Source organism: Mycoplasmopsis arginini (genome assembly GCF_965278885.1).
Lineage (GTDB): Bacteria > Bacillota_I > Bacilli_A > Mycoplasmatales > Metamycoplasmataceae > Metamycoplasma > Metamycoplasma arginini_B.
The window spans coordinates 1-115343 of sequence record NZ_CBDIHE010000002.1 but is presented as its reverse complement, the minus strand read 5'-3'; the positions used below and the strand labels follow the sequence as shown (position 1 = coordinate 115343).

The 115343-nt window shown below is 25.9% G+C and carries 94 protein-coding genes, 1 tRNA gene, 1 rRNA gene and 1 other RNA gene (1 of these 97 running past the window's edge); 46 read left to right on the top strand and 51 right to left on the bottom strand.

Annotation, left to right across the window (positions count from 1 at the left end; genetic code table 4):
• The 6 genes from tsaD to rpmG all read right to left on the bottom strand — a co-directional run.
• Nucleotides 1–414, bottom strand: the 5' end (the start) of a protein-coding gene (gene tsaD / locus ACQW0Y_RS01110; RefSeq protein ID WP_427867363.1) for a tRNA (adenosine(37)-N6)-threonylcarbamoyltransferase complex transferase subunit TsaD. 531 nt of this gene lie to the left of the window's left edge; 414 of the gene's 945 nt are visible here — the first part of the coding sequence; its start codon is at nt 412–414; the stop codon falls past the left edge of the window.
• Nucleotides 414–1373 (bottom strand): tRNA (adenosine(37)-N6)-threonylcarbamoyltransferase complex ATPase subunit type 1 TsaE, encoded by a 960-nt coding sequence (tsaE, locus tag ACQW0Y_RS01105; protein ID WP_427867362.1) that lies wholly within the window; start codon nt 1371–1373, stop codon nt 414–416. The genes tsaD and tsaE overlap by 1 nt, the downstream gene beginning before the upstream one ends.
• A gap of 72 nt (nt 1374–1445) precedes the next feature.
• Nucleotides 1446–2123 carry a variable surface lipoprotein gene (locus ACQW0Y_RS01100; RefSeq protein WP_427867361.1) on the bottom strand — a complete coding sequence of 226 codons (678 nt, stop codon included), beginning with the start codon at nt 2121–2123 and terminating at the stop codon, nt 1446–1448.
• A gap of 56 nt (nt 2124–2179) precedes the next feature.
• Complete coding sequence (gene nusG, locus ACQW0Y_RS01095; protein WP_427867360.1) at nt 2180–2758, bottom strand: transcription termination/antitermination protein NusG; 579 nt, start codon at nt 2756–2758, stop codon at nt 2180–2182.
• A gap of 9 nt (nt 2759–2767) precedes the next feature.
• Nucleotides 2768–3058 carry a preprotein translocase subunit SecE gene (gene secE, locus ACQW0Y_RS01090; RefSeq protein ID WP_051994788.1) on the bottom strand — a complete coding sequence of 97 codons (291 nt, stop codon included), beginning with the start codon at nt 3056–3058 and terminating at the stop codon, nt 2768–2770.
• Nucleotide 3059: 1 nt separating this feature from the next.
• Complete coding sequence (rpmG, locus tag ACQW0Y_RS01085) at nt 3060–3206, bottom strand: 50S ribosomal protein L33 (RefSeq protein WP_004416875.1); 147 nt, start codon at nt 3204–3206, stop codon at nt 3060–3062.
• 179 nt (nt 3207–3385) lie between these two features.
• Here rpmG and ACQW0Y_RS01080 point away from each other — a divergent pair, with 179 nt between their 5' ends.
• The 10 genes from ACQW0Y_RS01080 to ACQW0Y_RS01035 all read left to right on the top strand — a co-directional run bounded on the left by ACQW0Y_RS01080 (nt 3386) and on the right by ACQW0Y_RS01035 (nt 14922).
• Nucleotides 3386–4894: a hypothetical protein gene (locus ACQW0Y_RS01080; protein WP_427867359.1), complete on the top strand. Its 1509-nt coding sequence runs from the start codon at nt 3386–3388 to the stop codon at nt 4892–4894.
• Nucleotides 4895–4897: 3 nt separating this feature from the next.
• A complete protein-coding gene (thiI, locus tag ACQW0Y_RS01075) occupies nt 4898–6052 on the top strand; it encodes a tRNA uracil 4-sulfurtransferase ThiI (RefSeq protein WP_427867358.1) in 1155 nt (384 codons plus the stop codon).
• Between the two features lie 25 nt (nt 6053–6077).
• A complete protein-coding gene (locus ACQW0Y_RS01070) occupies nt 6078–6479 on the top strand; it encodes a hypothetical protein (RefSeq protein ID WP_427867357.1) in 402 nt (133 codons plus the stop codon).
• 67 nt (nt 6480–6546) lie between these two features.
• The gene (locus ACQW0Y_RS01065) at nt 6547–8469 is read left to right on the top strand and encodes a DNA gyrase/topoisomerase IV subunit B (protein WP_427867356.1); all 1923 of its coding nucleotides are present in this window, start codon (nt 6547–6549) and stop codon (nt 8467–8469) included.
• A 19-nt stretch (nt 8470–8488) separates the two neighbouring features.
• Entirely contained in the window at nt 8489–11305 is a 2817-nt protein-coding gene (locus tag ACQW0Y_RS01060; RefSeq protein WP_427867355.1) for a DNA topoisomerase (ATP-hydrolyzing), read from the top strand.
• Between the two features lie 64 nt (nt 11306–11369).
• Nucleotides 11370–11495 carry a hypothetical protein gene (locus ACQW0Y_RS01055; RefSeq protein WP_268164626.1) on the top strand — a complete coding sequence of 42 codons (126 nt, stop codon included), beginning with the start codon at nt 11370–11372 and terminating at the stop codon, nt 11493–11495.
• A gap of 147 nt (nt 11496–11642) precedes the next feature.
• A complete protein-coding gene (locus tag ACQW0Y_RS01050) occupies nt 11643–12899 on the top strand; it encodes an endonuclease (protein WP_427867354.1) in 1257 nt (418 codons plus the stop codon).
• Between the two features lie 18 nt (nt 12900–12917).
• A complete protein-coding gene (locus ACQW0Y_RS01045) occupies nt 12918–14231 on the top strand; it encodes a M20/M25/M40 family metallo-hydrolase (RefSeq protein WP_427867353.1) in 1314 nt (437 codons plus the stop codon).
• Nucleotides 14231–14656, top strand: a complete 426-nt coding sequence (locus ACQW0Y_RS01040; protein WP_427867352.1) for a pseudouridine synthase — start codon at nt 14231–14233, stop codon at nt 14654–14656. Before ACQW0Y_RS01045 ends, ACQW0Y_RS01040 begins: the two co-directional genes overlap by 1 nt.
• Before the next feature lie 134 nt (nt 14657–14790).
• Nucleotides 14791–14922: a hypothetical protein gene (locus ACQW0Y_RS01035; RefSeq protein ID WP_427867351.1), complete on the top strand. Its 132-nt coding sequence runs from the start codon at nt 14791–14793 to the stop codon at nt 14920–14922.
• Nucleotides 14923–14954: 32 nt separating this feature from the next.
• On the opposite strand, the gene ACQW0Y_RS01030 is transcribed toward ACQW0Y_RS01035, so the two are convergent.
• From ACQW0Y_RS01030 to lepA, 9 genes are all read right to left on the bottom strand, one after another.
• Nucleotides 14955–16841 (bottom strand): ABC transporter ATP-binding protein, encoded by a 1887-nt coding sequence (locus tag ACQW0Y_RS01030; protein ID WP_427867350.1) that lies wholly within the window; start codon nt 16839–16841, stop codon nt 14955–14957.
• Nucleotides 16834–18666 (bottom strand): ABC transporter ATP-binding protein, encoded by a 1833-nt coding sequence (locus ACQW0Y_RS01025; protein ID WP_427867349.1) that lies wholly within the window; start codon nt 18664–18666, stop codon nt 16834–16836. The genes ACQW0Y_RS01030 and ACQW0Y_RS01025 overlap by 8 nt, the downstream gene beginning before the upstream one ends.
• A 119-nt stretch (nt 18667–18785) precedes the next feature.
• The gene (locus tag ACQW0Y_RS01020) at nt 18786–19964 is read right to left on the bottom strand and encodes an acetate/propionate family kinase (RefSeq protein ID WP_427867348.1); all 1179 of its coding nucleotides are present in this window, start codon (nt 19962–19964) and stop codon (nt 18786–18788) included.
• Between the two features lie 104 nt (nt 19965–20068).
• Nucleotides 20069–20172 (bottom strand): 5S ribosomal RNA (gene rrf / locus ACQW0Y_RS01015).
• A gap of 41 nt (nt 20173–20213) precedes the next feature.
• Entirely contained in the window at nt 20214–24335 is a 4122-nt protein-coding gene (locus tag ACQW0Y_RS01010) for a lipoprotein 17-related variable surface protein (protein WP_427867347.1), read from the bottom strand.
• A gap of 66 nt (nt 24336–24401) precedes the next feature.
• Nucleotides 24402–25352, bottom strand: coding sequence for a variable surface lipoprotein (locus tag ACQW0Y_RS01005; protein WP_427867346.1), 951 nt, complete (start codon nt 25350–25352; stop codon nt 24402–24404).
• Between the two features lie 185 nt (nt 25353–25537).
• Nucleotides 25538–25762: a YneF family protein gene (locus ACQW0Y_RS01000; protein ID WP_427867345.1), complete on the bottom strand. Its 225-nt coding sequence runs from the start codon at nt 25760–25762 to the stop codon at nt 25538–25540.
• A gap of 2 nt (nt 25763–25764) precedes the next feature.
• A complete protein-coding gene (locus ACQW0Y_RS00995; RefSeq protein ID WP_427867344.1) occupies nt 25765–26664 on the bottom strand; it encodes an MSC_0882 family membrane protein in 900 nt (299 codons plus the stop codon).
• 15 nt (nt 26665–26679) lie between these two features.
• Nucleotides 26680–28482, bottom strand: a complete 1803-nt coding sequence (lepA, locus tag ACQW0Y_RS00990; protein ID WP_427867343.1) for a translation elongation factor 4 — start codon at nt 28480–28482, stop codon at nt 26680–26682.
• An 84-nt stretch (nt 28483–28566) separates the two neighbouring features.
• Here lepA and ACQW0Y_RS00985 point away from each other — a divergent pair, with 84 nt between their 5' ends.
• On the top strand, nt 28567–29430 hold the full coding sequence (locus tag ACQW0Y_RS00985; RefSeq protein ID WP_427867342.1) for a diacylglycerol/lipid kinase family protein: 864 nt from the start codon (nt 28567–28569) through the stop codon (nt 29428–29430).
• A 48-nt stretch (nt 29431–29478) separates the two neighbouring features.
• Here the strand turns inward: ACQW0Y_RS00985 and ACQW0Y_RS00980 are convergent, their stop codons facing one another.
• The 4 genes from ACQW0Y_RS00980 to ACQW0Y_RS00965 all read right to left on the bottom strand — a co-directional run bounded on the left by ACQW0Y_RS00980 (nt 29479) and on the right by ACQW0Y_RS00965 (nt 35296).
• Entirely contained in the window at nt 29479–29691 is a 213-nt protein-coding gene (locus ACQW0Y_RS00980; protein ID WP_427867341.1) for a hypothetical protein, read from the bottom strand.
• A gap of 526 nt (nt 29692–30217) precedes the next feature.
• On the bottom strand, nt 30218–30352 hold the full coding sequence (locus ACQW0Y_RS00975; protein ID WP_427867340.1) for a hypothetical protein: 135 nt from the start codon (nt 30350–30352) through the stop codon (nt 30218–30220).
• Nucleotides 30353–30574: 222 nt separating this feature from the next.
• Entirely contained in the window at nt 30575–33439 is a 2865-nt protein-coding gene (locus ACQW0Y_RS00970) for a cation-translocating P-type ATPase (protein ID WP_427867339.1), read from the bottom strand.
• 141 nt (nt 33440–33580) lie between these two features.
• The gene (locus tag ACQW0Y_RS00965; RefSeq protein ID WP_427867338.1) at nt 33581–35296 is read right to left on the bottom strand and encodes an APC family permease; all 1716 of its coding nucleotides are present in this window, start codon (nt 35294–35296) and stop codon (nt 33581–33583) included.
• Nucleotides 35297–35478: 182 nt separating this feature from the next.
• On the opposite strand from ACQW0Y_RS00965, the gene ACQW0Y_RS00960 reads away from it, so the two are divergent.
• Nucleotides 35479–36009 carry a cysteine hydrolase family protein gene (locus tag ACQW0Y_RS00960; protein ID WP_427867337.1) on the top strand — a complete coding sequence of 177 codons (531 nt, stop codon included), beginning with the start codon at nt 35479–35481 and terminating at the stop codon, nt 36007–36009.
• Nucleotides 36010–36048: 39 nt separating this feature from the next.
• Here ACQW0Y_RS00960 and ACQW0Y_RS00955 read toward each other — a convergent pair whose 3' ends face one another.
• From ACQW0Y_RS00955 to ACQW0Y_RS00915, 9 genes are all read right to left on the bottom strand, one after another.
• The gene (locus ACQW0Y_RS00955) at nt 36049–36927 is read right to left on the bottom strand and encodes a hypothetical protein (protein WP_427867336.1); all 879 of its coding nucleotides are present in this window, start codon (nt 36925–36927) and stop codon (nt 36049–36051) included.
• Between the two features lie 181 nt (nt 36928–37108).
• A tRNA-Ser gene (locus ACQW0Y_RS00950) sits at nt 37109–37198 on the bottom strand.
• 89 nt (nt 37199–37287) lie between these two features.
• On the bottom strand, nt 37288–37719 hold the full coding sequence (locus ACQW0Y_RS00945) for a 23S rRNA (pseudouridine(1915)-N(3))-methyltransferase RlmH (RefSeq protein WP_427867335.1): 432 nt from the start codon (nt 37717–37719) through the stop codon (nt 37288–37290).
• 2 nt (nt 37720–37721) lie between these two features.
• Nucleotides 37722–39545, bottom strand: a complete 1824-nt coding sequence (gene mnmG / locus ACQW0Y_RS00940) for a tRNA uridine-5-carboxymethylaminomethyl(34) synthesis enzyme MnmG (protein ID WP_427867334.1) — start codon at nt 39543–39545, stop codon at nt 37722–37724.
• Between the two features lie 8 nt (nt 39546–39553).
• The gene (gene rbfA / locus ACQW0Y_RS00935; protein ID WP_427867333.1) at nt 39554–39880 is read right to left on the bottom strand and encodes a 30S ribosome-binding factor RbfA; all 327 of its coding nucleotides are present in this window, start codon (nt 39878–39880) and stop codon (nt 39554–39556) included.
• A 1-nt stretch (nt 39881) separates the two neighbouring features.
• Nucleotides 39882–41687: a translation initiation factor IF-2 gene (gene infB, locus ACQW0Y_RS00930; protein ID WP_427867332.1), complete on the bottom strand. Its 1806-nt coding sequence runs from the start codon at nt 41685–41687 to the stop codon at nt 39882–39884.
• Nucleotides 41648–41944 carry a YlxR family protein gene (locus ACQW0Y_RS00925; RefSeq protein ID WP_427867331.1) on the bottom strand — a complete coding sequence of 99 codons (297 nt, stop codon included), beginning with the start codon at nt 41942–41944 and terminating at the stop codon, nt 41648–41650. The genes infB and ACQW0Y_RS00925 overlap by 40 nt, the downstream gene beginning before the upstream one ends.
• The gene (gene nusA / locus ACQW0Y_RS00920) at nt 41931–43544 is read right to left on the bottom strand and encodes a transcription termination factor NusA (RefSeq protein ID WP_427867330.1); all 1614 of its coding nucleotides are present in this window, start codon (nt 43542–43544) and stop codon (nt 41931–41933) included. The genes ACQW0Y_RS00925 and nusA overlap by 14 nt, the downstream gene beginning before the upstream one ends.
• Before the next feature lie 147 nt (nt 43545–43691).
• Nucleotides 43692–45851 carry a helix-hairpin-helix domain-containing protein gene (locus tag ACQW0Y_RS00915; protein WP_427867329.1) on the bottom strand — a complete coding sequence of 720 codons (2160 nt, stop codon included), beginning with the start codon at nt 45849–45851 and terminating at the stop codon, nt 43692–43694.
• Between the two features lie 146 nt (nt 45852–45997).
• Here ACQW0Y_RS00915 and ACQW0Y_RS00910 point away from each other — a divergent pair, with 146 nt between their 5' ends.
• The gene (locus ACQW0Y_RS00910) at nt 45998–46900 is read left to right on the top strand and encodes a nucleotidyltransferase (protein WP_427867328.1); all 903 of its coding nucleotides are present in this window, start codon (nt 45998–46000) and stop codon (nt 46898–46900) included.
• 128 nt (nt 46901–47028) lie between these two features.
• Here ACQW0Y_RS00910 and pip read toward each other — a convergent pair whose 3' ends face one another.
• From pip to ACQW0Y_RS00875, 7 genes are all read right to left on the bottom strand, one after another.
• Nucleotides 47029–47961, bottom strand: a complete 933-nt coding sequence (gene pip / locus ACQW0Y_RS00905) for a prolyl aminopeptidase (protein ID WP_427867327.1) — start codon at nt 47959–47961, stop codon at nt 47029–47031.
• Nucleotides 47962–48093: 132 nt separating this feature from the next.
• Complete coding sequence (locus tag ACQW0Y_RS00900; protein WP_427867326.1) at nt 48094–49017, bottom strand: DHH family phosphoesterase; 924 nt, start codon at nt 49015–49017, stop codon at nt 48094–48096.
• A 1-nt stretch (nt 49018) separates the two neighbouring features.
• Complete coding sequence (locus ACQW0Y_RS00895; protein WP_427867325.1) at nt 49019–51214, bottom strand: PhnE/PtxC family ABC transporter permease; 2196 nt, start codon at nt 51212–51214, stop codon at nt 49019–49021.
• Nucleotides 51207–52103 carry a phosphonate ABC transporter ATP-binding protein gene (phnC, locus tag ACQW0Y_RS00890; protein ID WP_427867324.1) on the bottom strand — a complete coding sequence of 299 codons (897 nt, stop codon included), beginning with the start codon at nt 52101–52103 and terminating at the stop codon, nt 51207–51209. The genes ACQW0Y_RS00895 and phnC overlap by 8 nt, the downstream gene beginning before the upstream one ends.
• Nucleotides 52104–52122: 19 nt before the next feature.
• Nucleotides 52123–53406, bottom strand: a complete 1284-nt coding sequence (locus ACQW0Y_RS00885) for a PhnD/SsuA/transferrin family substrate-binding protein (protein WP_427867323.1) — start codon at nt 53404–53406, stop codon at nt 52123–52125.
• Between the two features lie 184 nt (nt 53407–53590).
• On the bottom strand, nt 53591–54505 hold the full coding sequence (locus ACQW0Y_RS00880; RefSeq protein ID WP_427867322.1) for a primosome protein: 915 nt from the start codon (nt 54503–54505) through the stop codon (nt 53591–53593).
• A 17-nt stretch (nt 54506–54522) separates the two neighbouring features.
• Nucleotides 54523–55395, bottom strand: a complete 873-nt coding sequence (locus ACQW0Y_RS00875; protein ID WP_427867321.1) for a DnaD domain protein — start codon at nt 55393–55395, stop codon at nt 54523–54525.
• A 388-nt stretch (nt 55396–55783) separates the two neighbouring features.
• On the opposite strand from ACQW0Y_RS00875, the gene dnaE reads away from it, so the two are divergent.
• Both dnaE and ACQW0Y_RS00865 read left to right on the top strand, forming a co-directional pair.
• A complete protein-coding gene (gene dnaE / locus ACQW0Y_RS00870; RefSeq protein WP_427867320.1) occupies nt 55784–58765 on the top strand; it encodes a DNA polymerase III subunit alpha in 2982 nt (993 codons plus the stop codon).
• Entirely contained in the window at nt 58765–59643 is an 879-nt protein-coding gene (locus ACQW0Y_RS00865; protein WP_427867319.1) for a 5'-3' exonuclease, read from the top strand. Before dnaE ends, ACQW0Y_RS00865 begins: the two co-directional genes overlap by 1 nt.
• A gap of 27 nt (nt 59644–59670) precedes the next feature.
• On the opposite strand, the gene ACQW0Y_RS00860 is transcribed toward ACQW0Y_RS00865, so the two are convergent.
• From ACQW0Y_RS00860 to ACQW0Y_RS00800, 13 genes are all read right to left on the bottom strand, one after another.
• Nucleotides 59671–64542, bottom strand: coding sequence for a valine--tRNA ligase (locus tag ACQW0Y_RS00860; protein ID WP_427867318.1), 4872 nt, complete (start codon nt 64540–64542; stop codon nt 59671–59673).
• Complete coding sequence (locus ACQW0Y_RS00855) at nt 64542–65549, bottom strand: ECF transporter S component (protein WP_427867317.1); 1008 nt, start codon at nt 65547–65549, stop codon at nt 64542–64544. The genes ACQW0Y_RS00860 and ACQW0Y_RS00855 overlap by 1 nt, the downstream gene beginning before the upstream one ends.
• Nucleotides 65550–65650: 101 nt before the next feature.
• Nucleotides 65651–66739: a YihY/virulence factor BrkB family protein gene (locus ACQW0Y_RS00850; protein ID WP_427867316.1), complete on the bottom strand. Its 1089-nt coding sequence runs from the start codon at nt 66737–66739 to the stop codon at nt 65651–65653.
• On the bottom strand, nt 66723–68147 hold the full coding sequence (gene gatB / locus ACQW0Y_RS00845) for an Asp-tRNA(Asn)/Glu-tRNA(Gln) amidotransferase subunit GatB (protein ID WP_427867315.1): 1425 nt from the start codon (nt 68145–68147) through the stop codon (nt 66723–66725). Before gatB ends, ACQW0Y_RS00850 begins: the two co-directional genes overlap by 17 nt.
• Nucleotides 68140–69465 (bottom strand): amidase family protein, encoded by a 1326-nt coding sequence (locus ACQW0Y_RS00840; RefSeq protein WP_427867314.1) that lies wholly within the window; start codon nt 69463–69465, stop codon nt 68140–68142. The genes gatB and ACQW0Y_RS00840 overlap by 8 nt, the downstream gene beginning before the upstream one ends.
• Entirely contained in the window at nt 69455–69760 is a 306-nt protein-coding gene (locus ACQW0Y_RS00835; RefSeq protein ID WP_427867313.1) for a glutamyl-tRNA amidotransferase, read from the bottom strand. The genes ACQW0Y_RS00840 and ACQW0Y_RS00835 overlap by 11 nt, the downstream gene beginning before the upstream one ends.
• 10 nt (nt 69761–69770) lie before the next feature.
• Nucleotides 69771–70604, bottom strand: coding sequence for a pseudouridine synthase (locus ACQW0Y_RS00830; protein ID WP_427867312.1), 834 nt, complete (start codon nt 70602–70604; stop codon nt 69771–69773).
• Entirely contained in the window at nt 70597–71217 is a 621-nt protein-coding gene (gene scpB, locus ACQW0Y_RS00825) for an SMC-Scp complex subunit ScpB (RefSeq protein WP_427867311.1), read from the bottom strand. Before scpB ends, ACQW0Y_RS00830 begins: the two co-directional genes overlap by 8 nt.
• Nucleotides 71207–72013, bottom strand: a complete 807-nt coding sequence (locus ACQW0Y_RS00820; RefSeq protein ID WP_427867310.1) for a segregation/condensation protein A — start codon at nt 72011–72013, stop codon at nt 71207–71209. The genes scpB and ACQW0Y_RS00820 overlap by 11 nt, the downstream gene beginning before the upstream one ends.
• A gap of 8 nt (nt 72014–72021) precedes the next feature.
• Nucleotides 72022–72810 (bottom strand): lysophospholipid acyltransferase family protein, encoded by a 789-nt coding sequence (locus ACQW0Y_RS00815; RefSeq protein ID WP_427867309.1) that lies wholly within the window; start codon nt 72808–72810, stop codon nt 72022–72024.
• A gap of 14 nt (nt 72811–72824) precedes the next feature.
• The gene (locus ACQW0Y_RS00810; RefSeq protein ID WP_427867308.1) at nt 72825–73127 is read right to left on the bottom strand and encodes a 4'-phosphopantetheinyl transferase superfamily protein; all 303 of its coding nucleotides are present in this window, start codon (nt 73125–73127) and stop codon (nt 72825–72827) included.
• Between the two features lie 93 nt (nt 73128–73220).
• Nucleotides 73221–74549, bottom strand: a complete 1329-nt coding sequence (locus tag ACQW0Y_RS00805) for a C1 family peptidase (protein WP_427867307.1) — start codon at nt 74547–74549, stop codon at nt 73221–73223.
• Nucleotides 74550–74566: 17 nt separating this feature from the next.
• Nucleotides 74567–75265, bottom strand: a complete 699-nt coding sequence (locus ACQW0Y_RS00800; RefSeq protein ID WP_427867306.1) for a potassium channel family protein — start codon at nt 75263–75265, stop codon at nt 74567–74569.
• Between the two features lie 260 nt (nt 75266–75525).
• Between ACQW0Y_RS00800 and ACQW0Y_RS00795 the strand changes: the two genes are divergently transcribed.
• The 25 genes from ACQW0Y_RS00795 (at nt 75526) to ACQW0Y_RS00675 (ending at nt 104965) form a co-directional block, all read left to right on the top strand.
• Nucleotides 75526–77079, top strand: a complete 1554-nt coding sequence (locus ACQW0Y_RS00795) for a TrkH family potassium uptake protein (RefSeq protein ID WP_427867305.1) — start codon at nt 75526–75528, stop codon at nt 77077–77079.
• 8 nt (nt 77080–77087) lie between these two features.
• Nucleotides 77088–85091, top strand: coding sequence for a hypothetical protein (locus tag ACQW0Y_RS00790; RefSeq protein ID WP_427867304.1), 8004 nt, complete (start codon nt 77088–77090; stop codon nt 85089–85091).
• An 81-nt stretch (nt 85092–85172) separates the two neighbouring features.
• Nucleotides 85173–85480: RNase P RNA component class B (gene rnpB / locus ACQW0Y_RS00785), an RNA gene on the top strand.
• Nucleotides 85481–85564: 84 nt separating this feature from the next.
• Complete coding sequence (locus tag ACQW0Y_RS00780) at nt 85565–86323, top strand: DNA-processing protein DprA (protein WP_427867303.1); 759 nt, start codon at nt 85565–85567, stop codon at nt 86321–86323.
• A gap of 80 nt (nt 86324–86403) precedes the next feature.
• Complete coding sequence (gene deoD, locus ACQW0Y_RS00775) at nt 86404–87120, top strand: purine-nucleoside phosphorylase (RefSeq protein ID WP_427867302.1); 717 nt, start codon at nt 86404–86406, stop codon at nt 87118–87120.
• Nucleotides 87120–88415: a thymidine phosphorylase gene (locus ACQW0Y_RS00770; protein WP_427867301.1), complete on the top strand. Its 1296-nt coding sequence runs from the start codon at nt 87120–87122 to the stop codon at nt 88413–88415. Before deoD ends, ACQW0Y_RS00770 begins: the two co-directional genes overlap by 1 nt.
• A gap of 48 nt (nt 88416–88463) precedes the next feature.
• Entirely contained in the window at nt 88464–89126 is a 663-nt protein-coding gene (gene deoC / locus ACQW0Y_RS00765) for a deoxyribose-phosphate aldolase (protein WP_427867300.1), read from the top strand.
• A gap of 20 nt (nt 89127–89146) precedes the next feature.
• The gene (gene upp / locus ACQW0Y_RS00760; protein WP_427867299.1) at nt 89147–89773 is read left to right on the top strand and encodes a uracil phosphoribosyltransferase; all 627 of its coding nucleotides are present in this window, start codon (nt 89147–89149) and stop codon (nt 89771–89773) included.
• Between the two features lie 114 nt (nt 89774–89887).
• Nucleotides 89888–90847, top strand: coding sequence for a Cof-type HAD-IIB family hydrolase (locus ACQW0Y_RS00755; RefSeq protein ID WP_427867298.1), 960 nt, complete (start codon nt 89888–89890; stop codon nt 90845–90847).
• Between the two features lies 1 nt (nt 90848).
• Nucleotides 90849–91547, top strand: coding sequence for a ribonuclease HIII (locus ACQW0Y_RS00750; protein ID WP_427867297.1), 699 nt, complete (start codon nt 90849–90851; stop codon nt 91545–91547).
• 168 nt (nt 91548–91715) lie between these two features.
• On the top strand, nt 91716–92138 hold the full coding sequence (gene rpsF / locus ACQW0Y_RS00745; protein ID WP_427867296.1) for a 30S ribosomal protein S6: 423 nt from the start codon (nt 91716–91718) through the stop codon (nt 92136–92138).
• Between the two features lie 26 nt (nt 92139–92164).
• Nucleotides 92165–92626 (top strand): single-stranded DNA-binding protein, encoded by a 462-nt coding sequence (locus tag ACQW0Y_RS00740; RefSeq protein ID WP_427867295.1) that lies wholly within the window; start codon nt 92165–92167, stop codon nt 92624–92626.
• A gap of 12 nt (nt 92627–92638) precedes the next feature.
• Nucleotides 92639–92965: a 30S ribosomal protein S18 gene (rpsR, locus tag ACQW0Y_RS00735; RefSeq protein WP_427867294.1), complete on the top strand. Its 327-nt coding sequence runs from the start codon at nt 92639–92641 to the stop codon at nt 92963–92965.
• Between the two features lie 89 nt (nt 92966–93054).
• Nucleotides 93055–93453, top strand: coding sequence for a hypothetical protein (locus ACQW0Y_RS00730; protein ID WP_427867293.1), 399 nt, complete (start codon nt 93055–93057; stop codon nt 93451–93453).
• Between the two features lie 76 nt (nt 93454–93529).
• Entirely contained in the window at nt 93530–94747 is a 1218-nt protein-coding gene (locus ACQW0Y_RS00725; protein ID WP_427867292.1) for a replication-associated recombination protein A, read from the top strand.
• Nucleotide 94748: 1 nt separating this feature from the next.
• Nucleotides 94749–95687, top strand: a complete 939-nt coding sequence (gene pheS, locus ACQW0Y_RS00720; protein WP_427867291.1) for a phenylalanine--tRNA ligase subunit alpha — start codon at nt 94749–94751, stop codon at nt 95685–95687.
• A gap of 9 nt (nt 95688–95696) precedes the next feature.
• Nucleotides 95697–97874, top strand: a complete 2178-nt coding sequence (locus ACQW0Y_RS00715; RefSeq protein WP_427867290.1) for a phenylalanine--tRNA ligase subunit beta — start codon at nt 95697–95699, stop codon at nt 97872–97874.
• 92 nt (nt 97875–97966) lie between these two features.
• Entirely contained in the window at nt 97967–98968 is a 1002-nt protein-coding gene (recA, locus tag ACQW0Y_RS00710; protein WP_427867289.1) for a recombinase RecA, read from the top strand.
• Between the two features lie 86 nt (nt 98969–99054).
• Nucleotides 99055–99861, top strand: a complete 807-nt coding sequence (locus ACQW0Y_RS00705; RefSeq protein WP_427867288.1) for a TIGR00282 family metallophosphoesterase — start codon at nt 99055–99057, stop codon at nt 99859–99861.
• On the top strand, nt 99861–100292 hold the full coding sequence (locus ACQW0Y_RS00700; protein WP_427867287.1) for a transcription antitermination protein NusB: 432 nt from the start codon (nt 99861–99863) through the stop codon (nt 100290–100292). The genes ACQW0Y_RS00705 and ACQW0Y_RS00700 overlap by 1 nt, the downstream gene beginning before the upstream one ends.
• A gap of 1 nt (nt 100293) precedes the next feature.
• Nucleotides 100294–101031 (top strand): TlyA family RNA methyltransferase, encoded by a 738-nt coding sequence (locus ACQW0Y_RS00695; protein WP_427867286.1) that lies wholly within the window; start codon nt 100294–100296, stop codon nt 101029–101031.
• Between the two features lie 3 nt (nt 101032–101034).
• Nucleotides 101035–102210 (top strand): aminotransferase class V-fold PLP-dependent enzyme, encoded by a 1176-nt coding sequence (locus ACQW0Y_RS00690; RefSeq protein WP_427867285.1) that lies wholly within the window; start codon nt 101035–101037, stop codon nt 102208–102210.
• Entirely contained in the window at nt 102197–102622 is a 426-nt protein-coding gene (locus tag ACQW0Y_RS00685; RefSeq protein ID WP_427867284.1) for an iron-sulfur cluster assembly scaffold protein, read from the top strand. Before ACQW0Y_RS00690 ends, ACQW0Y_RS00685 begins: the two co-directional genes overlap by 14 nt.
• Entirely contained in the window at nt 102615–103871 is a 1257-nt protein-coding gene (locus ACQW0Y_RS00680; RefSeq protein ID WP_427867283.1) for a Y-family DNA polymerase, read from the top strand. Before ACQW0Y_RS00685 ends, ACQW0Y_RS00680 begins: the two co-directional genes overlap by 8 nt.
• Nucleotides 103862–104965: a nicotinate-nucleotide adenylyltransferase gene (locus ACQW0Y_RS00675; RefSeq protein WP_427867282.1), complete on the top strand. Its 1104-nt coding sequence runs from the start codon at nt 103862–103864 to the stop codon at nt 104963–104965. The genes ACQW0Y_RS00680 and ACQW0Y_RS00675 overlap by 10 nt, the downstream gene beginning before the upstream one ends.
• Before the next feature lie 23 nt (nt 104966–104988).
• Here ACQW0Y_RS00675 and ACQW0Y_RS00670 read toward each other — a convergent pair whose 3' ends face one another.
• Nucleotides 104989–105414 carry a hypothetical protein gene (locus ACQW0Y_RS00670; protein WP_427867281.1) on the bottom strand — a complete coding sequence of 142 codons (426 nt, stop codon included), beginning with the start codon at nt 105412–105414 and terminating at the stop codon, nt 104989–104991.
• Nucleotides 105415–105669: 255 nt separating this feature from the next.
• On the opposite strand from ACQW0Y_RS00670, the gene dnaK reads away from it, so the two are divergent.
• The 6 genes from dnaK to ACQW0Y_RS00640 all read left to right on the top strand — a co-directional run bounded on the left by dnaK (nt 105670) and on the right by ACQW0Y_RS00640 (nt 112803).
• Nucleotides 105670–107457, top strand: coding sequence for a molecular chaperone DnaK (dnaK, locus tag ACQW0Y_RS00665; RefSeq protein ID WP_427867280.1), 1788 nt, complete (start codon nt 105670–105672; stop codon nt 107455–107457).
• A 150-nt stretch (nt 107458–107607) separates the two neighbouring features.
• Nucleotides 107608–109407: an ABC transporter permease gene (locus ACQW0Y_RS00660; protein WP_427867279.1), complete on the top strand. Its 1800-nt coding sequence runs from the start codon at nt 107608–107610 to the stop codon at nt 109405–109407.
• Nucleotides 109408–109409: 2 nt separating this feature from the next.
• A complete protein-coding gene (locus ACQW0Y_RS00655; protein WP_427867278.1) occupies nt 109410–110114 on the top strand; it encodes an ABC transporter ATP-binding protein in 705 nt (234 codons plus the stop codon).
• Nucleotides 110092–111069, top strand: coding sequence for an aromatic motif membrane protein (locus ACQW0Y_RS00650; RefSeq protein WP_427867277.1), 978 nt, complete (start codon nt 110092–110094; stop codon nt 111067–111069). Before ACQW0Y_RS00655 ends, ACQW0Y_RS00650 begins: the two co-directional genes overlap by 23 nt.
• A complete protein-coding gene (locus tag ACQW0Y_RS00645; protein ID WP_427867276.1) occupies nt 111056–111877 on the top strand; it encodes an aromatic motif membrane protein in 822 nt (273 codons plus the stop codon). Before ACQW0Y_RS00650 ends, ACQW0Y_RS00645 begins: the two co-directional genes overlap by 14 nt.
• Nucleotides 111877–112803, top strand: coding sequence for an aromatic motif membrane protein (locus ACQW0Y_RS00640; RefSeq protein ID WP_427867275.1), 927 nt, complete (start codon nt 111877–111879; stop codon nt 112801–112803). The genes ACQW0Y_RS00645 and ACQW0Y_RS00640 overlap by 1 nt, the downstream gene beginning before the upstream one ends.
• On the opposite strand, the gene pepF is transcribed toward ACQW0Y_RS00640, so the two are convergent.
• Both pepF and ACQW0Y_RS00630 read right to left on the bottom strand, forming a co-directional pair.
• Nucleotides 112800–114638: an oligoendopeptidase F gene (pepF, locus tag ACQW0Y_RS00635; RefSeq protein WP_427867274.1), complete on the bottom strand. Its 1839-nt coding sequence runs from the start codon at nt 114636–114638 to the stop codon at nt 112800–112802. The genes ACQW0Y_RS00640 and pepF overlap by 4 nt on opposite strands.
• Nucleotides 114639–114705: 67 nt before the next feature.
• Nucleotides 114706–115227 carry an adenine phosphoribosyltransferase gene (locus ACQW0Y_RS00630; RefSeq protein WP_427867273.1) on the bottom strand — a complete coding sequence of 174 codons (522 nt, stop codon included), beginning with the start codon at nt 115225–115227 and terminating at the stop codon, nt 114706–114708.
• Between the last annotated feature and the right edge of the window lie 116 nt (nt 115228–115343).

The following is a 115343-nucleotide window of genomic DNA, read 5'->3' as shown; positions in this document are numbered from 1 at the left end:
ACCAGATACTAATAAACATAAAGCAGGAAACTCTAACTCTTTTTCAATAAAAGCTGAATAAAAGTGGCCTTCTAAATGATTAAGTCCTAAGATGGGCTTTGAATATATTCTCGCCATAGTTTGAGCTACAACATAACCAATTTGAAGCGAACCAACAAGCCCCGGTTCTTTGGTGTAAGCGATATAATCAATGTCTTGAAAAATATTTTTACCATTTATAACTACATTTTTAAATTCTTCTATTAATAAAGCACTATTTTTTACATGAAGTCTTGAAGCTATTTCAGGAATTGTTCCACCATATTTTTTATGTATTTCTGTCTGTGAAATTGTTTTCATTCAGATTGATTTATTATCTTCTAAAACCGCAAAAGATGTATCATCGTGTGAACTTTCGATAGCGAATATTTTCATTAAATAGCTCCTATTTGTGGGTCTGAAGCATAAATAAGTTCAATATCTAAAACATTTTCAACTTCCTTAAATTGAGATAAAAATTTATCAACGTTCTTCATAAAATTAGAATAATCGAATTTATCAATTAAATCGACTTTGTCTGATAAATTAATTATTATTTTATCATTTGTTTTACTTACTTCATAAGCCTTATACTTATTTGCTTTAATATAAACTAAATCTTTTTGAGTTTGAGTAAAAAATAAATCATAAGTAGGTGCAATTTTAATAGAAATATCATTATTAGCTACTATTTTTTGTAACTGTTTATTAGTAGATGCAAAAGCAAATCCTAATCTTGAACCAGTAAAACTTCCAGGTCCAATTGTTGTAAATATTTCGCTCATATATGTTAACTTAGTGTTATTTTTTTGTAAAAGTTTATCTATTTCTTCAAAAAATAAATCAGTCTTTTTAACTAGTTTTTCAATTAAAATATAATCTATGATTTTATTATTTTCAATTAATGCTACAAAAAAATCTTCTAATGATGTTTCAATAAAAAGGCCTTGTCTGCAAGTATTTTCAATAATTTCAAAAACATGAAAAACTTCTCCATTTTTTTCTTGGAGAGTAACATTTATACTAAAGTAATTTCTAAAATTATGTGTAATATTTTTTGCCCATTCAATTATTACTAATTTATTTTCAAAATACTCTTCATATGCAAACAAGTCACCTTTTAATTTATAAGCATCAATATGAATAATTTTATCGTAGCAAATCATTGTATTGAATGTTGGCGATACAACAGTTTTCTTTTCATTCAATTTTTTTGCGATTGATGCTGTTAACGTTGTTTTACCTGCCCCTAATTCACCATTTAGTAAAATAGCTTCTAAATCCTTAAAAGATAATAAATAATAAACTAATTCATCTAGGCTTTCATGTTCTTTAAAATAAAATATTTTTTTCATAAAAAAAAGTCCTTATTATATAAAAAACAAAAAGAAGATTAATTGTTATTTGATTCTTCTTTTTATTTAATATTATTCTGTTGTGGTTGTTTCTTCACTGCTTGAAGGTTTACTTGAAGAATCAGAACCCTCGTTTGATCCTTCTGAAGTTGATTCATTAGATTCTGTAGATTCTGTTGAAGATGAACTACTTGAAGGATTATCTAATTGTTCCTTTTCTGCTTTTATTTCTTCTAAAATCTGATTTAATGCATCTTTAAATTTCTTAGTTTCTGCAGGGTTGAAAAAAGAAGACTTTTTGCTTATTAATTCTGTTTCTTTTTCTTGATATTTCTCAACAAGTTTTGCTTTTAAAGTCTTATATTTATCGCCTTTAAGTTGCTCGTGTGCATATTGTTTTAAACTATTTAACACAAGAAAAACTTGTCCTTGATTTTTAACATACTCTTCAATTTTTTCTTTGTTATTTTTTAAAATTTCTTTTGCTTTTGCTACAAATTCATTTAAAGCTTTTTGATATTCATCCGCTTCAACATTTTCTTTTTTAAGAACATTTTCAGCCTTTATTATTTCAGCTTTAAATTGTGTTTCAAAATCATCGGCAAACTCAACATTTGATAGTTGTTGTTTAGCAATTTGCACTTCTTTTTCCAATTCTGTTTTGTAGTCAGTACATGAAATAGCAACTAAAGGTAAAGCAAAAGTTGATGCACTAACTAAACCTAGTAAAATTTTTTTTGACTTTTTCATAATTTCTTTCCTTAAAATTAAAAATTAATTATTCTTAAATTAAAAAATATGCAAAACTATGAGCATATTTCTAAATCTTGGTGTGAAAATTCTGTAGGAACTTTTCTTCCAAATTGTTCAATATTAACAAATGCTTTTTGTTCAATATCATCATTTCTAATTATTTCACCAACTTCATCTTTATAAATTCCGCTCTTAATTTTAACCATAATACCTTCTTTAAAAGCTGTTTCAATATCGCCAGCTGCAAATTTTTCGGTTAAAATTCTTTCCTTTTCAATCATTTTTTCAAATGTACTTTCACTTATAGGAGTTGGTTTAGCTCCTTTACCAGAAGATCCAATTAACCCAGTAACATATTGAGTATTACGAACCAAATATCAAGACTCGTCACTCATAATCATATTTAAAAAAATGTAACCTTTATAAATATTTACATATTTTACAATATACTCTTCACCTCTACTTTTCTTTTGAAGTTCTTTATTTGAAAGGTGAGGCATTTTAAATATTCTTATATCTTTAAAAAAATCCTCCATTTTTTTTGAACTTATCTTATTTTTTAATGCTTCAATAACATTATCTTCTTTACCAGAAACGGTAGATATCATATATCATTTATAATCTGAATGCATTTTTTCCTCCTACGATTTTATTCCTACTACATTTCATAAACCTGTAAATCCAAGTGACACTAAAAAACAAAATAAAGCCATAATTACTAAGAAAGCAATAGTAATTCCAAATCATTTTCAAGCCTTAGAATGTTTAGGTCAAACAACTCTTTTAATTTCTTTACCTAAATTTCTAAAAGTGTAAAGTTTTGTTTCTTTTGCTTCTTCTTTTTTTCGATTTTTTAATAACTGTTTTTCTTTTTTAATTCTTTCTTTCTCAAGCTTTTTTTCTTGATCTGACAATGTTTTTTTATCTTCCATTTTATTTTTCCTCTTTGTGAAGTGTTTGAACATTACAATGTTTACAAAACTTTTTAATTTCTAATCTTTGTTCATTACTTTTATTAACTGAATAATTTTTATGTAAGCAATTTTGACATGCTAATGAAACTTTCTTTTGTTTTTTCATAAGTGTAATTATATATTTTTTTTATTGATATTAGCAAATATTAATATTAATATTAATTTACTTTTTATATTAATTAAATATAATTTATAATCATGTGAAAAAATTGGTTTTGAGTTTTAATGCTTTTTTCAGTGGCTATCTATTACTTTTCTGTATTAGAAAAAAATAAAATTAAATACGTGAAAAAACAAATTAATAAAATTGAAATTTATTTAAAAAAATTAAATAAGATAAATGATCAATTTCATGAACTTTCTAAAAAAAATTCACAATATAAGAAATTAGAAAAAAGTTGTGCAGAAAATATTTTTGAAATTGAGTCTATTTATTCAAATGTGATAGTTGAATATGATAAGTTAATTCGCATTTTTGAATCAAAAAAATTTAAAAAATCAGATTTTAATAATATTTATAAAAAAATAAAAGTATATTTGAAATCAATTAAAATTAAAATTAAAAATACTAAAAAGTGATCACTTATTGAGACTAAAAGTAAAGAAGTTTTAGATGTATTAAACTTTATTAATAAAAGTAATAATATTATTAGTAATATTGTAAAAATTTTAAAGAATAATAAAAACAATAGTTTTATTGAAAAAAATAGAGATGAAATAAATAAAAGACTAAATAGAATTATTTTTTTTGTAGAAGAGCTTGATGTTTTAGATTTTGATTTATTAGATTGTTTAAAATTAGCTTACAAAAAAGAAGAATTTAATAAGGAATTAACCTACTTTGTTTCATACATTGAAAATGGTTTATCAATCATTGATTTTGTTGAAAAAAATATTGAAATACCATTTATTTTTTTAAATGATTTAATTAAAGAAAGTAAAAAATTTCCTACTATTTTTCAACAAATTTTAAAAAATGATTTTTTAAATTCTATTTCAAATAAAATAGATACTTTAAAAGAAAACCTTAATAAAAGTGATGTTTTAAAATGAAGAGACTTTTTTGAAGACACAATCATTTTATTATCAAAAGAAATTTATGAAAAATCTCAACTGGTTAATAATGAATTACAAAGTATTTTTAAACTTACTGAAAATCAGGGAAAAATATTGAAATTGCTAGATGAAATTGACAATAATCATCGTGAATTGTTAAAAACAAACAATATCCATTACCAATATATTAAATTAAGTAATGATTTTTATAATAATGAATATATTTATTTTGACTTTATAAAAACTAAAAACCTTGATAAGGTTACTAATGTTTCTTTCTATAATAAATTAAATGAGTTAAATTATTTACTTAACAAAGCAAAAGAAATTCTAAAAATTCAAAATTCTTTATTAAAAAATAAAAGTGCTATTAATTCTAATAATTTTAAAGAAGAAATTAATAATAAATATTTACAAGCTTTTTCATTTCATGATTTTAATTATGAAATAGATAAAGAGATAATTAAATATCAAAAGAAATATTTAAGTTTTGTTGATGCTAATAATTTTGAAAATCAAGAATTTTTATTATTATTAATAAAAAATATAAAAACTAAAATTTTATTATTAAATTTAAAAATAAAAATTGCAAGTTACTTAGTTAAGAATTTTAATTTTTTAACTAAAAATTTATATCATAAAGAAAATATTGAAATAATAAACTTTTTTTATCAAAAGAAATACGATGAAGTTATTCATAAAACAATTGAATTAATAACAAAAAATAAAAGGAAGTAAAAAATGAACAACATAGAAGAAAAAGAAATTTTAATAAGATATGGAGAGTTAACACTTAAAGGTGAAAATAAGAAAGATTTTATAAATCAATTAAGAAAAAATTTAGAATTGTACATTCCAAAAAATGAATTAAAAATTGAGTATGACAGGGCTTTTTGTAAATTTTCTGAAAGTAATTTAAATTCATTAAAATACATTTTTGGAATTTCATCTTATTCAATTGTTTATAAAACTTCAAATGAATTAAAAGACATTGAAAAATTAGTATTAAAAATTGCCGGAGAAAATATTTTTAAATCTTTTGCAATTAAGGCAAGAAGACATAATAAGAATTATAAGTTGACATCTTCAGAATTAAATATGCATTTTGGTGGATTGATTTTAGATAATTTTGAAAATAAGACAGTCGATTTAACTAATGCTGATCTATTTATCTATATTGAAGTTAGAGATAAATATACTTATGTTTTCAGTAATTATATTGACGGACTAGGAGGGATGCCAGTATCTTCTTCTGGGAGAGTTTTACACTTAATTAGTGGTGGAATTGATTCTCCAGTCGCTGCTAATTTATTGCAAAAACGAGGTTTAAAAGTTGCTTTTCTAAATTTTATAACTCCACCACATACTGATGAAAAAACAACTCAAAAAATAGATCAAATAATTCAAAATTTAACCAAATATCAAGGTTCAAGTACTTTATTTCAAATTAACTATACAAAACTTATGAACTATATTGGATTGGTATCAAATCAAAAATACAAAATTACATTAATGCGTCGTAGTTTCTATCGTATTGCACAAAAAATAGCGGAAAAATATAATATTAAAGCTTTATCCAATGGTGAGAATTTAGCACAGGTTGCTTCACAAACATTAGAATCTATTTATACTATTTCAGAAGTTTGCAATTTACCAATTTTTCGACCATTATTAACTTTTGATAAAAATGAGACAATTAAAATAGCAGAAAAACTAGGCACTATGGAAATTTCAATACAAAAAGCTTGTGAAACATGTGAAATTTTTGCCCCACACTTTCCAGTAACGAAACCAACAAGAGAAGAAGCTAAAAAATTAGAAAATGAGTTAGATCAAATTGAAAAAATTGAAAACGAAATTATTGAACAAGTAGAAATTAAAAAATTTATATTATAAAATATTTAACTTGGAGGTAATTTAAATGGGAAAAAAATTATCAGACAAATTAAAAGATTATCCTAAATTAAAAAAGTTTTATATTGCATATATAGTGCTTTTTACTTTTTTAATAGTTATTCCAATATCTTTACTTTTTGGTTGGGGTTTATATTTTGGTCTTCATGCTTCAACTGCTTCATTTAAAACATTTACTACCTTTATAATTATTTGTGGTATTACAGCTTTTTTAACAATAGTATTTATTATAGTTTTTATAGTAATGAGAATTATTGTTAAAAAATCATTCTTAAAGATTTATAGAGTAACTCAAAGTCAAAAAGTTTACAATACCGCTAAATTTTATTTAGGCGAAAAAATATTGCAAAGTGATATTGAAATGGCTAATGAATATTTTGAAGAAAACAATAAAAACATAAGACTTTAAAGCACTTTGATAGTGCTTTATTTTTTATATTTAATAAAATATAATCAAAATATATATAATTAAATTTATGAACACAACCAATTATGAAGCAAAAGATTTAAAAGTTTTAAAAGGATTAGATGCTGTTATTAAAAGACCTGGGATGTATATAGGGTCAACAGATTCAAATGGTTTACACCATTTAATTTGAGAAATTGTTGATAATGCAATTGATGAAGCCTTAGCGGGTTTTGCAAATAATATTAAAGTTATTCTAAAAAAAGACGGTTCAGTAATCGTCGAGGATAATGGTCGAGGAGTTCCTGTTAGCAAACATGAATCAGGTAAAACTGGTGTAGAATTGGTTTTTACTGAATTACATGCTGGTGGAAAATTTGGAGAAGGGGCTTACAAAACTAGTGGAGGGTTACACGGAGTTGGATCTTCTGTAGTTAATGCACTTAGTTCAAAGATGGAAGTCACTGTTTATCGTGATAAAAAAGAGTATTTTACTGCTTTCCAACAAGAAAAGATTACTCAAAAAACTTCAATTATCGGGCCAACATTAAAACAAGGAACTAAAGTACAATTTTGACCAAACTATGATATTTTTAAGAAAGCAAAATTCTCATCTGATACTGTTAAAGAAAAACTTAGAGAAGCAAGTTTTTTAATTTCTAATTTGAAAATTAATTACATAAATGAAAACACTAATGAAAATATTGTATTTCAAACAAATGAAGGGATTAAAGAGTATATTAATTTTGTTGGTGAAGGAAGAAAATTTATAAGTACTGTGTTTTTTGCATCTGGACTTGCAAAAAACGGGATTGAAATTGAAATCTCGTTAGCATATACAGAAAACTATAATGAAACAATTTACTCTTTTGTTAATAATGTTAAAACAAGAGATGGTGGTACTCATGAAACTGCTTTTAAATCTGCTTTAACTAAAACTATAAATGAATGATATTCTAAAAATAATAACTCAAAAACTAAAATTAATTTTGATGGCCTAGATGTCCGTGAAGGAATTATTGCTGTTGTTTCCCTAAAAGTTCCTGAAAATATTTTGGAATTTGTTGGACAAACAAAAGATAAATTAGGAACTCCTGAAGCAAGAGAATCGGTTGAAGACTTTTTTAGTGAAAAATTTACATTCTTCTTGAATGAAAATAAATCTGAAGCAGATAAAATCATAGAAAAAATTAAAAGAACCTATGAAGGAAGAATGGCTGCTCGAAATGCTCGAAATGAAGCAAGAAAAGTAAAAAATAAATTAGATAATAAAAAAATTCTTTCAAATAAATTAACTCCTGCCCAAACTAAGAATGCATCAATTAAAGAATTATTTTTAGTCGAAGGGGATTCGGCTGGAGGTTCAGCTAAAATGGGGCGTGATCGTGTTACGCAAGCTATTTTACCTTTAAGAGGGGTAGTAATGAATACCGATAAAGCCAAATTAATTGACATCTTAGCAAATGAAGAGTTAGCAACAATTATTAATACAATTGGTGCGGGAATTGGTGAAGATTTTGATGTTAAAAATTCACAATACGGAAAAATTATTATTATGACGGATGCCGATGTCGATGGAGCTCATATCCAAATGCTTTTATTAACTTTTTTCTGAAGATATATGAAGAAATTAATTGAAGCAGGGATGGTTTACATAGCAATGCCTCCTTTATATAAAGTTACAATTAAGAATTCTAATAATAAACATTTTTATGCCTGGGATGAAGAAGGGTTAAGAGAAATTACTTCACAATATAATAACTATGAGATTCAAAGATATAAAGGGTTAGGAGAAATGAATGCTGATCAATTATGAGAAACAACAATGGATCCTAAAACAAGGTCTATTATTAAGGTAAATATTGATCATCAAGGCTTAACTGAAAGAAATGTTACAACGTTTATGAGTGATGACTCTGAAGCAAGAAAAACTTGAATTAACAATAATATTGATTTTTCAAGTATTGATGAATTTGAAATAAACAAAAAATAAAAAAAAGGGGGGGTGAATTATGGATAAAAAAAGAAAGAATGAATATGATGAAGTTATTGAAAATATCATAGAAAAAAATATGATTGAAATCATGAGTGATAGTTTTTCAAGATTTTCTAAGTACGTTATTCAACAAAGAGCAATCCCAGATGTAAGAGATGGATTAAAACCAGTTCAAAGAAGAATTCTTTTTTCAATGTGAAATTTGAAATTAAGAAATAAAGACCCTTTTAAAAAATCGGCGCGTATCGTTGGGGATGTATTAGGTAAATACCACCCACATGGCGATAGTTCGGTTTATGAAGCAATGGTTAGAATGGCGCAAGAATGAAAAAGTAATTATCCTCTTGTACAAATGCATGGTAATAAAGGTTCAATTGATGATGATCCTGCTGCTGCTATGCGTTACACTGAGTCAAGGCTTGAAAAAATAACAGAGCTAATGTTAAAAGACTTAGAGAGAAAAGTTGTTACAATGGTTCCTAACTTTGATGATTCTGAATATGAACCAGTTATTTTACCAACCTTATTTCCAAATTTACTTGTAAATGGTGCTTTAGGTATTGCTTCGGGATTTGCTACACAAATTCCTCCGCACAACTTGGGTGAATTAATCGACGCCTTAATTGCAATGATTAAAAAACCAAACATTTCTGTTGATGAGTTAATGAATTATGTTAAAGGACCAGATTTTCCAACTGGCGGAATTATTTATGGTACAAAAGGAATAATTGATGCCTTTAAAATTGGTCGAGGAAAGATAACACTTTCATCAAAATATAAATTTATTGAAGACAAAAAAGGGAATATTATTGGAATTGAAATTACTGAAATTCCTTTTGGTGTAGTTAAATCAAAAATGGTTTTTGAAATTGATTCAATTATTTCTTCGAAAACCATTTCAGGAATTAAAGAAATAAGAGATCAATCAGATCGAAATGGTTTATCTATTTATATTGAATTAGAAGAAAATTCAAATCCAGAAGCTATTTTGACATATTTAATGAATAAAACAAAATTAAGAATTAACTATGACTACAATATGCTCGCAATATATAAAAACGCTCCTTGTTTGCTTTCGCTAGATCGTGCTCTATTTGCATTTTTAGAACATTCAAGATTAGTTAACACAAATGGTATTAAATTTGACTTACAAAGATATAAATTACGTCATGAGATAGTTGAAGGTTTTATTCGTGTTGCAGAAATTTCAGATGAAGTAGTTAAATTAATTAAAGAGAGTGATAACTCAAAGAAAGGTGTTATTCTTGCTTTAATGAAAAGATTTAATTTTAGCGAAATTCAGGCCACTGCTATTGCCGAATTAAGACTTTACAAACTTTCAAGAATGGATCAAATTGAATTTCAAGAAGAAAAAAGAAGTTTGGAAACACAAATTCAATGATGTGAAAAATTATTAAATGACAGTTTTGAGTTTGATAAATTTTTAATTAACCAATTAAGTGAAATTAAAAATGAATATGCAAAAGAAAGAAAAACCATTATAAGTGAAGAATTAATAAGTAAAGAAGTTGATCATAAATTATTAACTAAAAATGAGGATTTTTACTTCTTTGTTTCTGAAGAAGGATATATTAAAAAAATTAGTAATAAAACATTTAATTCTAACGAGTTAAAAACCTACAAATTAAAAGAGAATGATACGATTAGATATTATGACAAAATAAATTCATTATCAAAACTTTTATTTTTTACAAATAAAGGGAATTTCTTTGTTATTGAGGCTCATGTTTTAAAAGATAATTCATGAAAAGAATTGGGAACACATGTTTCTTCAATAGTTAATTTGGAAAGCCAAGAAAAAGTTATTCGGATAATGGAAATCACTTCTTATAATTCATATATTAATTTAATTTTAATTAGTAAATATGGTTATGGAAAAAAAGTGAAGATTAGTAACTTTGATTCAAAGATATTTAATAAGAAAAGAATGTGTATTAACTTTAAAAATGAAGATGATGAATTAATTGATGTAAAGATTGGAAATGATGAAAAAGACATTTTTATTCTTTTAAATAACGGTTCTTATTTCTTATTAAATGAGAATATTTTTACAACAGATTTAGCATTGAGAGCACAAGGAATTAAGATATTACCTAAATTGCAAACTAAAGAAAAAACTTTTGTTTCAGCCTTTACAACATGTTCAAAATTAAATAATGTAACAATGCTTACCGATGGTGGAATGTGTAAGCAATGAAAAATGGCTGATATTGAATATACTAATAGAACAAATCGTGGAACAAAATTATTCAGTTTTTTAAGAGATGCAAATTGCATTCCTAAATCTCTGGAAGTTAATACCAAAGAGTTAGAACTTTTAATAACAAATAAAGATAACGAAACTGAAAGATTGAGCTTAGATAAATTACTAAAAGATAAATCTAAAAAAGACAAACTAATTAGATTAGAACAAAGTTTCAATAATTCAGGTTATTTAATTCAACATATAAAAATTAATGAATTAATTGATGTTGATAACCAAGAGAAAGAAAAATTAAAGAAATTTTACTTAGAACAAAAAGAGTTAGAAAATAATCTTGAATTAACAACAGAAACTTCTTTATTCAAAAGATATTATCATTCTGAATTACCAAATATTTTTAATGAAGAAAATGATACAAATTTAAAAATAGAAGATAATGGACAAATTCAACTTTTTGAAACTAATGACGATTTTGTGGAAATTAAAAACCAAGAAATTAATAAATCTAAATCAAAAACAAATTTAACGTTTGAAGAAAAGCTTAAGGCTCTTGATAATATTAATCTTGATTTGATTGAAGAAAAAGTTAAACAAATTAAGAAAAAATAGATATAATTTATTAATATCTTTTTAAACCTAATGATGATAAAAATAAATTACGAAAGGATTAATTGTGAGAAAAGACGTTAGATTAGCTAATAAAGTTAGAGCAGAAAAAAGAGCTCACAAGTTAGCAAAAGAAAGAGCACGTGATTTAAGAAGAGAAGCAAGAAAAGCACAAGCAGAATCACAAGAATAATAATGTTAAACATATAAAGGTCTTCTTTATATGTTTTTTATTATTTTTTTAAAAAATAATTTGTCTATTTTTAAATTCAAAACACAAGATAAATATTTTTAATATAATTTATATTACTAACAATTTATTTAAGGAAAAATGATATACATGAAAAAAATAAAAACTTTGAAAAATTTAGTTTTATGCGGATTAGGTTTAACAATGCCTGCTACTTTTATTATTTCAGCATCTTGCCAACAACAGGATTCACCTGAAAAATATTTATATTGAAATAAAAAAGTTGAACTAATAAACAATTTATCACTAGTTAAAACCGAAACTAAGAAAAATGAATTTAATGAAGAATTTTTACTTCTAGAAATTTTAAAAGAAACAAATGATTTCAAAAAATTAATTGAATTTGTCGAAACTTTAAATAATAAAGTTAAAGCGCAAATTGCTTTAGAAAAAAATGAATCACCAACTCCTCAACCTGAAGATCCTGAAAATCCAGATCCACAACCACAACCGGAAGATCCAAGTACAGAGCCAGAGCCTAATAATGGCAAGGCTGTAACTACAAATCATGGTTATAAAATTCAATACGATAGTTCAGATGATTTTTATAGTTCATTAAATGGACTAAGTGGAGATAGACTAAGAGAACAGTTATTTACTATCCAAAAAAACAATCGAAGTAAAACTGGTTCTTATGATGATTTACATCGAACATACCGTGATGCATTTGTTGACAAATATTATGAAAATGATGGAACAGTTTTAGATTTATACACAGAAATCATTGGTGGAAAAGATAAGTACACTTTTGAATTTGGAAAATATAGAGATCAAGGAAACTCTGAAGGCGAAGGTATGAATCGTGAACATATTATTGCTCAATCATGATTTGGAAAACAAGCGCCAATGAAGCATGATGCTCACCATGTTTGACCATCAGATAAAAAAGTAAATGCTATTCATGGCAATTTTCCTTACGGTGAAACTAAGAATGGAAGAATTGTTTCAAGTAATGGTTCAAAATTAGGAGCTGGTGTTGAAGATAATCAACAAGTATTTGAAGTAATTGATGAATTTAAAGGTGATATTGCTAGAGTATTCTTCTACTTTGTATTAACTTACGGAGATAAAAATATTAATAATAGCCAATCTTCTAACCGAGTTTTTGTAAGAAAAAATGGAAAATATACAATCAATAGTTCATATTTAAAAACATATTTAAAATGAAATAAAATGGATGGTATTTCTCAATTTGATATTGACAGAAATAATGGAATTTACAAACATCAACATAATAGAAATCCATTTACAGATTATCCTGAATTAATAAGAGTAATTTTTGAAAACGATAATAATTATGTTTTTCAAAATAAAGGTATTGCTAAGAAATTAGTAAAAATTAATTAAGAAAAAGAAGTACAAAAAATGAAAAAATATATTAAATATCAACAAAATAAAAAAGAATTTGATGAAATGATTCAGCACATAGCTAATTTATGCGAGATTCCATCAATTAGCATTGAACAAGAAAATGAGGAAAAATATCCTTTTAGTAAAAATGTTGATGATGCTTTAGAGTATGCATTAAAACTAGCAAAAGATTTTGGATTTGAAACATATAAAGATTCAAAAAATAGATATGGATATGCCCAAATCGGAAATGGATCTAAAATTCTAGGTATTTTAGCGCACCTTGATGTTGTTCCTGCTGGTGATAAGAATCAATGAAAAACTAGTGCCTTTGTTCCAGTAATTACTGAAAGTGAAATAATCTGTAGAGGTTCATTAGACGATAAGGGACCTGCAATTATCAACCTTTATGCTATGAAATATATTTTAGATAATAACTTAATTCATAAAGATTGAACAATTCGTTTAGTTTTTGGTATTTCTGAAGAAACAACAATGAAATCAATGAAATATTATTTAAATGATTTTGGTCATCCTTTTGTTTCTTATACGCCTGATGGTGAATGACCTTTAATTTTTGCAGAAAAATTAATTTACCAAGCAAATTTTATTTTTAATAAAATAGAAGGTTTAGAAATTAATGCAGGTGATGTAGCTAACCAAATACCTGATAAAGTTAATTATCAATTTAATAATAAAGATTATCTTGTTTTAGGAAAAGGTGGACATGGTTCAACACCTGAAAAAGGTGATAATGCAATAATAAAAGCTTTATTAGAACTAAGTAAAAATTACCCAGAATTAAAAAACCAAGATTTAATTAAATTTATTGAAAATAATTTAGCAAATAAAGACTATACACTAAAAAATATTTTTAAAGATTTTGATGATTTTTCGGGCAAATTATCAGCCAATTTAGGTATTATAAGAACTATAGATAATAAGCACGTTGTAACATTTGATTTTAGAGTACCAGCCACAAGAAATGTTGAAGAAGTTACAAAAGCAATAAATTCATATTTAGATGTTAATTTACCTAACGTAAAATTAGAAATAGTAGGAACTAAAAATTCAATGTTTATGGATCCAGATAGCAAATTAATTAAACTATTAATGGAAACATATAATGAAGGTATGCAAATGAAAGAAAAACCTTTAGCAATCGGTGGAGGGACATACGCTCGTATTGTGAAAAACTGTGTTGCTTTTGGTTCAACAAAATATATGCATTTGATGCATGGCCCTAATGAATACTTTACTTTTAAAGAAATTAAGGAATCTTTAGAAATATATATTAATGCTTTGAACAGAATGCAAGATGAGCTATAATGAAAATAAGAATTGAAAAAGTTATTAGTCAATTTTTAGATATTTCAAGAAATGATTGTAAAAAAATTCTTAAAGACGGTCGCGTTTTTTTAAATGATAAAATAATTTTAAAACCTATCGTAATTGATTTAGAAAGAGACAAGCTAACAATAGATGGTGAAGAAATTATATACAAAGATAAACAATACTTTGTTTTTAATAAACCTTCTGGTTATGTAGTTGCTAATTATGATTCAAGAAACGAAACTATTTTTGACATTATCGATTTAGATCCAAAAAAATTTTTTGCTTATGGAAGATTAGACAAAGATACCGAAGGTTTATTGATTATTAGCAACGATGGTAAAATAGGTCATCAAATTATGAACTCTAAATTTGAAATACCTAAAAATATTATTTTGAAGTTAATAAAGAGTTTGATATAAAAATCAAATCTCATTATCCTAAACCGATAACTATTTCAAATAATTATGTTGTTAAAAAATATAACTTTGAATTTCTTAACAATAATTCCGGTGTTATAACTATCTATGAAGGTAAATTTCATCAAGTAAAAGAAATGCTCGAATTTTTTGGATATAAGATTATTTATTTAAAAAGAATTTCAATAGGCAACTTAAAATTAGATGAAAATTTAGAATTAGGTCAATTAAAAGAAATTGATATTAATGAAATTAATAAGATATTTTAATATAGAAAAAAGTAAGCACGCGCTTACTTTTTTTAATCCTCACTAAATGAAGAGTTATACATTTTTTCATAAAAACCTTTTTTAGCTAAAAGCTCTTTATGTGTTCCTGATTCAATAATTCTTCCTTCATTAACTACTAAAATTTGATCGGCATTTAAAATTGTCGAAAGACGGTGAGCAATAATAAACGAAGTTTTATCTTTCATTAATTCATTCATTGCTTTTTGAACAATTTTTTCAGTTCTTGTGTCAATGTTTGATGTTGCCTCATCAAGTATTAAAATATTTTTATTAGCTAAAATCGCTCTTGTAATAGCCAATAGTTGTCTTTCACCTTGAGAAAAGTTAGCTCCACCCTCTTCAACTATCTCATCATAACCATTTTCAAGTTTTTCAATAAATTCATGTGCTTTAGAGATATGACAAGCTTCTATTATTTGATCTTTTGTTGCATTGATATTAGCGTATCTTAAATTTTCAATAATAGTAGCCTTGAATAAGAATGTATCTTGTAAAACTATTGATATTTGATCTCTTCAAGATTTTTCATTAATTTGTGTTATATCATAATCATCGATTTTAATTGTTCCACTATTAGGTAAATAAAACTTACTTAATAAGTTAATTATTGTTGTTTTACCAGCACCAGTAGGACCTACAATTGCAAAAATTTGACCTTTTTTAGCCTTGAAAGTAGCATTTTTAAGTTGTAAATTATTTTCATCATTAGTATATGAAAAGTTAACATTTTCAAAACTAATTTCTCCTTTGATTTCTTTGTCAATTAAACCTAATTTATCTTCATCAACTAAAGGCTTAAGATTAATTAAATTAAATAATCTGACAGAAGAAACAGACATAATTTGTACTTGCGCAATATTTTCAAAAACTCTTGTTACGTTATTTGCCATTATTCTTATATATAAAACAAATGCCATAATAATACCAGGTGTAAAAGTTGTATTTGAACCGGTTCCAATATTTGCCTCCGCAAATGCAGCAGCAATAATAACAATTATTAATTGAAGTAAGTTAATAACAACATTACCATAAGGCCAAATAACACCAGTATAAATCGATGCTTTTAATGATGATTTATAAAGTTTATGATTCTTTTTATCAAATGCCTCATTAATTGCTTCGCCATAGTTTAAAGATTTAATTAAATGATGCGCTGCAAGATTTTCTTCAATAAATCCATTTAGATCTGCAATTTGTTTTTGTTGTTTTTGAAACTGTGGCATTGCTTTTTTCATAAATAAAAATATTAATGATAGAAACAATGGAAATAAAACAATTGTAATTAAAGTCAAGTATGCTGAATAATAAAACATGAATCCAAACGAAAAAATTGTTGTTGCAACGGTAATAATAATTGTATTGAAATTACCTGCCAATCCGTTTGCTAAATTATCAACATCATTAGTTAAAATTGACATTAACTCTCCTGTATTTAATGATTCAAAAAATGATACAGGCATTTTCATTAAAGATTTATAAGCATCATGTCGAATAACAGCTGATGATAAAACACCGGATTCAACTGACAATTTATTAGATAGATAAGAAAATATTTGTTGAAAAATATAAATTGTAATTAATAAGAAAAAATAACCTAAAAATTTAAATTCATCAAAATTTTCTTGTAATGTTGTTGGGTTTATTCCAAATAAGAAATCATAAGTTAAAAAATTGTCCATTATGTAACCAAGTAAAAAGGTTCCAGCAGATAAACAAGCTGCAGATAATATTGCAAAAGTAATAATTCAGAAAAGCATTCCTTTTTTATAGTTTAAATAACCCATTAATTTTTTAAAGCTATCTCACTTAAGCTTCTTTTGTTGTTTCATTATTGCTTTTTTCTGTTCTTTTGTTAAATTAGGATCGTAGATTTTTTTAAATGGGTCTAAATTATGCATCTTCTCCTCCTAATTGTGTTTTAGCTATTTCAGAATATAAAGAACATTTTTCAATTAAATCATTATGTTTACCTTGGGCAATAATCTTTCCATTATCAATAACTAAAATATTATCAGCATCCATAATTGAAGAAATTTTTTGTGCAATAATGATTGTGACAAACTTTCTTTCTAAAGCGTTTTTTCTTAAATTTCTTTTTATTTTAAGTTCTGTATTTGCATCCAATGCAGAAGTAGAATCGTCTAAAATTAAGATTTTTGGTTTTTTAATTAATCCTTGAGCAATTGAAAGTCTTTGCTTTTGTCCTCCAGATAAATTTGAACCCTTAGCCAAAATTTCTGAATTTAAATTTTCTTTCATTTTATAAACAAAATCATAAGCACAAGCATTTTGAATACTTTCAATTAGTTCTATTTCATTAGCATCTGGTTTTGCCATTAATAAATTAGATTTGACTGTGCCACTTAGTAATAAAGGTTTTTGATAAACATGAGCTATTGAATTTCTTATTGACAAGGTATCTATTTCTCTTATATCATTACCATCTATTTTTAAAGAACCATAAGTTGGTTTAAAGTCTAAACTAAGTAATTTGGCAATAGTACTTTTCCCTGATCCTGTTGGTCCAATAATACCTATAATTTCACCAGGTTTTGCTTCAAAATTAATGTCTTCTAATACATTCTTTTCAGAATCATTATAGTATCTAAATGAAACATCAGTAAATTTCACATGGCCTTCGGTAATTTTTTTATCAGAAAAAATGAAATCAATATCTGGTTTTTTAGCAAAAATTTCATTTACTTTTCTTGAAGAAACTACTGATCTTACTAAAGTAAAAATTATAAAAGTAGACATAATTACACCAACGGTAATATACATTACATAATTAGTAAAAGTAGCAGCATTTGAAATAATTTCTTTATATTCAGATATGTCGTGTACATTTTTCTTAGCAATATAACCAGTCGCAAGTAAAACTAAAGCCGTAATTATATTTGCAAAAAGGTTAACAAATGCAAACGCTAGATTGTAAGAATTTCAAGATCTTTTTGATAATTTCGTTCAAAGCTTATTTTTATCTTCAAATTTTTCGTTTTGTAAAGATTCTAGGTTATAAGATTTAATAACCTTTACCCCTAAAATACTCTCTTGTGATTCATTATTAAGCTTTTCATACATTTTTTGTTCTTTAGAAAAAAGAGGGCCGATTATTGCTCCAGCTATAATCATCGTTAACATTAAAATTGGAACTAGAATTCCTAAAGTAATTGACAATTGCATATCAGTTAATAATGAAAATACAAGTCCAAAAATTAAATTAAAAGGACCGATAATAGTTAATCTTAAAGAAATATTGATACCCATTTGAATTCTACTCATATCAATTGTAAATCTTGTTAGAATTTTAGAATGTGTAAAACCTTCAATATCTTTTTCAGAAAGTTTCCCTAAGTGTTCCCAAAGTTTTTGTCTTATTTGTTTAGTTCCTAGGTTTGCTATATAGGATGCTAACAATGAAGCGCTTAAAGTTGCTATTGTACCAATTAGTAATGCAATAGCAAAATAAATAGAAAAATAGGTTAATGCTTCATTAATTGTTCCGGTTACTTTGAACATTTTTAAGATAGTAACATCAACATAATCCGGTATTGGTAAATGTGGATTGGCTACCATAAAAGCTCTTTGGGCAATTAAGGAAGATATCTGCCCAATAAAAATCGGAATAAATAAAAAAGCTATAACTTGAATAGTGGTTAAAAATATTGTTAAAATTGATAAATATTTTAACTTTTTAGCCATATATTTATATAGTTTAAACATTTTTACTCCTTTACTAATAATTGCAATTATACTCTAAATAATTAAATTTCTTTGACCAATTATAATAATAAAAAAATAAGGCTTTTCTTTATAAAAAGTAAGTCTTATTTTAATATTAATTATAAATGAATAGCTTCATTGGCTATAAATTGTTCTTCTTCTGCTCTAATTACATAAATAGGAATAGAACTGCTGTCATCTGAAATTATTTTGTAATCACCAAAATCTCTTCCTTGATTTTTGTTTTCATCTATTTTTAGATTTATTAAGTTTACTTTTTTAATAACTTCAGCACGAATATTACTATCATTTTCTCCAACGCCTGCTGTAAAAATAATTGCATCAACTTTTTCTTTAATTCTATTTAAATATAAAACTAAATAATCAGCAATTTTTTGAGTATATAGATCAAGTGCGAATTGGGCTTGCTCATTTTCGTGTTTTACTTTTTGTACATCTCTAATATCAGAAGAAACTTGAGAAACGCCTAACATTCCTGATTGTTCATTTAAGATTTTAAAAATTTCTTCTACTTTTAGATTTGTATGTTTAAGGATATAAGGAATAATTGAAGCATCAATATCTCCTGATCTTGTCCCCATCATAACACCAGCTAATGGTGTGAAACCCATACTCGTATCTATCGATTGACTATTTTGAATAGCACATAAACTAGCACCATTACCGATATGCAGACTAACAATATTGACTTTTTCTTTATTAAATAATTCTTGACATTTTTGAGTTATGTAGTGATGATTTAAACCATGGAATCCATATTTACGAATATTTAACTCCTCACTTAATTCTTGATTTATTGGATAAGAATATACCAACTTAGATAAGGTTTGATGAAATGAAGTGTCAAAATGCATTGACATTTTTGCATGTGGTAATAATGTTCTAAATGCTTCAATGGCTTCAATAGCACCAGGATTATGAACAGGCGCTAAGTCAATTGATTCTTTTAAAAAGTTAATTTTTTCTTCATCTACTAATGTTGTTTCTTGTAGATGTGGGCCACCATTTACTATTCTAAAAGCAACTTTTTCAATTTCATCAAAATTATGAATAATATGAAATTCTTCTCATTTTTTAACCAATTGTTTAACAGTTTCTAAAAATGAAGAAAGTGGCATATGAAAATCTTCATTTTTGCCTTGATAATTAAAAGATAAAATTCCTTCAGCCATTTTAATTCTTTGAGCAACACCTTTTGCTTCGACATGCAGCTCATGATTAAATAAAGTTCATTTAATTGAACTAGAACCCGCATTAATAACTAATATTTTGTTCATTCTAATATACTCCTAAAATTAATTTTAAAAATTATATTATAAATAGTTAATATATCAGAATTTTATTAAGCGAAAGTTTTTCAATTATCAAAAAAAGAAATAAAAAAAAGCAACGACCTATCTTCCCATACGGTATTGTCGGCACGGAAGGTCTTAACTGCTGAGTTCGGAATGGAATCAGGTGGGCCCCTTCGTTATGGTTGCTGTATGTATTATTATATACTAAAATTTTTTTTATTTAAATTTTTTTTATTTTTTTGTTTCATTAACAATATTAACAAAATTATTATATAAATTTTCTTCTAAAGCTTTTTTAATTTTCTTGTTATAAATGTCTATAGCTTTTAAGAAAGGTGAAAGGATTGTTTTACTTTCTTTGAATAAAATGTTCTTCTCATCTTCTGTAATTTTATTATCTGTAACTAATTTATTTAAATTTGTAATTAGGTTATTATCATCAGAATCTTTGTAAACATTAGCATTTATAAATTTATCAGTGTTAAATAACACTTCTCAGCCTGGAGTTACTCAATTTAAAAATGAAATCATTCCTAGTAGTAAAAGTTTTTTACCACCATTATAGTTATCATAATTAGGTTGTTTTTGACCTTTACCTAAAAATAAATAATCTCATTTTATATCTTTATAATAATCTAGAATGGTCTTAAGTTGATTTTGTACAACCTCTTTAGTTTGATTTTGTTTTTCTTCTGAATTATTTAAAAACTCATGTTGTGTATTTAATTTGTCCATTTCTGATTCAATATACTTATTAAATTCTGGAATTCCTTTATTCAGTTCTGTAAAAATTGCCGTTGCTCATTTTCCTACAGTATTTGGAATAATTCAGTTTGCAACAATTTGTTGATAATCGGTTTTCATTTTTCCAGTATTTGTATTTACCGCGGGTTCTAACAATGTTAAAAATAGCTCATTATTTGTTTTAGTGAACATATTTCCCAGAATTTCAAAAAACTTTTCGTTTAATTGTTCATTTTCATTGAATTGCATAAAGATGCTCATCAATGTTTGTATACTTTCAAAAAAGGCTTCTTCAACTGCAATTGTTAACTTTGTATATTCTTGTTTTAAAACACTAATAACATTATCTTTAATTTGCGGATTTCTTTCTTTAGCTTCATCTTCAATGTCTGCATTTAATTTATTTTCAATTTCTTCTTTGTAATTTAAATAATTTTCTGATACCTTAAATTTTTCTAATAAAGAATTAATTTGTTCAGTTTTATCTTTTGCAAAACCTGTTAATGTAAAGACTTTTTCTTTTGTAGAAACTATATCGTTAAAATTTTCTTTATTAGATCTTAACTTAATCGAAAACATAATTGTTCCATTTTTGCCATCAATAACACGGTCTTTTGATTCAAGAATAATAACATTTTGATTTTCAATATTAAAAATAAAATCTTTCAAATTAACATCTGATACTAATTGAGTTTTTTGATTTTCTTTATTATATGTCATTGTTAATGTTTCTAATAATGCATCGATTCTTTCTTGTTCATTTTGTCTATTTTGTCTTATTTCTTCTAATTTTTCTTTTGTTGCAAAACCTGAAATTATGTAATCTTTATGTTTAGTTACTGAATCATATGTTGCAGAAACTCTTACAGTTGCAGTTCCAGCATCGGAATCATGTGAAATAATTTCAAAATTTGTAATCTTCATCATTTCTGGAACTGTATCTAAAATATACTTTTTAGTAATATCTTTTTGCTTTAAGTTTTCAAAATAAGTTAATAAATTTTCTTTTGTGATAAAAGAAGATTCTTTTTGAGAAATTTCTGCGCTTTTTTTGCTTTTTACAACAAATTCAAAACAATTTTCTACATAGTTTTGTAGATTTCTTTTCTTCATGAAATCTGCTATTAAAATCTTTCCAGAAAATCTTTTTGAAACTAATGAGTTATTTGTTTTTGATCTAAATGTAAAATCATATTTTAATTTACATAAATCTGTTCATCATCCATCATCGAATGAGAATTTAGTAATTACAATTTCTAAATTTGGATTATTTGTTACAAAGTCTGAAAGTCCTAAAATTTTAGCTAATTCTTCGGTGTTGGTGAAGTATGGTGTCATGTCATCTTTAACATAAACATTTTCTGGCATGTAATTTGCTTCAGTAGGAATTTCTAGTTTATTTGCATCTTTAATCGATTTATCATCTTTAGATAAGAATTGAATTCTTAATTGTTTTGTATTCGAAGATGCCTTGCCATATTCTTCTGTTTCTTTTGAAATTGCAAAATCTATAATTAATTCACCATTGTCATTTGGAGTTAATTGTGTAATTTCTAATTTTACATCAACTAATTCTTCTTGTTTTTCTGAATTAAATTGAAAATCTTCTTTAGTGATATCAAAAGCAGATTTTTCAGTTTTATCACTTTCATTTTTTAAGATAACTAAATTATCAAAATTTAGTAAATTATTTAATCTCTCAATTTCTGCACGTTTATGTGAGTTTGCTTGAGTTAAAAATTCTGTGTAAACTATTTTTTTTGTTTCACTCAATTCAATATCTTGATTGAATTTATTATCATGAATTAAGAAATTAATATTTAGTTCTAATGTACCTTCAACGTCTTTTGCTAATAGTGTATATTCTTTTATAGCTAATCCGTTTTCGTTGTTTACACTAATTTCAAAATCTTCTTTTACAACAGAAGAAGGTAAAATATTTGCTTTCTCAGATTCTTTTTTAAAGCTTACATTTAAACCAATTTCGTTATTTAAAACTTTTTGATTATATGTTTGTTTTAAATTGTCCAAGTATTGATTTTTAGTTAAAAATCCGTTTTTAACAATTGTTTTCTTTTCCGAAATAATATTTCCGTTTTCATTGATTAAACTTTTTAGAATAAATTCAATATTAATTGTTCCTTGTTCATCGTTAGCTAAAACTAAATTAATAATTTCAATTTTTGTATTTGGAAGTGAGTTTAAATCAAAGTCTTCTTTTATAATTTCTGAAGCAAATGATTCATTAACATTTTTACTAATTAATGAAATGTCATTAATGTTCTTTAATAAATCATTTAATCTTTGTCTTTCTTCTGACTCAATTAATTCTTTAGTTTTATATCCATTTACAACTTTTCTAGCACTTTGGGTTGAAAATACATCTTGGTCTAAATCAATATCATGTTTATAAAATACAAATTCTACTATTATTTCACCCTTGACTTCATCAAAAATAAGATTTTTTACCTTAATAGAAATATTTTCATCTTCAAAAGTGAAGTTTAAATCCTGTTCAGTTACATTCTTAGGAGATCTAGAAGCCTTTGTTTCGACGTTTTTATCTTCAACAGAAACATTTAGCGTTGTAATTTTGCTATTTAATTCGTTTGTAATTGTTTGTTTTCTTCTTTGGTCAAAAACATCTCTTGTTAAAAAGTTTTCAATTGTGATTTCTTTTTTACTAGAAACTAATTCAGATAGTCCTTGTTTTGTACTTTGAATAAAATATGATAAAGTTAAAGATCCATCATCATCGTTGGCTACAAGGTTTTCAATGACTAATTTTGCATTTTCTATTTCTGTTGCAAAATTTTCTTTCACTATTAACGAAGGTTTAACTTTATCCTTTGATGAAGTTACTTTATCTTCTAAATTAATTGTGTCTAATAAATAATTTAATCTTTGATTTTCTTTATCTTTAGCTTTTTGAATACTTGTATAAAAACCATCAAATTGTTTTTTGATTATTTTTGATGAAAGATTTTTTTCTGTATCTTGTAAAAAGTAATTAACAATAACATTTCCTAATTCATCATTAAATTCAAAATTATATTGAAGAGAAAAGTCTTGAGATACTTCCTCAAAAATAAAGTTGTTTGTTATTTTTATAAAATCTGATGGTAAAGTTGTTTGTTTATTATCTTCTCTGATAGATAAAACTATTTTTTCTGCTTCTTTATCAATAATGTTTCTATAACTTTTAAAATCTTCGAAAGTTTTTGAAATCTTTTTTGAAGATATTCATTCATTAATTCCTTTCTCTTCATCAATAAATAGAATTTCAAAATAGTAATTCAATGTTAAAGTACCATTAATATCATCAGATACTAAAGGACCATCAGTTCTGAAAATAAAATTATCTTTCTTATTTGAAATTTCGAAATTAGATAAATCAATTTCTGAAGGAAAAACATTCTCTTTGTTCACATCATTTTTTAATGAAACAGAAATGTTATTAATTTCTTCATTTAGTTGTTTTCTTTGTTTTTCTATTTCTTTTTGTTTTAATGTTTCAGCACTATTATCTTGAAAAGTACATGAAGCTGATAACAAACCAAAGGAAATCGCTGGTAACATTGCTAAAATTTTATTTTTTATTTTTTTCATAATTGCCTTTCTTAAAGCTAGAAATAAAAAGCACAAGTTTCTTTCTCGCACTTTTTTATAATTAAATTATTTTAATGATTCAAGAAGTGAAGGAAGATCTGTTGCTAATGTATTTTTGAATAGGTCGATAGATTCTTGTAAAGCTTGTTGTAATAAGTTATAGATAGGTCTTATAACTTCTTTAACTTTGTTAATATCTTCTTCAGACATTTTTACTGATTGTAAAACAGCAACTGCGTCTTTTTTAGCTTCAGAAATAGTGCCTAATAATTTTTCAAAAGTTTTATTGTATCCTTCGTCTGTTAGTTTAGAAAAATCAAATTTTCTTAAGTTATCAGATAATTTCTTGAATGAATTGTCTTCACCTGTAAATTTATTATTAACAGCAGTAATTAAATCATTTAATTGTGCAATGTTTTTTGTTGATTCATTAGTTTTTAAAATGTCAAATACAGTTTTTGCATATTTTCCAACTTTTGTACCAACTGAAACTAATGTATCAGCAATACCATCTTTTCTATTAATAAATTCTTTAATTTTTTCAATAGTTAAAAAGTTTTTAACTGCTTGAACACCTGAAGAAATTTTTCCAGTTTTTGGATCTTTATTATATTCTTCTAAAGAACCTGCTTGAATTTCTGCTAAAATTTCATCTAATTTACTTGTACCTTCAGCAAAAGCTGCTTTAATAGCTTTAATATCTTCTTCAGAGAAAATTTTCTTAATTTCAGCATTTGTTAAAACTTTGTTAATAATTGATTCTTTAGAATTGTTGTATTTTTTGTAAAATGCTTCTTTTTGTTCAGCAAATGTTTTCTTAACACTTGCATCACTAATTAATTCGACTTGTTCATCAACTTTTTGTAATTTTTTTTGTAATTCAGATTTTTGATCTGGTGCTGGTTTAGATTCTTTAGCTAAAAGAGCTTGTTGAATTCCGTATGGAACTAATGTAAAACCTAAAACAACAGCTGCTCCACCACCAACTATTGATGCAATTTTTAATGATTTCTTCATAATTTTAGTCTTTCTTTTTATATTTTAATTAATTATATTTTGTTAATCTTAAGTTGATATATTAAATTTATATATCGAATTTTATTATACAGGATTATATATATATATATATATTAATAGTAAAAATTGCAAAAAATGTACAAAATTTGTACAAAAAAAATAAAAATATAGGATAAAACCTATATCTATTTAGCGTTTTTCATTGAACGCATTACATTTCTAATTTGTGCTTCTGAAGCCTTACGTCCCATTTGTTGGAACATAACTCTTATCATTTTTTCATTAATAGGTGGGTTCTCTCTTAATTGCTTTTCAAATTTCTTTTTAGTAATAAAGATGGCTGCAATAGCACCTATGGCTGCAAATAATAAGGGTAAAATAACTAATAAAACAATTCCTCATGTAGGCATATTTATTTTCCTCTCTTTACAATTTTTTTAACTATTAACAATATAATGATAGGTATAACTAGAAGAATTAAAATACTTAAAAAGAAAACTTTTGCTCAAAACTTATGTGCAGCTGATCTTTCTTTTGATAATTCTGTATAGTTCATTACTTCATTTCCAAAAAACATTTGGATATCTACCATTCTCTTTTTACGATGAATAGTGCCGATAATGAATAAAAATAATACCATTAGCATTATACCACAAAGAATATAAACAACAAGGTCTGGATTAGAGAATGTATCATGAATTCATTTTTTAAAATTTAAAACGCTTCATTCAACATCTTTTAATGCTCAAAATATTAAAGTAAATAATCCGACATAAAACAAAATAGCAACAACTAATCATGTTCTTCTAACTTGTTTTCTCATTAATTTTTCATATAAAGAAATAACAAATGGCGGCGTAAAAGTAATTCCTTCACTCAACTGTTCCCGATAATACTCAACAGATTTTTTTATTCCATTTAGTTCAATAGCATCCATTATGAATAAAACTAAAGATATAACCCCAAATAGAACCGGAGCAATATATCATCCTCAAGGAACTTTTGTTGCACCTTCAGTTAAGAAATTACTGAATAAAGTTGGATAGAAAGCAAAAAGTAAAGATAATGTTAATGAAGTAATTAAAGTTAAAGAAAAAATTATGAGATTAAAACTTTTAATATTCTTTTCACTTCGAAATACTTTATAAATTCCGTTAGGAATTATTCCTTCGGGATCTAATGTTTTTCTAATTTTTGAACTTATTGACTTGGTTTTAATTTCAATATCAGACATATTGTTTGTAACCATTGTTTTTTCTTCAATTTGTTTAATATTTTGCCCTTCACTTGTAATAAGCGGTTTAATATCCATGAAAAACACCTCCTTTTATTTTTTATTATTTGAATTGTCGGTTTTTAAGATTGCTAAGAATGCCTCTTGGGGAACCTCAACACTACCTATTTGTTTCATACGTTTTTTACCTTCTTTTTGTTTTTTAAGAAGTTTTTGACGTCTAGTAACATCTCCACCATATAATTTAGCAGTAACGTCTTTTCGATATGCTTTGATTGTTTCCCTTGCTATAATTTTACCCCCAATTGCGGCTTGTATTGGAATTTCAAAGTTTTTTCTTGGAACTACCTCTTTTAATTTTTCAGCAAGTTCACGACTTTTGTTATAAGCAAAATCACGATGTGCTATTAAAGCAAGTGCATCAATTTTTTCACCATTAAGCATAATATCAACTTTTACTAAGTCACTTTCTTTTAAGCCAATATGTTCATAATCAAATGAAGCGTAACCTTTTGAATAACTTTTCATTAAATCAAAAAAATCAAAAATTGTTTCATTTAATGGCAATTCATAAATAAGTCTACGGCGTTTATCATCTAAATATTCTATATCGATATATTTACCACGTTTAGATTGACATAATTCCATAATTGGACCTATATATTCTTCAGATAACATGATTGAAGCACGAATATATGGTTCTTCAATTGTTTTAATAAGACTTCGGTCAGGAAATAATGAAGGATTGGTAATGTATTCAACTTCGCCATTTGTTAATGTTATAACAAATTCAACAGATGGCGCAGTTGCTAATATATCAAGATTAAATTCTCTTTCTAATCTTTCTTGTAAAACATCCATATGAAGCAAGCCTAAAAAACCAATTCTAAATCCAAAACCTAATGCTTTAGAAGTTTCAGGCTCTCAAACAATAGATGAATCGGATAAGCTAATCTTCTCTAAAGCATCTTTTAACGCATTATAGTCTCTAGTGTCAATTGGATAAAACCCGGTGTAAACAACGGGTTTCATTTTTTTATAACCAGGCAACGGAAATGCCACTTGATTATTAAGTAATGTTATTGTATCTCCAACTGCTACATCCTTTACATCCCTGATAGATGCGGCAATTCATCCAACTTCTCCGGCAGACAATTTTTCTCTTTTTTCTTCTTGTGGATTTTTTACCCCAAGTTCAGTAACAGTATAGGTTTTTTTAGTTTGCATGAAATAAATTTCATCACCAACTTTAACCTCTCCATTAAATATACGTGTATAAATAACAATTCCACGATAATTATCAAAGTAACTATCAAAAATTAAACCTTCTAAAGGTTTATTTGGATTAGCCTCTTTTGGGCTTGGAATTCTTTCAATAATTGCTTCAATAACTTGATCAATATTCATTCCAGTTTTTGCTGAAATTAAAATTGCATCAGAAGCATCTATGCCAATAATATGTTCAATTTCTTGTTTTACACGGTCGGGGTCTGAACTAACTAAATCTATTTTATTAATAACAGGAATAATTTCGAGATTATTTTCAATCGCCAAATAAACATTAGCTAATGTTTGAGCTTGAATTCCTTGTGTAGCATCTACTAATAAAAGTGCACCTTCACAGGCTGCTAAACTTCTACTTACTTCGTATGTAAAGTCAACATGTCCTGGGGTATCAATTAAGTGAAAAATATAATCTTTATACTTAATTTGAACGGCGTTTAATTTTATTGTTATTCCTCTTTCTTGTTCAAGGTCCATTGAATCTAAAATTTGAGGTTTGGATTCACGTTTAGTAATTGTTTGTGTAAATTCTAAAATACGATCGGCTAATGTACTTTTACCATGATCAATGTGAGCAATTATTGCAAAATTTCTAATTTTTGGATTTGTCATATTTTTATAATTATATTTATAAAATATAATTTTTTATAAATATTTTTTAATCTCTTTTTAATATTAATCTTATATAATACTTTTATGCTCTATGTTTTATACAATTCTTTATCTAAAAGTGGAAAAAATCAAAACAAAATTTATAAGATTGTTTCTTTAGCGGTTAAAAATATTAATGATCCAATTTTAAATGTCTTAGATGTGGTTAAAATAAAAAATTACAAGAAGCTTTTAGAAAAAATTAATGATGAAGACAAAATTGTAATTATTGGTGGTGATGGAACTTTAACTCACATCACCAATATATTACGTCTAGTTAAAAATAATCCTGAAATTTATGCTTATAAAGCTGGAACGGGAAATGATTTTTTAAGAAATATTTCCGTTAATAAAAACGTAATAAAAGTCGCACAAAATCTTTACAAAATCAATCCTTTTATTAAAAACTTGCCAATTATTAAATCTAATAATTTAGAAAGAAGTTTTTTAAATGGTGTCGGCTTTGGAGTTGATGCATTAATTGCAAAAACTACAAATGATAAAAAAGATAATAATGAAAAAACTTCATTTTTCAAAGTGGCAATTGCTTCATTGAAAAGATATAAAAAATTACAAAATATTAAAATAACAGTTGATGGGAAAGAATATATTTATAATAATGTTTATTTAGTATCTATTATGAATGGCCCCTATTATGGCAAGGGTATGAAAATAGCGCCAAGGGCAAATTTATTATCTGATAAACTGTGCGTGATTGTTGTTCATAGCATGAAACTTGCTAAACTTTTAGCTGCTTTTGCTTTAGTTTATAGTGGGCTACATACAAAAATAAAGAACGTTGAACAATTGTTTGGCAGAGAAATAAAAATAGAAAATATACCAAGTAATTTTTCACAAATAGATGGCGAGATTTTTGACACAGGTAATGTTATAGAATTCAAAAAATAAGTTATAGTTTTAAAAAAATATTTGGAGCTTCCAAATATTTTTTTAAAACTATCTTCGTGATGCAATAGTAATTAAAATTGCACTAAAGAAAATCAATAATGAAATAATTATTCCGGCTATTGAAAGTCCTTTTCCAGAATTGTAATTTGGCGATTTAAAGAAACCGATAATACTAAAAATAAAACCTAATAATGGAAGAAAAAAAGCAAGTATAAAACCCGCAACTGATCAAGGGTTTGATTCTTTTTTTTGCAATTTCATTAGTAGAATTATTGCTATTTACGTGGCTGTTTTTTGATGTTGTATCTTTATTAAGATTACAAAATTCTGAATCTTTTTCAACATCAATTAAATTTGCACCGCAGTATGGACAAAATGAAGCACTATTATCATAAACTTTTTTACATTTTTCACAAAATTTCATATTTTTTCCTTTATAAAAATTAGTTATTTCTTAATTATAGCATTATGAATAACAATGAAACTAATTTGATAAAAAAGAAAAAATTTTTGTTTAAATTTTGTTGTTTTTTAGAATTAAAAAATTTGGGAAGAACCCAAATTTTTAAAAACTCGCTGAAACAGCACCTATTGTCCCTGCTGCTAGAAGGATTATAATAAGTATAATTGGTAGTAAAGAAATTATAAGCCCTGCTATAGATAAACCTTTTCCACTTTTTGTTGCTTTTGATTTTACTATACCAACTATACTAAAAATAAGTCCTAGTAATGGGAAGAAAAATGCAAAAATAAATCCTAAAATAGCAAATACATTACCCTGTTTTTCTTATTTTACATATATTTTTTGTTGTTGATAATTTTCTTGAGTTTTATTTTCTACATAGATTAATTTTGAACCACATTTATTACAAAATGTAGTATTTTCGTCAAAAACATTTTTGCATTGTTCGCAAAGTTTCATATTAATTTTCCTTTTTTTAATTTGATAAATTGATTTTTGATACTTTTTCTTATATCATTTTTTATTATATGCATTTTATGTATATTGTATAGTTATTGTAAAATTTGCAAAAAGCTACAAAATTTGTACAAAAAAAGATAGGCAAACCCTATATTTTTATTTATTTTTCGCTTTTAAAAAGTGATAGTGTCAAATTTTATAATACTTAATAATAAGGCTAAACTAATTTAGTCTTTTAGCTTGTTTTCTTTCTTTTGGTGTTAAAATCATTTCAAAATTTTTAATTGTATTTTGTTTTTGATTCTTTTTTTCAATTAATAATAATACGATTTTATGAACAAAGTAAATAGGAATTAAAACTAATGGTAACCCTAGTCCATAAGCTATTAATGTTGGAGAATTTGATAATTGTTCATAGCCTTTGAATACAATACTTATTTTATTAATAAATGCTACTAGTAATAAAAAGAATAATGAAAAGATAACTGAAGCATAAACTTTTCAATAATAAAACGGATTAGACATAATGACTGGTCTTTTAGACATTAAATTTATTGAATTAAATGTGGCAGTTATTCCTAAAACTAAAAATGCTATAGTTGAAGCTGCTCTTATTATGTTTTCGCCACTATCACCATTATTTTTTGCCCATAAAGCACCTAAATAATAACCTACCATTGATAGTATTCCAATTAGAATTCCTTGTCATAAGGTATTTCAACCCATCCCATTAGCAAAAATAGATTCATATTTTGAAATAGGTCGTTTATTCATATAATCTTCTTTTGAATTTTGAAGACCTAATGCTATTGCAGGAAATCCGTGAGTAAATAAATTAATTCATAACAACTGAGTTGCTGAAAGAATATAAATTTCTTTACCTTTTAATTCGCTTCAATCTTTAAAAACAAATTTAAATATTAATAATCCTAGGAAAACAAGAATAACTTCAGCGATTGATGTTATTAGCAAGTTTTGAATTACATTTTTAATTTTTTGATATATAGAACGACCGTTTTTTACTGCTGAAACAATTGTTGTGAAATTATCATCTGCTAAAATCATATTAGCAGCTTGTTTTGAAGCTTCTGTTCCAGTAATTCCCATAGCGCAGCCAATATCTGATGCTTTTAATGCTGGTGCATCATTTACTCCATCACCCGTCATAGCAACAACTTGGTTTCTCTTTTGTCAAGCGTTAACAATTCTTAACTTATCTTCAGGTTTAACACGAGCATAAACTGAATATTTATCAATATTATTTGTTAGTTCATCATCGCTAATTTTTTCTAATTCAAGTCCGGTAATAGCTAAATCACCATCGTTATAAATATTTAAACTTTTTGCAATTGCAATTGCTGTATTAATATTATCTCCAGTTATCATAACAGGTTTAATTCCTGCTTGGCGACAAACTGCTATTGCATCTTTTGCTTCTTCTCTTGGTGGATCGATCATTGCAACCAAACCATTGAAAGATAAATTATTTTCTAAATAGTTTAGTTGATAATCATTATCTTTTAAAAATAACTCATCAAGTTCTTTTTTACTAATTTCTTTTGAAGCAATTGCTAATACTCTATAAGCCTGATTAGCTCATTCATTATTAACTTTTAATACTTTTTCTTTATTATTATTTTCAAGTGTAGTTTTATTAATTAAAACGTCAGGTGCACCCTTAACAATAACCATAAATTTATCATTTATTTTATTGATTGATGTCATTAATTTACGGTCTGAATCAAAAGGTCAAACATGAATTCTTTCATATTGTAAAACTAATTCAGTCTTAGTTTTATATTGCGAATATTTTTCTAATTCATATAAAAATGAAACTTCAGTTGGATCACCAACGGGTTTGTATTCATTATCTTCAAATGATAAATTAGCTTCTGAACATAATGAACCAAACTCAATTAACTTTAAATAATTGTTATTCATTTGTGAATTTGTTAACTTATCATTTTCCAAATTATATAAATCAATAATTGTCATTTTATTCTGCGTTAAAGTACCTGTTTTATCTGAACAAATAACAGCACAACTTCCTAATGATTCTACAGCCATTAAATCCTTAACGATAGCTTTTTTCTTAGCCATTCTTTGTACACCAATAGCTAAAATAATCGAAGTGAATGCAATTAATCCTTCAGGAATTGCGGCAACAGCTAATGAAACACCATTAACAATTACTGTACTTCAGAAATATAATTCTTTATAATGGGCGGTATTTGGAATAGCAAAAAGAATTTGCATTAACATACTTCCTAAAAATAGCGCAATACCAACATATCCAAAAATTTTACCTAACTTGTTAATTTTAAGTTGTAATGGACTCATCGCCTCTTTTTGTTGACTAACAAGAGCAGAAATTTTACCTAATTCAGTTTGTGAACCAATATCACTAACAACATAATAGGCGGTTCCTGTTGCTATTATTGAAGATGAATAAAGCATAAATTTGCGGTCAGCAAGTGGCAATGAAAAATCTCTTTTTGATAAATAATCTTTTTCAGAGCGTTCACTTTCTCCGGTTAATGAAGATTCAATTGCTGAAAGATTTGATGAAAACAATAAATATCCATCAGCAGGAACAACATCTCCAGCCTCTAACATTACAACGTCTCCAATTGTTACATCCTTAGAGTCAATCGAAACCAAAACACCATTTCTTACAACTTTTGCCTGTAATGGATTTAATTTGCTTAAAGCATCAACTGCTTTTGCTGATTTTATTTCCTGTATCGCACCAATTAAGGAGTTAGTTAATACAACAAATAAAATAATAGAAGGTTCAACAAATTCAACTACTAATTCAGAATTAAAATTTCAGTTGTGTCTTGAACCACTAATAATTGCAAAAATATAAGACAATAAAGAAGCACATAATAAAATAATTACCAAAACATCTTTAAATTGTGATAAATAAACTAAAAAAGGATTAACTTTTTTCGTTTTCTTTAACTCATTTAATCCATATTTTTTTTGTCTATTAATAGCTTCTTCGTTTGTTAGACCTTGTTTTAAATTTGTTTCTAACATATTATCTTCTATTTTTGGATACTCTTCAATTTTTTGTTTTTTCATGTATTACTCACTTTTATTTTATAAGTTTATTTATTTAAACAATTTTACCTTATTTTTACTTATATTCAAAATAAAAGAAAATAAAAAAAAAGAACTGGCACTTATTATTAAGTACCAGCCTTTTTTATGCGAAAAAATTTATTAACGAGCTGTTTCGTATGAGTGTAGAACTAAGTTGTTTAATTCTTGAGCTTCTTTAATGTCAGCGATTACACATGGGCAGTATTCTTCTGCTTTACATGGGCAGTATTCGCCAGCTAGAATTTTTTCGTATTTTACTTTGTTTGCTAAAGCAATTTGTTTTTCAATTGGAGTTGAAGCAAACATAATTACCATGTAAACAACGAATAGACCTGAAGTAGCACCGTAACCAATTAGATCTGGAGTTAATGTTGCTTTAGCAGCATCATCACCTTGGAAGTATTGTGCTAATGTTAATCCTAATGATACAAATGGGTCTAACATTTTGAATAATAGGGTAACCATAACCATGATTACAGCTGTAATACCAGCTCAAACTGTGTGTTTGTTCTTTTGAACAGCGATGAAGTTTTTCTTTCTGTTTTCTAGAGCACCAACGATAGCTAGAGCGATGAATACGAATGCAAATACAGCCATTCAGTCAGCCATTAAGTCTGAGAATGATAATAACTTACCAATGTTGTATCCATAAATATTATCTCCATCTACGCCTCAGAAGTCAATGTAAGCGTATGATCCGATAACTGTGAAGATAACCATAAATGGTAATGATAAGAATAAACAGAATAGAGCACCAACGATAGGTGTTTTACTGTTTTTCATGTATCTGTAGGCTTTAGCAGGAATGAAGATTTCCCCTTCCTTAACTAAGTCTTCTACGAAACGAGTTGCTCACATTGAGAAACCGTTTAGAACCCCTAGAACACCACAAGCGATAAATACGTTTAGTAAACCAAATGCTCATCCATGACCTTTTTTGTCTAATAAACCACCAAAGTCGTAGAAACCACCTGATTTAGCACCTAATGACATAGCAGCAGCTATAATTACATAAATACCAGTCATTGAGAATAAACCAATAACTAGGGCAGCAGGAGTTTTTTCTGGGTTCTTCATTTCTGATTGAATACCAGCAGAAACGTAGAATCCGTCAAATGCAAAGAAGATACCAGCTAATGATCCAAAAATACCTAATACTGGTGTCATTTTTAAGAATGATGTAGATTCTTTATTAAATAAACTTTCTTTAGTAATAGGTGTTCAAATTTCTTCTCCAGCACCTAAACGTTGTGCAAAGAAGATAAATCCAATAATAACGATAGCTACTAAAGGAATGAACTTAACTGATGTGATTATTAAGTTTTGAATGTTTCCTGCACGTCCACTTAGACCTGCTGAGAATAACATTCATAATGTTAATACTAGTCCAATAACAAAGTATAGTCATGGAGCTGATGTAGATCCACCAAAGTTTGTACTTAAGCCAAATCCACCAACAGCGTCTTGGAATTGAACTATTACATAGTAAGGCATAAAGAAGTATGTAAATGGTAGATATAGGTAAGTCATAAAGAACTTGTTAGCTTTGTAAATTGCTAAAGTGTTAAATGCCTTAGATCAACCAATCATACCTAAGTTGTCGTTACGTCCTGAAGATACTTCAACTAGAGCTAGAGCTAAAGTAACTACAGCAAAACCAGCAATTAATCATGTTACTAATGCTAAAGCGATGTTTCCTGCTGAATATTCTAGAACGTTTTTAGATCTTAGGAATATACCAACACCAATTGTAGCACCGATAACAACCATGATAGCTGCAAAGAAACCAATTTTTTTCTTTGAGTCTGAAGTAACAACCATTTGTTCTTCGGCCATAATATTTCCTTTCATATAAATAATAAATAAAATTCGAACTTTAGATACACCAACATTTATATGTCTTATGTCCCACAACAGATGTATCCAAGTAAAATTATATTATTTTTTTTAAAATGTTAAAATTATTGTTAATTATAAGGGCTTTTTTATAAATAAATTTTGAAATGGAGTATATAAAATTGAAAAAAGTTATATTTGTTGTTGATATGTTAAAGGGTTTTTGCACAATTGGCCCTTTAGCAAGTAAGGATATTAATAATTTGGTTCCAAACATTGCTGAATTTTTAGAAAAAAACAAAGAAGAAAGGATTGTTTTTTTATGTGATTCACATTCAAAAGACGACATTGAAATGGAATCATATCCAGTTCATTGCTTAAGCGATACTGAAGAATCTGAAATTGAAGATTTATTAAAACCTTTTGCCAAGGAAATTATTAGAAAAAATACCACAAATTCTTTTCTAGCAATTAAAGACAAATCAATTTTTGAGAATTATGACGCTTTTGAAATTGTGGGATGTTGCACAGATATTTGTGTTTTACAATTTGCTTTAACTTTAAAAACATATTTAAACTCTGTTAAGTTAAACAAGGATGTTGTTGTATTCAAGGATTTAGTAGATACATTTGATTCTGAAAATCATAATAGAAAAGAGTACCATGAATTTGCTTTAAAATTAATGACAAATGGAGGAGTAATTATTAAATAAAAAAGGCTTGCAACTATAAAAAGTTGTAGCCTTTTATTCTTAAGATTTAATTATTTTTGCGTGTTTATTTCTTTTATATTTTGATTCAATAAATTTTACTAAATAACCTATTCCACTCATAGCACTTCATAAAGTAAATACACCGATAAAAGTAAATGGAATATATAGAATTGTTAATACTCAAGGTTTTAATTTTGCTAAGAAATCAATATTTGAAACCATAGGGTTTGGTTTTCTATGACTCATATTAAATAAATTTATTCCTTTTGCTCATGAAAATTTTTCGTTGTCTCTTAATTGATAAATTATTTCATTTCCAATAATTGCAAAACTATATAAAATTAGAAAAATAACCGAAGCTGCTAAAAAGTTTTTTCAATGATATCTAACAATATGTCTTATTGTTAAAAATAAACCTAAAGAAAATAATAATGAATGATAAATTATTGAGTGAAATGAAATAAACCTATTTGTAGTAAACACATCTCCGGGATAAAACATTACAAATCCACCCATTCATAATGTATAAATTCCCAGATAAGATAAGATTCCTTCACTAACTTTTCCTTTGGGAATGAATAAGTATATTGGAATAACATATAATGGGGTTGAACATAGAACATAAGGAAAAAATGAATGTTTATTATAAATATCATATACTCATGTTTTTGTTGTACTATCATTATGACCAATTGCTAATAATTGTTTTAAAATTTCTATAACAAATAAAACTGCTCAAAAAATTCCAATAATTGTTTTGAGTTTTCAAAGTGCGATTTTATTATCTTTATCTTTTTTAATAAAAATTATCATTAAAGTAGCTAATAAAATTGAAGCAGCTAAGAAAACTAAATGAAATCAACCATATGCTTTAGGACGTTCCCAGGTTATACTTAATCCTTCAATAAATTTATACATTGTTTTTTCCTTTACTTTTAATTTTGTTTTTAAGTTATTTTAAACTTTTTTTATAGAATATTCATTATTAGTTTTTTTAATCAATCAAAAGTTCAAAATTTGTTGTTTTTATCTTAATTTAAATAAAAAAACTATAAAACCTTCTTTATGCTGTTTTATAGTTTTTTGTCATTAAATGATATGGCGGGCAATAAGGGATTTGAACCCTTGCGAGCTATTAACTCCTAACAATTTTCGAGACTGTCCCCTTCGGCCACTTGGGTAATTGCCCATTTTATAATTTATTTCTTTACTTAAAAATAAATTATAAACTAAATAATATAAAAAAGTTTAAGCCTTAAAAAACTTAAACTTTATTTTTTATTTATGATACTTAATATTTTTTTTAATTGCCAAACCACGATAAATTTGTTCAATTAGCATTAGACGAAACATTTGATGTGGAAAAGTCATTTTTGAAAAAGAAATTTTATTATTAAATCTACTTTCATCAACACCATTTGATCCACCAATGATAAAAGTTAAATTATCTTCAATAAAAAGATCTGAAAATTCTTCACTAGTCATTTGTTTTCCTTGTAATGATAAATAAATGACTTTTGAATTTTTTGGTATTTTACTTAAAATTAATTCAGTTTCTTTAGCAATTTTTATTTCAATATTATCATTAACAACTTCTTTAATTTCAATTAAATTTATTGTTGCTAAAAAACTTATTTTTTTAATATAAGAATCATATATTTTTTTATTATCACTACTCAGTGATCCAACTGCTATTAAATTAATTTTCATAATTATTTTTTACGGTTATTTAAATAAAACATTAACATTTGAATATCGGCAGGATTTATTCCGCTAATACGTGTTGCTTGTCCGATTGTTGTTGGACGAATTTTTTCAAGTTTTTGTCTTGCTTCAGTAGCTAAATTATCTACTAGAGAATAATCAATGTCTTCAGGCAATTTTAAGTTTTCCAAACGAACCATTTTTTCAGCAGCACTTTCTTGTTTTTTTAAATATCCAAATAATCTAACTTGAATAGTAATTTCATTAATATATGGATAATTTTCACCAAGAATATCAACTGGGTCTACTTCTGGGTTTGAAAGTAATTTTAAGCATGATTGTCCATTAATAACATTATATTTAATTCCCAAGTCACTTTTTGAAGAAACATATTGATTTTTTAACTCTTCAATTTTACTTTGAATATCTTGATATTTTGTGATTACTTTTTCATACTCATCTTTAGTGATCATTTTATTATCATATGCATATTGAACTAATCTTTCATCAACATTATCGTTTCTTAGTAATAAACGATATTCTGCACGACTAGTTAACATACGGTAAGGTTCTGTTGTTCCTTTAGTAACAATATCATCAATTAAAACTCCAATGTAGGCATCGCTTCTTTTGATTTCCATAGAATCCATATTTTGAATTTTATTTGCTGCATTTATTCCAGCAATTAATCCTTGAGCAGCGGCTTCTTCATATCCACTTGTTCCATTAGGTTGACCAGCTGAAAAGAAGTTTTCAACTATTTTTGACTCTAATGATTTATATAAATTTAAAGGATTAATAGCATCATATTCAATAGCATAACCATATTTTTGAATGCGACAATTTTCTAAGCCAGGAACAGATCTAATCATTTCATCTTGAACATCAACTGGCATTGATGTAGACAATCCATTAATATACATAATGTCACCTTTGGAAGTTTCAGGTTCAAAAAAGACATGATGTGAATCTTTATCTTGAAATCTAACAATCTTATCTTCAATACTTGGACAATATCTTGGACCTACCCCAATAATAATTCCCGAATATAATGAACTTTTATCAAGATTTTTTAAAACAATTTCTTTTGTTTTAAGTGTTGTGTGAGTTAAAAAACATGAAGTTTGTTCATCTAATTTTATATTACTTCTGCTAGAAAAACATAATTCTGTTTTATCTAAAATTTCTTTTTCTACTTTCGAAAAATCAATACTATCTGTATAAATACGACAAGGGGTTCCAGTTTTTAATCTTTGAATTTCAAAACCATATTTAGCTAAATTTTGTGATAATGTTGAACTATTTTTTTCACCATCAGGACCATCGTTTTTGATATCTTTACCACGTAAAATACGTGAATTCATATAAACACCAGTAGTCATAACGGTAGCTTTTGCAAATAAATCGCCATTTGCTAAGGTTTTAACACCAATACATTTTTTATTTTCAACAATTAAATCAGAAACTTCATCCTCAATTAAAGTAATATTTGATTCTTTCTTAATTGCTTCCAAAATTATTTCTGAATATTTTTCTTTATCAATTTGTGCACGCAGTGATCATACAGCAGGGCCTTTTGAGGTGTTAAGCATTTTAATTTGAATCATTGCCATATCAGCAAAAATACCCTGTACTCCTCCCAACGCATCAATTTCACGGGTAATAATCCCTTTTGCTGATCCACCAATTGAAGGGTTGCAAGGTAACATTGCTAGTTTGTTAGTGTTTAAAGTAATTAAGGCTACTTTTAGATTTCTTTTTGCTAATGCAAAAGTTGCTTCGATTCCGGCATGTCCACCACCAATTACGATAGCGTCATACTTATTATTCATTTTTTATACTACTTGATTTCTTTTAATATTTTTTCAATTCTTGCGGCTTCTGGTTCCACTTGATCAATTAAAAATACTAATTCTGGTAATTTTTTGTATTTTCAACTTTTAGCGACAACAGAACGAATAAATGGTGTCATTGAAGTCACTTTGTCAAAGTATCTTTCTTTATCTTTAAATAAAGTAATATATACTTTGGCGTGTGAACCGTCATTTGATAAAATAACGTCGTTGATGGCGATGTTTGTTACATCAAAATCTTTTAATTCAAAAAAACTATTTCCAATTAATTCTAATAATAATTGGCTTTTTCTTTCATGTGCAATTCTGTTCATATTAAACTAATACATCCTCATAAAATTTTAATTCGTCATCTACTTCTATTTTATCAAAATCTTTGATGTGAGTACCAAAATCGAAACCTTTTTCGACAACTTTAACATCATTCTTTTCTCTTTTAAGAGAACTTATTGAACCTTTATAAATACTTTTACCTCTTCTAAACACTTCAACCTTACAAAATTCTTTCGCTTGTCCTTCTAACATTTTACATCCAGCAATTGTTCCGACTTTTGAATAAAAGAATAATTGAATAACGCTTGCAAGCCCAATTTGTCTTTCTTCATAAACTGGTTCTTTTAATGTATTCATGATTGCTTCTAATTCTTCAACTATTTTATAAATAATGTTGTGTGAAGCAATTTTAATTTTCTTATTTTCAGCTAATTTTTTAATTTCGCTTGATGCATTAATATTAAATAAATAAACACGTGAATTTGAAGTTTCTGCTAATAATAAATCAGCTTTAGTTAATTCACCAGCTGTTGCACGAATAACATTAAGTGAAATTTCATCATTTTTTAATTTAGATAAAGTTTGCTTAATTGCTTCAGCTGTTCCTTGAACGTCAGTTTTAATAATAATATTTAAAGTTTTTTGTCCGTCTTTAATTGAGAATGAATTTTTTTCACTTAATTCTTTTTGCTTATTAATAAATGATTTTTCTTCAGCTAATTTTTTAGCAAATTTTTCATCACTAATAACAATAAATCTATCTCCAGATAATGGATTTTTATTTAAACCTGTAATTACACAAGGAGTTCCAGGTAAAACTTTTGTTAAAGGTTTACCTTCAACTGAAGTTAAACTTCTAATATTTCCATATTGACCACCAGCAACGATAAAGTCACGTGGTAATAATGTTCCGTTTTCAACGATAACTGTTGAAACAACCCCTCTTCCCTTATCAATTTTTGATTCAATAATAGTTCCAAATGGATCACGGTTTAAATTGGCTTTTAAATCTAATAAATCAGCTTGCAAGAAAATTGATTCTAATAATAAATCAATATTTTGGTTTAACATAGCAGAACCATAAATGAATTGGTTTTGTCCGCCTCATTCTTCACAAACTATGTCGTGTTCACTTAATTGATTTTTAATTCTTTCAACATCAGCTCCTGGTTTATCCATTTTATTAACGAATATAATAATTGGCACATTAGCAGCTTTAGCATGATCAATTGCTTCGACTGTTTGAGGTTTAACACCATCATCAGCGGCAACTACTATAATAACAATATCGGTAACTTTTGCACCTCTTGAACGCATTTCAGTAAACGCCTCGTGTCCTGGTGTATCTAAAAATGTTATTTTTCTTCCATTATATTCAACTTGGTAAGCTCCAGTATGTTGGGTAATACCTCCAAATTCAGTTGAAAGAATATTACTTTTTCTAATTTGATCAATTAATGTTGTTTTACCATGATCAACGTGACCCATAATTGTAACAATAGGTGGTCTTGAAAATAGATCTTTAGGATCATTAATAACTTCTAATTTATCAAATAAATTCTCAGCATCAACAGTTTCTTCTTTTTTAAAGTCAAGATCATAATTTAAACATAACTCTGCTATTTCTTCTTCATTAAGGAATGTGTTAATTGTTTTCATAATTCCTTTTTTAAAATAGTAAGTTAATACTTTAGCAGCAGTTTGGTTAATTTTATTACTAAAGTCACCTACTGTCATTGGTCCACTAAAAATAAATACACCGTCTTGAACTTTTGTTTCAACTGTATTTAATTTTTCCTTAATATTTTCTACATTGGAAGTTCTTTTATTGTTTTTTTGCTTAGCCATTTATTCACCTCGTTTCTTAATTTTTCATATACTGACTCTTCAATATTTTTTCTAAATGCTTTATTTAGTAAATGTTTTTTAAATAAAGTTTCTATTTGTTCTTGATTATCAAGACAATATGTTCCGCGACCTTGCATTTCTAAGTTTGGATCAAAATAAAATTCATTATTTATTTTTGCAAATCTCACAAGTTGACTAACAGGATAAATTTTTCCATCAACTATTGATTTACGACTATATTTTTTATCAGTCTTCATTGTCTAAATCACCTAAATCAAGATCTTCTAATCCAGCACTTAAATCGTCGTCCTTCTTAAAGTCCTTCATTTTAGTTGATGTAATTTTTTCATAGTCAGCTTCGATTTGAGCTTTATCTTTAATTTCTACTTCTTTAATATCTTCTGAATATACATCTAATAAGTCATCAATTTCTGAATCAGAATTATTAAGTTCATTTTGCATATCTAATCATGTTTTTTCAATATCTTCATCCGAAATTGAATCATATAACTGTTTTTCAAAAACTTGATCAGTTTGTTGGGCTTTTTGTCTAAGTTCTGCTAAATCCTGATCAAATTCTGAAATATTAAATGTTGAATCTAAAATTGAATCATTTGATTTTCTAGGATTTTTTCTTGTTGTAATTGATTTAAGGTTAAGTCTTTTACCTTCATATTTCAATTTAGCTTCTTCTTCAGTGATATTAGCATTTTCAAATGAATATTTAATTTGTAACTGATCTGCTTGATCTTGACTAATAATATCTAAACGACTTCTTGTTAGTTCTGAAGCTAATCTAACGTTTTGACCTTTTTTACCAATTGCTAATGTGTGGTGTGCATTTGGAACAATAACAGTGAAACTATTAAATTGTGGAGTTGAATCTTCTTTTTCAATAATGTCAATTACTCTTGAAGGACTAACAGCATTCATAACAAATTTTTTCTTATCATCGTTATATAAAACAACGTCAATTTTTTCGTTTTTTAATTGTTTAGAAATTACTTCGATTCTTTCAGAGTTTTTGCCAATTACTGTACCTAATTCTTCTAGTGCAAATGGTGCACTTTCAGTTTTTCTAATTGCAACTTTTGATCTTTCGCCAGGTATTCTAACAACTTTAACAATTTCTACATATCCGGCAGCAACTTCAGGAATTTCTTGTTCGAATAATTTATTTAAAAGTTTTGATTCTACAGAAGAAACTAAAACTTGTGCGTTTTTAGATTCAGGTTTAACTTCTTCAATATAAACATCTAATAAATCACCAGGTCTTAAATTAGCTAAAAGTCTCAAGTTAGTTGTTGATGGTGGCATATATGCAACTGTCCCATCATAAAATTCCATTAATGTTCCAGTTTTAGTGATGTTAGTAATTTTTGCTTTAACAATGTTTCCAATTAATTGACTATATTTTTCAAAAGTCATTTGTTTTTCTAATTCTCTAATTTGTTGGTTAAAGATACTTAGAATTTTTTGATAATCTCTTTTGTGAAATCTTTCAAAATCTATTTCATCAGAAATCATGTCGCCTTCTTCTGCAGAAGGGTTAATTTCTTGTGCTTCTTTTACTGTTATCTCTATGCATGGACAAAAGTTATCTTTTTCTTCATCAGTTTTAGGTTCTTCAGTAACAATTTTGGTATGGTTAATGATTTTAAATTGTTTCTTATCACGATCAATAATAAACTCAAGTTCAGCATCAGGATCATATTGGCCAAGAATAACCTGTTCAACTGCTCCTTTAAATAATTGAATAACTGCTTCTTCATCGATTTTTTTAATTTGTGAAACATTATAAATAGCATTAAATATTTGACTTGCTTTTAGTTCTGATTCACTTGATTTAACACTCATTTTTTTCTCCTTTTATGTATATTTAATTGCAAAAAGGATCGGCTTACGCCAACCCTTTTTAATCTTAATTAAAAACAGTATGAATTAATTTTAATATATTTTTGCCTTTTCTAAACAAAAAAGGTGTTTAATGTGCAAAAAGTGCTTTTATTTTCAAATTATTTTGCCTTGGATTTTATTGTTATTTCTATCGATATCGATAATTTTAATATTTAAGTTATCACCAATTGAAACTAATTCGCTTGGGTGATTAATAAATTGATTATCAGTTTTTTTCATATTTTTAATATGAATTAAAACATTTTCTTTTAATCCAATGTAAGCAAATACACCAAAATTAGTAATGTTTTGAACTTGTCCGATAATTTCTTGTCCAACTTGAATGTCTTCAAATTTTAAGATTTTTTCATTAACAATAAAACCAGGCTTGTCTTCTCTAATATCTTTCCCTGGCATTAATAATGAATCGATAATCAAATCAATATCATATTGACTTACGCCAAGCTCTTGTGCTAATTCTTTTTTATTAGTTGATAGTAAAACTTCTTTATCAATATTTTTTAAATCTAAAGATAATTCTTTAACTATACGGTCGGCCAAATTATATAAGTCAGGGTGAATATTTGTTTTATCATAAAAAACTTTTGAATCATAAATTCTTAAAAAACCAACAGATTGTTCATAAGCTTTTGGTCCTAAACCTTTAACCTTTTTTAATTCAATTCTAGATTTAAAAGAACCATTTTCATTACGATAATCAACAATATTTTGTGCTATGGTCTTTGATAATCCTGAAACATATTCTAGAATATATTTAGTTGCTGTATTTAAATCAACTCCAACCATATTAACTGCCTTATCAACTTTAAATGATAATTTGGATGCTAATTGTTTCTGGTTAACATCATGTTGATATTGACCAACTCCTAATGATTTAGGGTCAATTTTAATTAACTCATTTAATGGGTCTTGAAATTTTCTCCCAATATTTATTGCTGATCTAAATTCTAATTCAAGATCAGGAAATTCTTCTTGAGCAATTTTTGAAGCCGAATAAACTGATGCTCCTACTTCACTTACGATAGCAAATTTTGTTTCTAAATTTAAGTTCTTTTCTCTTCTTAAGGTTAATAATTTATCAACAAATTCTTCTGTTTCACGGCTGGCGGTTCCATTTCCAATTACAATTAAATCAACTGGGTATTTATTTAAAATTTGATTCATTTTTTTAACTGCTTCAATAAACTTGTCTTTTGAACTTCCGTGAGGATAAATGATGAAACCTTCTAAATAATTTCCATTTCCATCTAACATAGCACATTTGCAACCATTAGTATAACCTGGGTCAATTGATAAAATACTTTTATTTTTAGTAGCAGGAGATAATAATAAATCTTCTAAATTTTGTGCAAAAATTTCAATTGCTTCTTTTTCTGCTCTTTCAAATAAATCTGTTTTAATTTCTCTTATGATTGAAGGAAAAATTAAGCGATCTAAGGCATCTTTTATTGCTTCATTAACAATTTTTGCAGTTCTTTTGTTAATAAAAAACTTGTTATTTAAATAATAAATAATTACTTTTTCATTAAACTCTATTGTATATGACAATATCTTTTTATCTTCTCCACGAGTGATTGCTAAAACACGGTGGTTCGGAATACTTTTAACTCTTTCACTATAGTCATAATATTGTTTAAATGTTTCTTTCTCATCCTCAGTGTTTTTCTTTTTATTTACAATACTTCCATAATTAAATAATTGACTTTTTACATATTCACGAACTGAAATGTCTTGAGAAATATTTTGGGCAATAATAAATTTAGTTTGTTCAATAACTTGCTCAGTATCTTTTAAAGTATCACCATTAACATATTTGTTTGCTTCACGATAAACATTAAAGTTTTCTTCTTTATTAGTCATTATTAAATCAGCTAGTGCGCCAAGACCTAAAGCTAAAGCTTCTGTTGCTTTTGTTTTCTTTCCAACTTTAAAAGGTTCATAAATATTTTCGACTTCTTGTTTAGTTTGTGCTAAATCAATTTTCTTACTAATTTCAGGATCTAAAAGTTTCTTTTCATCAAGAACTTTTTTAACATAATCTTTTCTTTTTAAAAGTTCAACATCATATTCATATAGTTCACTAATTTGTGCAACTTGTTCCTCATCCAATCCACCAGTTATTTCTTTTCTATAACGAGAAATAAAAGGAATTGTCGCCCCTTCATTTAATAATGCAAGAGTTTCTTTAACTTGTTCCTCCTTAATATTTAATTTTTTCGCAACGTTTTTTATTGATATATCAACCATAATAATTCTCCAGTTTTTGCTATTGTGATTATAAGTATTTTAAATTATAATGAAAATAATTTTTTCTCTTATTTTTCCTAATTTTTTTTAAGATAACTCATTTATAATTTTATAAATAAATCTTAAAAGTTAGAGGGGGATTTAATATGTTAAAAATTGGTGTAATTGCTGAATTTAACCCATTTCATAATGGTCATATTTATTTATTAAATAAAATAAAAGAAAAATATCCTAACTCTAAAATTATTGTTGCTTTATCATCAAACTATACACAACGAGGTGAAATAGCTTGTGCTTCTTTTACTCAAAGAAAAAAAATATGTAAAAAATATGGAGTTAATAAAGTTATTAAGCTGGGTTTTGAAACCTCAACGCAAGCAGCCCATGTTTTTGCTAAAGGGTCAATAGAAGCATTAAATAATGCTGGAATTGATATATTATTTTTTGGAACTTCAGATAGTAATGATATAAATAAATATATTAAAGCAGCAAATCTAATAAAAGAAAATGAACCTATTTATAACCAAAATGTTAAAAAGATTTTAAAAAGTGGCAGGTCTTTTATTTTTGCTTGTTACGAATCATTAAAATTATTTTTAAAGGAAGAAGAAATACCACAAGATATTTTAGGTTTTGAATATACAAAATATATTGTTAATAATAATTTAAATATTAAACTTGATTGTATTCAAAGATCTGTGGCACATGGCACAGATCAAGTAAATTCATTTTATGCTTCAGGAACTAAATTAAGAGAAATGATAAAAAATGGCGAAGATATTTCAAAATACTCACCATTAGTTATTAAAAAAGTAAAAAGAATTGAGGATACATATTCAAAATTTCAGAAAATAGTTCGAAAATTACCTGCTAATAAATTATCTAACATTAAACTTGTAAGTGAAGGAATGGAAAATCTATTTAAGAAAAATATTGAGGCTAAAACTTATCAAGAATTTATTGATCTTTGTACATCTAAAAGATATACTAAATCAAGAATTCAAAGAGTATACTTATATATTTTAAAAAAGAGATTTAAGAAAATGTAGCCTTGCTTTTTGAAGCAAGGCTATTGTTTAAAAATATAATGAATCAATTAGCTTTTTAATTGATTTATTCAATTCAATATAATAATAAATAAAAATAACTAACCGACTTATTTGTGAGTTATTTTTATTTATGCTATTTTAAATTCTTCAGTAGCTTCGACTAAAGCCTGTGCAATTTTTTCTTCTTTAGATGAATGACCAGCTATAACGAAATTTAGTTTTGAATTATTTAATTTTTTATGAAGAAGGTAAGCTCCTTCGGGACGACAATCCATGTCATATCTTCCATGAACAATAATAGTTGGAATATCTTTAATTCTTTCAATATTATTTAAAATGTAATTATCTTCTAAAAAGATATGATTAATAAAGTAATGATTTTCCAGTCTTGCTAATTCCAAATTACTTTTGAAATTAGATAAAATAGTTTCAATATCTGCTAAAGGTTCTATTGTAATTAAACCTAATTCTCATTTTGCTCAATGATATGCAGCCTTATAGGCAACATCTAAATTATCACTATTTAAATATTTATTATATGCTTTAATTAAGTCATTTCTTTCATCTTTAGGAATGAATCCTGAAAATTCTTCATAAGCTTCAGGAAAATAATAAGAAGCGCCTTCTTGATATAAATATTGGTCATCTTCATATCTTCCTAAGAAAACACCACGTAAAATCATTCCACTAACTTTTTCTGGATAATTAATTGCATAAATTAAACTTAAACAAGAGCCTCATGAACCGCCAAATAAGATTCATTTATCAATATTTAATCATTTTCTTAATTTTTCCATATCTGAAACTAAATCTAAAGTTGTATTTTCTCTTATTTCTGCAGACGGAATTGATTTTCCACATCCTCTTTGATCAAACAAAATAATACGATAATGTTCAGGATCAAAATATTGACGGCTTGATTCCGAAATTCCTCCGCCAGGTCCGCCATGAACAAATAATATTGGTTTTCCTTTTGGATTTCCTACTTCTTCATAATAAATACTATGAATATCACTAACTTTTAAATAACCACTTTTATAAGGTTCAATAGGTTCAAACATAATTATTCCTTTCATTAATAAATATAGATTTAATAATATTAAATTATATAGAACAATAATTAATAATAATTATTAAGCACTAAAAAATAAATTAAAGGCCTAGAAAAATTTCTAGACCTTTTTTATTAATTATTATTTATTTTTGTTAATAAAGTTTAAAACTTTGTTTAGTTGTTTTAAGTCTTTTTGAATAAAACCAGAAGAATTTAAGTGTCCACCACCTAAAAATTCGTTGGCTACTTTAGAAACATCATATGTAGTTTTTGATCTAATTTCACAACGGTAATCACCTTGTAGTCTCTTTAAATAAGCTAGCGAAACTTCCGTATTAGAAACTTCAGCAAATTTAGCTACTAAAGGTCTTGCTATATCATTTGAAACTACTTGATCAACAATAATATAAGATACAATTCCTTTTTGTTTTAAATTACTTACAGCATCAAAAATAAACTTATTTTCTTTAGCGTTTAATTGCATTTTCTTTAATAAAAGATTGTAATTTAAACCTTTTTCTAATAAAAATCTCATACATTCAAAAGTTTCTTCATTAACATTTCTTTCTTTAAAAAACTCAGTGTCAGTAATTATTGCAACAGCTAAGCCTTCTAAAACTTTCTCATTAACTTTTAAATTAAGTTCCATAACCATCTTGGTCATTACTTGCCCAGTTGCCGGTCAAAAATCTCCACCAATTTCAAATAGCCATTTTCCTTCAAAAGGATGGTGATCAATTTTAATTGATTCTTCAGTTTTTACTCTTTGATCAAAAATTCTCCGTTTTGTTGAGGTGTCAACAACAACTTTTAAGGAATTATCAAAAAATTTCTTACTTACTAATTTAATTTTTTCATCTTGTAAAAAAAGTAGGTTTCGTGGGTAATCACCGCCAGATATTTGTACATTTTTATTTTCAAGATTTAATAGAATTAAATGTTTTAACGCTATTGCTGATCCTAGTGTATCTCCATCAGGTTCAACATGTGTACATAACGTAATATTTTCTGAATTTTTAATATATTGTCAAAAACCTATAAATTTTTCTCTTAGATTTTGCATTTTAAGCTACCGCCATAACATGTGATTCAAAATAATGATCAACAGCAATATTAGCTGATTTTTTTGCTACTTTATTTTTCTTGAATCAGTTCTTAACATTTGATTGGTTATTCATTGTTAATTTATATGTTTCTTTATAGATATTATTAATATCTAATTTAATCTTTAATAAAGTTTCACGATAAGTTTTTAAGTATGTTTGTTTACTTATTTCTAATGTTTCAAGTATTTCCTTGTTTGGAATAATTGAATGATCTAATCAATATTTATAAACAAATAATTTATCAAATTTATGTTTAGCAATTACATATTTTGCATAACGGGTTTCATTTAAGAATTTTTGATTATTTGTTAAACAAATAGCTAATGATTTCATAATCATTTTTCTCTTCATTAGTTTCTTAAATCAAACATCTTGTGTAAAGAAATATCCAGTCATTAATTTTGAACGAACTATATTTGAAATTTGCTCTAATGCTAAAAGTACAACGATTGTAAAAATTAAATATGAAGAGAGTTTATCTCAGTTATTCATATCTGAAGAATAAGTACTTATTTGGAAACCAAAGTCACTAGCGCCAACTGCTCCGATAACTACTGTACTCTTAAAGTTAATTTCAACTCTATATAAAAAGTTTGATAAAGCTTGAGGAAGAATTGATTTAATAACGATAAATTTAACTTTTTGGAATCAAGTAGCTCCTAGGGAATCTAATGATTGAAATACTTTATTTGGTATTTTTTCAACAGATTCCATTATTAGTTTTCCAAGCATACCGATTGAGTGAATTCCAAGTGCTAAAACTCCAGCAAATAGTTTTGAATCTTTTGAAAGAATTAAGAATAATAAAGCAAATGTAAATGCTGGAATGGCACGTAAAACAATGATAATTAATTTAAATGGATAAGCAAAAAACTTATTAATATTTTTTGAAGCTAAAATACCTAATATTAAAGCAAAAAATAATCCAATAATCGATGATGCTATAGCAACTAAAAAGGCTTCAACACCTAAAGGAATAACACTTGTTTTACTTGTTGATCAATTTCCACCAAATAAACTTCAATCAGGATTAAATAACTTTTTCATTCCTTGCTTAAATTGGCTAATTTTAACTGAGTTACCTATTGATCATTCAATTTGAGTAAGTGAAGCTAAAACTAAAGCAACAATTAATAAGACAATAAATATTTTAAAAATATACATTTTTGATTTTTGTTTTTTAAGTTGTTCTAATTGTTGTTCATAAGGTAGTTTTTCATCAATTTTAGGGTGTTTTTGTGAATAATCTAAAATGTATTTTTTAATTGTAAAGTTAAGGCCTTCAATTAAAATCATTAAAGCGATTAAAACTCATAATACAATTGACATATGAGAGAAGTTGTTTTCTACAGCGTATTGATCTGATAATAATTGTCCAATGGTTCCGATTCCAACAATTGATAAAATTGCCGCAAATCTAACAACCATTTCAAATGAATAGAATCCATAAGAAACAATTCTCTTCATTAAATAAGGTAGTATAGAACTCTTAAATGCAAGAGCTTTGCTATTACCTATTGCTTGTGCGCCTTGATATGCGCTTGTATCATATGTATCTAAATCTTCATATAATCATTTTGTCATTAACGAAGCAACGAAGATTGCAATAGAAAATGTTGCTGCTAATGATTTTGAAAATAAGAAGAAGAATATAAAAGCAAATACAACAGGCGGTACCGCTCTGATGATTGACATTATAATTCTGAATGGAAGATAAATAATCTTATCTTTAATAAAGTTTTTAGAACTTAATAAGGCTAATGGTACTGATATTAATATTCCTAATATTGTTCCTAAAATTGAATAAGAAATTGTTATCCATAAATATTCTAAACTACGTAAGAATGTTTCATATGGAGTAAATTCTGCAGATCCAATTTCTGCTTTTTTATTTATTTCAAAAAAGTGACCAATTTGTCTTCAAAATTCTTTTCAGTTTTGAAAATCTGGTTTGATTGCTACAATCATTGTAATTACTAAAGCAAAGATTAATAGACCACCAAAAATTTTTAATCAAGGAAATTTTTTTGTAACTTTTTGATTATTAATATCAATAAATTTTGGATTAAAATAGTTAACAAAAGACTCACCAAATAATTTTAGTTTACTTTTTGTTTCAACTTTTTCCTGGTTTGGTTTAATTGTCTTATTCATTGTTTTTTTCCAATAATTTTATTTTTTCAAGAACTTCATTTTGAATAATTTGTCTTTTTCTTCTATTTTCAATAAATTGTTCTTCATCAAATTGTTCTAATTTTTCACCATAGATTTCTTTTAATTGTTCTAAGTTAACTTTTTCTCAACTATCGTTAAAGATTATTTTTCCTTTTTTAACACCAACAATTCTATCTGCATATTGCAATGCTAAGTCAACGTGGTGTAAATTTGCAACAATCGTAATTCTTTCTGATTTGTTTGCGATTAAAAACCCGTCCATAACACTTTTTGCCATAATTGGGTCAAGTGCCCCAACAGGCTCATCTGCTAAAATTATTTTAGGTTTTTGAGCTAAAGTTCTAGCTAATGCAACACGTTGCATTTGACCGCCAGATAAATCTTTAGCCATATCATAAGCATTTTCCAGTATATTAACCTTAGCCAAACATTGGTAAGCTAATTCAATATCTTTCTTACTGTAAAATCCAAAAAATGCTCTTAATTTATTCATTTGAGGCAATCTTGCCGAAAGTACATTTTGTAAAACTGAAATGTTTTCCACAAGGTTATAGTTTTGGAAAATAATTCCAACTTTTGTTCTAAATTTTCTTAATTTTTTACCTTTTAAATCATTAACCACATATGGGCCAACTTTTAAGGTTCCTGATGTAATACCGCTAATTTTATTTACTGTTTTAATTAAAGTAGTTTTACCAGCTCCAGATAACCCAATAACTGCAACGAATTCTCCTTGATTAATAGAAAGATTGACATCAGTCAATCCTTTTGTTCCGTTTGGGTATACTTTAGAAGCGTTTTCTCAAACAATATTTCAATCTTCTTTTATTATTTGAGAGTCTAAATTATTATTTGTATTTTTTTTCATATTATAAATAGTTAAAATACTATTTTAAGAATGATTTAAAACCAATAAAGTGTTTTTTAAATCAAATTTCTGGATAAACATATGAAGCGGCTGAAGTTGTTGAAGTGTATCCGTAAACAACATGTTCACTTACATCTTCTCAATTTAATTTTCAATCTGAACCTTGTTCTTTTAAGGCTTTCATAACAATTTTGTATAGTTCTGAATCTTTACGTGCGTAAATGTATGAACGGTAAAAACCAACTTTAGGTAATTCTGCACCTGTAGCTAATGAGTCAACATGAGCTTTAAGTTCTGCTGTATATCCTTCTGTTGCAGCTTGTGGATTTGAATTACTTTCCTTATTAATGTATAAGTTGTTATTATTAAATGTTTTGTAATGGTTAAATGCTTCAACTAATAATTTTTCATCATCAAATTTAGGAGCAGAAGTATTTGTAGTGCTTTCATAAGGGTCAATAATTTGAACATTTCTACCTGCTTGTAGAATAAAGCTTGAGTTTCCTGATAATTTTGCTCATGTATCAATTGGTAAGAATGCAATGTCAACTGATCCAGCTTTTAATGCTGCTGCAGCTGCATTGTAATCGCTTGATACTGAAATTTTAACGTTTGTAATATTTTTTGAAGCGATATATGCTTGTAATTTTTCAGTTGCTTTTTGTACTAATGTAGCATCTGAAGAAGGGATGAATTGAATTTTGAATTCTTTTGCACCTGCTACTGTAGCAAAAGCTTTTGTTTCAGAAGTGTAGGTAATGTATTCACTTGCTCCGGTTGGTGTTTCAGCATATGCTTTTTTAGCATTTCCGGCAGCATCGTAAGTAATTTGTGATTCATAACCTACTGGTGTATATCCATCATGGTTATAGATTTTAAAAATACTTTGTAATTTGTTATTTTTATCTAAGTAAGTTAGATTTCCTTCTTTTCCTGATTTAACTTCAACTTGAGCTTCATTAACAGCATTAATTAATAATTGTTGAATTGCCTTAATATCTCCGTCTTTTAGACCAACTCTGGCTTGAACACCGTCGTTTGAAATGAATTTAGTTGCGCCGATAACTTCGATTTCATTTGCATGTTGTCCAGCATAAAATCTAGCATCTGATCATGCACCTGCTACTGTAATACTTTTGTTAGCTAACTTAATAAATGAGTCAGCATATCCACTTGTTTTAATTGTTTCAGGTGTTGTATTTGATGTGGTTGTACATTGTGATGAAATTAAACCAAATGTAACTGGAACAACTGAAGTTGCAATAATTGATGGTAATAAGAATTTTTTTGTTGATTTTTTCATTTTTTTCCTCAAATTTTTAAATTTAAATTGAATGTAATTTTGTTTTTTTGTACTTGTTTAATTAACAAAAGAAATTATAGTAAAATAAAAAAATCGAAATAAAAAAACACCACAATTACGGGTGTTTTTACAAAATGTACATTATTTTAAAAATTTAAATTTTATAAGGCCTAATTATTATATATTAATCCTTAGAAATTTTAATAAATTTAAAGTAATTTTTTACCATTGATTTGAAAACGTTTTCTAGTTCATTTTCTTCTGTTTTTGAGTAATAATAATTTGAAAGTAATTTTACACTCTTATTTAATACATCACGCGATGAAGAAATTAAAATTGGCTTATGGTGTGTTCTACGTGATTCAAAAATATTAATTAAAAAATCCAAGAATCATTGTGGCTTAACCCCTAGTGTTAAATTTGTTAATATCAAAATATCAACATTATTAATATAGTAAGAAATTGATTGTTTTTCTTCTTGGTGAGAAGAAATATAATTAAATAAATCGTTTGTATTTAAAAAAGCGACTGTTTTATTATTAATAATTGCATTCATTGAGGCAATGTATTTTAAAATTTCATTTCCAACAACAATATTCGGATCTAAAAATAAAATATTAAAATCAAATTCACCTTTACTTAACATTTTTTTAAATATATTTTCAACATCTCTTGATTCCTGGGTTTTTGGTAGAGAATTAATATAATTTTTAGCAGTTTTTTTTCATGAAGACATTAAATTCTCTTTTTGGCCTGGCTCAAAATATTTTTGAATTATTGGATCTAAATTTGTTATTGAAGTTAATCAAAAATTTTCTAATTGTTGATGTTTTAAAAAATTAGTATCATTACTAAAATCTTCAGCTAAAAAACCATAAACATCAACAAATAATTTATATTCAGGTTTTTTATGATTTTGAATATAAAAATCATGATATCTTTGTAAGATACCCATGCCTTTATTAATCTGAAACTCGTTTAAATTTAATCTTTTAATTTCTTCTTGAATAAAATCTTTAGATAAAACTTCTTTTCTTAGATTTTTAACATCAATTTCTTTATTTAGCGATATTAAATCATTTAAAAACTGTTTTTTCATTTAATTCCTTTTATATTTTAATCATCTCATGCTAGGCCATCTTCTAAAGAAATATTACTAATTTGAGAATTATTTTTTTGATAATTATTAGTATTATTCTTATTTTTAAATAATATTACCTGTGATAACTCATTATCAATTAAATCAGCTTCAAATAGGTTTCTTTTAGCAAAATCATTAGCAATTTTTTCAATATAGTTACATACTATTGCGTTATTAACTGAAAGTGAATATTTAACAAAATTATTAATTGCTTTATCTTCGAATTTTAAGGATTTTACTTTCTTAATCATTAGAATTTGCGAAGGGCTTAATTCGCGTCTAGTGTAATGACAAATATACTGTTCACTAGTTAAATTATCCACAAGTTCATTTTCATTTACTAGTTTAAAGTCATAACATTCATCTTGGTTTAATTCGATTTTTTCGTTAGCGAAAACTTCAAAAAAGTTTTTTGAAACATCATTATATTTTTCACATTCATAATAGTAAAGGGCTTTTTCTTTAATTAATTTATTAAATTTAACCTCTCCAAATTTATTTTTTAAAATGCTAGATACTAAAGGGTTTTTAACAATTTCATTAGCATTTAATGGTTTAAGTAGTTTAAATAATAAATTTCCTTCTTTATCTTGAAATGTTTTAATTAACCCTATACCTTCTAATTTATTTTTAGTTTCCCTTAATTCTTCTTCGCTTAAAACTAAAAACTCAGAAGTTTCTGATAAATCATATTTTGTTAATTTATCATTATTATATAAATCATATAGATGGTGATATAAAGCTAAACCAAGACTACCAATAACTGGAGTATAAAATGTTCTTAAATTAATTAAGTCGTTAGAATTAATGTCAGCTGAATTATCAACTAAAAATTTAATTTGATTCATTTTATCCTCCTTTTATTTTCTAATTTATTTGCTTGATGGAATAAATTTTATGAAACTAAAAGAATAAAAAGTCTCATTTTTTTACTTTTTTTAGAATGTCAAAAAAATTAGTGCATTTTATAAACAGGTTTATAATACTTTATCATTTAAATTTAAGAATTTTTTTAAAAAAAAAGTAAGTTTTCTACAAAAAATTGTCAATAATTTCTTATATTTTAGATCCTAAAAACTAATAAAAATAGATAATATAAAAATATCATTTAATTTTAAGAAGAAAAAGGCCTTTTATAAATTATAAGTGCCAAATTAACACTTTAACCTCTGGTTTTTTTAGATAATATATTTCTTCTTTTTAAAATTTAAAATATTATTTATTTATAATTAAACTATGAAATTATTTAACCTTCATTTAAATACGACTTTCTCATTTTTAGAAAGCACAATTACCGTTGATGATGCAATAAATAAAGCTATTTTAGACAATGTTGAGTATTTAACTTTTACTGAAAAAAATAATTTTTTTAGTCTAGGAGAAGCTAACATAAAGTGCCAACAAAATAACATTAAACCAATTTTTGGTTTAGAAGCAAATTTATTTATTCAAGAAAATGAATTTGGTTTTATTTTATTTGCTAAGAATAAAAAAGCTTTTACTGATTTACACAAAATTTCTTATCGTTTATTAAAAAATGAGAAAGTAAATCTTGAAGAATTATTAGAGAACAATAAAGAAATAATTATTGTTGAAAATCCAGAGTTAAGTTATTACAAAACAACAAAGCAGGTTATCCGAAATAATAATTATTATATTAGTTTTAATATTGAAGAAATTAATGATTATTTGGATTTTTGTTCTTATTTTAAGAATGTTTTAATTGTGAATAATTTTAATACATTAGATTCACAAGATTTGTCAATAATTGAATTACTTAATAAAATGAATGGTAAGAATAAACCAATTAGACTTAATAATCCTTTATTTTTTGAAGTTGAAAATAATGATATATTAGTTAAAGAAATTATCGAAAGAACAAATGAATTAGTGAAAAATTTATTTTTCTCTTTTTCTAAAAATAATTACCATTTACTTTCCTATCCTAACAATAAAGAATTAGATTCTAAAAATTATTTACGTTTCATTATTTTAGAAAAAATTAAGAAATCTGACAATCTTAAAAAACTTTTTGAAAATGACTTATATAAGAGTAGATTAAAAAGAGAATTTGATATCATTAGTGAACTAAATTTTGAAGATTATTTTTTGATTATTCAAGATTGAATTAATTGAGCAAAAGAAAATGATATTTCAATAGGGCCAGGAAGGGGCTCTGCTGCAGGTTCATTAATATCTTATGTACTCGGAATAACAGAAATTGATCCGATAAAATATAATTTAATTTTTGAAAGATTCCTAAATCCAAAAAGAATTTCAATGCCAGATATTGACGTTGACGTCCAAGATGATAAGAGATATCAAGTTATTAATTATTTAGTTAATAAATATGGATATGATCGCGTTGCTAATATTATTACCTTTTCAACGTTAGGAAAAAAATCTGCAATTAGAGATATTCTACGTGCTTATAATGTTAGTCCCGTCAAAATTAATAAGGTATCTAAATTAATTTCTTCAGATGACACAAGTTTAATTAAGGAAGCATCTAAGAATGAAAACCTTATTAAAGAGCTTGATCAAATTAATCCATTAGATAATACATTTACAAAGAATGTAATTAATCAAACTACTAGAATTTCAGGGTTCTACCGTCAAATTGGAACGCACGCTGCTGGAATTGTTATTTCTGCTAACCCAATTATTGACTTAGTGCCAACTTTTGAAAATGCCGATAATTTTCAACAAACACAATTAAGTATGGAATATCTAGAATATTTTGGATTAATTAAAATGGATATTTTAGGCCTAAAAACTCTTTCAACAATAAAACAAATTGAAAATGAAATTAAAGCAAAATATAATAAAGAAATTAATTGGGAAACAATAGATTACAACGATAAAAAAACATTTGATTTATTATCTTCTGGTAATACTGCCGGAATATTTCAAGTAGAAAGCCCAATAATGATTCGAGCATTAAAACAAATTAAGGTCAGCTCATTTAATGATATAAGTGCAATTATTTCTTTAAATCGCCCTGGTCCAATGGCTTATGTTTCAAATTACGCAAAAAGAAAAAACGGACAAGAACAAATTCCTTCGATTTCAAAAGAATATGATGAAATTGTTAAAGATACATATGGAATTATTATTTATCAAGAACAGATAATGCAAATTGCTCAAAAAATTGCAAACATGACATTTGAAGAAGCAGATTTACTAAGAAAAATTATTTCTAAAAAACAAGCCAATGAAATGATTGAAATCAAAAAGAATTTTATTGCAAAAGCTTTGGATAACAATTACAAAGAGGAAGTTGCTAAGAAAATTTTTGATACTATCGAAAAATTTGCTGATTATGGTTTTAATAAATCACATGCTGTTGCTTATTCAATGTTAACTTTTAAAATGGCATATTTAAAAGCTAATTTTCCATTAGAATTTTTTGCATCTTGCATTACTAGTGCCAATGGCGCGCAAACAACAGTATCAAAATTTGCTAATGAAGCAAAAATGATGGGCATTACAGTTTTAAGCCCAGATATAAATTTATCTTCTGATATAGCAATTATTCAAAATAATAAGATAATATTGCCTTTAAGTTTAATAAAGGGTATTGGTCCTGAAATTGTTAAACTAATTATTAATAACAGAAAAGAAAATAATGGTTATAAAAGCTTTTTAGATTGCTATTTAAGTTTATTTAAAATAAAATCATTTGGAAAAAGTACATTTGAAACTTTAATTAAGGCCAATACATTAAGAAACTTTAAACTATCACAAAAAACAATGATAAGCGAAATTGATTCATCTTCAAATTCATCTATTTTTGTGCAACAAAATTTATTCAAGAAAAATGAAGATATTATCAAGCAAATTATCAATAATGAGCCATTGAATTGTGAAGAAGATAATGATAAAGATCTTGAACAAAACGAAATTGAGTTGTTAGGTCAAATTTATAATAACTTTACTACTCAAAATTATGAAATTGAAAATAACCGATTAATTGACACAAGGGCTGGAAATGAATACATAATGGTAGTTCAATGTATTAATGTGGTTATCGGAAATGATAAAAGAGGTCGACCATACCAAAGAATTGATTTTCAAGATTCTACTTATAAGGTTGTAGCCTTTATGTTTAAAGTTAATGAGGAACTAGTTAAATTAAAAAATAAAATAGTAAAAATTAAATTTATAAGAAAAGATGACAATAAGATTCTTTTAAAAGATTGTGAGGTTATTAAATAATGAGCAGAAAGATTCTAATTATAGATGGAACATATTTAGCATATCGTTCTTATTTTGCAATGAATAAAAGTAATGTTGTTTTAACAAATGATGAAGGTTTTTCAACAAATACAACCTTGTTATTTTTTAGAACTCTTTTTAATTTAATTGTTGACCAAGGTCCTAGTCATATTCTTATTGCTTTTGACGCAAAAGAAAAAACTTTTCGTCATCAAATGTATGACCATTATAAAGAGGGTAGAATTAAAATGCCAAGTGACTTTTTTGCACAAATGAATTTAATTAAAGAATTATTAAAATCAGTTAATATACAAAATTTAGAAAAACCAGGATATGAAGCTGATGACATTATTGCAAAAGTGTGTTTAAAATACCACGAAATTGAAAAAGTTATTTTTTCCGCTGATCAAGATTTAAATCAATTAATTGATGATCATACAAAAATCGTTAAGAAGCATAAAGATTCTATCCTAATATTAACAAAGGATAATTTCAAAACTATTTATGATTTCGAACCATATCAAGTTGTAGATTATAAGGCAATTGTTGGTGACAGCAGTGATAACTTTTTTGGCATAAAAGGTATTGGACCAAAAACAGCCACTAAATTATTAAATGAATACAAAACATTAGATAATATATATAACAATTTAGAAAATATCAAGCCTGCTTGAGCATCTAAGTTTGAAGAGTTTAGAGATATAGCGTTTAGAGATCAAAAAATTGCAAGGCTAGTTACTGATTTTGATTTAGACAATATTGATTTAAGTGATATTGATATTAATAATTTAAATATGTCAAACAAAGCTGTTGAAATAATTGACAAATTTCAATTAAACTCAATAAGAAAAAACTTTGTAAAATTAATAAAAAAATAATAAATTTGGCCGCTTTAGGCCAAATTTTTATTGTTTTTTAGCTAGTTCTTCTTCATAGTGGAGCAAATTATTTCTATAAAACTCTAATTTGTCTTCTTTTTCTTTGATCTTTGAAGCATCAGCGTTAGCCATAAATTTAGGATTATTAATAAATTGTTCATTAAACAAAATTTCTTTTTTTGTTTTTTCAATTAATTTCTTTAATTCAATAATCTCATTTTCTTTATCTTCTTGTCTTTGTTTAATATAAACTTTGCCAAAAGAAGTAGCAATTGAAAAGTCGTTATTTTGATTTAAAGTATAATTAGCCAATTTAAAAATAATTAATTGAATAGCTTCAGATAAATTAATATTTTCAGCAAAATAATTTAATGTTTGATTTTTAGAAATTTGTTTATCTTCACGGTATTTTCTTAAAACAGTAATTAATTCAATTAAACTGTTTGCGTTTGATAAATCGAAGTTTTCTTGGTTTTTGTAAACTGTTGGTTCGTGTTCTAATAATTCTTCTTTATATAATTCTTGGAATAAATAATCAGTTACAAATGGCATATATGGATGAAGAGTAATTAAAATTTCTCTAAATAAATAATGAATAAAATAATTATTATTTTTAAACTTTAGAAATTCTAAATATCAAGATGAAAATTTATTAATAATAAAGTCCTGAATATGTTTGTATACAACGGTAAATTCATATTTTTCCATTGCTAAATCTATATTCTCAACCATATTATTAAATTCAGATAATATTCAATTATCGAATTCATCTAATTTAGAGTAATCTATTTGTTCTTCTAAATTAATAGGAACATTTTTAACTAATCTTGCAATGTTTCAAATTTTATTAATAAATAGTCTTGCAGCTTGGATTTTTTCATCACCAAAATTAATATCCAAGCCAGGAGTACAGTTAAAAATTAAAGACATTTTTAAAACGTCTGAACCGTATTGATCAATAACTTGAATCGGGTCAATACCATTACCTAATGATTTAGACATTTTTCTTCCTTGAGAATCACGAACTAAACCATGTAATAAAACTTCTTTAAAAGGTATTTCATCCATAAATTCTAAACTTTGGAAATACATTCTTGAAACTCAGAAGAAAATAATATCATAACCAGTTACTAGTAAACTTGTTGGGAAATATCTTTTTATCTTCTCAGTGCTTTGAGGTCAGCCTAAGAATACAAATGGTGCTAGAGCAGAACTAAATCAAGTGTCTAAAACATCACTTTCTTGAATTCATCCATCACCGGGTTTTTCAACTTGTACTAAAACTTCGTTATCGTGGTATCAAGCAGGAATTCTATGTCCTCATCAAATTTGTCTACTAATAGTTCAATCATAGACATTTTCCATTCACTTAATTAAGTTATCTTTGAAACGGTAAGGAATAATTTTAACTCCTTCTGAAGATTCAAGGTTTTTTAGTAATTTTTCTGATAATGATTTCATTTTAACAAATCATTGAGGTTTAACTAATATTTCAATTGGTTCTTTAGATCTTTCACTGTAACCAACATTAGAAATAACATCTTCAATTCTTTCGATAAAACCTTTGGATTTTAAAAAGTTAGCAACTTCAATTCTTGCTTCAAAACGATCCATTCCTTCAAACTGATTTGCAAAAGAATTCATTTTTCCTTCGTCATCAATACATTCAATAACTTCTAATTTATTAGCTTTGATTATTTCAATATCTTCAATAGCATGGGCTGAAACCTTCATAACACCAGTTCCAAATGACGGGTCAATACTGTCAGAAGAAATTATTTGCATTTCTCTTTTTGTTAACGGGTGAATGATTAATTTATCTTTCAATTCATTATAACGTTTATCTGTTGGGTTTAAAGCTAAAGCAACATCAGAAAACATTGTTTCAACTCTTGTAGTTGCAACTAATAAATATTGTTCATTAGTATCTTTTATTGGATACTTAATATAATACATTTTTTGCTTAGTTTCATTTGGAATAACTTCAATATTAGATAGTGCTGTTTTTAATTTAGTATCTCAAATAATGGCCCTTGTATCTCGGTAAATTAATCCGTTATTATACATATCAACAAAAACTTTTAAGACTGCTTCATTTGCTTCTTTGTCTAATGTGAAACGTTCACTTGTATAATCTAGTGCTAAACCCAATTTAGCTCATTGTGATGTTATATTATTTGAATATTCATCTTTTCATTTTCAGATTTCTTCAACAAATTTTTCACGGCCAAGTTGATATTTATTGATATTTGATTGTGCTAGTTTTTTTTCTACTACAGCTTGAGTAGCAATTCCTGCATGATCTTTTCCTGCTACTCACATAACATCAAAACCTTTAATTTTTTTGTATCTTATAACTGTATCTTGAATATATGTGTCTAAAGCATGACCGATATGTAATTTACCAGTAACATTAGGCGGCGGTAGAATAATTGTAAATGGAGGTTTACTAATATCGTGAGTAGAAAATGCTTGCATATCTATTCATTTTTGATTTCTGCCTTCTTCTACAATTTTATGATCAAAATTTTTCTCCATAGCATCTCCTTTTTGTTTGTTTTCTACTAAACTAAAATCAATTATTGTTTGTTCAGTATAGTCTCTTTTATCAACAAACTCATTTTTCTTATTTTCGTTATTTTCATCAAAAGAAAATAAGTCTCTAAATTTCTTATTTTGCGTATTTTTACTATTTATTCATTTTGTTAGTTGATATCATTTACATCATACAAAATGATCAGGCTCGATTTCATATTTAAATATATTTTCAAAGTCATCAATTTTGCTTAAAAAATCATTGTAAAGAGTTTTGCTTTTTTCATCCTCTTTATTTAAAAGCCTTTTAACAACTGGATTAATAGGATTATCAACGATTATGTTTGTTTTACCCTGTTCAATTGTTTTTGAGTTCATAACAATATTAAGGTCTGTTGTTAATTTGGAAGCTACATTTATATTGTTTAAGAAATATATTCCAATAGCTTCATTAGCTAAAATATATGAATTAATCTTATTCAAAATTTTAAATTGATTTTCTTCACTAAGTTTGTCAATGTTATTGCCGATAATTATTAAACTAGGATTATTAATTAAAATTTTGTTAAATTCTAAAGATATTTTTTCATCTAAGGTTAAATAAGAAAGATTCATTGCTAGCTTATCTAATGAAATATCAGAATTTAATAATATTTTGTAAATATTTGATTTTAAAAAGAATTTAGATAAAAAGTCTTCAGAGTCTGTTACTTCAAAAAGCTTTTTGTAATCGATAAATTGTAAGAAAAGATTATTAACTAAATAATTCAATTCCTTAAGATCAAAATATGATTTAAAAAAAGGATTTAATAAAATTAATTCTAGTTGTTTATCTTCACTAAATTCTTCTTTATGAATATCAAAAAGTTTGACTAAAATCTGGTTAATCCTTTTATAAATCAATTTTGATTTTTCAATATTTGAAACAAAAGCAATATTTGATTTACTAATTAAATTTTTAGTTTCATTTCTTATTTCCTTACCTAAATTATCAACATTTCAATGATATTCAGCTTGTTTTTGAACAAAATCATATTCATAATTTTTTAATTGTGAGATGTTTATGTAATCATCTGCTTTTGTGAACTCAAGTTCTTGAGTTTTTAAAACTATTTCTTGAGTTTGTTCATCTAATTCTTGTTTAAATAAACGAAAACGATCGAAATACATCTTTGTTGTATTTGAAAGCATTGAATTGGCAACATATTGAATTTGTTTTTTTAATTGATATTTTGTTCCAACTGTCGCTAGTGAATTAATTTCTAATATAGTATTGTCACGAAGATCATATATTTCGCTAACAAAATCTATGAAGTTTTTATGGTTTAATAATTGAATTTGTGAATAATTTTTTTTGAAAAATTTATAGTAGATTTTGCTAATATAGTATCTTGAATAATAATGAACAAAAGACTCGGGATTAAAATTATTTTTTAAATAAAAATGGTTAAACTTTTTTTCATTTAAAAAGTCTTGCTTCAATTTAATAAAATATTTTCTAACCTCTTCTTTTTTAAAATTTTTTAACTTTAAAATTTCAAGCGAATTTTTAATTTTATATCATAAATCATTTTTAGCTACACGATGTTTAATTATATTTTTCTTATTATAAATTTCGTTGTATTTAGTTTTTGCTTCCTTATACTCTTTGTATTTCATTAATGAATTACCGGATTCATAATTCTTTATAGTCGATTCAACAAAATCAAAAAAACTTTGCTCGCTATTTTGAATTATTTTCACAACTTTTCTAATTGCAATCAATAACTTTTGAATAAAAAGTATTTGATCATTACGATCAAATTTGTCTAAATCATAATCAGTGCTATCATCTAAAATAATTTTAATTTCATCTAATAATGGTTCAATATTTAATTGTAAATTATGATTTAACTTGGCATATTCTAATTTAAAATGGTATTTTGAATCTTGATAAATATCTTTTCAATTTTTACTAAAAATATTGCTAAATAAACCTTTAGATTTATTATCTTTAATATATTTTTCTAAATAAGAAAAAAGTGTTTCTTTTGTTTTATTTTCAAATAAATTATTATCATCAAAACCATAAGCTAAGTTTCTTTTATAATTATCATTCCCACTAATTAAAAAATATTTATTATCTTCTTGTTTAAATTCAATAAACCCTTGATACTTGTTCTCTTGAATCTTATTATTAACCAAAAGATCAAAAATCATTTTTTTAGTTTCATAATCACCACTAAAAATACCTAAAATACTACTTTTAGATAATTTAAAATTTAAGTTATGAATTAAATATTTGAAATAAAGTTTATTTTTTTCTTTAATTTTAATTCTTTTTTTAAGCTCTAAAACTCTTAACCCGGTTATTTTTTTATTCATTAGAATCTGTCACCTTCTTTCGATTTAACCAAAGAAGAAACGACTTTATAAGTTGCTAAAATGATTACTAAGTTAAAAAATATCTTAACAGGACCAGTTAATGTTTGACCAGTAAAGTTTACTCAAAAATCGGTTTTTAACGTTGCTGTATCTGCTCATGCTAATAAAACAGTATTTGCAAGTTCTAGTAAAGCACTAAAAGTAATAATAGCCATAACTTCTATAAATGTTTGAATTTTTTTTCTTACAAATAAACGGTAAATTATGACAAATAATATCATTCCCATGAAGCCAGAAGTTGTTAGTAAAATATAGAAAGTTTTATTTTTGATAAAACGGTTGTGTTCAAAAATAGAATTATCAAGTTTAGCAAAAATTGCAATAATTAATAGTATTTGTAAAGATAATATCACTACAGTTGAAATGAAAGAAAAATTTATCATTGCTGTTGGTTTAGGTTTATTTTCCAAAATAATTGTTCTAACTTCATAATAAGCTATTTTTTCAGAAAAATATTGTAAGTCTTCTGAATTTCCTTTGGCTAACGCTTCAGCAAATTGGATTTTGAAAAACTCAATAATTTGTTTATATTTAAAAATTCTGTAATTTCTTGAGAAAAAAAGTTCATTAATATTAAAGAAATAATAAGAAGCAATACCAGGAATGAAACCCGCAACAGCAACAGCAAGAGTATATAAGAAACTATAATAAGTTGGGACTAGTGCAAATGATATAAAGTCAGCTAAAATCCCGGTTATAACACCAACGATAGGACCAAAAATAAAACCAGTTATTTTAATAGGTAAGCCGATAAAACTAAATTTAAAGGTTGGTAAGGCACTAATAGGCAAAATTCTAACTGAAATTAAGAAGAAAACGACTGAAATGGCAATCAAAACACCCACAAAAGCTATTCTTTTGGGATTTCATTTTTTAAAAGAAATATTTGTTTGAGATCTTAACCATTGTAAATAATGACCTAAGCCTCCTGGCAGTTTTGAATTCATAGTTTTTCCTTTTTTATCGGTTTATTAGTGCTTTAAGCATTTAAATAATTATATTATTATTTAACTATCTCTAGATAATATAAAATAAAAAATGTTTTAATTTAATATTTGTGCGAAAATCATTTACTTTTTTCCATTATTGGAAGATTTATAAAGGTTTTGTAAAAACTTGAGTTAACAATTGCCCCTATATAAATAAAATAAGACATAACACTTAATAATAAAATAATGTACATAAATGATGCTACAACACCAAATTTATTGTAATTAATTAAAGAGGTTAGTGACCCAAAAATTAAAATATATAACGATGTAGGAATAGCAACAATCATTGCTCCTGGGCTAACATGCGAAAACTTAATTCTAAAGTTTGGAGCTAATTTAAAAAAGAATAAGAAAGCAACATAAGTTATTATTGGTAGAAATAAAACGGTTGGAATTCAAAAAATAAGTTGAAACTCTCAAGGTAAATTTTTTAATGTGGTTGTATCATCAACAGTAATATTAAAAACGTTTTTTAAAATAAAACTTAAAAATGAAGAAATTATTAATAAAAATGCTGTTAAAAGAATTGTAATTATTATACTTGTTAAGAATCCTTTTATTCTAGCTTTTCACATAGCATTTGATGTTTTATGTTCATACAGAGCATCAAAAGATAAAATAAACTTAGAATAACCTTTTGAAGAAATTCAAAGAATTGAAACAGTTAATAAAATAAAAGCTACAGTCCCACCTGCACTACTTCAAATATCAGCAAAAGCAGGAATAACTTTTTCAATACCGGGAATAAGTTGTCCTAGAATTGTGACTTTAATAATTATTTCAAATTGTGTATTAATAGCACCTATTACCCCAATTACTAAACCTAGCGTTGGAATAAATGATAAGAATAAATACATTGCATAACCAGCAGGTACAAAAGCAAATTCATTCGAATTTATTTTTGTATATGTTGAATTAACAATTTCTTTACCTTTCACTTTTGAACTTTTTAAATAATTAGGAATAGCAATAAACAATATTCCATAAATTATTGCTTTTAATATTTTTTCAAAAATGTTTTGTTTATTTTTATTACGTACGATTTGCCGTGAAGAAACAGAGTTTAAATTGGTATTTTTTTTCTGACGGTCTTCTTTTTCTTTATCTCATCCCGTTTGTAATAAGTTCTTATTTTTTTTCCTCATAAAGTACCTTTATTAAATTATTAAGTTCATCTATTTTTGCTTCTCCACCTGTTTTTTTCATGACCTGACCTATTAAGAATTTTGAAGCACGGTTATAATTTATTTCAAATTCTTTTTCAAGATTAGAATTTTCTTTTAAAACTTCATTAATAACTTCTTGTAAAGAAATTTCTTTTTGTTCAACAAAAAAGTTATTATTCTTAATTATATCTTCTATTGTTAATTGGTTATTTTTTAAAGCTAAATCTAATATTGGCTTAATACTATTTTTATTTACTTTACCATCTAAAACAAATTGAATCAATTTAGAAATTTTGGTAATATCGATTGTTAACTGAGTGATTGAAAAATTATTTTGATTTAAAAATGAAACTATTTCAGAAAAGAAAATGTTTGCACTTTTCTTAAAGTCAGTTGTTTCAATGCTATCTAAGAATGTTGCATATTCAATATTATCAATAAGCTGAGAAATTTGAACATTGTTTAAACCTTTTTCAAGGTAACGTTTTTCTCTTTCGAATGGTAATTCTTCAATTTTTACACTTTCAATTAATTCTTTGCTTAATTCAATATAAGGAATATTTGGTTCAGGAAAATATTTATAATCAATTGCATCAGATTTAGAACGCATTGTAACTGTTATATTTTTTCCTTCATCAAATCTTTTAGTTTGTTGTTCAAATATTTTATTATTTTTATAGCATTCTACTTGATAATTAAATTCATAATCAATTGCTTTTTCGATATTCGAAGTTGAATTTAAATTTTTAACTTCTACACGAGTATTAAGGTCATTAGTTCCTTTTTTACGAACTGAAATATTTAAATCTACTCTTAAACTGCCTTCATTCATTTTAGCATCTGATATATTTAACGCCAGAGCAGTTTGTCTCATAGCCTCAACATAAGCAACGGCCTCTTTAGCAGAATCAATAACAGGATTAGATACTATTTCGATTAAAGGTACTCCTGAACGGTTGTAATTTAAATAAGTAAAATCGCCTTCATGTAATGATTTAGCAGTATCTTCTTCTAAGTGAATTCTTTCAATTTTAATATCTTTTCATTGGTTATCTACTTTAATTTTAATTAATCCATTTTTACCAATCGGATTAAATTGTTGTGTAATTTGGTAACCTTTTGTTAAATCAGGGTAAAAATAATTTTTACGGTCAAAACGAATATTTTGATCAATCTCCATCGATAGAGCTTTAGCTAATTTTATTCCTTTAATAATTGCCTGTTTATTTACGATTGGTAATGAACCTGGATATGCAAGATCAATATGAGAAACATAAATATTAGGATTAGAAGTGTATAAATTCGGTTGTGAAGAAAACATTTTTGTCTTAGTATTAAGTTCTAGATGAATTTCAATACCAATAACTAATTCTCAATCATTATTCATTTAATTCTCCTAATTTTTTTTCTAAATAAAGTGCATGTGAAAATAATTTGGTATCTTTATTTTTTTTAGCATCAATTGCAATATTAAAAGGTAATTTTGTTTCAGAATCTTTTCCTAATTTCATTGTTAATGAAGGATTTCCAACTAAGTTAGCATAAGTTAAAATAAAATCTAAATATGATTTATATTTTGAACCATTTTCAATATTTGGTGCCACATCATTTGAGGCTGGAAAAATAAATAAATCAGCTGAATTATGAATATTTTCAAAATAATTCATTAATACTCTACGCATTTTTTTTGCTTTTACAAAGTATTTTATTTGATTCTCTGCCTTTAAGAAGAATGAACCTAAAATTAAACGTGACTGCACCATTTTACCTAAATATTGAGATCTTGTTTTTTGAAAAGTATCTGCTCAGTCTTTTCCTTCATTTCTTAATCCAAAAGAAACACCATTTAAATTTGCTAAATTTGATGAAGCTTCAGAAAATGCAATAACTTTATAAATAACATCAATTGAGTTTAAGATTTTAATATCTTCTTTTATTTCAATTAATTCAATACCATCATTTTTTAATGTCTCTAATAATTTTTGATATGACTTAGCAATTGAAGGATTTAATTTGTCAAAACAATTTAAATATGCAATTTTATTTGGCTTAGTTTCTCTTATTTGTTCATATTGAAAACTTAAATCAATCGAAGTCATATCTTTTTCTAAATCTTGTTTATACAAAACCGAAGAAATTTTGATTAAGTCATCAATGCTATGAGTAAAATAAGCAACTGTATCCAATGATGATGCAAAAGCAAATAACCCATATCTGCTTATTGCTCCATAAGAAGGCTTAAAACCAATCTCACCAATATTTGAGGCAGGTTTACGAACAGAGTCTCCAGTGTCCGATCCAATTGCAAAATCAATATCTTTAATAAAAGTAGCTGCTGCTCCGGAAGATGAACCACCAACTAAATATGATTTATTTAATGGGTTCTTTATTAAACCAAATGCTGAATATTCACCTGATCCGCCAAGACCAAATTCATCTAAATTTGTACGTGCTACACATGAAGAACCATTTTCCTCTAATAATTTAATAACAGTTGCTTTATATTGCGGTTTAAAATTAGATAATAATAAACTTGAACCTTTACAATTTACATTAACATCTGCATAATTATCTTTAATTGTAAAAACAGTATTCGCTAAAAAACCAGAATTATTAAGTTTTGCTTCAGAAAAAACATGTGCAACAGCATTATTATCGTCTGATTGTAAATAAGAAATAATTTCCTCTATTTTTTTATTCTTCATTTATAACTCTTTTCATGATTACTAAATCATTGTCATGATTAAATGCATTTTCTAATATTTTTTCTTTTTTAATCTTTGTATTGTCATTAACTTCGTCTTCGCGTAATTCATCAAATGACATTTTTGTTTCATTAATATGTGAAACGGGTTTAATATCATTTAAATTAATTTGATCTAATTCAGATAAAGAATTATCAATTGAGTTTAATAATTCTTTTGCTAATTTAAAAACTTCTTCACTTGGTTCTAATAACAAATTATTTGCTAATTTTTTTAATTCTTCGTCACTCATCATAACACCTTATTTATCATCTTGGTTGTGATATAAAAATTTGATCATTATATTCAGAAAATTCTTCTGGTAAGTTTAAAAATTTAACTGAATATGAATGTAAATATAATCTCTTAGCTCTTTTACCGCCATATTTAGTATCACCTAAAATTGGAGTTTTTAAGTATTCTAACGTTGCTCTAATTTGATGTTTTTTTCCGGTTAGAATTTGTGCATAACTTCTATTTCCTTCTTTATAAAAAATAGTTCTAGCTTTAATTCCAAAATCTGGATTTACCCGCATTTTTTCATTTTTTATATCTTTTTCTAAACGAACAGTAATATCTAATTTATCCTCATTGAAATCTGATACGAATTGGTAAACTTTTTCAAAATGTTTTTGGTACTCATCAAAAACTACTAAAGTTTTATAGTTTTTTGCATAAACAACTAATCCACTAGTTTTTTTATCGATTCTTCCAATTGATGCTGGAACAAAAGAAGAAGTTTTTTTGAAATTTAAATATTTATGAATTTGATCATCTAGACAATTTTCCTCAGAATGCATTGCAACGTTTGTTGCTTTATCAACAATTAATAAGTTCTTATCTTCATAAATAACTTTAAAGTTTATATTTGCTGTATTTTTCTTTTCTGGTTTAGCAATTTCAGAAATACCATAAACAATAATCTCGTCACCTAATTGTAATTTATATTGTTTATCGTTTGTTCTAATTCCATTAACCTTAATATCTTTTTCTCTAAAAATTCTTTCAATTCTTGATTTTGGCACATTGTCACAAATTTTTAATAAATATTTGTATAAAATACGGCCAACATCGTCTTTTTTTGCCTTAAACTTATTCATCAAAATTCTCCTCTAAAAATATCCCGTCATTATTAGTATCACTTCTTTGTGAATCAAATAAATTAAAATCTTTATCGATCATATCTTCATCAACATCTGAATAACGACTAAATTCTGGAAATGGTGGTAATTCTGCTAATGTCTTTATTTTAAAATAGTCATAAAACTTGTTGGTAATTCCATATAAAATTGGGTTTCCTGGAGTTTGGGCAACACCAACTTCTTCAATTATTCCTTTTTCTAATAAACTTGCAACAATTCCATCACTAACAACACCTCTAATATTTGAAATTATTGAGCGAGTAACAGGTTGTTTATAAGCAACAATACCAGCAACTTCAATTGCGGCATTTGATAATCTTTGTTTTCTCACAATGGTAACAAGTTCTGAAATATAATCTTTAACTGATTCAACTGTTAAAAATTTATAAACATCATTAAACTCATGTACTTTAATCCCTCTATCTTGATTATTGAAAAAAGTTTTAAAATCTTTTAATAATTTTCTTCCTTCTTGAATTGTGTTAAGTTTAAAAACATCTTTAACTTGTTCAGAACTTAGTCCGTCACTACCTTGGATAAATAAAAGTGCTTCAATAATTTTATTCTTCATATTCTATTCCTTTTTTAAATCTAATTATTCCTTCATCTTCATCTTGTTCAAGAATAACAATCTGTTGTCTAGCTAAATCTAAAACTGCTAATAAAGTAATTACAAAATGACCTATTGTTGGAACGTTAAAAATTTCTTTAAAACTTAACTCGTTTTTTGAAGTAAATAATTTAATTATTCTTTCTTTTTGTTCTTCAGGACTGACTGCTATCGTAGAAATTGTAATATTTCTAATAAGTTCAGAATAAGTTCTTTCAAACATTTTTCTTAAAGTAATTACTAATTTTGAACTATTTGAATGTCCATCTAAAACTGAAGAATCAACTTCTTTAACAAAGTCTTCTGTTTCTTCAGGCGTTTTTGAAAATAATTTTTGTCTTTTTTCCTCTTGTTCTCTTAGTACAGCTGAAATTTCTTTAAATTTCTCATATTCTGCAATTTGTTCAAGCAATCTTTTCTTTTCTTCCTTGATTTCTTCCTCAGCCTCAGGATCTTGAAGTAACATTCTTGCTTTCAATTGCAATAATGTAGCAGCCATGACTAAATATTCTGAAGCAATATCAATTTCATAAGATTTTATGTTTTTAATGATTTCTAAATACTGTGTCGCTAATTCGAATAAGTCTACTTCAAATATACTAATATTTTTATCACGAATCAATGAGACAAGTAGGTCTAAGGGACCATCAAAATTTGAAAGACGAAAAATATGCTTATCGCTTTCAAGGTTTATATTTTCTTTTTCAATTTCTTCAAATGAAATTTCATTAATAATTGGTTTAACTATCTGAGACATATTCATCACTATTTTCTTTTGGTATATGTGTTTTTAACAGTTTCATTTGATGTTATTGTTTGTTCAATATAGTCTTTTGAAACAATTTGTTGTACTCAATTTGCAAAATCTTTTTTATCTAATGTTTGGAATTGTTGTGGTTTTATTGCTGGATGGAATTTAACTTTAACAATTAATTCACCGTTTCTATTACCATCTAAAGCATTAGCTGCGTTATTAATTGTTACTGGTACTAGTGGAATATAGGTAGATTGGGCTGTTAAGAAAACACCCGAGTTAAAATTATTAATTTTTCCATCTCTTGTTCTTGTGCCTTCAGGAAAAATAACACCACAGGTTTGATTCTTTTTAACATGTTGTCCAAAATCTTTTAAGATTGCAAGCGCTTCTTTTGGTTTTTTTGTATCAATATAGTATGTATCAATTAATTGACTAATTTTGTAAATTGTTTTCTTTTGTTTAACTTCTTCTCTTGCAACAAAATTTGCTGCTCTTGATCTTCTTTCACCATCACCATGATTTCATAAAGCAGAAACAATGATTAATGGATCTAGATAAGTTGAGTGATTTGGGGTCAAGAAACATGGACCACTTGGAATGTTTTCAAATCCTTCAACTTCAACTTTAATATTTAAGTGCTTTAGAATATTTGAGCCAAACTTTTGAACAAAAAAGTGTTTTTCTGATGCCTTGTAGTATTCAGGCATATTTCTGTTTCTTCTAGCCTTAGATTTAAGTTTTAAAATGTTGTGAATTAATGGAATAAATCTAAAAAATTTTCTAACTTTTAATTTCATATTTTCTCCTTAACTTAAGATTTAAATGCAACAGCTACAACATAACCGTCTTCATTAGTTGTTGATAGCTGAAAATCTTTAAAAATATATTTACCGTTTGTTGATTTTTCAATTAAGATATTTTTAAATTCAAAAAGCGAGTTATCGATCTTAAAAATACATTCTTTTAAAGCTCATCTTGTTGCTAGAAAAATTGCTTTTTTGGTTTTGTCTAAATTAAAGAAATCTTCTATTTCAGCAGGATGTAAAATGCGTTTTATGGCTTGAAAAGAAATTTTTCTGAATCTTTTAATCTTTGTTAAATCAATTGAAATCATAAAACTCCTTAGTAAATAATTATTAATTATAATTTAATTAATAATATTTATATCAATAAAAACAAAAAAATATGCCTTAATACAGGCACATTTTTATTCATCACAAAGAGGGTCAAATGGTGTTATTGTAGAAATTGGTTTATTGAATGCTTCTAATATTTCTGGTGTCAGATATTTTTTGTCTACAATTGCCATATAGTTATAGTCTGTAAATCATTGATCACTCATTGATCAAAAACCTTTAGAACCTCGGTCAGCACCTCAACTATTTTCAACTTTTCAGTTAATTGGATTACCATTTTTATCTAAATTAACACCGACCATGTTCATAGCGTGAGCAATAACTGATGCTCTAGATTCAAATTTTTCTGCTTTTGAAAATTCTGGTGTTTTTGTTAATGTTAAATCAAAATTGTATAGTTCTGAGTCAAGAATACCATCTCTATTCCCAAAAGTAGAAACATCACAACCGAATCAAACAGGCTCTTTAGCCTTAATTTGTTCAATCATTACTTTTTTCATTACTTCAATATCCACATTTACCATTGTTAAAGGCACTCCACCAACCATGTTATTACATAATGGTGCTTGAATAATTGAGTTATGAGGGAATTTATTTCTAGGATCAGCAACTAAATTTACTTTTGAATCTACATAATCACTTAAGTATTTTTCATAAAATTGAACAGGTGTCATTTCTTCTAAAGAAACATATTTTTTATCTTTATCAAGATATTCAAATTTAAATGTTTTTGGAGGTTTACCTAAAGATTTTACAAGTATGTTATAAACATCTTCTAAAGCATTTTCTTTTAATTCTTTTACTTTGTTAATTTCCTTGCTTTTTGCGAATTCTTGTCTCATTTTTGCTGTATAGGCTTTTAGACGTCAGTTGATTTGTTCAACCATTTCATTTGTTGCTTCTGAACTAAATGATTCATTCATTGCATCTTTTGTTACAATTCCATATTTTCTTACTAAATTAATAAAGAATTCTCAGTATCCACCATCTGAAATTGGAGATGCATTAAAATGTCTAAATAATCTATCTTCATTATCTAATTCTAAACCATTGTTTTCAACTCAGTTTAAGTAGAAATTTGCTTTTTCTAACTTATCAAAAAAATGAACATAATTTTGTGATAACTCTAATGTTTCAATATTAAAATCTTCCATTAGTTTTGTTCTTACTGAATTTAATCCGGCAAAAATTCAACATCTTCCTGAAGCCTTTTGGTTTGTTATATTTCCAACTTTTGTTTCATGTGAAAAAACAAAATTGTGTCTTTTAATAGCTTCATTATTAATTGAACTTTGCTTTAAACCATTTTTAAAAATTGCAGATTCTACAGCCTTATTTACTGGGTTACTTTCGTATTTTTTTTCAAATTTTTCAATTAAATCTAAATTAATATTTGACATATTTTCTCCTTATATATTTACTTTTTATTATTTATTCTTGTACAAAATTCTGTAACCTTTATAATGTCTTCTAATTTTCCAATAAAAGTAATTAAGTCGCCTTCTTTTATTTCAAAATCTCCACTTGGTAAGAAAAATTTTTCATCTCTTTGAATTAAAGATACTAAAACTTCATATTTACTTCTAAATGCAGTATCGCTAATTTTTTTCCCAATAATTTCACTATTTTTAATATAAACAGTTGAGCTCACAAAGCCATCTTGAATTTCAGCAATACTTTCAGAAAAATGAGTTAATGCATTATCTGAAACTAAAATAGCTGTTTTCTTGCCGGTTTCTTCCTCTGGAGAAACTATTCATGTAACTCCAATTTGTCTTAAAACTCTTGAATGACGGGCATTAGAGGCTCTAGCAATAACAGTTTTAACTCCAATTTCGGCTAACGCGGCAACAATTTCAATGTTGTTTGATGTCGCGACAATAACAACATCAAATTCTTTAATATTTAGTGATTCTAATGTTTTTCTATCAGCACAATCTGCTATATAAATATTGTCAACCTCGTCTTTAAATTGTAATAAATGTTTTTCTTCTTGATCAACTAAAACTAAACGAATGTTGTTAGATCTGTCAGATAATAATTTTTGTACAATAGCTTGTCCAAAACGGCCGATACCAATAATACAAATTTCTCTTACTTTTTTAAAAAGCTTCATATTTTCTCCTACAAAAGATTTAAATAATAATAAAATCTTACCACAATATTTTTTTATGACTATATGATAAAAATTATAGTCTTTAAAAAATTTATTTTTTATAAGTAGATAATTTTTTTATTTTTTTTAATTATCTATTTTTTTATTTTTAATATTTTTTTCTTTTTATTTTAAGGCGTTTTTTTGTTTGAGACATTTTTACAATTTTTGTGCAAAATTACTAAAAACAATATTTTTTGTTTTTGCTATATAATATAGCAATGAAAAATAAGAAGCTTAACGCTAAAAAAACTAATATAGTTTTAAGATTTTTACGGAAATTAGGTGCCGTAAGATACATTTTTATTATCTACATCTTATTTACAATTCTTATTTCTTTATTACTTTTTTGAAACGTTTCACATAAATCTGACTTAAAGGAACCTATCAAGTATATAGATGCCTTATTTGTTTCATCATCAGCTTTTAGTGATACTGGTCTAACTCCAGTAATTATTTCTAAAACTTTTAATGAATTTGGTCAGTTCTTAATTGCTCTCAGCATAGTCGTCGGTGGTATTGGGATATTTACATTTAAAATTTATATATTCCAATCAATTTTGGAACTTAAATCAAATATTTTTAGTAATATGGTTTCACAAACTGAAAGAGGAACAATAACAGTTAGTGAAACAAGAAAAATGATTAAAGTTGCAATATCTTTTTTAATTATTACAACTGTTATAGCATCGTTTGTTTTTACAATGATTTTATATTTAAAACCAAATGATAATTTTGTAACTGAAGAACTTGCTGCTACAAATCCAATTTTATTTAACAATAAAGTTGTAATGAAAGCTAATGAAATTCCATATAACAATTTTTTACAGTCATTAAAATATGGAATTTTTCATGCAATTAGTTCAATTAATAATGCAGGCTTTGATTTATTTGGAGATAAAAGTTTACAACCTTTTTACAACGATTACGCATTTCAAATTGCTACAATTATTACTTTTTTAATTGGCGGTATTGGTTTTCCAGTTATTTATGATATTTGAAAAAAAATTCAATCAATTAAGAAAGATCAACCAAATCATAGATTTCATTTATTTACTAAATTTACAATAATTACTTACTTAATTACAACAGTTTTAGCTTTTGGTTTAAGCGTAATTTTAGAATATGCTTCAAAATCTAATACTACTTTTTGATATCAAGAAGAATATGGAACAATTGGAGATAAATTATTTGCTATATATTTCCAAGTTAGTTCTACAAGATCAGCTGGTTTTTCAACAGTAAATTATTATAACTTTACACACTCAACAGTTCTTTTACATAGTATTCTAATGTTTATTGGTTTCTCACCGGTTTCAACCGCGGGAGGTATTCGAAATACTACAATTGCCGTTATTTTCTTAAGTATTCTAACAATGATGACCGGAAGAAGAAGAATTAATGCATTTAAGAGACAAATTGGAAAAGAAACTTTAATTAAGGCAGTTAATGTTTTTGCTTTAGCTATCTTGTTAGTGTTTATTGTTTCGATTGTTAGTTACTCAACATTACCTGACAATACAAAACTTTTAGATAATTCAAATTATCCAATGATATATGCTTCATTTGAAGCTTGTTCTGCTTTCGGTAACACTGGCTTAACCACAGGACTTTCATCTCATTCAAATAATTTACATATTGCTGGAAAATTAAGCTTAATTTCAATAATGATAATAGGACAATTTGGTATTCCTCAAACAATTAAAATTTTTGGTAGAGGAAAACCTGCGCCTGAACATTATCAATACATTTATGAAGATGTATCTATCGGCTAGGAGATTCCATGAAAACAAATAAAATTGTCAAAAAAGTTGCAAAACTTTCAACCGGTGTAGCACTTGGTTTAGTTATACCTGTTGTGTCATCATCATGTAACACAAATATTCCAAGAGATAATGAAGAAGAACAAAAAATTGATAAAAGTAATTTACAAAAACCTGTTAATGGTAAAGTAAATTACCTTGCAATTGGTGATGATTATACTATTGGTAATAATAACAGCGAAAATGCGAAGAATAATAACTTTTTTGATAAAGAAAACAAAGAAGTGTATGGCATATCATATGCTTCATATTTAGCAAACGCTATTTTACTTTTAGATGATGAAAAAACAACATTGAATCAATATGAAAACTATGGTTTATCATATTCGACATCAAAGGATTGATTACATTTATTAAATCCAAAAAAATATTTAAAATCTAATACATTTGATCAAACAATTGGTTTAAATAATTCATTAGGATTTTTTAATAAAGACATTAATTCAGTAAATCTTGTTTCTAAAATTAAAGACTCAAACTTACTAACAATTTCTTTAGGTTTTAATGATATTTTCAAGAAACACGAAATTTTAGCAACAATTTTAAATAATTATGAAAATGAAGAAGAAGCACAAAAATATTTAAATAATTATTTAAGTCTTTTAAGATCAAGAATTTTAGAATTTAAAGAAAATTATTCAAAAATTATTAAGGAAATTAGATTATTAAACAAAGATATAAATATTAACTTAATAGGTTTAACTGCACCAGCACTACAGGCTATTAATTTAAATTGAGAAAATAAAAATAATGTCTTTAAGTTAATCACTACTGAATTAAATAAAAAAATAGAACAAGTAGCAAAAGAAAATGATGTTAATTTCTATAATTTTGCAAATCAAGAAGAAATTTACAATAATGCTGAACAGTTTTCAACTGATTTTTTTAGTATACTTCCAAGTAATAATGCTTATAAAAAATTAGCTCAAGATGTTTTTGCAAAAATGTCTATGAATAAATCAGATTATAATGCTTTATTTAATAACAAAAATATTTCAACACATAATAAAGCTATCGATTTTGATAAAAAAGCAACAACTATTAAATCATTAGTATTTGGAGTAGTTGGAAACAACGTAGACACTTACAAAAAACCTTATCCTTTTGAAAAAAATAATAAGAATAGTGAATTAATTAATTCGGAGAATAAAAACATTTTTACACAAAAAATGTTAACCGAGTTAAAAAACCATTTTAACTCTTTAAACAATGGTGATTTAAAATCATTTATTGAAAATGTGTTTAATATTTTTGACATAAAAGATTCTAAAATTAAAGGTTGATTTTTTGATCTATTTGATAAAACTGTAGAAAATAACAAAAAAGAATTAGTATTCAATTTATTTAATCAACTATTTGAATCTAATTTTCTTCAAAATTTATTAAATAGAGCTAACTTTAAAATATCAGAATTATTAGCTAAAAAATCTTTCCAAAATACTACGTTATCAGAAATAAGACAAATTGTAAATAGTGAGTTAAGAGAAAAAGAAAATATATACCAAATTTTAAAATCAGTTTTAAACAAAAACTATTTAGAATTAGAAGAAAATAAAAACTTTGTTAAGGAAAATTTAACTAGTTTAATTAAGGTTATTTTTTCAGATGAATTAGCAAAGAAAATTTTTCCTGAAAAATTAAGTTTAATTTGAGAAAAGGCTTCAAAAAATGAAGCAGTTTTAGAAAAGTTTAATAATTTAATTGAAACAATAGTAGAAAAATTATTAACAAATAATGTTTCTTATTTTGAAAATACCAAATTAGATGATTTTGTAAACGTTTTATTAAAAGATTCTAAGAATGAAATTATATCTTTATTCAAAGTTGTGATTGAATGAATTACAAATGATGAAGAATTTTTCGAAAAAACAACAAATGATTTAGTAATTGATTTACAAAAGATTTACAATATTCCACAAGAGCGTGCTGAGGATATTAAATTCTTTATTCAGAAAGCAATAATTAATCTAAAAGATTTTCAATATTCATACGAATTTTTAGATCTATTTATTGAAACAATTTTAAAAACACCAAAAGATAATGAAAATCTAAAATCATTCGAAATTATAAAGGCCTTTGTTAATGGTTTAATTTTTAATACTGACGATGCAAATCAAAATAACCGTGTATTTTTTGCTTTAATAAGTAATAATCCTAATTTAACAGATTCTGATTTAGAAAAATACAAAAACGGAATGAAGTATCTAGGTGTTGGACTAATTGAGGTAGAAAACTATCTAAAACCAGAAAAAATTGGTAATTTATTAGATGCTGATTTTAGAAGTTTAATATTAAATTTCTTTTCAAATGTATCTAATAACCCTGACAATATTTTGAATAATGATGGAAAAAATTACATTAAAGAATTATTGTCATTACTAATTGATGATATTACTAAAGAAAAAAGCTTATTAAATCAAATTCTTGATAAATTAGGTGACTATATCGCAATTTATCCACTAACAAATTACATTAAAAAAACTAAATTTGAAGATCAAATTTTAGCTTCAAATCCGCAAGTTAATAATATTGAAGAATTTATTAAGAATGGGTATCAAAATCTTTACAAATCCATAAACAGCAAAATAGTAATTGATAAATTAAAATTATTTGTTAATGATTTAATTGACAATGGTCAAGAATATGATAAAAGTTCACCATTAAATTTTGTTATTTCAAGTTTAAAAAGAATTAAGCAAAACGGTACAGTTGATCTTTTAAAAACATTATTAAGTCAAATTTCAAGTACAAATAACACTGAACTTTTTGTTGATATTTTAGCTACTCATTTAAAATCTCATTTACAAATTGAACTTTCTATTGAAGAAAGAAATTTACTTGCAACATATTTTCAAAACTTATTAGTAAGTATTAAAGATTCAGATCTATTTAACTATTTTATAAATGGTTTTGAAGATATTGCTAAAAGAATTGATTCAAATGTTATAACTGATTTTGAGAAATTAGGTAATTATTTAAAACAAGAACTAACAACACTTTTAACAAATTCAACAAATGCAAAGAATATTCAACAACTTCTGGATTTTATAAGTTTAAAAAATGTAGCTGATGAACAAGGATTTAATAAATTTATTAATGTTTTGGCTATTTTCCTAAGAAATGAAAAAATTGTAAATCTAATTTTAGAAAAGGCAAACCTAAAAGAATTAATTTCTTCGTTACATAACAGAATTAATTTAGAAAGCCTACCTGAAGAAATTAGAGATGATGTTCAACAACTAATTAATAATGCAATTAATTTATTGACTGAAAAATGAGACGAAAAAATTAATCCAAAAATCAAAGAATTAATTTCTAATTTAGTTTCAAATGAAAAAATTAAACAAGTAAATAATTTAAATGAATTGCTTTCTTTACTGTTAAAAGACAATAAAGAATTTATTAAAGAATTTGCTATTGATTTAATCAACAATCTTTTATTAAATAGTGAGGATAATAAGAATACTTTAGTTGAAATAGCAATTTACTTTATCTCACAAAAAATTAATTATGAAAAATTAAGCCAAGAAGATAAAAATGCAATTAAATCAATTATTAAAAAAGGTATTGATTTTGCCAAAGAACATCAATTATCAAAAAACGTTGTTGATGGTTTATTAGACACATTAATTCTGAATGTAGAAAACCAAGGTATTGATTTTAATAAATATAATTGATCAAATTTATTAGATTCAATCAAAGTATCAGAGAGTGTTGATATTTTTGATTTAATTAATAATTTCTTAACTGACAAAATTTCAAAAGATGAACTAAAAACATTAATTAAAATTTTATTAATTAATACTTCAGAAATTATAAAATTAATCGACTTAAATAATTCAGTGAACTCAGAAGAAACAAACTCTGGAGAAACTGAAGAAGGAACTTCAAATCAACAAAACTCAAGCATTGAAAAAGTTTTAAATTTTGTTAAAAACATTATTAATAAATTATCGGCTGAAAACAAGAGAGAATTAATTCCTTATGTACTAGATGCTATTTATGATGTAAAAGAGAATGAAGCACTTAAAAACTTCTTAATTAATAAGCTTGGTTTAGCCTTTAAACAATTAGATCAAAATTTAATTTCTGAAATTGTTGGTAGTCAGGAACCATCTAATGCTTTAGCAAGAATAATAATCGAAAAAAGTTATCAATTATTATTAAATGAAAATAATAAGCAAGGTTTCAAATTAATTTTAGAAAGTTTATTTGCTGATGAACACCAAATAGAATTAGATCCTAAAAACTTATTAGTGAAATTATTTAAAAATGCTGAAGTAAATAATTTTTCTACATTTATTAGTAACAATATTTCTGCTTTACTTTCAAATGAAGAAATTCTTCAATTATTATCAAAAACCTCAATAGCTTTATTGAAAAAACAATTAAATATCACTTTTGATGATAATGAGGAAAGAATATTATTAAACTATATCAAACCACTTTTACAATCAATGCCAAATAATGAATTAATTATTGGTTTTAAAGATGCTATTTTTGGTAAATTAAAACAATTAGAAGAAAATGCAACATTTAATGACTTACAAGCTAAATTTACCGAAACAATTAATGAGTTCTTGACATTTGATAAAGAAAAAGTTAATAAACTATTTAACCTATTAATTATTAAATCTAATAGCGAAATTAATGGCGAAGCTAAACTTGTTGATTCACTTAAAATACTATTAAAGAAACAACCAATTTTGGATTTAGTTTGAAATAACTTTAATTTAAAAACTTTCATTTCAAATACATTAACAAATATTAATTTAGAAAATTCTGGATTAGGTGATTCTTCAAAATCTGCCTTGAACGAAGTAATTCAAAAAATAAAAGAATTTGTTGAACAAAATTATGACACTTTAATCAAAACTAATATTGATTTATTAATTGAAAAACTTTTATCAGATGATGTTTTAGAAAATGTAAATTCATTTGAAACATGATTTGAAAAATTTATAACAGTTAATAAAGAATGATTAATTGAAAAATTAGATGAGATAGTTAATACCTTCTTAAGTAATGAAGGAGGAAATAATTTAAGAGAAAAATTAGCCGATTTCTTAGTTGAAATCTTTGCTGAAAAACTTAATAATTTAACTTTTGAAAATACTCAAAAGAAAGATTTAAAAGCAACATTTTTAAAATTAATTAATTCTATTGGAGGCTTTAACATTACTAAAGGTATTGCTAAGTCCACAATTGAAACATTAATCAAAAATGTACAACAATATCATTTTGAATTTAATGAATATGATTTCAATGGTTTAATTGATGTTATTGAAATATTTAACTCAATTAATATTGAAAAAATATTAGAATTCTTAAATACATTAGAATCAAAAGACTTATCAACAATAATTCTATTAATAATTAATAATTTTGAGCAAATTGAGGCTTTATTCGAGGTTTCAAAACCAGTAGAATCTTCTGAAGAATCTTCTGAAACAACAAATAATAAAAATACAAAAATTATTCAATTTAACGAAAAAGAAGGAATCAAAATTTATATTGGTGATTTATTTAGATTGTTTAAAGCTTCTTTATCTATTTTGAATGAGCAAGATCGTCAATTGATTAAAAGTAAAATTCCTTCATTAGTTGAAAAAATTAGAAAATCAGAAAAAATTAAATCATTTATCAGCGACAAACTTCAAGCTCTAACTAATACTATCTTAAAAGAAGATAGCAATGCTACTGAATTCGCAAATAAGACTAAAGAAAAAATTGTTGAAATTCTTTTTGCAAATGAAGACACAAAAGATTTCTTAACATCAATTATTAATTCATTAATTGATTTAGATCAAAACGCTTTAAATGATATTAATGCAATGAATGATTTAGTTAAGAAACTATTAAGTTTAAATAAAGAAACAATAAAAAACTTTATTAAAAAGTTAGTTCAGAATGCTTCGCAAGATGAAACTTACATTACCAATTTATTTAAGTTTGTTTTAAATATTTTGAATAATAAATTGGCTTTTGATACAACTGGAGATGAAGTTCAAAACATTTCATCACTTGCAACAAGAATAGTTAAAAACTTAAGTAGTAAAAATATTGTTACTGATTTAATCGAAAAACTATTTGACGGAATTATTGATCTGGAAATTTTTGATCAAGAAGGTCAATTTGACACTAATGCTTTAGTTAAAAAAACAATAACAGCATTAAAAGCAATTGATTGAAAATCTTTATTCACTTCTCAAAATGTTGAAGATTTATTTAAAGCAATCTTAGGAGAAAATTTAACTAAAGAGCAATTATTTAATGAATTTAATTCTTTATATCAATACTTAGTAAGAAATATTCCTAAATTAAGTAAAAATAAGAATAATACTTCTGAAAATGAAGAAGTAGCAAATCCTACTTCAATTATTTCTGAAGAACAAAAAGCCTTCTTAAGAAATATTGAATCTACTATTTATAATGTTTTAGTTGGTCTGAATGGTTCATTAGAAGCTGGAGAATCAGCTGGAAAAGATGCTATTGTTGATATAGCTCACACAATCTTTAAAGATCAAATCAAGAAAATAAATTGAAAAGAAATTGATCAAGAAGTTATTCCTAAAAATGAACTTCAAACCATTGTCGACAGATTTATTGAAAAACCTGTTTTAAAAGATTTAATTAGAGATGTAGCAACAGACTTTTTAACAAAACCAAAAGTACAGGCTAAAAACATTGGTGAAATAGTTCACAAAACATTACAAAAGGTTTCAGAAAAACTAAAAGGTAATGTAACAAAAGTTATAGAAGCTATTATTGGTGATCATGAATTAATGAGAATTGTTCTATCTCATATTATGAATTACCTAAAACTAGAAAACACTACTGAAGAAGATGTGGCTTTCTTAAAAGAATTAGTTGTAGTTATTATTCGCGATTTAATTAACACTGAATACTACAGAAGAAAAATTGTAAAAAGAACAGTTGATCATGTTGTTAATTACAGTAAAAATTTCACTATTTTTGAACCACTAAAATGATTAACTGATGCAATTAACAAAATTAAAACAGGATTTAGTTTTGGAGATATAAAAATAGTTGCTTCATTTATCGGACAAAATAAGGCAATTAATGGTGAAAGATTAGTTAAATTAATTAACTTATTATTTGGAAAAAGTAATTTAGAAAATTCTATCCTATATAACAATTTAAGAAATCTAAATATGGACCCAGACCATTCAAAGAGAACAAACATGCAAACATTAATGAATTTTGTAAGTATAGGAAATATTTCTTCGGGTTCATCTAGCGCTCCAAGCGATGATCCAGACAATATTTCTCCAGATTTAGATGCTCTAAAATTAATGGATGAAATTTTCAAAATCTTAGATCAACAATATAAGAAAAATAATAATACAAGCAATAGTAGTTTTAAAGTTCGTTCAAAAACTCCAGAATGACAAGCTGTTTATCGTTTTAAAGTTGCTATGGACTTTATTATCTTTGAAATGTTTGGACGTGAAAGTTTAGTTTCAGACCGAGACGTAAGTAGAAGAAAGATTAACTTATATTCTGGTGTTCGTTCAATTTTATGAGAAATTCAAGAAGGAACTAATATTTCTGCAATTCCATTCTTAAGTTCAAAATTCTCAGGTATGCAATATTACTTTAACAATGAAGTAAACCGTCGTCAATTTACAAACTATGTAAAAAGTGAATCAGGCTGAGGTTTCTGAAAATCATGAAATTACTTTGAAGAAAATGACTATGGTCCCGAATCTATTACTTATATTATTATAAGTTCTGGTTATAATCAAAGTGAAATGAATAAATTAACCAAATTTAAATATAAAATAAGAGAAAATGGTCCTCAATATGAAATTTCTAAAAAAGACTACATTCTTTTAACATTAAAAGAAGGTGGCTATGGTAAATTTATGAAAATAAATGATAAAAAATCATCAGCTAGTTGATCAAAATTAGATCAAGTTAATAAAGAAGATTTTTATTAGTTACAAAAACTGCAAGTTCTACTTGCGGTTTTATTTTTTTTCAAAAGGTAATTTTTATTATAAAAATAAGGTAAAATTTTATTGCACAGCCAACTGCTGCATATTTTAAATTTGTAGAGGAAAATCCGCTCTAGCACTTGCTGCGATGCAAGTAGTGATCATGCTAGGCCTAATAAGCCTAGGCAGTTATTTTATAAATAATTGACGACTAGTGCAACAGAGACGAGCTTATTTAGTTAAGGTGCAACGATGTAAACTCCATGAGTTAGAAACCCAAATTTTGGTAGGGGAACCTGGTTAAGATAAATGAATTAAGACTGGGAAGTTTTATAAACTTAGATAAATAGTTGGCACTGTATTTTTTACAGCACAGAAAGCGGTTTATCGTGCAAAAGGCCTTTTTGGCCTTTTTTTATTTTCGCTATTTTTTCTCACTTTTTCCAAATTTTCTAAACCATTAAATAATATATAAGATGATCGGAGAAAAAATGAATGAAATTTTACTATACTTAGCAGCAAAATATAAAGGTGAATGAAATAGAATATATAAGGCAATAAAAGAAAAAGAAAATATATCAGAAGAGGAATTTAATAATTTAATTAAAAGTTTCAAGCAAGATAATTTTAAATTTGTTTCAATAATCGATAAAGAATATCCAAAACAATTACTGAATATAAGTAAACCTCCTTTTGTATTGTTTTATGAGGGAAATTGAGAAATATTAAACAAAACAAAAAAATGTGTTTACTTAACTGGAGAATACGAAACAGAAGAAATAATTAAATATATTGATAGATTAGAAAATAGTGAAGAGTATGTATTTTTTAGTATGTTTTGAAATGGCTTAGAAAAAACAATTTTAAGAAAATTAATTGAAAGAAAATTCAAAGTTGTAATTTTACTGCCCAGCGGTATAGAATACGCAAAAAACAACTTAAATCTAGATGTTTTTCAAAATGAAAATTGTTTATTCTTATCAGAGTATCCTAATAATTATCATTCAACTAAGGAAGCATTCTATGCTAGACAACGAATTTGTGCATGTTTTTGTAAAAAAATGATTCTTTTATCATCATTAGATCAAAAATATAACAGCGTTATTAATGAATTTCTAGATCAAGGAAAGGATATTGAGTGTCTAATTTTTAGAGATCACTTAAATGATGATAAGAATATTGAATTAATTAATCAAGGTGCAACTTTAATTAGTGACAAAAATGAAATTTGTTAAGTCATTTTTTAGAAACAATCTAAAAAAGTAATTTTGTAATAAAATTTTTAATGTAATTAAAAAATTTTTAAGGAGAAATTATGACACCTCACATAAATGCAAAAGATAATGCTTTTGCTAAATTAGTTTTAATGCCAGGAGACCCTTTAAGAGCAAAGTATATTGCCGATAACTATTTAGAAAATGTTGAATTAGTTTCAAATGTTAGAAATGTTTTTATGTACACAGGGTTCTATCAAGGTAATAAGGTTTCAGTATGTGCTTCAGGAATGGGAGTACCTTCTATTGGAATTTATGCCTATGAATTATTCAATCAATATGGTGTTGAAGCAATTGTAAGAATTGGATCAGCAGGATCTTTTAAGGCTGATCTAAAAAACTATGAATTAGTTTTAGCTTCTACAGCATATAGTGAAAGTACAGCTTTTAGAAATTCAATTATTAAAGGGGATAAAAATAATATAGCAACCCCTAGCACAGAATTAAATCAATTGATCTTATCTCACGCTAAAGATTTAAATATGAACGTTCATTTTGACAGAATATTAAGTGAAGATGCCTTTTATGCTGATGAATCAGTTGAAGAAAGAGTTGAAAAATCTGGCGGTGCTGTTTGCGTTGAAATGGAAGCATATGGATTGTTTACAGTTGCAGAAAAACTAAATAAAAAAGCAGCGACATTGCTAACAATTTCAGATAACTTAATAACACATGAATATACAACCAGTGAAGAAAGACAAAACTCATTTAATGCTATGATGAAATTAGCTCTTTCTCTTGCAAAGGATTTTCAATAATGAGAATTATTGATATTATAAATAAAAAAGCTAATAAGCAAGAATTGACTAAAGAAGAAATAGACTTTTTTATTAAAAATTACGTTGATGGAAACATTCCTGATTATCAGGCTTCTGCTTTACTAATGGCAATTAGATTAAATTCATTGAATGAAACTGAAACTTCTCACTTAACAAATGCGATGATTTATTCTGGAGATAGAATTGATTGATCTTATTTAAATACTATAATCATTGATAAACACTCAACTGGTGGTGTTGGAGATAAGGTAAGTATCGTATTGTGCCCAATTCTCGCTTCATTAGGACTAACAGTGGCAAAAATGTCAGGGAGAGGTTTAGGACATACAGGTGGAACATTAGATAAATTAGAATCAATCTCAGGTTATAACATTTCATTATCTGACAAACAATTTAAAGAAGTTGTTGAAAAACATCATATTGCTATTGTCGGACAAAATGAAAAATTAGTACCAGCAGATAAAAAAATTTATGCTTTAAGAGATGTTACTGGTACAGTTGAATCTATTCCTTTGATTGCATCTTCAATTATGTCTAAAAAATTAGCTACAGGATCTAATTGTATTCTTTTAGATGTTAAATGTGGGAACGGTGCTTTTATGAAAAATCTAGAACAAGCTAAAAAACTTGGTTTGTTAATGATTGAAATTGGTAAAAGGTTAAATAGAAAAATAGCAGTTGAAATAACAAACATGGAAAAACCTTTAGGTCGTGCTATAGGTAATAAGATTGAAATTTTAGAAGCTATTGAAACTTTAAAAGGGAATGGTCCGAAGGATTTTGAGGAAATTATTTATTCTTCAGGAATTAACTTATTACTTTTAGCAAATAAAGCTAAAGATGAACAAGAAGCACGTTTAATGATTGATCAAGTAATTTCAAACAAAAAAGCTTTAGAAAAATTTAATGAATGAATAAAGGCTCAAAACGGTAATGTTGATGAAGTTTATGAAAAAGACTGATTTAATCCAAAATATAAATATGAAATTATTTCAGATAAAGAAGGATATTTAAAGATTAATTCTGCCATTGAATTTGGGTTAGTAGCAATGAAATTAGGTGCTGGTAGAAGTAAAAAGGAAGATAATATCGATTTTGAAGCAGGTATTTATTTAAATAAAACTTCTAATGATTATGTAAATAAAAATGATGTTTTATTTACATTGTATTCATCTAATCCAATTGATTCAAATTTAGCAAATGATTTATTGGATAAAATCGAATTTAGTAATAAGCCTTTTGAAATTAAGGAAGTTTTAACTAAATTAAATTAATTTAATATAATTACTAAAAAATAAATATTAATAATAAGGAGAACATTTATGCTAAATAAATTAATAGATCATACTTTTTTAAATCCAGCAGGGACTACAAAAGATATTGATAAATTAATTGAAGAAGCTAAAAAATACGATTTTAAATCTGTTTGTATAGCTCCTTCATATATTAAATATGCAAAGGAACAACTTAAAAATTCAGATGTTCTAATTTGTACAGTTATTGGCTTTCCACTTGGTTATAATGTAACAAGTGTTAAAGTATTTGAAACAAAAATTGCTTTAGAACATGGCGCTGATGAAATTGATATGGTAATGAACGTTAGCCGTTTTAAAGACAAACAATATGAATATGTTTTAAATGAAATTAAAGCAATCAAAGAAGTTTGTGGAAGCAAAGTTTTAAAAGTTATCATTGAAACAGCTTTATTAACAAATGAAGAAATTGCAAAAGCTACTGAAATAGTTTTACAATCAGGAGCAGATTTTATAAAAACTTCTACAGGTTTTTCATACCGTGGCGCTAGTTTTGAAGACATTAAAATAATGAAAGAAATAGCAAAGGATAATTTATTAATTAAAGCTTCTGGTGGAATTAAGTCAAAAGAAGATGCTTTAAAAATGGTTGAATTAGGTGCTAATAGATTAGGAACTTCAAAATCAGTAACAATAGTTGAAGGAAAAGTTGACAATAGTTCTAATTATTAATAAATAAAAAAGGAAAAAATATGGTTAAAATTTTTCAACATCCGCTTATTAATGCAAAATTAACAAAAATGCGTGATGAAAACACTACACATAATGAATTTAGACAGAATTTAAATGAAATTGCTTCTTTAATGGTTTATGAAATGTTAAGAGATTATAAAACTAAACCATTAGTTGTAAAAACACCAACTGGTTCATTTTTTGAAGGTGAACAATTAGATAAAGAAATAGTAATTATTCCAATTTTAAGAGCCGGTTTAGGAATGGTAAATGGTATTTTAGACTTAGTACCGCAAGCTAGAGTAGGACATATTGGAATGTATCGTGTTGAAGAAACAACACAAGTTGTAGAATACTTTTTTAAAATACCTAATGTTGCTAAAGATAGTTACATAATTATTGTTGACCCAATGTTAGCAACAGGAACTTCTGCTTGTGATGCAATTTCAAGATTAGAAAATTTAGGCTTTACTGACATAAAATTAATTTGTCTAGTTGGTGTTGATCAAGGTATTGAAAAAGTTAAAACTCAACACCCTAACGTAGATATTTATTTAGCATCAAAAGATAAAGAATTAAATGAAAATAACTACATTATTCCTGGTTTAGGCGATGCAGGTGACCGTATTTTTGGAACTAAAAAATAACTTTTAAAGAGACATTATGTCTCTTTTTTTATAAAAGTATTCTTAAAATAAAATGAAATATAGTAAAATAAATAAATATCGTTTATAAAAATTTTATAAAAAGAAAGGATAATTATGGCTTTTAATAAAGACTCTGAAAAAAGAAGATTTTTATTTGCTATTGACTTAGATGGTACTCTTTTAGCTGATTCTGGCGCAGGAACAATTCATCCAAAAACAGAAGAAGCAATTAAAAAGGCTGTCGCAGATGGTCATATTGTTTCAATTATTACTGGTAGACCTTGAAGAAGTACAATGCCAGTTTATCAAAAATTAGGTTTAAATGCTATTGTAGGAAATTATAATGGTGCACATATCCATAATCCCGCTGACCCATTTTTTATTCCAACAATTACTTACTTAGACCTTAATGAAGTTTTATATATATTAGGTGACCAAAAAGTTAAAAAAGAAATTTCTAACTATGCAATTGAAGGACCTGACTGAGTTCAATTAATGCACAGAGATCCTAATTTAGAAAAGGTTTTTGGATTTAACCAAGCAACAAAATTTAGAGAATCAATTAACTTAGAAAAATTACCATTAAAACCAACAGGTATTGTTTTCGATTGTCAACCAACAACTGATGTTTTAGATTTATTAACATATCTAAAAAGAAGATATGGGGATTTAGGAGAATTTTCATCTTGATCAAAAGGTGAAGGATTAAGCCCAGTATTTGATATAACATCAATTGGTGTTGATAAGGGAAAAGTTATTTCATTAATGATGAGATATTACAACATTGATATCGATGATACCATTGTTATGGGTGATTCATATAACGACTTAAGCATGTATGAAATCGGAAATGTTGGGGTTTGTCCAGCAAATGCTGAAAAAGCAATTAAAAAAGCTTCAACCGTCGTAATGAAACAAACAAATAAAGAAGGAGCAGTTGGTTACTTTATCGAAGAATTTTTACAAAATCCAGATAAATATATTCAAATGGCAAAAGAAAAGAAAAACGAAGCAAAGAAAAATTTAAAAACTGTAAAAGCTGATAGCTTTTTCAATAAAAAAGAAGAAAAATAATATGTTTTTTGAAGAATTAGAATACATTGGTGTAGATGAAACAGGAGTAGGAGACTATTTTAGTCCAATAATCTCTGTTGCTTGTTTTATTCCAAAAGAAAATTTAGAATTAGTAAAAAATTTAGGAATTAAAGATAGTAAGAAAATAACTGATTCTAAAATTATTCAAATCGCAGAACATATTATAAAAAATGAGTTAGTTAATTTTAAAGATACAACATTGAGCCAAAAAGGCTATAACAATTTAATTAAAATAGGTGTAAATAATAATGGTGTTAAAACACTAATACACTTTAATTCAATTAAAAGACTTTTAAAAGAAGTCGGTGCAAATAAGACTATAATAATAGATCAATATGCTTCAATAGAAAACATGAAAAAACATATAAAAATATTAAAAGAAAGAAGCGTAGTAAAAGACCTAAATATTGACAATTTCAACTTAATTTTAGAAACAAAGGCTGAAGAAAAGTTTTTATCAGTTGCTTGTGCATCAGTTTTAGCAAGATATTTACTTTTAAATAAAATGAAACTTCAAAAAGATAATTACCAAGGTTTTGAGTTTAAATTAGGAGCTAGTAACTCAACAATTGATTTGGGTGCAGAGTTTGTTAAAAAATTTGGTGTCAATGAATTAGAAAATGTTGCAAAAGTGTCATTTAAAACAACTAATAAAATTTTAGAAAAACTAAATTTATAATAATTTATTAACGGGGGGCTTTTTTGCCTTCTTTTTCTTTTTTTTATTATTATAAAAAATACAATATTTTGGGGTACAATTATAAAGTTAAAATATTTTAATTATATTAACAAAGGGTGAGACTCCTTGGCCAAAACAAAGGCCCAAAAGTCCAGAAGGAGAACTATAATGTCAAAATACGAAATTATGATTCTAGTAAACCCTACATCTACAGAAGAAAGTGTTAAGGAATTAGTATTCTCAGTACTAGATGAAAAAAGCACTAAATTCGAAAGATTAGAAAGAACAGAATTAGCATACCCAATTAACAAATTAACTCGTGCATCATATTTCTTAATTTTAACCAAAGCTAAACCTGAAGTGGTTAAAGAATTAACAAGAAAATTTAATATTGATAAAAGTATTATTAGATCATTAATTATTAACTTAAATTCAGAAAAAGGTTTAAAACCAAGAAAACAAAAAAGATTTACAAAAAGAAGTTTTGAAAATAAAAGATCATTTGACAAAAACGAAAACAAAGAAACAACAGATGAAAACAAAACTGAACAAAAAAGAACATATGTTAAAAAACAACAAGTAGAAAAATAGTTAATTTTATTAGGAGGTACTTAATTATGAATAAAGTTATTTTAGTTGGAAGATTAGCTGCAAAACCATTTAAAGGTGTGACATCTTCTAATATTGAATATTCGAGATTTACAATTGCTGTAGCAAGAAACTACGCTGCTCCAAATTCAGAACCTATTTCAGATTTTATTCCTTGTGTAGCTTGAAGAAGCAATGCAACATTTATTAATAAATTTATGGATAAAGGTTCATTAATGTTAGTTGAAGGGACTTTCCAATCTTCTAAAACAACTGACCAAAATGGACAAACTGTAAATAATTATGTAATAAGTGCAGATCGAATACAATCTTTAGAAACAAAAGAAGTTTCTGAATCAAGAAGAAAAAATAACATTAAAGAATTTAGTATTTCTAATGAAGAAAATAAAACTATCGCTTCATCAAGTGAATCACAAAGCGAAAACGAAGAAACTGAAGCTGCTTATGATGGTTTATCTTGAGATTTTTAATAGGAGATAAATATGGCAAGAATTGTTCGTAAGAAATTATTTGTTCGTAAACGTCCATGTCAATTTTGTTCAAGTAAATCACCTGTTGCTTATGTTGACTACAAAAATGAAGAATTATTATCAAAATTAGTAAATCTACAAGGAAGAATTATTTCTTCAAGAATCACTGGTACATGTGCAAAACACCAAAGAGCAGTAGCTTTAGCAATCAAAAGAGCTAGATTAGTTGCTATATTACCTTACATTGGCCCAGTTAAAAAAGAATTTGTTAAAAAAGATGCTGTTAAAGAATCAAAACAAGTAGTAGAAAACACTGCTACAACACAAGAAACAAAATAAATTTATTTTAAACAAAAAGTGCACAGTAAGTGCGCTTTTTGTTTAAAAATTTAATATAATTAAAAATATAAAAATAAATAAAGGATGTTATGAAAAGATTCAGAAAATTAGGAATAGCACAGTTTTTATTATCTTTATTATCAATTCTTGGAGTTGCTTTTTTTATAACTGTTTTAGTTTTAGCAGTAGCATACCAAAAAGAAATGCAAGATAAATATAATGTTAAAAGATACGAAGAACTTATAACACTTATGACAAAAGGCGAAACTGAAAAAATGGCCTTATTTACAGTTTTATTTTGAAGTTCATTGGGTTCAATGTTATTATTCTTCATTGCTGGAATAAGTGTTAATATTGCAGCCGCTGTCGCTTCATTTAAACAAAGTAAAATTTGTTTTTGATTATCTTTAGCTGGAATTTTATTAACGAGATTTTTCGGTTTAATTAGTGGTTCAATATTATTTGGTTTATCTTTCAGAAAAGAATAATAAACAAATTAGACAAAATAGTACAAACTATAAGAATTATTTCTTATAGTTTTTAATTTCAATTATAATTAAATACATGAAAATTAACTTAGCAAATCAATTAAGACCAACCACATTAGATAATTTTATTTGTTCTGATTCTAAACGAAAATTATTTGAATCGATTATAAAAAATAAAGATTATTCATCATTCATTTTTTATGGTAAACCAGGTTGTGGAAAAACTACTATTGCTAATATTTTGGCAAATGAGATTAATGCTAATTATGACTTTTTTAATGCTGCTATTGACAAAAAAGAAGATTTGCTAATTAAGATAAAGAATAATGATATTTTAATAATCGATGAAATCCATAGACTAAATAAAGATAAACAAGATATTTTACTTCCTTATTTAGAAGACGGTTTTATTACAATTTATGCAACAACAACTGAAAATCCATACTTTAAATTGAATCCTGCCTTACGTTCAAGAGCACATATAATTGAAATGGATTTTCCAAGTTTAAATGACATTAAAATAAGACTATCTAAAATTGCAAAAAAAGAGGAAATGCTTTGATTAGAAAATACTGAAATTCAAACCTTTATAGCAAAACAGGCTAATGGAGATTTTCGTTCAGCTATCAATATTATTGAGTTAATTAGCAAATTGCAAAATAGCAAAGATATTACTTTAGACACGATAAAAGAAATTATTCCTTCTATTAATTTTGTTAGTGATAAAGATGGGGATAATCATTATGATTTACTAAGTACCTTTCATAAATCATTGCGTGGTTCAGACCCAGATGCTGCTCTTTATTGAGGGTTATTGATTTTAAAATCCGGTAATACAGATGATTTGTTTCGTCGAATGTTGTGTGCCTCATATGAAGATGTCGGCTTAGCAAATCCAATGATAGGTGTTCAAACTCTTTCAGCGATTGAGGCTTTTGAAAGGTTAGGATTACCTGAAGGTTATTTATCTATTGGTTTTGCAATTTTAAATATAGCTTTAAGCCCAAAATCAAATTCAAGCTATTTAGCTATAGAAGCAACCAAAAGAATTCTGGATTCAAACTTTATTTTTCAGCCACCAAACCATTTGAAAGATGCTCATTATAGTTCGGCAATTAAATTAAATCGTGGAATTAATTACAAATATCCTCATGATTTTCCAAATAATTGAATAGAACAACAATATTTACCAAACGAAATAAAAAACCAAGAAATATATACATACCAGAATCAAGGATGAGAAAAAAAGATTAAAGAATATTGAAACAAAATTAAAAACACTAAGGAGAAGTAGAATGTTTGATTTAGAAAAAATAAACAATTTTGAAGATTTAAAATTAGCTAAGAATCAATTTAACAATTCTTCAGAATTAAAAACATTAATGGAACAATTAAAAGTTGCAGATAAAAGTTTAAAACCTGAAATTGGAAAAAAAATTCAAGAACTTAAAAAAGAAGCAGAAGATTTTTTTGAAAAAGCAAAGGAAAAAATTAACCAAATTGAAATTCAAAAACAACTTGAGAATGATTTTGTTGATTATGCTACACCTGTTGAATTTGAAGGTTCAATTCATCCAGTAAATTTGATTTCAGAAAGATTTAGAGAATGACTATTATTTAACGGATATATTGAACTTAATTATTCAGAAATTGAGAATGATAAATATAACTTTGAAAATTTAAATATTCCTGCTTCTCATCCAGCAAGAGAAATGCAAGATTCTTTATACTTAAATAAAAACGAATTATTAAGAACTCATAATACTGGAATTAGCGCACGCGCTTTAGAAAGATTTGTTAACAGTGAATTTTCACAATTTACTATCGGAAAAGTTTATCGTAATGATGAAGAAGACAGAACACATACACACCAATTTACTCAATTAGACTTAGTAAGTATTGGAAATGTTTCTTTTGCCTCATTAATGTACACTTTAAAGGAAATGCTTTCTTATGTTTTAGAGGAAGAAATTAAAATTAGATTGCGTCCTTCTTATTTTCCTTTTACTGAACCAAGTGTTGAGGTTGACATCTTTTTTAAAAACAGATGAATTGAAGTATTAGGAGCAGGAATGCTTAATGAAAAGGTTTTAAAGGCTGCTGGATATTCAAATGAAATGAATGGTTTTGCTGCAGGAATTGGTATAGAAAGAATTGCAATGATTAAATACGGAATTGAAGATATTCGTGAACTTTATACAAATGATAAAAGATTTTTAAAACAATTTAAATAAGGAGCAAATATGTTATTTTCATATAAAACACTTTGTAAATTAGCAAATTTAAAAACAGTAACAATAGAAGACGTTGTTGAAGCAATTAATTCTATTGGTTTTGAAGTAGAAGAATATCATAAATTTTCTGACGTTGAAGGAATTAAAATTTGTCATGTTTTAAAAACCTACAAGAACCCTCAAGCAGATAGATTAACTGTTTGTGAAGTAGAATATGGTGATGGTCATAAAGCAATTATTCAAACAACGGCAACTAACATGAAAGAAGGACAATATGTTATGTCTTTTGTTCCTGGTTCACGTAGTAAAGATATCGTTTTTGCACCAAGAAAAATGCAAGGAATTGTATCTGAAGGAATGTTTGTAAGTTTAACAGAATTAGGCTTTGATCCCGAAATTGTTCCAAAAGAATTAAATGAAGGAATTTTTCAACTATATAAAATTGATTTGAATATTGATCCAATAACATATTTTGATTTAGATGATTACATTATTGATATTTCAATTTTATCAAACAGAGCAGATGCGCAATGCTACTTAGTAATGGCTAAAGAATTAGCTGCTTATTTTGATACAGATGTTAAATGACCAAAAAAAGCTAATCCAAACTTAATTTCAGATTTTGTTGTGAAGAATTTGAATAACACTGAAGCTTTTTCGTTAATTGAAGCTTCAAATACTAATTTAGGCTGTTCAATTCATGAACAAATGTTACTATGAAAACATGGTATTAAAACTTTTTCAAACGCAGTAGATTTAACCAATTTAGTTTTATTATTTGCTGGAGTCCCTTGTCATGTTTATAACAAAGAAGATTTAAAATCAAATGAATTTAGTGTTAATAATTTCAGTGGTAAACTAAATATTTTAGGTAATAAAGAAATAGAATTTGATAATGCACTTTGTGTTTACAATGGTTCTAATCCAGTTTCGCTTGCAGCTACAATTGGTTTAGAAGAATATCAATTTAAGAAAGAGGCTAAAAAAGCTGTTTTTGAATTAGCATCATTTAATATTTTAAATATAAGAAAAAATGCTAAACAAATTAAAATGAACACAAATTCATCTCAAAGAGCGGGCAGGGAAATTTCAGATGGGTCATTAGTGCTTGCTTATAATTTTTTATCTCAATATCTTACTGATTATTCAGCACAAATAAACGCGCCTAAATTACATAAGAAAACAATTTTGATTGACAAATCTTACCTAAATAAGTTTGCCGGTTTTAGTATTAATAAGACTAAGAAATATAATGAAGTTATAAACAAATTAGCTAGATTAGATTTTAAATTCAAATCAGATTATTCAGCAGTTACTTTTCCAAACTATCGCTATGACTTAAATTCAATGCAGGATTTTGTTGAAGAAGTATTTAGATTTTATGGTTACAACAACTTTCCATTAAAACAACCAAAATTAACGAGATTGAATTTTGAAATCAACAAAATTTATGATTATTACAAAACTCTAGCAAATAAAAATTACTCTAATGTTAGAACATATACATTAATTAAACCAGAAGATAATATTTTTAACCCTTTCAATATTGAAGAAATTTTGAATGCTTCAGACTCAAAAAACTATGACCATTCACAAATTAGATTATCTTTAATTCATAGCCTAAATGAAGTTTTAGTTTACAATAAAAAGCAAGGTTTTGAATATGGTTCTTATTTTGACATCGGAATGATTGGAAGAGAAATGGATGTTTTAGGAATATGTTCAAACTTAAAAACTTTTGAAGAAATAAAATTAGACATTCAATCTTTAACAAATAAAACTCTTGACTTTAAAGAAAGCAAAAAAATAATTTTTAATCCTAAAGCTTCTTGTGAAATTTATTTAGATAATGAGTTTATTGGTTACATAGCTAAAATTCATCCTCAGTTTATTAATTCAGATGCCTTTTTTGCTGAAATTAAATTATCTAAACTAAGTAATAACAGAAAGACTTTTTCTAATTATCGGCACGAACCTTTAAAAAATCGTGATATTACATTTGAATTAGAAAAACATGAAAGTGTGAATGAAATTATTAAAAAAATTAAGACCATTAAAGGTATACATTCATACAAAATTATTGACATTTATCAAAAAGACAACAATCTAAAGACAGTTACTTTTTCATTTTTAATTGAAGATTGAGCAATAAAAAAATTAGAGCAAATTTTTGCAACAACTAAATAATTGTTGTTGCTTTTCTTTTAATTAATTTCGCTATTTTTTCCCAAAAATTAATAAAAAATAAATATATAATAAACAATATTAGTGGAGGCAAAATGAAAGAAACAGAAATAAAGAAAAATATTGATATTGAACAGATATTAAAAGAAATCGAAAAAGAGTTTGGGAAAGAATCAATAATGCTTTTAGGCGAAGAACCAAGTATTATTCCGGAAACTTTTAGCTCAGGATCTTTAAATATTGATAATATTTTGGGAATTGGTGGATGGCCTAAGGGAAGGGTTATTGAAATTTTTGGACCTGAAAGTAGTGGAAAAACAACACTTGCACTTCACGCAATTGCTGAGATTCAAAAAACTGGTGGAATTGCCGCATTTATTGATGCTGAACATTCTATAGACCCAATTTATGCAAAGAATCTAGGCGTAGATATAAAAAATTTAATTTTGGCTCAACCTAGTTCTGGTGAAGAAGCCTTGGAGATAGTTGATCGGCTTGCAAAGACTGGATCAATAGATTTAATAGTAGTTGATTCTGTTGCAGCATTAGTTCCGGAAGTAGAACTAAATGGAGAAATGAAAGATCAAACAATTGGGGCGCAAGCAAGATTAATGTCTAAGGCTTTAAGAAAAATTACTGGTACATTATCAAAAAATAAAACAACAGTTATATTTTTAAATCAAATACGAGAAAAAATTGGAGTTATGTTTGGAAATCCTGAAACTACAGCAGGAGGAAAGGCTTTAAAATTTTATGCTTCAATAAGATTGGAAGTTAGAAAGAGCCAAAACATAACAAATAATGGTGATATTACAGGCAATCAAATTAAATGTAAAGTTGTTAAAAATAAATTAGCTCCACCTTATAAAAGCACTCAAATAGAAATAGTTTTCTCAAGAGGCATTTCAAGAGTAAATGAAATTATTCAATTAGCAGAGGAATTTCAAATTATTTCAAGAAAAGGCTCTTGATATAACTACAATGGCCAGAACATTGCTCAAGGTTTATTAAATTTATCGTTACTTTTACAAACTAATTTAGATTTATATAATGAAATATATAGCCAAGTAATTGAAAAAAATAATAATAATGAATAAATAAGTAATCTTATTTTTCATTTTTTATTTTGATTTACTTGTCTGTTTTTAATATAAAAAAATTAAATTATATATAATTTAAAACTATGAAAAAAGAAAATTTAAATATTTTGTTTCTTGGTGATATTTTTGGAACCCCTGGCATTGAGTTTGTATCTAAAAATTTAAAAGAAATTATTGAAAAAGAAAGCATTGATTTTGTTATTGCACAAGCAGAGAATGTTTCGGGCAGAAAAGGATTTATTCCAAAACATTATAATCAACTAAAAAAAGCTGGAGTAAATGCGTTTACTTTAGGAAATCATGTTTGAGCAAAATCGGAAATAATGGAAATTATTGAGAATAATGATTTAATTAGACCTATAAACATCGAAGAAGGATACCCAGGGTCAGGAATAAGATTTTTTGATGTATTTGGAAATAAAGTTGCCATTATGTCATTTATGGGGATAACCTTTAATCCTTTATTACAACCTTGAAAACAAGAAAGTGCGAACAATTTTTTCGATAAGTTTGATGAAGCATATAACAATAGTGAAGCTGATTACTATATCATTGATTTTCATGCTGAAACAACATCAGAAAAATCAGTGTTTGGATTATATGTCGATGGTAAGGCTGATGCTTTAGTCGGGACACATACACATGTTCAAACAAATGATGCAAAAATTTTACCAAACGGAACATATTATTTAACTGATTGTGGAATGTGCGGACCTAGAGATTGCGCAATTGGATCTAATTTCAAAGAAGTTTATGAAAAAATGAGATATGATGCAAGGAATCCTTTTAAAGTCTCAAATAACAAATGTCAATTAAATGGTGTTATATTTACATTAACTAAAAATAAAGAAAACAAAAAAATTAAATTAATTAATTTCTTGGAGAAATAATGGAAGAAAAAAAACAGATAGTTAGAAAAAGTAATTTTTTGTTAAAAAAATATAATTTCCGAAAAAACATAATTAGTTATATTTATCAATTTGAGCTTTTTGACAAAAGTTTAAATACTAAAGAAATTGTGGATAATAAATTAAACGAAATCACTAATGCTGAAATTCAAACACTAGAATTAATTGAAACAAAATATCAGACATTAACAAATATCGCAAAAAAATTTATATTAAAAAATTGAGAATGAGAACGTATTAGCCCACTTATTAGAGCAATTATTATTTTTGGAATATATGAATTAACTTTCAATGAAAGTAAAGTTGTAATTAATGAAATTATAAACATTACAAAACTTTTCTCGCCAGGGGAAGAATATAAATTTGTAAACAAAGTTTTAGATAAAATTTCAAAACAAATAATTAATAAATAATATGAAGAAAACATTAAAAGAATTAATAAAAGAAAAATTTAATTTAGAAGATAAAAAAATTGATTCCTTGGCTATGCAAGGGAAAATTTTTATTAATAATGAAAAAGTGTTTTTAGCTTCTATGAAGGTTGATGAAAACTGTAATATTGAGATCAAAGAAAAAAATAATAAATATGTTTCTAGAGGGGCCTATAAATTAAAGGAAGCAATAGAAAAATTTCAAATAGAAATTGAAAATAAAACTTGTTTGGATATTGGTTCATCTACAGGTGGCTTTGTTCAAGTTTTATTAGAAAACAAAGCAAATAAGGTTTATGCTCTTGATTCTGGTACAAATCAGTTAGATTTTTTTCTGAGAAAAAATGATAAAGTTGTAGTTTATGAAAAAACTAATTTAAAAAATATCAATCAATCTTTGTTTAGCGAAGTTATTGAATTAATAACCTGCGATGTTTCTTTTATAAGTTTAAAACACGTTTTCGAAGTATGCAATAAAACTTTCTTAAACGGTACAAAACTAATGGCTTTAATTAAACCACAATTTGAGGCTAGCAGTAAATATGTTGAGCCTGGTGGTTATGTTCCTGAGCAACATCATGAATACATAAAAAATAAGATTCTTCAAATAGCAAAAGAAAATAATTTTGTGCTAATTAAACCAATAATTAAAAGCCCTATTTTAGGAGACAAATCTAAGAATATTGAATACTTATCTTTTTTTGAAAAACAAGGAGAGTAATAAATGAAAAAGGAAGAAAGAGAAATTATTTTTCCAATGTTTAAAAATAATCCAGATATTATCTATTTAGATAATGCTGCTTTAACTTTTAAATCACAAGAAGTTATTGATAAGGGCACAGAATTTTATGAAAAATTTTGTGTGTCAACACGAACGGCTGATTCTAAATTAGGCATTCAATTAAATACAGACCTGCAAAATGTAAGAAAGAGTATTGCCAATTTTGTAAATAGCAAAGAAGACGAAGTTATTTTTACTTCCGGAACAACAGAGGGGTTAAATATAATTGCGAGAATGCTATCTTTAATAATAAATGATGGAAAAATTATTTTTACTTTTTTTAATCACTCATCAGCTATAGTCCCTTTTATTGAAAATTTTAAAGACAAAAACATTGATTTTAAGTATTGTTTAGACCAGAAAGAAATAATAAATTCAATTGATAATAATACGAGAATTTTGGTATTACCACAATTAAGTAATAACTTTCAAGTTGATTTTAATTTAGAAGAAATATATAAAAAGTGTAAAGAACACAACACTATTTTAATTAATGATGCCGCTCAGGCAATAGTACACACTAATGTTAATTTTAAAAATTGTGATGTTTTAGTTTTTTCTGGCAACAAAATTTATGGTCCAACTGGAACTGGAGCTTTAATTGTCAAAAAAGAATTATTAGATAAATTGCATCCAACAAAATGAGGTGGCGGACAAGTTCAAAATATTTATGAAAATTGTAATTGAAATATGCGAAATACAATTAATAAATGAGAGCCTGGAACAGCAAATTTTGCCGGTATTTTACAATTAGGAAAAGCAATAACTTTTTTTAAAAAATTCAATATTCAAGAATTAGAGAAAAAAGAAAAAGGGTTAGCCTTGTATGCTTATGAGAAATTAAGCAAACTTCCTAATATTAAAATAGGATCAGACAAGGGGGATACTATTATTTTATTTAATATTGAGGGCGTTTCACCACAAGATGTTGCTTCATATTTAGGAAATAGAGATATTTATGTAAGAGCGGGTGCTTTCTGCGCTTACAAATTTAAAGAAGTTAATAATTATTCAAACTCTTATGTCAGAGTATCACTAGCAATGTATAATAACAAGGAAGATATTGATAAATTAGTAAAAACGTTAGAAAATGGAGGCAACTTTATTGAAATCTTTTAGTAATCAAGAAAAGCAAGCAATTATTTTTAATGCATATTCAAATCCACAATATAAATTAACAAATAAAACTAACAAGGGAATTTGTGAACATTCTTCCGTTTGTGTTGATGATCTTGAGTTAAATTTAATGTTTGAAAATAATATCTTAATTGAGGCAAATTATTTTGCTGAAGGTTGTGCTATTTTTATATCTAGCATCGAGATAATGATTAAAGAATTATTAAATAAAGATAAAAAGCAAATTAATGACATTTTAGAAAATTATTTCAAACTAATCAATAAAGAAGATTTAATTGATAATAATGTAGAATTAGGGGAATTAATTGTTTTTGAAAATGTTAAAATTCATTTAAATAGATTAGAATGTGCTTCGATTATATATCGTGCTTTTAAAAAAGGGTTAAATGTCTAAGGTTATATTTCATATTGATATGGATTCATTTTTTGTAAGTTGTGAACGATCAAAAAATGAATCATTAATAAATAAACCGGTTGTTATTGCTTCAAATTTAAAAAGGGCGATAGTTACTGCAATGTCTTATGAAGTAAAAAACGCCGGATTTAAAACCGGTGATCCTTTTTATTTAGTAAAAGATAAGATAAAAGATTTAATTGTTATAGAACCTCATTACCAGTTATATTCTTTAATGTCTAAAAAAATTTTTAATTTTTTGGAAAAAAATTTTTCTAAAAAAATTGAAATTTATTCGATTGATGAGTGTTACTTAGATGTAACTAATGAGGCAAAGAATTTTGATTCAGCATTAGAACTCGCTAGAACAATACAAGAACAAATTTTGAAAGAGTTTAAAATACCATGTTCAATTGGTATTTCATATACAAAATTTTTAGCAAAAATGTCAACAAATAAGGCTAAGCCATTTGGAATTTTGCAAACAAAAAAAGAAGATATTAAGAAACATTTTTTTGATCTTCCTGTAAAAAAAATTTTTGGGATTGGCAAAGCTAGTGCAGAAAAATTAATTAGTCACAATATAAATACATATTATGATTTGGTTAATTGTCAAAATGATATTTTTTTAAAAAGTGTTTTTGGAAAAAACTATTTTATATTTATACAAAATTTAAAAGGTTTAAATATTACTAAAGAACATGTTTTGCCACATGATGTTAAAAGTATTAGCAACTCAGAAACTTTTATGGTTTCAGATTCAAATGATGAAAATTATTTAATAAACGAACTAAAAAAAATAGTTAAGAATGTTTGTGAACGAGCAAACAATTTAAATCTTGAAGGGAATGAAATATCTGTCTCATTAAGACAAAAAAATAAATTATGAAATAGCAAGCATAAAAAAATTGGTATTTGAACAAACAATTATGAAATAATTTGAAATCATGTTTTTTTGCTTTTTAAAGAAATGTGAGAAGAAAACGAAATTAGAGGTTTAGGTATTGCTTTGAGAGGCTTGCGAACAATATTTAACAATTATTCTTCTCTAAATTTATTTGAACTAGATAATAAAAATATTATTGATAAAATAATAAATGAACAAAACTTTTTAGAAGGTAAAAATCAATTAAAAACTTTATATCAATATAGCAAAGAAAAACAGATAAACACTGAAAATATAAAATTTTTAAGAAAAAATTCTAAAACAAAAAATAAAACAATTAATTTGGAGGAAGAATGAAAATAGGAATATATGGCGGTAGTTTTAATCCAATTCATAAAGGTCATATCATGTTAGCTAAATTTGCAATTAAAAACTTACAATTAGATAAGTTATTTTTTGTTCCAGCAAATAAAAGTCCTGATAAAAAAGATGTTGAATATGCCCCTAGTAAAGATCGTATTAACATGATTAATTTAGTTTTAGAAGATAAAATGATACTTTCTGAATTTGAAACCAAACGTGGTGGTGTTTCTTACACTAAAGATACTATAAATTACTTTAAATCTAAATTTCCAAATGATGAATTATATTTTTTTATCGGAACAGATAATATTAATGGTCTAAATACATGAGAAGGAATAGATTTAATGGCAAAACAAGTTAAATTTGTTGCATTTAAAAGAGACAAAGATTTTTCTAAAATAAATGTTAAAAAATATAATGTTTTGTTATTAGATAATCCAATATACAAGTTTTCTTCTACTGATTACAGGAATGGTAATTTGGACATGGTTGAACCACAAGTACAAAAGTATATAGGTGAAAATTTCTTATATTTTGAAGAAATAGCAAAAGCATGACTTTTTGATAAAAATACTCCAAAAGGACAGCTGGATAGATTTTTACATTTAAAATGAACAGCTGAATTTGCTGCAGAATTAGCAGAACTTAATGATTACAGAATTAAATATGCATATCAAGCAGGAATGGCTCATGATATAACAAAAAAATGATCTATAGAAGAATCATATGATTTTCTATCAAAATACGGCTATGACAAGAACAATTTACAAGAATATGAACTTCACCAAACTACTGCTTATTATTGATTAAAAGATGTTTATAAATATAAGAATGAAGAAGTTTTAAATGCAATAAAAAAACATACTACACTAGATTTCGAACTAACACCTTTAGATAAAATACTTTATGTTGCTGATAAAATAAGTAAAGGTAGAGCCTGAAGTGGAATCGAGAAATACAGAAAATTAAGTCGTGATAATTTAGAAGAAGGTTTTGCTGTTATTGTAACTAAATGCGCAGATTATGAAAGCAAAGAAAGAGGTATAGTTTTTTCTCAAAAACAAAAAGAAATATATAAAAAATGAGGAAAATAAATACCTCATTTTTTATATATTTCTTATAATTCTGGTGCTTGTAAATGAATGTTGTTTAAAGTTTGATCGTTTCCATTATTAGTTTTATTTTTATTTAAATTATGTAGTGCTAAACCAGCGGCAACAATTGAAATGATTGGTGTTAAAAATATACCTAGAATATATAAAATACCAATAGTATTATTTTTTTCTTTAAATGCACTTACTGCTCCTAAGATATCGATAACAAGAGTAGCAATTCCTAATGCAGACATGATTAAAAATAATCATATATAGCGGGTAACAAATTGAATTACATATTGTTCATCTGCTGAGCTAGAGCTATGTGCATCTGAAACTAATTTAGTTATAAAACTAGATAGTAAAAATAAATAAATAGCTGAAATTAATAATAAAACGCTATTCAAAACTATAGCACTAATGTGAATTGATTTTGGAGTTTTTCTCATTTTTTTCCTTCTTGAATCTATATAAATTCCTATATATAATTTTATAATTAATTTTTAAATTAAGCATTTTTTAAACATAAACATGTAATAATTAACATTTTTTATATATTTTTTAAACTTGAAACAAAAAAATAAAATTAGCACTCTTTTTAACAAAGTGCTAATAATTGTGGTAAAATTAATCTGTAAATTATTAAAAGTAAAAAAATAGTTTAAAAAATAAAAAACTTACCTTATATTTAAAAAGGAGAAATTATGACAAAAGAAATTATTTTAGGGATAGACCTTGGAACAACAAACTCTGTTGTTTCAATTATTGAAAATGGAAATCCAAAAGTATTAGAAAATCCTAATGGAAAAAGAACCACACCTTCAGTTGTTGCATTCAAAAATGGAGAAACAATTGTTGGTGAAAGCGCAAAAAGACAATTAGAAACCAACCCAGATAGTATTGCATCTATTAAAAGATTAATGGGGTCTGCAAACACCGTAAAAGCTAATCAAAAAGATTACAAGCCAGAAGAAATTAGTGCCTTAATTCTTTCATATATGAAAGACTACGCACAAAAGAAAATTGGTAGTCCTGTTAAAAAAGCTGTTATTACAGTTCCTGCATATTTTGATAATGCACAACGTGAAGCAACAAAGAATGCTGGAATTATCGCCGGTCTAGAGGTTGTTAGAATTATTAACGAACCAACAGCAGCAGCTTTAGCATTTGGACTTGACAAATCTAAAGATGAGAACCATAAAATATTAGTATTTGATTTAGGTGGTGGTACATTTGACGTTTCTATTTTAGAAATGGAAAACGGAACATTTGAAGTTCTATCTACCTCGGGAGATAACCATTTAGGTGGTGATGATTGAGACCATAAAATTGTAGATTGATTAATAAAAGAAATTAATAGTAAATATGGATACAATCCAAAAAATGACAAAATGGCTATGGCAAGATTAAAAGAAGAAGCTGAAAGAGCAAAAATCTCTTTATCAGAATCATTAGTAGCAAATATTTCATTACCTTTCCTAGCAATGAATGAAAATGGTCCAATTAACGTTGAATTAGAATTAAAAAGATCAGAATTTGAAGCAATGACATCTGATTTATTAGAAAAAACTAAAAAACCTCTATTAGACGCTTTAGAACAAGCAAAATTAAATTGAAATGATATTACAGAAGTTTTACTAGTTGGTGGTTCAACAAGAATGCCAGCAGTTCAAAAAACAGTTTCTGAAATTACTGGTAAGAAACCAAATAATTCAATTAATCCAGATGAAGTTGTTAGTGTTGGAGCTGCTATCCAAGGTGCGGTTCTTGCAGGAGATATCCAAGATGTCTTATTATTAGATGTTACTCCATTAACTTTAGGTATTGTTGTTGAAGGAGATATAGTAGCGCCATTAATCCCAAGAAACACAACAATTCCTGTAACAAGAAGTCAAATTTTTTCAACAGCAGCTGATAATCAAACCTCAGTATCAATCGTAGTTACTCAAGGTGAAAGACAAATGGCTCAAGATAACAAGTTTTTAGGAAGATTTGATTTAAGCGGAATTAATCCTGCACCAAGAGGAGTTCCTCAAATTGAAGTAAGTTTTTCTATCGATGTTAATGGTATAACAAAAGTTACAGCGAAAGATAAAAGTACTAACCAAGAACAAAGTATTACAATTCAAAATACATCTTCATTATCAAAAGAAGATGTTGAAAAAATGGTTCAAGAAGCTGAATTAAATAGAGAAGCCGATAAAAAGAAACGTCGTGAAATTGAATTAACTGTAAGAGCTGAACAAGTTATTCATCAAATCGACAAAGCTTCAGAAACTGAAGAAGCTAAAAAATTAAATCCTGCACAACTTTCAGAAGTAACAAAAGTGAAAGAAGAAATTCAAAAATTATTAAATGATAAAGATTTTGATAATTTAGAAAAGAAATTAAATGAATTCGAACAAAAATTAGCACAAGCAATGGAATTTATGAAAAAACAACAAGGTTCTAGTGCTCCACAAACAGAAGAAAATAATAACGAAACAAATTAATAAAGTTGAAAAATGGTTTACTGTGGTAGCCATTTTTTTATTGCTTTTTCAAAATAAATACATTAAAAATAAAATTATAATATAAAAAAAATTGCTGATTTTTTAAATTTGCTGTATAATTTTGATATAAATTTATGAAAGGTTTAAAATATGAAAACATCAGCATTTAAGTACTCAAAATTTGCTTTTAATACTGTTTTTAAGAAGAAAAGTTCGATTATTATCCCTACAATAACACTAATTGTGTCGTTTATATTGGGTTTAGTTTTTAAGTTTGCTATAAGTGAAAAGTATTTAACATTGTCATCTTATTTATTTGTTTTTGCTTTACTTATAACAACTGTTTTATTTGCTTCAATAAAAGCATTAAATATTTTTAAAGATTTTGAGCAAGAAGGATTAGAACTTGTCAGCCTAGCAAAGCCTATTTCTCGTAATAGTTTGGTTTGGGGTAAATTACTATCTTTAATCTATTTTGGTTTAATGTGATCAATAGTTTTATTTATCTCAGCTTTATTATCAGCTTACGCTTTATATGTAGGTTCTAACTTATTTATATATTCCATTCTATTTTTTATAGTGGGATTATCAACTTATTTATTAATTGGTTTAATAACAGCTTTAATTAGTTATAAATTAAATCAAAAAATTGCTATAACTTTACCATTAGTATTCTTTATTCCATTGGCTTTAGGTGGATCTTTACTATCTTCTAATGCAACAACCAACGTTAACAATGCCGCTTATTTTATTAATAAAAAATATCCTTATCATTTTTCTGGCAACGAGGCTAATGTTGAACCATTTTTTATTAATAATTCAAAGGATGAACTATTGTTAATTCCAAATGGATCACAAAATAAAAAATTTACAGATAAACAAATTGAATATTTACATGAAGTAATGAATATTGCTAACAAATCTTCAAATGAATGACAAGTATATTCTTGACTTTCAATGCCGTATCAACTACTTGACATTTTTAACTTCGACAATCAAAACGTTTTTGAATCAATCAGTAAAAACAAGTTCTCAAATCAAGACAATTACATTTATTACAACAATTTAGATAGTATTTTATTTAAATATAAACTAGATCAAAATGTTCAACAAAAGAAATATATTGTTTCAAATAAAGATGGAGAATCAGAAAAATATATTGTTTCAGGTTTATTAAAATCTAATTCAGTAATTCCAAATAGCATAAATACTGAAATTATTTATGCTCGTGAGGGGGCTTCAAGCATTGATGTTTCTTTTCCAGAAGATGATTCGCAATTCTCAGCTGAAAATAATTTAGTAGGTAAATTAAAATGACAATATATTGCAGAAGTTTTACAAGATAAATCATTTAATTTTATTGCTAAAAAGTTTGTAGATAATTTTATAAAAGATAAAAAGTCAACTGAAACTATTGAATTAAATAAAGAATTATTAAATGCTATTTCCGTTTATGTAAATAACTTAGATAGTGATATTAATCAATATTCTAATTCAAATTTAACTCTATTCAATGAACATGCTATTAAAGAAAAGAAATTGCAATCAGAAATTGAAAGAAAAATTTACTTTTCAACAGCTTTATTAAACTTTATTTACTTTAATTATCACGACGCAGAAATATATGAAGCAATGATTAAGAATCCTAAAAAGTCAAATTCTTACGGAGATACACAATTTGAACTTCAAATTGCCGGATATAAATACTTAATAGGTGGATATGAAAACTTTGAAAAAAGACTTTTTGTAAAAGGCGGAAAAGTGCTAATCAGATACGATTTGGCAAAAAGTGATACAAATTATCTTTTCCAATCTTCAGATCAGTTATTTGCAATTAATAGAGAAAAACAAATTGTAAATAAAAATGTTTACTTCATTTTATGAGCAGTTGCTATAGGAATTTTATTCGCTGCTGTATTTGCACTATACAAAAGAAAGGATTATAAATAGTTATGAAAAATATTTTAGAAGTTATAAATCTAAAAAAGATTTTTCCAAAAACCGATCGTGGAATTAAAACTATTAATTTTTCAATTCAAGAGGGCGCTTTTCATGCTTTCATTGGGGAAAATGGTGCTGGAAAAACAACAACTATTAAAACAATAATCGGTGCATACACAAACTATGAAGGTGATATTAAAATTAATGAGCTTAATATTAAAAAAGCAGAAGCACGTGCTATTATCGGTTATGTTCCTGAGGTTGCAATTTTTCCAAAAGAGTTAACTGTATTTGAATACTTATATAATTTATCTATTTTATCTAATATTAAAAAATCTGAGGCTAGGGATTTAATTAATAAATACTTAAAACTATTTAATATTGAAAATCTTGCAAAAGATAAACCACACACCTTTTCATCAGGACAGAAGAAAAAAGTTTTATTAATTCAAGCCCTATTGAATAATCCTAAACTTTTAATTTTAGATGAACCTGCAGCCAATCTTGATCCAACAGCAAGATTCGAATTATTTTCTTTATTACAAAAATTAAACAAAGAAGAAAAAATATCAATTCTAATTAGTTCACACGTACTAGCCGAAATTGATAAGTATGTAGATTCAGTAACGCTTATTCATGATGGTAAAATCTTATACTCTGGAATTAAGAAAGAACCTTTAGAAAAACTATTTTATGAAAAAGTTATTACTAACTAGCTTAAGTTCACTTATTTTACCATTCTCTGCAATAAGTTGTGTTAATACAAACAGCAAAGTTGACAGTAATTCTTCATTTGAAATAAAACAAAAAAAATACTATTATAAAAATGAATCTATAAATTCTATATTAGATTTTTATACAAAGAATAATAAAGATAAAAAGAATATTTATATTTTTCAACAAGAAAATAAATCAGATGCAAAATATAATGAATTAAAGTACGCTTTTGTTTATGATCCTATTTTCATTCAAAACAGTGTTCATAAAAATGGAGACTATAATTACCTTGCAAATAAATCTAAAGATATAATTGAAAAATCTTTATCTGATGACTGATATTGAGTATTAAATAATTTATCAAGCTTTAAATATATTTTTAATCCTTATGGAGATAGATATCGTGCTTTTCCAAAAGAGAAAGAATATTTTAACCAAATTAAAGAAATATTTAAATCACTTTTTGTATCAGTTGTAGATTCAAAACCCACAAAATTAATTAAATTTCCTTTTCAAAATATTGAAAAATTAACCAGTAAAGATGTCTATACTGAAAAGGAAGCTTGATATCTAATATTTGATAATAACATGGCTATAAAATTATGAAAATATATTGAAAATGAGACACCTAAGATTCAGATATTACCAGATTTATTAATATTTAAGAATACGAATAATATTGAAGAACAATTAACAGAATTAGAAAACTTAATACATCAAAAAAGGTTAGCTGAATTTAACAGAGATTATGAATCAGCAAAAGAAGATGCTGAGCTTGAAGACGAACCTTTTGATGAAGAGGCTTTTTTAAATCAAAGAATTGATAAAAAATACATCGAATTTCAAGGTATATACAAATATAATGGTCACTTTGTTGATGTTTTAAATGAAATAAATAAAGAAGAATTAAAAATATATAGATTTAGTATGAGGTTTATTGATGAAAAAAATTAGAAAATTAATTTTGTCTTCTTCTTTAATTATGACATTACCAATTGGAATGTCATTAGTTTCTTGCATCAATAATGAAGGAAATGAAAATTTAAAAAATAAAATACCAAAAGATTTAGATTATGTCCCAAACATTGAAAACCCGTTAGAGCTAAAAACTAATAAACTAATCGAAAATTTGATTGATATTAAATTTAAACAAGATAATGTTGAAAAGGTTAACTTTTTAAACTCGCAAAAAGATGAAGAGACTTTATTAAATAAAGCGAAAGAGCTAAGTAATAATTATCTAAATAATAAGAATGAAGAAAACTTAAAATTATTAAATGACTTTTATTCAAATAATTGACTTTTTGTAATAAAAAATATTAGGAAATTTAACTGAACTTTTTTAAAATGATGAACTTTTCCTGATTTAGGTCAGGTAAAACATTCAGATGAGTTTTTTACACAATTAGAAAAACAAGCTGAACCAGATGATTTAATTTTCTTTGATAATAACTGAGATCAACTAAAGGAAGGGGATGAGTCTCCGGAATCACCAGATGACATTTTTTACTTTAAAAAAGATAAAATGCTTTTAAGAATATTAATTTCAAAAAATAAAGAAGGTAAACGTACATTAAAATTTGACAGAATTATATATTTTGCAAAATCAAGAACAAATAAAGTGTCAATTAAATTAATTTCTGATGCGGTACATAACGCAATCATTCACCACAATCAACAAGGATACGATGCTTTTGAAAAAGAGGTTATTGATAACTTTGGTTTTGCATCACTAGGAACATTAATAATTAAGGGGGAATAATGAAAAAGAAACAAAAATTTATATTTTTAACCTCAGTTTTACCTTTTTCAATGTTACCTATTGCAGCAGTTTCTTGCCAAAACCCGAACAATAATTTAAATGAGTCAAAACTAAGCAATATTATTAAAAATAATAATAAAGAAAGTAAGTGAGATGTTTTTTTAAAATACGAATATGTAAATTCTTTATTAAATCTTGCTTTTAAAAATGATAATGACAAAAGGGCTTTTATTGAAAAACAAAAGAACATTAGCGAGAGTTATTTAACAACTGTTAAAGAATATTTACTTTACAGTAATAATGTTGTTGCTATGTATGGTTCGAATGATGGTTTCTTTTCAAATAATAAAGTTATTGGATTAAAAGAATTTCGCGCTGAGCTTGACAAATTATTCAAAGAAAATTGACTATGATTTTTATTTAATCTTGATAGATTTACTTTTGCATTATACAACTCATTTGATCAATTTCAAGGAACTTTAGAATCGCTAAGTCAAGATATTCAAAAAAATAGTTTGGATTTAAGTTCATTTAACAGACCGACAACAAATGAAGTATTACAGTTCGTAGTACATGAAAACAAAACTGAAGATAATTTAGAATATGAAGTTCACTTACTAACAAAACAAGGAATTATTTTAAAGATTACAATTAATACTAATCTTAAGGACGATGATGATAACCCTATTCCTGAAGAAAATCAAAAAAGTGATGTTTCTATTTTTACATATTCATACATCTATCCTTCGTTATTCCAAAATGATGTAATGTTACAAAAATTTGATTTATCAAAATATGTTAGAGCTATGACATTATGATCTACATCTTCTTCAGAAAGATGAGTTAAAATTTTATTTGATGAAGAATATGGCGGTACACCATTAAGATTTACAATTGTTTACGTAGATGATAAAAAAGCAGCCTAGTTGCTGCTTTTTTTATTAAATATTTTGTTACCTAATTTTATATAATCATTAACTTTGTTTTCTAATATTTCAAATGCTTTTTGGTAAATTCCTTCAGAATAAATATCAACCCCTGCTTCTTTTAAAATATTAGCTGGTCAATCTTTATCTCCTGCTGATAAAAATTTATCTACATATTCTTTGAGTGCTTTTTGTCCCTCTTTTTTATATTTTTGGAAAAACACATTTGCAACAATATAACCTAATGCATATTTGTAAACATAGAAATAGTAATAAAAATGTGGCACCATAACAGAATAAACATTCATAGCTTCGCCTTCTTTTAAAGTCCTATCTGACATATTATACTTTTCTGAAACTTCAACATAAAGTTTTTCAATCGCTTCATATGAATTAAGAGGTTCGTTTTTATCTATTCTATTATATAGTTCAAATTCAAAATTAGATCATTGTGTTTGCCTTAGAACTGTACCAATAAAATCACCAATGCTTTCGCTAATTAAAAAGAATTTTTCTTCATTACTTTTTGCTTTAGAAATTAAATAATCATTTAATAATAATTCATTAAAGATCGAAGCAATTTCAGCTAAGAAAATTGGATATTGGCTTCTAAAAATAGATTGATTTTTATCTGAAAAATAAGAGTGCATCGAATGTCCCATTTCATGACATAGCGTATTTACAGAATTGATTGTGTTATCCCAGTTCATTAAAATATAAATTTTTCTTAAACCATAAGATTCACCTATAGAATAAGCACCAGATCTCTTTGAAGGAACATTAACATAATCTATTCATCTTTCTTTAATTGCTTTGTTGACAATTTCGGGATATTCATAAGGCATTATCGAGGTTATTTCTTTTAATATTTTTTGACCTTCTTCAATTGAATAACTATTTTTCACTTTTACAAGATCAACAGCACCATCTCATAATTCCATTTTCTTATTAAATTTTTGTTCAAAAAAAGCTTTACGTGCTTGATAATATTTTTTTAAAATATTGATATTTTTTGAAACATTCTTATATATTATTTCTAAAAGTTTTCTATCAACATGATCAGCAGAAAGAATTGAATCTAATGATGATTCATATTTTCGTTGTAAAGCATTAACCGATATTTCTCTAATGTGTTGATACAACATTTTAGCTAAACTTTGTTTATGTTTTAAAAAAGCTTTGCCATAATTAAAATAAGTTTCTTTTCTTACTCTTTCGTCCTTATGTTTCATTAATGCAGGTCTTGTGCCTTCGGTAATTTCGTATTTTTTACCTCATTTATCACGAGCAAATCCATATGATATTTCGCTGTCTGTTAAAACTCCAAATAATTCTTCAATGTCAGGATTACCATGCGCTGTTTCAGTTAAATATTGTTCTACTTTATCATCGAGTTTATGTTCTAAATCGAATAGTGTTGCTTCTAAATCTTTTTTTACTTCTTTTAGTTCTGGTTTATCTAATCAACTTTTAATCTTGTCTTTATGTTGTGCAATTCTATTAATCTCAGAACCAAATTTTTTACTATATTCTGATTTGGTTGCTTCAAATTCAGAAATTAATTTATTAACTTCAAAATTAACTACATTAGTATTTAGTTTGTTAGATAAATAATTTTCAATTTTATTTGAAAGTAAAATTATTTTCTCATCCAGTTTGAAAGAATCAACAAAGTTTTCAAATGATTCGTACTTAGAATCTTTAATTTCAATTTGTTTATCAAGTAATTCAAAATATTCATTTTTAAGTTGATCAAAAGTTTTATTTCCTAAAATATCTTCTAAATCAAAACGGTATTTTTCTTCAATATCTTCATATTTATCGTATTTTTTCATATTCTATCCTTTTTTTATCAGTTTAAAATTATTAAACTAAGATATAAAAAATAAGTTCAAATCGAACTTATTCAATATCATTTTTATCTACAAAAATTAAGCTCTCAATATCACAGTTTAATCTTTCTCTTGCATTAAATCCATCTAGTTCCATTAAAACAATAATTTTTAAAATTTCAACACCTTGTTCTCTTAAAAGTTTAATTATTGCTTCCAATGTTCCACCGGTAGCTAAAACATCGTCAATAATAACTGCTTTTTGCCCTGGTTTTACTAAACCTTTTTGTATTTCTAAAATTGAACGGCCATATTCTAAACCATAAGCACAACTAATAACTTCTCCGGGTAGTTTCCCTTTCTTACGAACCATAATAAATGGTTTTGCTAGCTTTGCAGCAACAGGGGTTCCAAATAAAAACCCTCTTGCGTCAGGACCGACAATTATGTCAGCATCACTAGCTAAATCTGACATTTTGTTAATTGTATAGTTTAATGCTTCTCCATTTGCTAATAAAAGTGAAATGTCTTTAAACTTAACACCAGGTTCAGGAAAATTTTCAACTGTTCTAATAAATTTTTTTAATTCCATAACTTAATTATTATATTACAAATTTACTTATAAAATAAGTAATTTAAGAAACGTTTAAAACTTAAAATTTAAAACATTGGCGTTCCAGTTATTTCTGTTTTTGTAAAAATATATAT